This window comes from Gordonia sp. CPCC 205515 (assembly GCF_048537925.1).
Classification (GTDB): domain Bacteria; phylum Actinomycetota; class Actinomycetes; order Mycobacteriales; family Mycobacteriaceae; genus Gordonia.
On record NZ_JBCLVJ010000008.1, the window covers coordinates 57672 to 173014 of the forward strand.

Annotated in this window: 105 protein-coding genes and 1 riboswitch (2 of these 106 cut by a window edge); of the genes, 68 read left to right on the top strand and 37 right to left on the bottom strand. The window is 67.8% G+C overall.

Annotated features, from left to right (window positions below):
• From alaS to aroB, 8 genes are all read left to right on the top strand, one after another.
• A protein-coding gene (alaS, locus tag AAFP30_RS12325) for an alanine--tRNA ligase (protein ID WP_419230217.1) crosses the window boundary here: on the top strand, positions 1-1458 show its 3' portion. Its footprint begins 1239 nt before the window's first position; 1458 of the gene's 2697 nt are visible here — the last part of the coding sequence; its start codon lies off the left edge, out of view; it ends in the stop codon at positions 1456-1458.
• Positions 1455-1901 (top strand): Holliday junction resolvase RuvX, encoded by a 447-nt coding sequence (gene ruvX, locus AAFP30_RS12330; protein WP_419230218.1) that lies wholly within the window; start codon positions 1455-1457, stop codon positions 1899-1901. Before alaS ends, ruvX begins: the two co-directional genes overlap by 4 nt.
• A gap of 31 nt (positions 1902-1932) precedes the next feature.
• Positions 1933-3594: an endolytic transglycosylase MltG gene (locus tag AAFP30_RS12335; protein ID WP_419230219.1), complete on the top strand. Its 1662-nt coding sequence runs from the start codon at positions 1933-1935 to the stop codon at positions 3592-3594.
• Between the two features lie 4 nt (positions 3595-3598).
• On the top strand, positions 3599-4429 hold the full coding sequence (locus tag AAFP30_RS12340) for a shikimate dehydrogenase (RefSeq protein WP_419230220.1): 831 nt from the start codon (positions 3599-3601) through the stop codon (positions 4427-4429).
• Between the two features lie 120 nt (positions 4430-4549).
• The gene (locus AAFP30_RS12345; RefSeq protein ID WP_419230221.1) at positions 4550-4945 is read left to right on the top strand and encodes a prepilin peptidase; all 396 of its coding nucleotides are present in this window, start codon (positions 4550-4552) and stop codon (positions 4943-4945) included.
• Positions 4933-6147 carry a chorismate synthase gene (gene aroC, locus AAFP30_RS12350; protein ID WP_419230222.1) on the top strand — a complete coding sequence of 405 codons (1215 nt, stop codon included), beginning with the start codon at positions 4933-4935 and terminating at the stop codon, positions 6145-6147. Before AAFP30_RS12345 ends, aroC begins: the two co-directional genes overlap by 13 nt.
• Complete coding sequence (locus AAFP30_RS12355; RefSeq protein WP_419230223.1) at positions 6144-6695, top strand: shikimate kinase; 552 nt, start codon at positions 6144-6146, stop codon at positions 6693-6695. The genes aroC and AAFP30_RS12355 overlap by 4 nt, the downstream gene beginning before the upstream one ends.
• Positions 6692-7810: a 3-dehydroquinate synthase gene (gene aroB, locus AAFP30_RS12360; RefSeq protein WP_419230224.1), complete on the top strand. Its 1119-nt coding sequence runs from the start codon at positions 6692-6694 to the stop codon at positions 7808-7810. The genes AAFP30_RS12355 and aroB overlap by 4 nt, the downstream gene beginning before the upstream one ends.
• On the opposite strand, the gene AAFP30_RS12365 is transcribed toward aroB, so the two are convergent.
• Positions 7807-8310, bottom strand: coding sequence for a B-4DMT family transporter (locus AAFP30_RS12365; RefSeq protein WP_419230225.1), 504 nt, complete (start codon positions 8308-8310; stop codon positions 7807-7809). The two genes, aroB and AAFP30_RS12365, sit on opposite strands and share 4 nt — an antisense overlap.
• Before the next feature lie 54 nt (positions 8311-8364).
• Here AAFP30_RS12365 and AAFP30_RS12370 point away from each other — a divergent pair, with 54 nt between their 5' ends.
• From AAFP30_RS12370 to nusB, 3 genes are read left to right on the top strand one after another with little or no spacing between them, the layout of a single operon-like run.
• Entirely contained in the window at positions 8365-9489 is a 1125-nt protein-coding gene (locus AAFP30_RS12370; protein WP_419230226.1) for a M24 family metallopeptidase, read from the top strand.
• A 32-nt stretch (positions 9490-9521) separates the two neighbouring features.
• Positions 9522-10082, top strand: coding sequence for an elongation factor P (gene efp, locus AAFP30_RS12375; RefSeq protein WP_419230227.1), 561 nt, complete (start codon positions 9522-9524; stop codon positions 10080-10082).
• Positions 10083-10092: 10 nt separating this feature from the next.
• Complete coding sequence (nusB, locus tag AAFP30_RS12380; RefSeq protein ID WP_419230228.1) at positions 10093-10620, top strand: transcription antitermination factor NusB; 528 nt, start codon at positions 10093-10095, stop codon at positions 10618-10620.
• A gap of 1361 nt (positions 10621-11981) precedes the next feature.
• Here nusB and AAFP30_RS12385 read toward each other — a convergent pair.
• On the bottom strand, positions 11982-14054 hold the full coding sequence (locus AAFP30_RS12385) for a hypothetical protein (RefSeq protein ID WP_419230229.1): 2073 nt from the start codon (positions 14052-14054) through the stop codon (positions 11982-11984).
• A gap of 99 nt (positions 14055-14153) precedes the next feature.
• Between AAFP30_RS12385 and pyrR the strand changes: the two genes are divergently transcribed.
• The 30 genes from pyrR to ppc all read left to right on the top strand — a co-directional run bounded on the left by pyrR (position 14154) and on the right by ppc (position 47838).
• The gene (pyrR, locus tag AAFP30_RS12390) at positions 14154-14708 is read left to right on the top strand and encodes a bifunctional pyr operon transcriptional regulator/uracil phosphoribosyltransferase PyrR (RefSeq protein ID WP_419230230.1); all 555 of its coding nucleotides are present in this window, start codon (positions 14154-14156) and stop codon (positions 14706-14708) included.
• Complete coding sequence (locus AAFP30_RS12395) at positions 14708-15670, top strand: aspartate carbamoyltransferase catalytic subunit (RefSeq protein WP_419230231.1); 963 nt, start codon at positions 14708-14710, stop codon at positions 15668-15670. Before pyrR ends, AAFP30_RS12395 begins: the two co-directional genes overlap by 1 nt.
• Complete coding sequence (locus tag AAFP30_RS12400) at positions 15667-16968, top strand: dihydroorotase (protein ID WP_419230232.1); 1302 nt, start codon at positions 15667-15669, stop codon at positions 16966-16968. The genes AAFP30_RS12395 and AAFP30_RS12400 overlap by 4 nt, the downstream gene beginning before the upstream one ends.
• Entirely contained in the window at positions 16965-17465 is a 501-nt protein-coding gene (locus AAFP30_RS12405) for a transporter (RefSeq protein ID WP_419230233.1), read from the top strand. The genes AAFP30_RS12400 and AAFP30_RS12405 overlap by 4 nt, the downstream gene beginning before the upstream one ends.
• On the top strand, positions 17462-18592 hold the full coding sequence (gene carA, locus AAFP30_RS12410) for a glutamine-hydrolyzing carbamoyl-phosphate synthase small subunit (protein WP_419230234.1): 1131 nt from the start codon (positions 17462-17464) through the stop codon (positions 18590-18592). Before AAFP30_RS12405 ends, carA begins: the two co-directional genes overlap by 4 nt.
• The gene (carB, locus tag AAFP30_RS12415; protein ID WP_419230235.1) at positions 18592-21927 is read left to right on the top strand and encodes a carbamoyl-phosphate synthase large subunit; all 3336 of its coding nucleotides are present in this window, start codon (positions 18592-18594) and stop codon (positions 21925-21927) included. Before carA ends, carB begins: the two co-directional genes overlap by 1 nt.
• The gene (gene pyrF, locus AAFP30_RS12420; protein ID WP_419230236.1) at positions 21924-22745 is read left to right on the top strand and encodes an orotidine-5'-phosphate decarboxylase; all 822 of its coding nucleotides are present in this window, start codon (positions 21924-21926) and stop codon (positions 22743-22745) included. The genes carB and pyrF overlap by 4 nt, the downstream gene beginning before the upstream one ends.
• Positions 22746-23265: 520 nt before the next feature.
• A complete protein-coding gene (mihF, locus tag AAFP30_RS12425) occupies positions 23266-23580 on the top strand; it encodes an integration host factor, actinobacterial type (protein WP_129909290.1) in 315 nt (104 codons plus the stop codon).
• On the top strand, positions 23580-24206 hold the full coding sequence (gene gmk / locus AAFP30_RS12430) for a guanylate kinase (protein ID WP_419230710.1): 627 nt from the start codon (positions 23580-23582) through the stop codon (positions 24204-24206). Before mihF ends, gmk begins: the two co-directional genes overlap by 1 nt.
• Positions 24203-24502, top strand: coding sequence for a DNA-directed RNA polymerase subunit omega (rpoZ, locus tag AAFP30_RS12435; protein ID WP_419230237.1), 300 nt, complete (start codon positions 24203-24205; stop codon positions 24500-24502). Before gmk ends, rpoZ begins: the two co-directional genes overlap by 4 nt.
• A gap of 16 nt (positions 24503-24518) precedes the next feature.
• On the top strand, positions 24519-25751 hold the full coding sequence (coaBC, locus tag AAFP30_RS12440) for a bifunctional phosphopantothenoylcysteine decarboxylase/phosphopantothenate--cysteine ligase CoaBC (protein ID WP_419230238.1): 1233 nt from the start codon (positions 24519-24521) through the stop codon (positions 25749-25751).
• Between the two features lie 117 nt (positions 25752-25868).
• Positions 25869-27083, top strand: a complete 1215-nt coding sequence (gene metK / locus AAFP30_RS12445) for a methionine adenosyltransferase (RefSeq protein WP_419230239.1) — start codon at positions 25869-25871, stop codon at positions 27081-27083.
• Between the two features lie 47 nt (positions 27084-27130).
• Positions 27131-29074, top strand: a complete 1944-nt coding sequence (locus AAFP30_RS12450) for a primosomal protein N' (RefSeq protein WP_419230711.1) — start codon at positions 27131-27133, stop codon at positions 29072-29074.
• Between the two features lie 11 nt (positions 29075-29085).
• A complete protein-coding gene (gene fmt / locus AAFP30_RS12455; protein WP_419230240.1) occupies positions 29086-30024 on the top strand; it encodes a methionyl-tRNA formyltransferase in 939 nt (312 codons plus the stop codon).
• Positions 30021-31388 carry an RsmB/NOP family class I SAM-dependent RNA methyltransferase gene (locus AAFP30_RS12460; protein WP_419230241.1) on the top strand — a complete coding sequence of 456 codons (1368 nt, stop codon included), beginning with the start codon at positions 30021-30023 and terminating at the stop codon, positions 31386-31388. The genes fmt and AAFP30_RS12460 overlap by 4 nt, the downstream gene beginning before the upstream one ends.
• 70 nt (positions 31389-31458) lie before the next feature.
• A complete protein-coding gene (gene rpe, locus AAFP30_RS12465) occupies positions 31459-32136 on the top strand; it encodes a ribulose-phosphate 3-epimerase (RefSeq protein WP_419230712.1) in 678 nt (225 codons plus the stop codon).
• On the top strand, positions 32126-33178 hold the full coding sequence (ribD, locus tag AAFP30_RS12470; RefSeq protein WP_419230242.1) for a bifunctional diaminohydroxyphosphoribosylaminopyrimidine deaminase/5-amino-6-(5-phosphoribosylamino)uracil reductase RibD: 1053 nt from the start codon (positions 32126-32128) through the stop codon (positions 33176-33178). The genes rpe and ribD overlap by 11 nt, the downstream gene beginning before the upstream one ends.
• Positions 33179-33218: 40 nt before the next feature.
• Positions 33219-33375, top strand: a riboswitch (FMN riboswitch).
• Between the two features lie 51 nt (positions 33376-33426).
• Positions 33427-34074 carry a riboflavin synthase gene (locus AAFP30_RS12475; protein ID WP_419230243.1) on the top strand — a complete coding sequence of 216 codons (648 nt, stop codon included), beginning with the start codon at positions 33427-33429 and terminating at the stop codon, positions 34072-34074.
• 38 nt (positions 34075-34112) lie between these two features.
• Complete coding sequence (locus AAFP30_RS12480; RefSeq protein ID WP_419230244.1) at positions 34113-35417, top strand: bifunctional 3,4-dihydroxy-2-butanone-4-phosphate synthase/GTP cyclohydrolase II; 1305 nt, start codon at positions 34113-34115, stop codon at positions 35415-35417.
• Positions 35414-35899: a 6,7-dimethyl-8-ribityllumazine synthase gene (gene ribH, locus AAFP30_RS12485; protein ID WP_419230245.1), complete on the top strand. Its 486-nt coding sequence runs from the start codon at positions 35414-35416 to the stop codon at positions 35897-35899. The genes AAFP30_RS12480 and ribH overlap by 4 nt, the downstream gene beginning before the upstream one ends.
• Positions 35896-36363, top strand: coding sequence for a PH domain-containing protein (locus AAFP30_RS12490; protein WP_419230246.1), 468 nt, complete (start codon positions 35896-35898; stop codon positions 36361-36363). Before ribH ends, AAFP30_RS12490 begins: the two co-directional genes overlap by 4 nt.
• A gap of 29 nt (positions 36364-36392) precedes the next feature.
• On the top strand, positions 36393-38357 hold the full coding sequence (uvrC, locus tag AAFP30_RS12495) for an excinuclease ABC subunit UvrC (RefSeq protein WP_419230247.1): 1965 nt from the start codon (positions 36393-36395) through the stop codon (positions 38355-38357).
• Positions 38350-39234: an RNase adapter RapZ gene (rapZ, locus tag AAFP30_RS12500; protein ID WP_419230248.1), complete on the top strand. Its 885-nt coding sequence runs from the start codon at positions 38350-38352 to the stop codon at positions 39232-39234. Before uvrC ends, rapZ begins: the two co-directional genes overlap by 8 nt.
• Before the next feature lie 71 nt (positions 39235-39305).
• Positions 39306-40268 carry a gluconeogenesis factor YvcK family protein gene (locus tag AAFP30_RS12505; protein WP_419230713.1) on the top strand — a complete coding sequence of 321 codons (963 nt, stop codon included), beginning with the start codon at positions 39306-39308 and terminating at the stop codon, positions 40266-40268.
• Between the two features lie 39 nt (positions 40269-40307).
• Positions 40308-41285 carry a DNA-binding protein WhiA gene (gene whiA, locus AAFP30_RS12510; RefSeq protein WP_419230714.1) on the top strand — a complete coding sequence of 326 codons (978 nt, stop codon included), beginning with the start codon at positions 40308-40310 and terminating at the stop codon, positions 41283-41285.
• A gap of 175 nt (positions 41286-41460) precedes the next feature.
• On the top strand, positions 41461-42477 hold the full coding sequence (gene gap / locus AAFP30_RS12515) for a type I glyceraldehyde-3-phosphate dehydrogenase (RefSeq protein WP_419230249.1): 1017 nt from the start codon (positions 41461-41463) through the stop codon (positions 42475-42477).
• Between the two features lie 34 nt (positions 42478-42511).
• Complete coding sequence (locus AAFP30_RS12520) at positions 42512-43723, top strand: phosphoglycerate kinase (RefSeq protein WP_419230250.1); 1212 nt, start codon at positions 42512-42514, stop codon at positions 43721-43723.
• The gene (tpiA, locus tag AAFP30_RS12525; RefSeq protein ID WP_419230251.1) at positions 43720-44505 is read left to right on the top strand and encodes a triose-phosphate isomerase; all 786 of its coding nucleotides are present in this window, start codon (positions 43720-43722) and stop codon (positions 44503-44505) included. Before AAFP30_RS12520 ends, tpiA begins: the two co-directional genes overlap by 4 nt.
• 158 nt (positions 44506-44663) lie before the next feature.
• Positions 44664-44897, top strand: coding sequence for a preprotein translocase subunit SecG (gene secG, locus AAFP30_RS12530; RefSeq protein ID WP_419230252.1), 234 nt, complete (start codon positions 44664-44666; stop codon positions 44895-44897).
• A gap of 88 nt (positions 44898-44985) precedes the next feature.
• A complete protein-coding gene (gene ppc / locus AAFP30_RS12535) occupies positions 44986-47838 on the top strand; it encodes a phosphoenolpyruvate carboxylase (protein ID WP_419230253.1) in 2853 nt (950 codons plus the stop codon).
• 78 nt (positions 47839-47916) lie between these two features.
• Here the strand turns inward: ppc and pgl are convergent, their stop codons facing one another.
• Genes pgl through tkt form a run of 5 tightly spaced genes read right to left on the bottom strand, consistent with a single transcriptional unit; the run spans position 47917 to position 54351 of the window.
• A complete protein-coding gene (pgl, locus tag AAFP30_RS12540) occupies positions 47917-48648 on the bottom strand; it encodes a 6-phosphogluconolactonase (protein WP_419230715.1) in 732 nt (243 codons plus the stop codon).
• Positions 48648-49568 carry a glucose-6-phosphate dehydrogenase assembly protein OpcA gene (locus AAFP30_RS12545; RefSeq protein ID WP_419230254.1) on the bottom strand — a complete coding sequence of 307 codons (921 nt, stop codon included), beginning with the start codon at positions 49566-49568 and terminating at the stop codon, positions 48648-48650. Before AAFP30_RS12545 ends, pgl begins: the two co-directional genes overlap by 1 nt.
• Before the next feature lie 30 nt (positions 49569-49598).
• Complete coding sequence (gene zwf, locus AAFP30_RS12550) at positions 49599-51137, bottom strand: glucose-6-phosphate dehydrogenase (protein ID WP_419230255.1); 1539 nt, start codon at positions 51135-51137, stop codon at positions 49599-49601.
• A 6-nt stretch (positions 51138-51143) separates the two neighbouring features.
• Complete coding sequence (gene tal / locus AAFP30_RS12555; RefSeq protein ID WP_419230256.1) at positions 51144-52262, bottom strand: transaldolase; 1119 nt, start codon at positions 52260-52262, stop codon at positions 51144-51146.
• 10 nt (positions 52263-52272) lie between these two features.
• Positions 52273-54351: a transketolase gene (tkt, locus tag AAFP30_RS12560; RefSeq protein ID WP_419230257.1), complete on the bottom strand. Its 2079-nt coding sequence runs from the start codon at positions 54349-54351 to the stop codon at positions 52273-52275.
• 197 nt (positions 54352-54548) lie between these two features.
• Between tkt and AAFP30_RS12565 the strand changes: the two genes are divergently transcribed.
• A complete protein-coding gene (locus AAFP30_RS12565; RefSeq protein ID WP_419230258.1) occupies positions 54549-55517 on the top strand; it encodes a heme o synthase in 969 nt (322 codons plus the stop codon).
• A 99-nt stretch (positions 55518-55616) separates the two neighbouring features.
• Here the strand turns inward: AAFP30_RS12565 and AAFP30_RS12570 are convergent, their stop codons facing one another.
• Positions 55617-56582, bottom strand: coding sequence for a quinone oxidoreductase family protein (locus AAFP30_RS12570; protein ID WP_419230259.1), 966 nt, complete (start codon positions 56580-56582; stop codon positions 55617-55619).
• A 74-nt stretch (positions 56583-56656) separates the two neighbouring features.
• Here AAFP30_RS12570 and AAFP30_RS12575 point away from each other — a divergent pair, with 74 nt between their 5' ends.
• Positions 56657-57037 (top strand): hypothetical protein, encoded by a 381-nt coding sequence (locus tag AAFP30_RS12575; protein ID WP_419230260.1) that lies wholly within the window; start codon positions 56657-56659, stop codon positions 57035-57037.
• Between the two features lie 33 nt (positions 57038-57070).
• Here the strand turns inward: AAFP30_RS12575 and AAFP30_RS12580 are convergent, their stop codons facing one another.
• The 4 genes from AAFP30_RS12580 to mptB all read right to left on the bottom strand — a co-directional run bounded on the left by AAFP30_RS12580 (position 57071) and on the right by mptB (position 61720).
• Positions 57071-58069 (bottom strand): COX15/CtaA family protein, encoded by a 999-nt coding sequence (locus AAFP30_RS12580; RefSeq protein WP_419230261.1) that lies wholly within the window; start codon positions 58067-58069, stop codon positions 57071-57073.
• Positions 58066-58875: an ABC transporter permease gene (locus AAFP30_RS12585; protein ID WP_419230262.1), complete on the bottom strand. Its 810-nt coding sequence runs from the start codon at positions 58873-58875 to the stop codon at positions 58066-58068. The genes AAFP30_RS12580 and AAFP30_RS12585 overlap by 4 nt, the downstream gene beginning before the upstream one ends.
• Positions 58872-59858 (bottom strand): ABC transporter ATP-binding protein, encoded by a 987-nt coding sequence (locus AAFP30_RS12590; protein ID WP_419230263.1) that lies wholly within the window; start codon positions 59856-59858, stop codon positions 58872-58874. Before AAFP30_RS12590 ends, AAFP30_RS12585 begins: the two co-directional genes overlap by 4 nt.
• Positions 59859-59920: 62 nt before the next feature.
• Positions 59921-61720: a polyprenol phosphomannose-dependent alpha 1,6 mannosyltransferase MptB gene (gene mptB, locus AAFP30_RS12595; RefSeq protein WP_419230716.1), complete on the bottom strand. Its 1800-nt coding sequence runs from the start codon at positions 61718-61720 to the stop codon at positions 59921-59923.
• Positions 61721-61857: 137 nt separating this feature from the next.
• Here mptB and AAFP30_RS12600 point away from each other — a divergent pair, with 137 nt between their 5' ends.
• From AAFP30_RS12600 to AAFP30_RS12645, 10 genes are all read left to right on the top strand, one after another.
• Entirely contained in the window at positions 61858-62580 is a 723-nt protein-coding gene (locus AAFP30_RS12600; protein ID WP_419230717.1) for a helix-turn-helix transcriptional regulator, read from the top strand.
• Positions 62577-64040 (top strand): Fe-S cluster assembly protein SufB, encoded by a 1464-nt coding sequence (gene sufB, locus AAFP30_RS12605; protein WP_419230264.1) that lies wholly within the window; start codon positions 62577-62579, stop codon positions 64038-64040. Before AAFP30_RS12600 ends, sufB begins: the two co-directional genes overlap by 4 nt.
• On the top strand, positions 64040-65218 hold the full coding sequence (gene sufD, locus AAFP30_RS12610) for a Fe-S cluster assembly protein SufD (RefSeq protein WP_419230265.1): 1179 nt from the start codon (positions 64040-64042) through the stop codon (positions 65216-65218). Before sufB ends, sufD begins: the two co-directional genes overlap by 1 nt.
• A 107-nt stretch (positions 65219-65325) precedes the next feature.
• A complete protein-coding gene (gene sufC, locus AAFP30_RS12615) occupies positions 65326-66099 on the top strand; it encodes a Fe-S cluster assembly ATPase SufC (RefSeq protein WP_419230266.1) in 774 nt (257 codons plus the stop codon).
• Between the two features lie 20 nt (positions 66100-66119).
• Complete coding sequence (locus tag AAFP30_RS12620; RefSeq protein ID WP_419230267.1) at positions 66120-67394, top strand: SufS family cysteine desulfurase; 1275 nt, start codon at positions 66120-66122, stop codon at positions 67392-67394.
• A gap of 8 nt (positions 67395-67402) precedes the next feature.
• Positions 67403-67897, top strand: coding sequence for a Fe-S cluster assembly sulfur transfer protein SufU (sufU, locus tag AAFP30_RS12625; RefSeq protein ID WP_419230268.1), 495 nt, complete (start codon positions 67403-67405; stop codon positions 67895-67897).
• Positions 67894-68238, top strand: a complete 345-nt coding sequence (locus AAFP30_RS12630) for a metal-sulfur cluster assembly factor (protein WP_419230269.1) — start codon at positions 67894-67896, stop codon at positions 68236-68238. The genes sufU and AAFP30_RS12630 overlap by 4 nt, the downstream gene beginning before the upstream one ends.
• An 84-nt stretch (positions 68239-68322) precedes the next feature.
• The gene (locus tag AAFP30_RS12635) at positions 68323-68691 is read left to right on the top strand and encodes a DUF1992 domain-containing protein (protein ID WP_419230718.1); all 369 of its coding nucleotides are present in this window, start codon (positions 68323-68325) and stop codon (positions 68689-68691) included.
• A gap of 42 nt (positions 68692-68733) precedes the next feature.
• Positions 68734-70062, top strand: a complete 1329-nt coding sequence (locus AAFP30_RS12640) for a 3' terminal RNA ribose 2'-O-methyltransferase Hen1 (protein WP_419230719.1) — start codon at positions 68734-68736, stop codon at positions 70060-70062.
• The gene (locus AAFP30_RS12645; RefSeq protein ID WP_419230270.1) at positions 70059-72656 is read left to right on the top strand and encodes a polynucleotide kinase-phosphatase; all 2598 of its coding nucleotides are present in this window, start codon (positions 70059-70061) and stop codon (positions 72654-72656) included. The genes AAFP30_RS12640 and AAFP30_RS12645 overlap by 4 nt, the downstream gene beginning before the upstream one ends.
• Before the next feature lie 389 nt (positions 72657-73045).
• On the opposite strand, the gene AAFP30_RS12650 is transcribed toward AAFP30_RS12645, so the two are convergent.
• From AAFP30_RS12650 to AAFP30_RS12690, 9 genes are all read right to left on the bottom strand, one after another.
• A complete protein-coding gene (locus tag AAFP30_RS12650) occupies positions 73046-73969 on the bottom strand; it encodes an SDR family oxidoreductase (RefSeq protein ID WP_419230271.1) in 924 nt (307 codons plus the stop codon).
• A 72-nt stretch (positions 73970-74041) separates the two neighbouring features.
• On the bottom strand, positions 74042-75460 hold the full coding sequence (locus AAFP30_RS12655; protein ID WP_419230272.1) for a substrate-binding protein: 1419 nt from the start codon (positions 75458-75460) through the stop codon (positions 74042-74044).
• 28 nt (positions 75461-75488) lie between these two features.
• Complete coding sequence (locus AAFP30_RS12660; RefSeq protein WP_419230273.1) at positions 75489-75836, bottom strand: ArsR/SmtB family transcription factor; 348 nt, start codon at positions 75834-75836, stop codon at positions 75489-75491.
• 27 nt (positions 75837-75863) lie between these two features.
• Entirely contained in the window at positions 75864-76673 is an 810-nt protein-coding gene (locus AAFP30_RS12665; RefSeq protein ID WP_419230274.1) for a CbtA family protein, read from the bottom strand.
• Positions 76674-76685: 12 nt separating this feature from the next.
• Entirely contained in the window at positions 76686-76919 is a 234-nt protein-coding gene (locus tag AAFP30_RS12670; protein ID WP_419230275.1) for a CbtB domain-containing protein, read from the bottom strand.
• Between the two features lie 25 nt (positions 76920-76944).
• Positions 76945-77361, bottom strand: a complete 417-nt coding sequence (locus AAFP30_RS12675) for a nitrile hydratase accessory protein (protein WP_419230276.1) — start codon at positions 77359-77361, stop codon at positions 76945-76947.
• A complete protein-coding gene (gene nthA / locus AAFP30_RS12680; protein ID WP_419230277.1) occupies positions 77358-77957 on the bottom strand; it encodes a nitrile hydratase subunit alpha in 600 nt (199 codons plus the stop codon). The genes AAFP30_RS12675 and nthA overlap by 4 nt, the downstream gene beginning before the upstream one ends.
• The gene (nthB, locus tag AAFP30_RS12685; protein ID WP_419230278.1) at positions 77954-78661 is read right to left on the bottom strand and encodes a nitrile hydratase subunit beta; all 708 of its coding nucleotides are present in this window, start codon (positions 78659-78661) and stop codon (positions 77954-77956) included. Before nthB ends, nthA begins: the two co-directional genes overlap by 4 nt.
• On the bottom strand, positions 78658-80199 hold the full coding sequence (locus AAFP30_RS12690; protein WP_419230279.1) for an amidase: 1542 nt from the start codon (positions 80197-80199) through the stop codon (positions 78658-78660). Before AAFP30_RS12690 ends, nthB begins: the two co-directional genes overlap by 4 nt.
• A 241-nt stretch (positions 80200-80440) precedes the next feature.
• Between AAFP30_RS12690 and AAFP30_RS12695 the strand changes: the two genes are divergently transcribed.
• Together AAFP30_RS12695 and AAFP30_RS12700 are read left to right on the top strand one after the other, a co-directional pair.
• Positions 80441-81421 (top strand): helix-turn-helix domain-containing protein, encoded by a 981-nt coding sequence (locus AAFP30_RS12695; RefSeq protein ID WP_419230280.1) that lies wholly within the window; start codon positions 80441-80443, stop codon positions 81419-81421.
• Positions 81422-81583: 162 nt separating this feature from the next.
• The gene (locus AAFP30_RS12700) at positions 81584-82657 is read left to right on the top strand and encodes a phenylacetaldoxime dehydratase family protein (protein ID WP_419230281.1); all 1074 of its coding nucleotides are present in this window, start codon (positions 81584-81586) and stop codon (positions 82655-82657) included.
• Here AAFP30_RS12700 and AAFP30_RS12705 read toward each other — a convergent pair.
• Both AAFP30_RS12705 and AAFP30_RS12710 read right to left on the bottom strand, forming a co-directional pair.
• On the bottom strand, positions 82632-83711 hold the full coding sequence (locus AAFP30_RS12705) for a lycopene cyclase family protein (RefSeq protein ID WP_419230282.1): 1080 nt from the start codon (positions 83709-83711) through the stop codon (positions 82632-82634). The two genes, AAFP30_RS12700 and AAFP30_RS12705, sit on opposite strands and share 26 nt — an antisense overlap.
• A 20-nt stretch (positions 83712-83731) precedes the next feature.
• Entirely contained in the window at positions 83732-84523 is a 792-nt protein-coding gene (locus AAFP30_RS12710) for an SDR family oxidoreductase (RefSeq protein WP_419230283.1), read from the bottom strand.
• A gap of 86 nt (positions 84524-84609) precedes the next feature.
• On the opposite strand from AAFP30_RS12710, the gene AAFP30_RS12715 reads away from it, so the two are divergent.
• Together AAFP30_RS12715 and AAFP30_RS12720 are read left to right on the top strand one after the other, a co-directional pair.
• Positions 84610-86238, top strand: a complete 1629-nt coding sequence (locus tag AAFP30_RS12715) for an ABC-F family ATP-binding cassette domain-containing protein (RefSeq protein WP_419230284.1) — start codon at positions 84610-84612, stop codon at positions 86236-86238.
• 31 nt (positions 86239-86269) lie between these two features.
• Positions 86270-87481, top strand: a complete 1212-nt coding sequence (locus tag AAFP30_RS12720) for a PucR family transcriptional regulator (RefSeq protein WP_419230285.1) — start codon at positions 86270-86272, stop codon at positions 87479-87481.
• On the opposite strand, the gene AAFP30_RS12725 is transcribed toward AAFP30_RS12720, so the two are convergent.
• From AAFP30_RS12725 to AAFP30_RS12785, 13 genes are all read right to left on the bottom strand, one after another.
• On the bottom strand, positions 87457-88668 hold the full coding sequence (locus AAFP30_RS12725) for an NAD(P)/FAD-dependent oxidoreductase (RefSeq protein ID WP_419230286.1): 1212 nt from the start codon (positions 88666-88668) through the stop codon (positions 87457-87459). The genes AAFP30_RS12720 and AAFP30_RS12725 overlap by 25 nt on opposite strands.
• Positions 88668-88862, bottom strand: coding sequence for a ferredoxin (locus AAFP30_RS12730; protein ID WP_419230287.1), 195 nt, complete (start codon positions 88860-88862; stop codon positions 88668-88670). Before AAFP30_RS12730 ends, AAFP30_RS12725 begins: the two co-directional genes overlap by 1 nt.
• Positions 88859-90277: a fatty acid desaturase gene (locus tag AAFP30_RS12735; protein WP_419230288.1), complete on the bottom strand. Its 1419-nt coding sequence runs from the start codon at positions 90275-90277 to the stop codon at positions 88859-88861. Before AAFP30_RS12735 ends, AAFP30_RS12730 begins: the two co-directional genes overlap by 4 nt.
• Positions 90278-90401: 124 nt before the next feature.
• Positions 90402-91415 carry a pyridoxal phosphate-dependent aminotransferase gene (locus AAFP30_RS12740; protein ID WP_419230289.1) on the bottom strand — a complete coding sequence of 338 codons (1014 nt, stop codon included), beginning with the start codon at positions 91413-91415 and terminating at the stop codon, positions 90402-90404.
• A 9-nt stretch (positions 91416-91424) separates the two neighbouring features.
• Positions 91425-92447 carry a 3-oxoacyl-ACP synthase III family protein gene (locus tag AAFP30_RS12745; RefSeq protein WP_419230290.1) on the bottom strand — a complete coding sequence of 341 codons (1023 nt, stop codon included), beginning with the start codon at positions 92445-92447 and terminating at the stop codon, positions 91425-91427.
• On the bottom strand, positions 92444-93106 hold the full coding sequence (locus AAFP30_RS12750) for an SRPBCC family protein (RefSeq protein ID WP_419230291.1): 663 nt from the start codon (positions 93104-93106) through the stop codon (positions 92444-92446). The genes AAFP30_RS12745 and AAFP30_RS12750 overlap by 4 nt, the downstream gene beginning before the upstream one ends.
• Positions 93096-94754: a thiamine pyrophosphate-binding protein gene (locus AAFP30_RS12755; protein ID WP_419230292.1), complete on the bottom strand. Its 1659-nt coding sequence runs from the start codon at positions 94752-94754 to the stop codon at positions 93096-93098. Before AAFP30_RS12755 ends, AAFP30_RS12750 begins: the two co-directional genes overlap by 11 nt.
• Complete coding sequence (locus AAFP30_RS12760) at positions 94751-96331, bottom strand: GMC oxidoreductase (protein ID WP_419230720.1); 1581 nt, start codon at positions 96329-96331, stop codon at positions 94751-94753. The genes AAFP30_RS12755 and AAFP30_RS12760 overlap by 4 nt, the downstream gene beginning before the upstream one ends.
• Before the next feature lie 84 nt (positions 96332-96415).
• Positions 96416-97126, bottom strand: coding sequence for a UPF0158 family protein (locus tag AAFP30_RS12765; protein ID WP_419230293.1), 711 nt, complete (start codon positions 97124-97126; stop codon positions 96416-96418).
• 35 nt (positions 97127-97161) lie between these two features.
• Positions 97162-98700, bottom strand: coding sequence for an acyl-CoA synthetase (locus tag AAFP30_RS12770; RefSeq protein ID WP_419230294.1), 1539 nt, complete (start codon positions 98698-98700; stop codon positions 97162-97164).
• Positions 98701-98742: 42 nt separating this feature from the next.
• Positions 98743-100293, bottom strand: coding sequence for an acyl-CoA synthetase (locus tag AAFP30_RS12775; protein ID WP_419230295.1), 1551 nt, complete (start codon positions 100291-100293; stop codon positions 98743-98745).
• Positions 100294-100404: 111 nt separating this feature from the next.
• Complete coding sequence (locus tag AAFP30_RS12780) at positions 100405-100977, bottom strand: TetR/AcrR family transcriptional regulator (RefSeq protein WP_419230296.1); 573 nt, start codon at positions 100975-100977, stop codon at positions 100405-100407.
• A 28-nt stretch (positions 100978-101005) separates the two neighbouring features.
• Entirely contained in the window at positions 101006-103822 is a 2817-nt protein-coding gene (locus AAFP30_RS12785) for an aconitate hydratase (RefSeq protein WP_419230297.1), read from the bottom strand.
• 344 nt (positions 103823-104166) lie between these two features.
• Here AAFP30_RS12785 and AAFP30_RS12790 point away from each other — a divergent pair, with 344 nt between their 5' ends.
• The 8 genes from AAFP30_RS12790 to AAFP30_RS12825 all read left to right on the top strand — a co-directional run bounded on the left by AAFP30_RS12790 (position 104167) and on the right by AAFP30_RS12825 (position 112624).
• Positions 104167-104799, top strand: coding sequence for a DUF6676 family protein (locus AAFP30_RS12790; protein WP_419230298.1), 633 nt, complete (start codon positions 104167-104169; stop codon positions 104797-104799).
• A 262-nt stretch (positions 104800-105061) separates the two neighbouring features.
• Positions 105062-106561, top strand: a complete 1500-nt coding sequence (locus AAFP30_RS12795; RefSeq protein ID WP_419230299.1) for an NlpC/P60 family protein — start codon at positions 105062-105064, stop codon at positions 106559-106561.
• A gap of 156 nt (positions 106562-106717) precedes the next feature.
• Complete coding sequence (locus tag AAFP30_RS12800; protein ID WP_419230300.1) at positions 106718-107944, top strand: AAA family ATPase; 1227 nt, start codon at positions 106718-106720, stop codon at positions 107942-107944.
• Positions 107931-108869: a DUF58 domain-containing protein gene (locus AAFP30_RS12805; RefSeq protein WP_419230301.1), complete on the top strand. Its 939-nt coding sequence runs from the start codon at positions 107931-107933 to the stop codon at positions 108867-108869. Before AAFP30_RS12800 ends, AAFP30_RS12805 begins: the two co-directional genes overlap by 14 nt.
• Before the next feature lie 13 nt (positions 108870-108882).
• Positions 108883-109851: a VWA domain-containing protein gene (locus AAFP30_RS12810; RefSeq protein ID WP_419230721.1), complete on the top strand. Its 969-nt coding sequence runs from the start codon at positions 108883-108885 to the stop codon at positions 109849-109851.
• Between the two features lie 53 nt (positions 109852-109904).
• Positions 109905-110651, top strand: a complete 747-nt coding sequence (gene fabG1 / locus AAFP30_RS12815) for a 3-oxoacyl-ACP reductase FabG1 (protein ID WP_419230302.1) — start codon at positions 109905-109907, stop codon at positions 110649-110651.
• Positions 110652-110681: 30 nt separating this feature from the next.
• Positions 110682-111515 carry an NADH-dependent enoyl-ACP reductase InhA gene (gene inhA, locus AAFP30_RS12820; RefSeq protein ID WP_419230303.1) on the top strand — a complete coding sequence of 278 codons (834 nt, stop codon included), beginning with the start codon at positions 110682-110684 and terminating at the stop codon, positions 111513-111515.
• On the top strand, positions 111512-112624 hold the full coding sequence (locus AAFP30_RS12825; RefSeq protein ID WP_419230304.1) for a ferrochelatase: 1113 nt from the start codon (positions 111512-111514) through the stop codon (positions 112622-112624). The genes inhA and AAFP30_RS12825 overlap by 4 nt, the downstream gene beginning before the upstream one ends.
• Positions 112625-112704: 80 nt before the next feature.
• Here AAFP30_RS12825 and AAFP30_RS12830 read toward each other — a convergent pair whose 3' ends face one another.
• The gene (locus tag AAFP30_RS12830) at positions 112705-113517 is read right to left on the bottom strand and encodes a hypothetical protein (RefSeq protein WP_419230305.1); all 813 of its coding nucleotides are present in this window, start codon (positions 113515-113517) and stop codon (positions 112705-112707) included.
• Positions 113518-113655: 138 nt separating this feature from the next.
• Here AAFP30_RS12830 and AAFP30_RS12835 point away from each other — a divergent pair, with 138 nt between their 5' ends.
• The 3 genes in view from AAFP30_RS12835 to AAFP30_RS12845 are tightly spaced (at most 46 nt apart) and all read left to right on the top strand, a layout consistent with a single transcriptional unit that may run on beyond the window.
• Positions 113656-114492 (top strand): DUF3097 domain-containing protein, encoded by an 837-nt coding sequence (locus AAFP30_RS12835; protein WP_419230306.1) that lies wholly within the window; start codon positions 113656-113658, stop codon positions 114490-114492.
• A gap of 46 nt (positions 114493-114538) precedes the next feature.
• Entirely contained in the window at positions 114539-114967 is a 429-nt protein-coding gene (locus AAFP30_RS12840; RefSeq protein WP_419230307.1) for an NfeD family protein, read from the top strand.
• A gap of 9 nt (positions 114968-114976) precedes the next feature.
• On the top strand, positions 114977-115343 hold the 5' end (the start) of the coding sequence (locus AAFP30_RS12845) for an SPFH domain-containing protein (protein WP_419230308.1). The gene runs 797 nt beyond the window's last position; only the first 367 of its 1164 coding nucleotides appear in the window; it begins with the start codon at positions 114977-114979; its stop codon lies off the right edge, out of view.

Consider the following 115343-nt stretch of genomic DNA (forward strand, 5'->3'; position numbering starts at 1 on the left):
GCCGCCGAAGCCGGACTCGACGTCGACCAGCAGGGCTTCACCGAGCTGATGGCCGAACAGAAGCAGCGCGCCAAGGCCGACGCGACCGCCCGCAAGACCGGGCACGCCGACCTGTCGGTCTACCGCGAGTTCCTCGACCGCGGACCGACCGTCTTCACCGGTTTCGACGAACTCATCTCCGAGGCCAAGGTCCTCGGACTCGTCGCCGACGGCGCACGGGTGACCTCCGCCGCGCCCGGCACCGAACTGACCGTCGTGCTCGACCGCACCCCGCTCTACGCCGAGTCCGGTGGGCAGATGGCCGACGTCGGCACCATCACCACCGGCGACGGGGTGCGACTGCGGGTCACCGACGTGCAGAAGGCAGGCAAGTCGGTGTGGCTGCACAAGGTCGTCGTCGACGAAGGGGAGATCGCGGAGGGTGACGAGGTCATCGCCGCGGTCGACCAATCCTGGCGACATGGTGCGACACAAGGACATTCGGGCACCCACATGGTGCACGCCGCACTCCGCGAGGTGCTCGGTCCCAGCGCCACCCAGGCCGGCTCATTGAACCGGCCCGGCTACCTGCGGTTCGACTTCCACTCCGGAAAACCGTTGTCGGAGAGCCAGCGTCGCGAGATCGAGGAGATCAGCAACGCCGCCGTCGAGGCCAACTATGCCGTCAACACCTTCGAAACCGGTCTGGCCGAGGCCAAGTCGATGGGCGCGGTCGCGCTGTTCGGCGAGAACTACGGCGACGTCGTGCGGGTGGTGGAGATCGGCGGCCCGTTCTCCATGGAACTGTGCGGCGGTACGCATGTCGCGTCGTCGGCGCAGATCGGTCCGGTCACGCTGATCGGCGAGTCGTCGGTCGGCTCCGGGGTGCGCCGCGTCGAGGCCTACGTCGGCATGGACTCGTTCCGCTACCTGTCCAAGGAGCGGGCGCTGCTCGCCGGGCTGGCGTCGTCGCTGAAGGTCCCGTCGCAGGAGGTACCCGGCCGCGTCGAGCAGCTGGTGACCAAACTGCGCGACGCCGAGAAGGAACTGGAGCGGCTGCGTGCCGAGTCCGCCCGCGCTGCCGCAGGTGGCCTCGTCGACGCCGCGGTCACCTCGGGCCAGACATTGATCGTCGGCGGGCGCCTGCCCGACGGAGTCGATGCCGGCAACCTGCGGACGCTGGCCACCGATCTGCGCGGCCGGGTCGCCGACCGACCGGCCGTCGTCGCGGTGTTCTCGAAGAACGACGGGGGAGGCGAGCGAAGCGACGGGGGAAATGTCAAAGTACCGTTCGTCATCGCCACCACCGACGCCGCGCGCGGTCTCGGCATCAAGGCCGGTGACCTGGTCAAGGACATCTCCGGACTCGTCGGCGGACGCGGCGGCGGCAAACCCGATCTCGCGCAGGGCTCCGGCTCGGACGCGTCCGGGATCGACGCCGCGATGGCCCGCATCCGCGAACTCGTGCGGGATCGATGAGCCCCACGGAATCAACGCGGGAACGTGGCCGGCGCCTCGGCATCGACGTCGGGAGTGTGCGGATCGGGGTGGCCGTGTGCGACCCCGATGGCATCCTCGCCACGCCCGTCGAGACGGTGCAACGCACCCCGAAGAGCGACGCCGATGTCGAGCGCATCGCGGTGATCGCCGCAGAGTACGAGGTGATCGGTGTGGTCGTCGGACTGCCCAAAACGCTGCGCAACGAGGCGGGTGCGGCGGCCGACGCCGCGCGGCAGTTCGGGGACGCGCTCGCGACACGCCTGGCGCCGATTCCGATCGATTACTCCGACGAGCGTCTGACCACGGTGACCGCGGCGCAATCGCTGCGGGCGAGCGGTCGGAATGCCAAGTCCTCGCGTGCCGTCATTGATCAGGCGGCGGCGGTCGCTATTCTGCAGGGGTGGCTGGATACGCAACGATGAGTAACGCATGCCTTCTGGGAGGGTGCGCTCGGTGAGCGACGACCACCCACGGCCCCGGCGCCACGAGTTCTCCGACGCCGCGACCGACAAGCTCGACCTCGAACGGTTGCGCTACTTCACCCAACCCTCCGACGAGAAGCCGACGACCCGACATCGTCGTCGGCGCGTCGAGTCGGGTTCCGACCTCACCGACACCGGATCGTTGCGGCCCGCGGTCACCCGTTCCGCGCCCGACGACGCCGACACCGAGTGGACGCGACCCGAACCGCTGCCGGTGCAGTCCGGTGAGTTCGAGGACCCCATGCGGCGTGCGGTGCCCCATCGCATCGCCCCGGCTGCCGTGAACCCCTCTGCCGTGAATCCCTCTGCCGTGAACCCCTCTGCCGTCACCGCGGCTGCCGCACCGACCGCGACGGCGACGCGCACCCACTTCCTCGACACCGAAGAGGACGAGGAGAACGAGCCCGCGCAGCCGCCGCAGAAACCGGCCAAGCCGCGTAAAACGCGCAAGCAGAAGACGCCGAAACAGAAGCGCCCCAAGCAGAATGCGCCGAATTACCTGCGGCGGCGGGTCGTACTCGGCGTTGCGATGGTGTGCTTGCTGGCGCTGGTGGCCGGCGTCGGGTTCGTCGGGCTGCGCAAGCTCGGCGTCTTCGAGAACAACAAGGACTACTCCAACCCCGCGGGCACCGCCGACGTGATCGTCGACATCCCCGACAACTCCACCCTCGCCGACTTCGGCCGCATCCTCGAGGCCGACGACGTCGTCGGCAGCGTGAATGCCTTCGTCAAGGCGGCCAACGGCGAGCCCCTGTCCGGCGGCTACTACAAGATGCGCACCCAGATCCCGGCCGAGACCGCTGTCGACATGATGACCGGCACCGAACACCGCGTCGGCCGCATGGTGGTCCCGGAGGGACTGCAGCTCGACACCAAGGAAGGCATCGACGGCAAGACCACGCCGGGCATCTTCCAGATGATCTCCGACGCCACCTCGGTCACCGTCAACGGCCAGCGGATCGGTGCCAGCATCGACCAACTCGAGGAGACCGCCTCCAACGCCACCGCCGACGAACTCGGTGTCCCGGTGTGGGCGCGCCCGACCGTCAACTCGCTCACCGGTGACCACCGCCGCATCGAGGGCCTCATCGCGCCGGGCACCTGGGAGCGGATCGACCCGAATCAGACGCCGGTGCAGATCCTGCACGACCTGCTTGTCGCGAGTGCCCAACGCTACGAGGAGTGGGGGCTGCTCAGCGCACGCGAACAGAACCTCACCCCGTATCAGACGCTGATCGCCGCATCCGTTGTCGAACGCGAGGTCGCCGATCCCGACGACTACGCCAAGGTGGCGCGGGTGATCGTCAACCGCCTCGACAAGGGTCAGCGCCTCGAGATGGATTCGACGGCCAACTACACCGCCCAGGTCACTAACATCGACGTGCACGGCGAGAACTACTCCGCCGACAACCCGTGGAACACCTACCGGGTGGACGGGCTGCCGGTCACACCGATCGGAGCGGTCGGACAGGCCGCGCTGCAGGCCACCGAACATCCCGCGAGCGGCAAGTGGCTCTACTTCGTCACCGTCGACAACAAGGGCACAACCCTGTTCGCCGACGACTTCGAGCAACACAAGGCCAACCGCGAAAAGGCTTGCGAGAACAAGCTTTTGACCACCGGTTGCAGCTGATCTGATGGATCTGGAAGCACGCCGGGCCGCAGTGCTCGGCTCACCGGTCGGTCACTCACGCTCACCGGACCTGCACCTCGCGGCCTACCGGGCCCTCGGCCTGGCCGACTGGACCTATGACCGCATCGAGTGCACCGGCGAGCAACTCCCCGGCGTGGTGTCGGGAGCGGGCGCCGACTTCATCGGCTTCTCCGTGACCATGCCGGCCAAACTCGCGGCGCTCGCCTTCGCCGACGAACGCACCCCGCGCGCCGAACTGATCGGCTCGGCCAACACGCTGGTGCGCACCGATGCGGGCTGGCGCGCGGATTGCACCGACATCGACGGCATCGCGGGCACGCTGACCGAGGTCGGCGCCGACGCCGCCACCAACCCGACCGCGGTACTCATCGGCAACGGCGGCACCGCGCTGCCCTCGGTGGCCGCCCTCGCCGACGCCGGCTTCACCGACCTCGCCGTCGTCGCCCGCGACGCCGGCCGTGCCGCGCCCGTCACCGCGCTCGCCGAACACCTGGGCATGCGCACCTCTGTCGTCCCGTTCGTCGCCGATGACGCCCTCGCCGAGCGCGCCGCCGCCAGTGGCGTGGTCATCTCCACCGTGCCCGCCGACGGCGCCGCCGGACTCGTCCCCGCGCTCGCCGCGGCACCACGACTGGTGGATGTGATCTACCACCCGTGGCCGACACCACTGGCCGGCGCGGTCACCGCCGCGGGCGGTCGGGTCGTCGGGGGACTGGTGATGCTGCTGCATCAGGCGTTCAGTCAGGTCGAGCAGTTCACCGGCCGGCCGGCCCCGCGCGACGCGATGGCGGCCGCGCTCCTCGAGTCTCGGTAAACGCTCAGGCTCCCATCACATGCTCGGCTTGCATCTCGAGCGTTCGGTGGCAGCCCGAGCGCGGGGAGCACCTGTGGATAGAGTTTCGGCGACCGCCCGGATATGCGGCACCCTCGATGCATGTCGCTGTGGATCGTGCTGGTCTGGCTCTCCCGCATCACCGTCGGTGATCTGCACACCCGTCGTATACCCACGCCGCTGCTGTGGCCGGGCATCGTCGCCACCCTCGCGATGACACCGATCCATCCCGCGATCGGTCTCGCCGCGCTCACCGCCGCGCTGCCGTACCTGGCAGCGGCGTTCGCCGGGCTCGGCGGCGGCGGCGACGTCAAGCTCGCCTTCGTGCTCGGCGGACTGCTCGGCGACGCGGCGACCGGACTGGTCATGGTGCTGCTCGCGGCGGTTTTCGGGGTACTCGCGCATGCCGCACTGCGTCGTCGGGGCCCCCTACCGCATGCGCCCGCGCTGGTCGCCGCGACCGTGTGCCTGCTGCCGTTGGGCGCATGGAACAATTGAGCACTGTGTTGCGCTGGATAACTGCCGGAGAATCCCATGGCCCGGCCCTGGTCGCCATCGTCGAGGGGATGGTCGCCGGAGTGGAGATCACCTCGTCCGACATCGCCGAACAACTCGCTCGCCGTCGCCTCGGCTACGGGCGCGGGGCTCGAATGAAGTTCGAGGCCGACAAGATCACGCTTGTCGGTGGCCTGCGGCATGGTCACACCATGGGTGGACCGGTCGCCGTGGAGATCGCCAACTCGGAGTGGCCCAAGTGGGAAACCGTGATGGCCGCCGACCCGGTCGACCCCGCCGAACTCGAGGGCAGCGCCCGGAACGCGCCGCTGACCCGGCCGCGGCCCGGCCACGCCGACTACTCCGGCATGCTCAAATACGGCTTCGACGACGCCCGCCCGGTCCTCGAACGGGCGAGCGCCCGCGAGACCGCGGCCCGCGTCGCCGCCGGTACCGTCGCCCGCAACTTCCTGCGACAGGTGTTCGGCATCGAGGTGCTCTCGCACGTCATCTCCATCGGCGCCAGCGACCCCTACGACGGCCCGGCACCCCGCTACACCGACCTCGCCGCGATCGACGAGAGCCCCGTCCGGGCGTTCACCAAGGACTCCGAAGAACAGATGATCGCCGAGATCGAGGCCGCCAAGAAGGACGGCGACACCCTCGGCGGCGTCGTCGAGGTCGTCGCGACCGGTGTACCGGTCGGCCTCGGCTCACACGTCAGCGGCGACACCCGCCTCGACGCACGGCTGGCCGGTGCACTCATGGGCATCCAGGCGATCAAGGGCGTCGAGGTCGGCGACGGCTTCACCACCGCCCGTCGTCGGGGGAGCCAGGCGCACGACGAGATGGTGCCCGGCGCCGACGGCGTGCTGCGCTCCACCAACCGCGCCGGTGGCCTCGAGGGCGGCATGACCAACGGCGAGGACGTCCGCGTGCGAGCCGCGATGAAGCCGATCTCCACCGTGCCGCGCGCCCTGTCCACCGTCGACATGTCGACCGGCGAAGAAGCCGTCGCCATCCATCAGCGCTCCGACGTGTGTGCGGTGCCCGCCGCAGGTGTCGTCGCCGAGGCGATGGTCGCGCTGGTCCTCGCGCAGGCTGCGCTCGACAAGTTCGGCGGCGACTCGGCCGCCGAGACCGCGGAGAACCTCGCCGGCTACCTCAAGCACGTCGAGGCGCGACCCCCGCACCCGGCGTCATGACCAGCGAGCGCAAACGCCGACCCGTGGTGGTATTGATCGGCTTCATGGGGGCCGGTAAATCGACCGTCGGCCGGATCGTCGCCGGCCGGCTAGGGGTCGACTTCATCGACACCGACTCCGAACTCGTTCGGCGCGACGGCCGTCCCATCCCGGAGATCTTCACCACCGATGGGGCCGACCGCTTTCGCGAGATCGAACGCGATGTGGTGATCGATGTCCTGCGGTCCCACCCCGGCGTGATCGCCCTCGGCGGCGGCTCGGTGATGACACCGGCGGTCGCCGACGCCCTCGCCGGACATCACGTCGTCTACCCTCGCATCACCGCCGACGGCGGCTTCGCGCGGGTCAAGGACAGCGACCGCCCGTTGATCGCCGGCGACGACCCGCACCTGCGCTACCGCGAACTCCTCGAGGCACGCGACGAGACCTACCACCGGGTCGGCACGATGGCCGTCGACGCGGCGGCCGGCGACCCCGAAGCGGTCGCCGACGTCGTCATCGAACTGCTCGCCGACACCCTCGTCCCGGAAAGGGCTGCCACCACATGACCGAATCGATCCCGGCACCGATCCGCATCGGCGTCAACGCCGGCGCACCGTACGACGTGGTCATCGGCCGCGGCCTGCTCGGCGAGGTCGCCGAGGCGGCCACCGGCGCCGACCGGGTCGCCATCCTGTATCAGCCCACGCTCGCCCAGACCGCCGAGCAGATCCGGGAGTTCTTGGCGGACAAGGGCTTTGACGCGCATCGCGTGGAGATCCCAGATGCCGAGGCGGGTAAGGACCTGTCGGTCGCGGCGTTCTGCTGGGACGTCTGCGGCCGCATCGGACTCAAACGCAACGACAAGGTGATCAGCCTCGGCGGCGGTGCCGCCACCGACCTCGCCGGCTTCGTCGCGGCCACCTGGATGCGGGGCATCGGCGTCATCCACATCCCGACGACGCTGCTGGCGATGGTCGACGCGGCCGTCGGCGGCAAGACCGGCATCAACACCGACGCCGGCAAGAATCTGGTCGGTTCCTTCCACGAACCCGACGCGGTGCTCATCGACATCGCGACCCTGGAGACGGTGCCGCGCAACGAGGTCATCGCCGGCCTGGCCGAGGTCATCAAGACCGGGTTCATCGCCGACCCGGTCATCCTGGACATGATCGAGGCCGATCCGGCCGCCGCCGTCGACCCCACCGGTTCGGTGCTGCCGGAACTGATCCGACGATCCGTGCAGGTCAAGGCCGACGTCGTGTCCGCCGACCTCAAGGAATCCTCGCTGCGCGAAATCCTCAACTACGGCCACACCATGGGCCACGCCATCGAACGCCGCGAACGCTACCGCTGGCGCCACGGGGCCGCGGTGTCGGTGGGTCTGGTGTTCGTCGCCGAACTCGCCCGCCTGGCCGGACGCCTCGACGACGAGACCGCCGACCGGCATCGCCGGGTGCTCGAGTTGGTGGGGCTGCCCACGAGCTACGACGCGGACGCGCTCCCGGACCTGCTGGAGGGTATGGCCGGGGACAAGAAGAACCGGTCCGGGGTGCTGCGTTTCGTCGTGCTCGACGGGCTGGCCAAGCCGGGCCGGCTCGAGGGACCCGATCCGGGGCTGATCGCGGCGGCCTATTCGGCCATCGCCGGCGACCCGAAACCGGCCGGCGGAGTGCTGCTCTAGCTGCTGACGACGTGCCCGGTCTCGTCGCGCTCGGGGTGCACCGACCAGTCGTCATCATCGGCGGCATCGGCCTTGCGCTGCTGGCGGCGGGTGAGCCAGCGGCCCACCGCGACACCGACGAACGCGGGGAAGAAGATGAGCAGCGCGGTGAACGAACCACCGGCGACGACCTCGACGAACAGGTTGGCCTGCCCGATCCCGGCGAACACGAAGTTACCCAGCAGCCAGCCGACGATGCCGGAGAGCAGGCCGGCCAGCAAACCGGCCTGCAGCCAGCGGACGGTGAGGTCGGAGTAGTCGTCGGGGTCCTCATGGGCGCGGGCGTCGGCGATGCCGTCGATGCCACCCCAGATCAGCGCGACGAGGACCACCGCGGCGATGGCGATGGTCTTCCAGGCGGTGGTGTGCAGGGGCGCCTCGACGACGGCGATTCCCAGCAGGACACGGGCGATGACGTGCACGATGGTCATGGTCAGACCGCGCAGCAACCACGAAGACATGCCGACAGGGTAGCCGAACCTAGAACACGTTCGGGTAGACGGTAGCGTTAGCGCATGTCGCCCGCGCCCGTGATCAGCGATTGCCGTGCCCGACGAGATCGTGTCCGGGAAGCCCTGGCCACCGCAGAACAGCCGGTGGACGCCATCGTCATCAGCGATCTCGTCAACGTCCGCTACCTGACCGGATTCACCGGTTCCAACGCCGCGGTCCTGATCTGGGCCGACGACCCGCGCTCGGACCGCATCTGCACCGACGGCCGCTACCTCACCCAGGTGGCCGAACAGACGCCCGACCTGCCGGCCGTCATCGCCCGTAACTGCCTCGTGGAGCTCGTCGACCGGGCCCACGACTCGGGTGGTGCGACGATCGGCTTCGAGTCCGACGTGGTCACCGTCGCCCAGCATGAGGCCCTGCTGGCGCGATTCGAGGAGGCGGGGTCCGGTCCGGAGCTGGTCGGGCGGACCGGCCTGGTGCAGCGCCTCCGGGAGATCAAGGACGCCGGCGAGGTCGAGTTGCTGCGGCAGGCCTGCGCCATCGGCGACCGGGCGCTGGCCGCGATCATCGACCGCGGCGTGATCGTGCCGGGCGCCACCGAACGGGAGGTGGCCCGCACGCTGGAGTGGGAGATGTATGCCCTGGGGGCCGACGCGATCGCCTTCGAGACCATCGTCGCCGCGGGCGCGAACTCCGCGATCCCGCATCACCGGCCCACCGACGACGTGCTGGCCACCGGCGACTTCGTGAAGATCGATTTCGGGGCCGTGGTCGGCGGCTATCACTCCGACATGACCCGCACCTACGTGCTCGGCCGCGCCGCGGACTGGCAGCGGGAGATCTATGACCTGGTCGCCGATGCCCAGGCCGCCGGACGGGCGGCGCTCGAGCCGGGTGCGGATCTGCGCGGGGTCGACGCCGCGGCGCGGTCGGTGATCGCCGATGCGGGGCACGGCGAGCACTACGTGCACGGCCTCGGACACGGCGTCGGCCTGCAGATACACGAAGCGCCGGGAATCGGTGCGCTGGCGACGGGTACACTGCCTTGCGGCGCAGCGGTCACCGTGGAGCCCGGCGTCTACCTCCCCGGCCGAGGTGGCGTCCGGATCGAGGACACCCTCATCGTCACCGACACCGCCCCGGACCTGCTGACCGCCACCGACAAGGCATTCACCGTCATCTGACGGGGCAACAGAACGTAAGGGAAGAGATACACATGGCGAGTACCGCCGATTTCAAGAACGGCCTCGTGCTGCGGATGGACGATCAGCTCTGGCAGATCCTGGAGTTCCAGCACGTCAAGCCCGGCAAGGGCCCGGCGTTCGTGCGCACCAAGATCAAGAACGTGCTCAGTGGCAAAACCGTCGACAAGACCTTCAACGCCGGCGTCAAGGTGGAGACCGCGACCGTCGACCGTCGCGATATGACCTTCCTCTACAACGACGGCACCGACTACGTGTTCATGGACGCACAGGACTACGAGCAGTACTCGCTGTCACCGGCCATCGTCGGCGACGGCGCGCGCTTCCTGCTGGAGAACATGACCGTGCAGGTGTCGCTCAACGACGGCACCCCGCTGTTCATCGAACTTCCGGTGACCGTCGAGATGGAGGTCACCCACACCGATCCCGGTCTGCAGGGTGATCGCTCCACCGGCGGCACCAAGCCCGCCACCATGGAGAGCGGCACGGAGATCCAGGTGCCGCTGTTCATCAATACCGGTGACAAGCTGAAGGTCGACTCCCGCGACGGCAGCTACCTCGGCCGCGTCAACTGACCTGCCTCCCGTGAAACAATCCGGAACCCGACACAAGGCGCGGCGCCGCGCCGTCGACCTGCTGTTCGAGGCCGAGGCCAAGGGTGTCAGCCCCGCCCAGCTGGTCTCCGAGCGGCGCGAATACGTGCGCTCCGACGAGAGCGTCGGTGAGATCCACGACTACACCGCACGGGTGATCGAGGGCCTCTCCGAGGATCAGTCGCAGATCGACGCCGTCGTCTCCTCGCACCTGCGGGGCTGGACGCTGGAACGGCTGCCGGCCGTCGACCGCGCGATCCTGCGGCAGGCGACGTGGGAGTTGTTCAACGCGACCGACGTCGACGAAGTCGTCATCGTGGACGAGGCCGTCGAACTCGCGAAAGAACTGTCCACCGACGATTCGCCCGCGTTCGTCAACGGGGTGCTGGCGAAGATCGCCGAGCTGGCGCCGCAGGTGCGGTCTGCGGCGGCCGCCGGGAGCGTAGCGAGCGGGGCCATTGATGCGGCGGCCGAGAGTGCAGGAGAGTCCGGATCGCGATCTGAGGACGCAGCAGACTAGGTGCCGGCCGCACGAGGTTCGTGACCTCCCGGAACGCGCGCGACACCACCGGGTCCCGCCGGGCCGCGAGCTGCACCCGTCGGACGTAGTTGCCGATCCATGCGGGCGGCGGCGCGAACGTCGCGGTGACCCCGGGTAGCGCCAGGTCGACGCCGGCGGTCAGGGTCCACGCCCGGTCGGTGATGCGGGCGGCGTTCCGGTACCAGTGGTCGGCCAGGCGCTTGTCGTCGAGTCGATATCGGCCGCACAGGGTGCCGAGTTCCACGGCCTGGAGTGCGGCGACGCTCATCCCTTGACCGAACGCCGGGTCGAAACTGCAGATGGCGTCCGCGATCGCGAGGTACCCACGCGGTTTGTCCGGCATGGTCTCGAAGTGTCGGCGGCCGCTCGACGGAATGCTGAAGACCTCGGTCTGTGAGATCGGATCGTGCTCGTCGAGCAATGCCGCGATCTCGGGCGCGACGATCCGGCGGGCGTAGACGCGCAGTCCCGAGACGTCGGTGGGTGGTCGTTCGCCGTAGCCGAACAGTGTGATCCGCCAGGTCGAGTCCTCTTGCGCGATCGCCACGCCGCCCCGTGGGATGGGCGGTACCGGCGCCGACACGACGACGCGTCGTCCATCGAGATCGCTTGTCTGATAAGGGATCTGGATCGTCGAGTACCACAAGTTCAGGCGGATGACGTCGTCGTCGGGAACTCCTAGACCGGCCGCCGACAACCACCGTCGGGCATGCGCCGAACGGCCGGACGAGTCGATGACGAGATCGGCCGACAGTTCGTCGGTGCCGCGGAACTCGACGCCGACGACGCGGTCGTCGATCACCCGCAGTCCGGTGACCGCGATGCCGTCGCGCACCGTGACGCCCGGTAGCGCGCGGACCCGCCGTCGGATCTGTGCCTCCAGGGCAGGCCGCGAGACCGCCAGCCCGCGACGACCCAGCCGGCAGTCGGTCAGCAGTCCGCCGCCGATGTACCACCGGCCGGTCTCGCCGATGTCGCCGTCGCCGAGGGCGCCGGCGGCGACGAGGTCGTCGGTGATGCCGGGCAGCAGGGTCTCGATCGACTCCCGACCGGACGTCAGGAGGCCGTGGACGTGTGCGGCCTGCGGGGTGCCGTGCCGAGCGCCGCGGCGGTCGTCGAGCACATCGCGCTCGATGATCGTCAGCCGATCGACGTGGGGTGCCATCGCGGCCGCGGCGAGCAGTCCGCCGATGCCGCCGCCGATGATGATCACGTGGGACATGAGAACCTCCGGGAGAGTGCCGTGTGTGGTGCGGTCCACCGTCCCGTGTGACGGTGCTCACTCTCCAGACCGGAAGCTGCCCACTATCTGTCCATCGGGGCTCATCAGAACGGGGCTATCAGGTCGGTTCGGGTACGCCGCGCAGATCCCAGTCCCACAGCACCTCGGCGACCCGGTCGACGCCTTTGGCGAGATGCCGCCGGTAGGTGCTGAAGGCCAGGCCCAGCACTTCGGCGGCCCGTTCCTGGCTGCCGGCCGGGTGGACAAAGGTGCGGTCCAGGGCTCGTTCGGCCCGCGCGTAGTGCGGGTCGTCGGCGAGGATGGTCAGCGCGTGGCGAAGGACGTCGACCAGTCGGTCGGCGGCGGCGTCCGTGGTGTCGGGGGAGCTGCGATCCTCCGACGTCGCCAGTCGGGAACCGACGAGCGGACTGTGCCGGAGGCGATCGGGTTGATGGAGATCCCGCAGCAGTTCGCGCACCGCGGCGTCGAAATCGGCGCGGCACAGGGCCACCCGACCGATCGGGGTGCTGGTGGGCGGCGCCGCCCCGGTCTCGGCGGCCGCCAAGGATCCCAACCACTCGTCGAACGGGCAGCGGAGAAAGTCGCGCGCGTAGACGGTGACCGTCGCGCCGTCGTCGAGCGTGAGTTCGGTGAGGGCGGCGAAGCCGATGTAGTCCCAGACAGGACTCCACAAGTCGCCGCGGGTCGAAGAGATCGCCACCCAGCCGAGTCCTGGCGACGCCCACTCCCGCATCGACACCTCGGCGACGATGTTGGAGACCGGCCCGAGGGCGTCGAGGCCCTGAGCGTCGGCGGCCATCTGATGCAGCATCACCTCGCCGGCCTCGGCAGGCCGGAGGGTGGACAGTTCAGCGCAGATCCGAGTGGACACCGGATCGGTTGCGCGGAACCTGCCGGACTCGTCGAGGCGAGCGAAAACCACTGCTCCACAGGGAGTATCGGCGTCATCGCGGATCAGGTAGCACTTCTCGGGCAGCGCTTGTGCGCACTGGACGGCCCACTGCGCCCGCAGCGGCGACTCGGCCCTCTCGAAGATCGCCCGCACGTCGGCGGCATCGTCGGGTCCGACGAGGTTTGCCGACATCGACCCGAGGTCGTCGTAGGAGAACAGCGATGCGGTCACCGGGTTGTTGCGGTGCAGGAACAACAGATCGGCGGCGGCCCGGTGATAGGCAAGACCGTCGGACCGACGCATCCGTTGCACGACAACCCGGCGGATCCGCCGGTGCAGGTCACCGAAGGCCTGCCGGTCACGCCAGCGCAGGTCGGCGTCGAGCGCGTCGCGGACCAGGTCGTGCAGCGTGAGGCCGTCGGGATGCGCGACGGCGTACGGGCGGTCGCGCAACCAGGTCAGTAGGTCGTCGGCGTGACCGTCGTCCAGGTCGAGAACGTCGCGCAGCAGCGCCCGGTCGACCCGGCGCGCGTGGCCGCAGACATGCAACCCGGCCCGCTGCTGCGGTGTCTGCACCTCGTCGACGAAGGCGGCGAGGAGCTGTTTCACGACGTCCGGATTGCCGAGCAGCGACGGCAGGGCGGGCGCGGCGCTACCCGCCCCATAGGTGTCGGCGGCGATGGTGAGGGCCAGTGGATGACCATAGGTTTGCGTCGCGAGAGAATCGGCCGCGTCGTCGGGTACACCCGCGCGGTGCAGCAACTCGACGGCATCCTCGGGGTCGAGGTTGCGCAGCGGCAGTTCGACGAACAGTCGACGCCAGGCGGGGTCCCGCCGCCACTGCGGCGCGGGCGGGTGACGGCCGGCCAGGATCACGCGGCAGTCGGCGGGCAGTCCGGGGAGGAACTCGTCACGGATCCACCGCTCGAGCGACCCGACGGCCTCGAACGTGTCGATGATCAGGACGCCGTCGGCGGTGAGTCCGTCCGTCTCCCGCAGGGCACGTAGGACCTCGCTGCGTTGGGCGCCGATGTCGGTGCCGTCGACGAAGCAGCATGCCCGACCTCGTTCGGTCGCCAGCGATTCGGCCGCCCGGACCAGGCAACTCTTGCCGACGCCACCCGGCCCGTGGAGGTAGAGCACCGCGGGGCCGTCGGGGTCGTCGAGCAGTCGCGCCACGACGGCGAGTTCACCGCGGCGTCCGACGAGCGCACTCCGATCGCGCCGTTCGGCGATCAGTCGATCGGCGATGCGGGGAGTTCGCTCGGCGTCATTCACTTCTTCGATTGTCGCCGATCTCGTCGGCGCGTGTAGAGTGTCTGGGCGAGACAGACATCCTTTAACGATCCGTCCGGCGAGGCGGAGAAGGAGGTCCGCGTGGCCGAACGTGTGCTGCTCGACGCTTCTGACGTCGCACGCACCATTGCCCGGGTGGCCCATCAGGTGATCGAGAAGACCGCCTTGGACTCCCCGGACGCACCCCGTGTCGTGATCATCGGAATCCCCACTCGCGGAACATTTCTCGCGGAGCGACTGGCGGAGAAGATCAATGAGTTCGCCGGCACCGAGGTGCCGGTCGGATATCTCGACATCACCCTCTACCGCGACGATCTGCGGGCCAAACCGCATCGCCCCCTCGAGCGGACCGTGGTCCCCGCCGGGGGCGTCGACAACGCGGTGGTCATTCTCGTCGACGACGTCCTCTTCTCCGGCCGCACCGTCCGCGCCGCCCTCGACGCCCTGCGTGATCTCGGTCGCCCATCCGCGGTCCAGCTCGCGGTCCTCGTCGACCGCGGGCACCGCGAACTGCCGCTGCGCGCCGACTACGTCGGCAAGAACATCCCCACCTCCCGTGAGGAGAATGTCGCGGTGCACCTGGTCGAACAGGACGGGGTCGACGAGGTCGTCCTGAGCGGAAAAGAGGTGCAGTGATGCGACATCTGCTCTCCACCCAGGATCTGTCCTTCGACGACGCGACCGGACTTCTCGACGAGGCCGAACGCTTCGAGCAGGCGCTGACCGGACGCGAGGTGCGCAAGCTGCCGACGCTGCGCGGCCGCACCGTGATGACCGTCTTCTACGAGAACTCCACGCGCACCCGGGTGTCCTTCGAGGTCGCGGGCAAGTGGATGAGCGCCGACGTGATCAACGTCAGCGCCTCGTCCAGCTCGGCCGGTAAGGGAGAGTCGTTGCGGGACACCGCGAAAACTCTGCGCGCTGCCGGTGCCGACGCACTGATCGTGCGGCATCCCGCGTCGGGCGCGGCCCACCAGATCGCCGAATGGACCGCCGAGATCGACGCGGCCGGCGAGGTCGGCGGGCCATCGATCATCAACGCCGGTGACGGCATGCACGAGCATCCCACCCAGGCGCTGCTCGACGCGCTGACGTTGCGGCAGCGGCTCGGCTCGCTGAAGGGTCGTCGGATCGCGATCGTCGGCGACATCCTGCACTCGCGCGTCGCCCGCTCCAACGCCCACCTGCTCGCCACCCTCGGCGCCGAGGTGGTGCTCGTCGCGCCGACCACGCTGCTGCCGGTGGGGGTGGAGGAGTGGCCGGTGACGGTCTCGTCCGACCTCGACGCCGAACTCGCCGCGGTGGACGCGGTGATGATGCTGCGGGTGCAGGCCGAACGCATGAACGGCGGCTTCTTCCCGAGTTCCCGCGAATACTCGGTGCGCTACGGCCTCAACGAACGCCGCCTCGCCCTGCTCGACGACAACGCCGTGGTGCTGCACCCGGGCCCGATGCTGCGCGGCATGGAGATCGGCTACTCGGTCGCCGACTCGCCACGCGCCACCGTGCTCGAACAGGTCCGCAACGGCGTACATGTGCGGATGGCGGTGCTCTTCCGCCTGCTCGTCGGCACCGACTCTTCAGGAGCATCCCAGTGACCACCGGTTCCATCCTGCTCACCGACGTCCGTCCCTACGGCGACGGCGACCCGGTCGACATCCTCGTCGTCGACGGCGAGATCACCGAGATCGGCGCCGGGCTCACCGCGCCCGACGGGGTGGACACCGTCGCCGGCGGCGGAGCGATCGCCCTGCCCGGCTTCGTCGACCTGCACACCCACCTGCGCGAACCCGGCCGCGAGGACACCGAGACCATCCGCACCGGCTCGGCCGCCGCGGCGCTCGGCGGCTACACCGCGGTCTTCGCGATGGCCAACACCAACCCGGTCGCCGACAACTCCACCATCACCGACAACGTCTGGCGCACCGGCCGCGACATCGGCCTCGTCGATGTGCACCCCGTCGGCGCGGTCACCGTCGGACTCGAGGGCAAACAGCTCGCCGAGATGGGCATGATGAACGCCGGGGTCGCCGGCGTCCGGATGTTCAGCGACGACGGCAAATGCGTCGACGACCCGCTGCTCATGCGCCGCGCCCTCGAGTACGCGAAGAGCCTCGACGTGCTCATCGCGCAGCATGCCGAAGAGCCGCGGCTGACCGTCGGTGCGATCGCCCACGAGGGCCCCAACGCATCTCGCCTCGGCCTCACCGGCTGGCCGCGGGCCGCCGAGGAATCCATCGTCATCCGCGACGCGCTGCTGGCGCGTGACGCCGGCACCCGCGTGCACATCTGCCACGCGTCGACCGAGGGCACCGTCGAACTGCTGCGCTGGGCCCGGGGACAGGGCATCGCGATCAGCGCCGAGGTCACCCCGCATCACCTGCTGCTCGACGACTCGCGCCTGGCGACCTACGACGCGGTGAACAAGGTGAATCCGCCGCTGCGTGAGGAACGCGACAAGCAGGCCCTGCGGCAGGCCTTGGCCGACGGGGTGATCGATTGTGTGGCAACCGATCACGCCCCGCACGCGGCGCAGGAGAAGGCATGCGAGTTCGCCATCGCCCGCCCCGGCATGCTCGGCCTGCAGACCGCACTGCCGATCATCGTGGACACCATGGTCAATCCCGGCCTGCTCGACTGGCACGGCGTCGCCCGCGTGATGAGTGAGCGGCCCGCGCAGATCGTCGGTCTCACCGACCAGGGCCGGCCGATCGCGGTGGGGGAGCCGGGCAACCTCACCCTCATCGATCCGGACACCTCGTGGGTCGTCGAGGGCAAGGAACTGGCCAGCCTGTCGAGCAACACCCCGTACGAGGCGATGACCATGCCGGCCACCGTCACCACCACCGTCCTGCGCGGCGTCGTCACCGCTCGCGACGGCGAGGTCACCCGATGAGCGGATTCGAACTCATCGTGCTGGTTGTCGTGGTGCTGGTGTGGGCCGGTCTCATCGCCCTCGCGCTGCGCGGTTGGCGCAACCGCGGCCGGCGGCAGGCCGAGACCATCGGCGACTTCCCCTCGGTGCCCGAGCAATTGGGGGAGCCCACGATCGGCCCGGACACCGGCCTCTACGTCGGCAGCACCCTCGCGCCGAGCTGGCAGGACCGGATCGCGGTAGGCGACTTCGGCGATCGCGCCGCCGCCGCCATGTCGGCGTACTCCGACGGCATCCTCATCGACCGGCAAGGCGCCTCCGACATCTGGATTCCGCGGTCGTCGATCACCGCGGTCCGCACCGAACGCGGCCTGGCGGGCAAGGTGATGACCGCCGACGGCGTCCTCGTCATCCGCTGGGTCCTGCCGTCGGGCACCGAGATCGACTCCGGCCTGCGCGCCGACGACAAGAGCATCTATCCGGGCTGGGTCTCGGGTTTCGAAGGGAAAGAGCAATGAGCACAGCGGTTCTCGTGCTGGAGAACGGGCAGGTCTTCCGGGGACTGCCGTTCGGCGCGGTCGGCGAGACGCTCGGTGAGGCGGTGTTCTGCACCGCGATGACCGGCTATCAGGAGACCCTCACCGATCCGAGTTATCACCGGCAGATCGTGGTGGCCACCGCGCCGCAGATCGGCAACACCGGCTGGAACGACGAGGATGACGAAAGTCACGGCGGAAAGATCTGGGTCGCCGGCTACGCCGTGCGCAATCCCACACGCCGCGTGTCGAACTGGCGGGCGACCACCTCCCTCGAGGAGGAGCTGCAGCGACAGGGCATCGTCGGCATCGCCGGGATCGACACCCGCACCGTGGTGCGCATCCTGCGCGACCACGGCTCCATGCGGGCAGGTGTGTTCTCCGGTGCCGCACTCGGCGACGACGAGGAACTCGTTGCGCGCGTGCGGAATCAGCCGGAGATGAAGGGCGCCAACCTGGCCGGCGAGGTCACCACCGACGCCGGGTACGTCATCGAGCCCGAGGGCGAAACGCGGTTCACCGTCGCGGCACTGGATCTCGGGATCAAGACCAATACCCCCCGGATGTTCGCCGAACGCGGCGTGCGGGTGCATGTGCTGCCGTCGACGGTCGGACTCGACGCCATCACCGACCTGAAACCCGACGGCGTGTTCCTGTCCAACGGGCCGGGCGACCCCGCCACCGCCGACGCCATGGTCGACCTGACCAAAGGCGTGCTCGGCGAAGGACTCCCGCTCTTCGGCATCTGCTTCGGCAACCAGATCCTCGGCCGTGCACTGGGCCGCGGCACCTACAAGATGAAGTTCGGTCACCGCGGCATCAACATCCCGGTCATCGACGCGGCCACCGGCAAGGTGTCGATCACTGCCCAGAATCACGGGTTCGCGCTCGAGGGGGAGGCCGGTGAGGAGTTCGACTCCGATTTCGGTCGCGCCCGCGTCAGCCACGTCTGCGCCAACGACGGCGTCGTCGAGGGCGTGGAACTCGTCTCCGGACAGGCCTTCTCGGTCCAATACCACCCCGAGGCCGCGGCCGGCCCGCACGACGCCGCCTATCTCTTCGACAAGTTCGTCACCCTCATGCAGGGGACGAACGGAACGGGGGCCTGATGCCACGCCGTACCGACCTCTCCCACGTCCTGGTCATCGGGTCCGGCCCGATCGTCATCGGCCAGGCCTGCGAGTTCGACTACTCCGGCACGCAGGCGTGCCGCGTGCTCAAGGCCGAAGGCCTACGCGTGAGCCTGGTCAACTCCAACCCGGCGACCATCATGACCGACCCGGAGTTCGCCGACGCCACCTACATCGAACCCATCACCGCCGAATACGTGGAGAAGGTGATCGAGGCCGAACGCGACGCCGGCCACCCCATCGACGCGGTGCTCGCCACCCTCGGCGGCCAGACGGCACTGAACACCGCTGTCGCACTGCACGACCGGGGCTCGCTCGAGAAATACGACATCGAACTGATCGGCGCCGACTTCGACGCCATCCAGCGCGGCGAGGACCGGCAGATGTTCAAGGACATCGTCGCCAAGGTCGGTGGCGAGAGCGCCCGCTCGGCCGTCTGCCACACCATGGACGAAGTCCGCGCAACCGTCGCCGAACTCGGCTATCCCGTCGTCGTGCGGCCGTCGTTCACCATGGGCGGACTCGGCTCCGGGATGGCGTATGACGAGACCGACCTCGAACGCATCGCCGGCGGTGGCCTCGCGGCATCGCCGACCGCCAACGTCCTCATCGAGGAATCGATCCTCGGGTGGAAGGAATACGAGCTCGAGCTGATGCGCGACAACCGCGACAACGTCGTGGTCGTCTGCTCCATCGAGAACGTCGACCCGGTCGGCGTGCACACCGGCGACTCGGTCACCGTCGCCCCGGCGATGACGCTCACCGACCGCGAATACCAGATTATGCGTGATCTCTCGATCGACATCCTGCGCGAGGTCGGCGTCGACACCGGCGGCTGCAACATCCAGTTCGCGCAGGACCCGCGCGACGGCCGGCTCGTCGTCATCGAGATGAACCCGCGTGTCTCCCGCTCGTCCGCCTTGGCCTCCAAGGCAACCGGATTCCCGATCGCCAAGATCGCCGCGAAACTCGCCATCGGCTACAGCCTCGACGAGATCGTCAACGACATCACCAAGGAAACCCCGGCCTGCTTCGAGCCGACGCTGGACTACGTGGTGGTCAAGGCCCCGCGGTTCGCGTTCGAGAAGTTCCCCGGCGCCGACGACACACTGACCACCACCATGAAGTCGGTCGGCGAGGCGATGTCGCTGGGACGTAGCTTCGCCGAGGCCCTCGGCAAGGTCATGCGATCACTGGAGACCAAGGCTGCCGGGTTCTGGACCGAGGCCAACCGCCCCGACCGGTCGACGGTCGACCTCGACGCGCTGCTCACCGAATTGGCGACCCCGAAGGACGGCCGGCTCTACGGCATCATGCTGGCCTTCGACGCCGGTGCCACCGTGGAACAGCTCTACGACGCCACCGCCATCGACCCGTGGTTCCTCGCCGAGATCGGCGCCATCGGTGCGCTCGGTACCGATATCCGCGACGCCGATGTCCTCGACGAGTCGTTGCTGCGCCAGGCCAAGTCGTCGGGCTTCTCCGATCGCCAGATCGCGGCGCTGCGTGCCGATCTCGACGACGAGGCCGCGGTCCGCGCGCTGCGCACCGAACTCGGCGTGCATCCGGTCTTCAAGACCGTCGACACCTGCGCCGCGGAGTTCGAGGCCAAGACCCCATATCACTACTCGACCTACGAACTCGATCCGGCGGCCACCAGTGAGGTTGCGCCGCAACCGGATCGGCCCAAGGTGCTGATCCTCGGCTCCGGGCCGAACCGCATCGGGCAGGGCATCGAGTTCGACTACTCCTGCGTGCACGCGGCGATCACGCTGTCCGAGGTCGGCTACGAGACCATCATGGTCAACTGCAACCCGGAGACCGTGTCCACCGACTACGACACCGCCGACCGCCTCTACTTCGAGCCGCTGACCTTCGAGGACGTCCTCGAGGTCTACCTCGCGGAATCGCAGTCGGGCAATGTCGTCGGCGTGATCGTGCAGCTCGGCGGGCAGACCCCGCTGGGCCTCGCGCATCGTCTGGCCGCCGCCGGCGTGCCCATCGTCGGTACCAGCCCAGAGGCCATCGACCTCGCCGAGGACCGCGGCGAGTTCGGCAAGGTCCTCACCGCAGCCGGACTGCCCGCCCCCGCGTTCGGCACCGCCACCAGCTTCGACGAGGCCCGCGACACCGCGGCGCGCATCGGCTACCCGGTGTTGGTGCGGCCGTCCTACGTGCTCGGCGGTCGCGGCATGGAGATCGTCTACGACGAGAAATCGTTGGCCGACTACATCTCTCGCGCCACCGAACTCACCCCCGATCACCCCGTGCTGGTCGACCGGTTCCTCGAGGACGCGGTGGAGATCGACGTCGACGCGCTGTGCGACGGCACCGAGGTCTACCTCGGCGGCGTGATGGAGCACATCGAGGAGGCCGGCATCCACTCCGGCGACTCGGCGTGCGCGCTGCCGCCGGTCACCCTCGGCCGGTCGGATCTGGCGATGGTGCGCGAGTCCACCGAGGCCCTCGCGAAGGGCATCGGGGTGCGTGGGCTGCTCAACGTGCAGTACGCCCTCAAGGACGACGTCCTCTATGTGCTGGAAGCGAATCCACGGGCGAGTCGCACCGTGCCGTTCGTCTCCAAGGCGACCGCGGTGCAGCTGGCCAAGGCCTGCGCCCGGGTGATGCTGGGTACCTCGATCGCCGAACTGCGCGAACAGGGTGTGCTGCCCGCGACCGGCGATGGTGGGGAGACCCCGGCCGAGGCGCCGATCGCGGTGAAGGAAGCGGTGTTGCCGTTCAACCGATTCCGCCGCCACGACGGCACCGGCGTCGATTCGCTGCTGAGCCCGGAGATGAAGTCCACCGGTGAGGTGATGGGCATCGACGCCGACTTCGGCCGTGCGTTCGCCAAGTCGCAGACCGCGGCCTACGGCTCGCTGCCCACCTCGGGAGCGGTGTTCGTGTCGGTCGCGAACAAGGACAAGCGCGCGCTGATCTTCCCGGTCAAGCACCTCGCCGATCTCGGGTTCGAGATCCTGGCCACCGAGGGCACCGCGGACGTGCTGCGCCGCAACGGTATTCACTGTCGCACGGTGCGCAAGCACTTCGAGGCGGCCGAGGGGGTGTCGACGATCGTCGACATCATCCGGGCCGGCGAGGTGTCGATGGTGATCAACACCCCGTACGGCAACTCCGGTCCACGCGTCGACGGCTACGAGATCCGCAGCGCCGCAGTTTCGGTGAACATCCCCTGCATCACCACCGTGCAGGGGGCGAGCGCCGCGGTGCAGGGCATCGAAGCGGCCCTGAACAAGGACATCTCCGTCGAGTCGCTCCAGCGGCGGCACGCGGTGCTGGTGAATCGACGATGACCGGGTTCGCCGGCCGCTACCGGACCGCCGTCGAACAGCGCGGCCGGTTGTGCGCCGGCATCGACCCGCACGCCGAACTCCTCGAACAGTGGGGGCTGCCGGTCTCCGCCGACGGCCTCGCCCGCTTCGCCGACATCTGCGTAGAGGCGCTCGGCCCGGTAGCCGCGGTGATCAAGCCGCAGGTCGCGTTCTTCGAGGTGTTCGGGTCCGCCGGATTCGCCGTCCTCGAACGCGTCATCGCCGGCTGTCAGGAGGCCGGTGCGCTGGTGCTCGCCGACGCCAAACGCGGCGACATCGGCTCCACGATGGCCGCCTACGCCACGGCCTGGCTCGATGACCGCTCACCGCTCTGCTCGGACGCCGTCACCGCCTCCCCGTACCTCGGGTTCGGATCGCTGAACCCGGCCATCGACGCGGCCCGTGCGGGCGACCGTGGCGTGTTCGTCCTCGCCCGTACCTCCAATCCGGAGGGTGCCGGGGTGCAGTTGGCGGACGCCGGCGACCAGAGCGTCGCGCAATCCATCGTCGATGCCGCCGGGGTGGAGAACGCCGACGGCACCGCGACGCTGGGTCTCGTCGTCGGCGCCACCCGCGCGCACGGCCTCGACCTGTCCGGTCTCGGCGGCCCGATCCTCTCGCCCGGCCTGGGCGCGCAGGGCGCCACCCCGCACGACCTGCCCGACGTGTTCGCCGGCGCGGACCGCGCCTGGGTGCTGCCCGCGTCCAGTCGTGGCGTACTGCGCGTCGGCCCGGACCTCGGTGCTCTGCAGGCCGAGTTCACCCGCACCCGCGATGCCGTCGAGGCCGCGCTGCGCTGACCAGCGATGCACAGCCGAAATGAGGTCGCGTGCGACCTCATTTCGGTTCCGCGTGCTCAACTGACGTCGCAACATCGAGATGAGGTCGCATGCGACCTCATTCAGGCGCGGCACCTCGCGACACGCGCGACACCAGAGACTTTCTGGAAAATTCCGCGACCATCACTCCAGTCACACGAGTATCAGCGCCGGTCAGGGCCGGTTCTGGTCGTCGACAAACCCCCGACTCCGTGTGGGAGAGATCACGGCCCACCTGACCTGGGATTTCCTCACATAACACGTTGTCAGAGGGTTGCGCGCGAGAGTTGTCGGAGGGATCCGCTAGGTTCTTGGCGAGCGGCACGCTACAACACCCGGATCCCCGGATTTTGCAGGGGTGGCGCTCGCAAATGCCTGCTCACGTGGGTACGGTCGCTTTCGCCGCCACATTCGGCGACGTCGCACCGCGACCAACCGCCAGCGTCGGCCATCCAGGCCGGTACTGGCAGTCCAGTTGAAGACACGAAAGACGGAGGAACCCGTGGCCCTTCCCCAGTTGACAGACGAGCAGCGCGCTGCCGCGTTGGAGAAGGCAGCTGCCGCTCGGCGGGCCCGCGCCGAGCTCAAAGAGCGCCTCAAGCGCGGCGGCACCGATCTCCAGCAGGTTCTCAAGGATGCCGAGAACGACGAGATCCTGGGCAAGATGAAGGTCTCGGCCCTGCTCGAGGCCCTGCCGAAGGTTGGCAAGGTCAAGGCGCAGGAGATCATGACCGAGCTGGAGATCGCCCCGACGCGCCGCCTGCGCGGTCTCGGCGACCGTCAGCGCAAGGCTCTGCTCGAGAAGTTCAGCTCCTGATCGAGCACACCGAACACCACGCGAGGGGTCGACTGGTCGTACTGGTCGGCCCCTCCGCCGTGGGTAAGTCCACCGTCGTCGCCCGCGTCCGGCAGCTCGTTCCGCAGCTCTGGTTCAGCGTCTCGGCGACGACCCGCGCGGCCCGGCCCGGAGAGGTCGATGGCCGCGACTATTTCTTCGTCTCTGGCGACGAGTTCGACCGCATGATCGCCGACGACGAGCTGCTCGAGTGGGCAGAGATCCACGGTGGTCTGCAGCGGTCGGGCACTCCGAGGGGCCCGGTCGTCGACGCGCTCGAGCGCGGTCTGCCGGTTCTCGTCGAGGTCGACCTGGTCGGTGCCCGCAACGTGTTGCGTGCGATGCCGGAGGCGATCGGCGTGTTCCTGGCCCCGCCGAGCTGGGACGAACTCGTGTCCCGATTGACCGGCCGCGGCACCGAAAACAGCGAGGCCGTCGCCCGGCGACTCGACACCGCGCGCACCGAAATGGCCGCCGCCGACGAGTTCGATCACGTGCTGGTCAACCACGAAGTCGACCAGGTGGCCTCCGAGTTGGTATCCTTGCTGGTTGGACCCGATGCGGCCATTACCGACCGGGCAGAATCAAACCCACAGGAGATTGCGTGAGCACCCAGACCAACTTCGATTTGACCGAAATTGCCGACGCCCCGGCGTACGACACCCCACTGGGAATCACCAATCCGCCCATCGACGAACTGCTCGAACGCGCCTCGTCGAAGTACGCATTGGTCATCTACGCGGCCAAGCGCGCACGACAGATCAACGACTACTACAACCAGCTCGGCGACGGCATCCTCGAGTACGTCGGCCCTCTCGTCGAGCCGGGTCTGCAGGAGAAGCCGCTGTCCATCGCGATGCGCGAGATCCACTCCGATCTCCTCGAGCACACCGAGGGCGAATAGGACCAGGCTCCCGGCGATGTCCAGAATCCTGGTCGGGGTGGGCGGCGGCATCGCCGCCTACAAGGTGTGTTCGGTCATCAGGCATTTCACCGAGTCCGGACATGACGTCCGCGTCGTACCCACGCAGGCCGCGCTGAAGTTCGTCGGCGCCGCCACTTTCGAGGCGCTGTCCGGCAATCCGGTCAGCACTGACGTCTTCGACGACGTCGACCAGGTCGCCCACGTGCGACTCGGTCAGGGGGCCGACCTGGTGGTCATCGCACCCGCCACCGCCGATCTGATGGCCCGCGCCGCCGCCGGCCGCGCCGACGATCTGCTCACCGCATCTCTGCTCACCGTGCGATGTCCGGTGCTGTTCGCACCGGCCATGCACACCGAGATGTGGGAGCACCCGGCCACCCAGGCCAACGTCGCGACGTTGCGCGCACACGGCACCACCGTGATGACGCCCGCGTCGGGACGCCTCACCGGCACCGACAGCGGACCGGGCCGGCTACCCGACCCGCAGGAGATCGCGCTGCTCGGCGAGCTGCTCCTCGATCGCGCCGACGCCCTGCCCTACGACCTGGCGGGCGTCCGCGTCGTCATCAGCGCCGGCGGCACCCGCGAACCGCTCGACCCGGTGCGCTTCCTCGGCAACCACAGCTCCGGCAAGCAAGGCTTCGCCCTCGCGCGTGCCGCGGCCCAGCGCGGGGCGACGGTCACCGTCGTGGCCGGCTCCACCGCCGATCCCGGCGATCCGGCCGGCGTGGAGATCGTGCGGGTGGCCACCGCCACCGAACTCGCCGACGAGATGACCAAACGGGCCGCCGAGGCCGACGTGGTCATCATGGCCGCCGCGGTTGCCGACTTCCGGCCCATCTCCGTGGCCGACGCCAAGATCAAGAAGGGCGATGCGGGTCCGGCTCCCATCGAACTCACCACCAACCCGGACATCCTGCGCGGACTCGTCGAATCCCGCGAGGCCGGTCGCATCCCGGCCGAGGTCGTCATCGTCGGGTTCGCCGCCGAAACCGGCGACGAAACCGGGGGAGTCCTCGACCACGGCCGCGCCAAGTTCCGCCGCAAGGGCTGCGATCTGCTCGTGGTCAACGCGGTCGGCGACGGCAAGGCGTTCGGCACCGAGGACAACACCGGGTGGTTGCTGTCGGCCACCGGCACCGAAACCGCCCTCCCGTTCGGTTCGAAAACACTCATGTCGAGCAGAATCCTTGACGAAGTCCGCGAATTGGTCCCAGATAGAGGGTGACCCGGGTCGGGGAGGACCCCCGGTGTGCACGAACACCGGTCAGTAGAGACAATCAATGCCACCGCTAGATACGAATCGCCACGTGCCCACATCGGGCAGCAAGTCTGAGAGGACCAGATGACCACCTCTGCGTCACGCCTGTTCACCAGCGAATCCGTCACCGAGGGGCATCCCGACAAGATCTGCGACGCGATCAGCGACTCCATTCTCGACGCACTGCTCTCCGCCGATCCCGCCGCCAAGGTCGCGGTGGAGACGCTGGTGACCACCGGTCAGGTCCATGTCGCGGGTGAGGTCAACACCGTCGCCTACGCCGACATCCCGACCATCGTGCGCGAGAAGATCCTGGAGATCGGCTACGACTCGTCCACGAAGGGCTTCGACGGGGCGTCCTGCGGCGTCAACGTGGCGATCGGTGCGCAGTCGCCGGAGATCGCGCAGGGTCTCACCGACTCGCACGAGACCCGCTACGGCGGCGTCGAGGACGAGATCGACAAGCAGGGCGCCGGCGACCAGGGCCTGATGTTCGGTTTCGCCACCGACGAGACCCCCGAACTGATGCCGCTGCCGATCTCGCTGGCCCACCGCCTGTCGCGGCGCCTCACCGAGGTGCGCAAGACCGGCGTGCTGCCGTACCTGCGGCCCGACGGCAAGACCCAGGTCACCATCGAATACCAGGGTGACGTGCCGGTCCGCCTGGACACCGTGGTCGTGTCCACCCAGCACGCCGCCGACATCGACATCGACAACATGCTCACCCCGGACATCCGCAAGGAGGTCCTCGAGCCGGTCTTCGCGTCGCTGGACCTACCGAACCCGCTCGACACCTCCGACGTGCGGCTGCTGGTCAACCCGACCGGCAAGTTCGTGCTCGGCGGTCCCATGGGTGATGCCGGCCTGACCGGACGCAAGATCATCGTCGACACCTACGGCGGCATGGCCCGCCACGGCGGCGGCGCCTTCTCCGGCAAGGACCCGTCCAAGGTCGACCGCAGCGCCGCCTACGCGATGCGCTGGGTCGCGAAGAACGCGGTCGCCGCCGGTCTCGCCAAGCGCATCGAGGTGCAGGTCGCCTACGCGATCGGCAAGTCCGCGCCCGTCGGTCTGTTCGTCGAGACGTTCGGCACCGAAAAGGTCGATCCGGCGATCATCCAGCAGGCCATCTCCGAGACCTTCGACCTGCGGCCCGGCGCGATCATCCGCGACCTGGACCTGCTGCGCCCGATCTACGCACCCACAGCGGCCTACGGCCACTTCGGGCGCACCGACATCGATCTCCCGTGGGAGCGCACCGACCGCGCGGAGAAGCTGCGGGCAGCCGCAGGACTCTGAGCGCTCGCACCGCCGCCGCGGCGCGGCCCATCGGCAAGGTGTTGCCGATGCTCGGCCTCGCCCACCTCGACCGGCCGTTCGACTACCTGATCGACGCCGACCAGGACGCCGACGCGAAACCCGGTGTGCGGGTTCGGGTTCGGTTCTCCGGTCGGCTCGTCGACGGCTTCCTGCTCGACCGGGTCGAGGAGAGCGACCACACCGGCAAACTCGGCTGGCTGGACCGGGTGGTGTCCCCGGAACCGGTCCTCGGGCCGGAACTGGCGACGTTGTGCCGCGCGGTCGCCGACCGGTACGCCGGCACCATGTCCGACGTCGTCCGGCTCGCCATCCCGCCGCGGCACGCCCGCACCGAGAAGGAAGAGACGCCGCCGCGGACACCGTTCGATCTGCTGCCGCCGGTCGACGTCGCCGGGTGGCACGCCTACACCGCGGCCGAATCGTTCCGGCATGCGCTCACCGCCGGGGACAGCCCGCGCGCGGTCTGGCAGGCGACCGCGGGGGAGGACTGGCCTGCGCGGTTGGCCGAACTCGCCGCGATCACCGCGGCCGCCGGGCGCGGGGTCGTCGTCGTGGTGCCCGATCAGCGGGATCTCGAGCGACTCGAGGACGCATGCGCGCCGCTGCTCGGTGACCGGTGCGTCACCCTCGCCGCGGGCCTCGGTCCCACCGCCCGGTATCGGCGGTGGCTCGCTGTCCGCCGCGGCGCCGCCGACGTCGTCCTCGGGACCCGCAGCGCGGTGTTCGCGCCGGTCCACGACCTCGGACTGATCGTCATCTGGGACGACGGCGACGACAGCCTCGTCGAACCGCGCGCACCCTATCCGCATCCGCGGGAGGTGGCGGTGCTGCGGTCGCACCAGGAAAAGTGTGCACTGGTGATCGGCGGCTTCTCCCGCACCGCCGAGGCGCATTCACTGGTGACCGCGGGGTGGGCGCACGACCTGGTCGCCGACCGCGCCACGGTGCGCTCACGGACCGCGCGGGTGGTGGCACTGTCCGATGAGGATCGTCGCGTCGCCAACGACCCGCTGGCCCGGTCGGCACGCATTCCGGCGATGGCCTTCGAGGCCGCCCGCACCGCACTCGCCGCCGAACGCCCGGTGCTGTTCAGCGTGCCCCGCCGCGGCTACATCCCATCGGTGGCGTGCGCGCGCTGCCGCACCCATGCCCGCTGCCGGGAATGTCGCGGACCGTTGGAACTGGATGCGCAACAACGACTTTCGTGCCGCTGGTGCGGGCGTCCGGAGGTGTCATTCCGGTGCGCGGAGTGCGGCGGCACCCAGGTGCGGGCGCTGACCACCGGCGCACGCCGCACCGCGGAGGAACTCGGCCGCGCATTCGCCGGGGTACCGGTCGTCACCTCCGGCGGCTCATCGATCGTCGACGCTCTCGAGCCGGGTGCGCGGGTGGTGGTCGCGACGCCGGGCGCCGAACCGCTCGCCCCCGACGGCTACGGCGCGGCCGTGCTCCTCGACACCTGGGCGCAACTCGACCGTGTCGATCTGCGCACCGGCGAGGACACGGTGCGCCGCTGGATGGCCGTCGGCGCGCTGGTGGCGTCGGCGTCGGCGGGCGGCACCTTGGTCATCGTCGCCGACGCCGGGCTGGCACCGGTGCAGGCACTGATCCGCTGGGATCCCGTGGGATTCGCCGCCCAGGAACTCGCGCAGCGCGCCGAACTGGGTTTCCCGCCGGCGGTCACCATGGCCTCGGTCGACGGCGACCTGAGCACCATCTCGGCCTTCGTCGACGCTCTCGACCTGCCCGACGGCGCGGAGAAGCTCGGGCCGGTGCCGCTGCCGCCGGGGGTACGCAGACCATTCGCCGCGGGAGATTTCGATGGCGAGATCGACCGCATCCTGCTGCGAGTGGATCGTCGGGAAGGGCGCGGACTCGCGTCGGCGCTGGCGGCCGGGCAGGTGCGCCGCAACACACATCACGAGACCGGGCCGATCCGAGTGCAGGTCGACCCGCCAACGATCGGGTAGAAAGAGTTCGCATGAGAGTCGTTTTCGCCGGAACTCCCGAGGTTGCGGTGCCGTCGCTGCGATTGCTGCTGTCGTCGTCGCAGCACGAGGTCGTCGGCGTCATCTCGCGGCCCGACACCGTCGCCGGCCGGGGACGCACCGTGGTGCGGTCGCCCGTCGCGACGGTGGCCGACGAGGCCGGCATCGAGGTCATCACTCCGCGGCGACTCGGTGACCCGGGCGTGCTCGACCGGTTGCGGTCGTGGCGCCCGGATTGCGGGGCGGTCGTCGCCTACGGCGGGCTGGTCCCGCCCGGCCTGCTCGAATTGCCCACCCACGGCTGGATCAACCTGCACTTCTCGGTGCTGCCCGCCTGGCGCGGCGCCGGACCGGTGCAGGCGGCGATCGCCGCCGGCGACGAGGTGACCGGTGCGAGCACCTTCCTGTTGGAGGAGGGCCTGGACACCGGACCCGTCTACGGTGTGATCACCGAGACCATCGCACCCACCGACACCAGCGGTGATCTACTGGGTCGACTCGCCGAATCGGGAGCGCACCTGTTGGTCTCGACCCTCGACGGCATCGACGACGGTTCCCTGGCGCCGGTCGCGCAGTCCTCGGCCGGGGTCAGTCACGCGCCCAAGGTCGACGTCGACGACGCCCGCATCCGCTGGGATCTGCCTGGGCACATCGTCGACCGCCGTATCCGCGCGCACACCCCGGCGCCCGGCGCCTGGACCACCCTCGAGGATGCCCGGATCAAGGTGGGGCCGGTGACCCCGGCCGAGGTGCCGGGCGAGGCCGATGCGCCGGAGCCGGGTGCGCTGCTGGTGACCAAGAAGGCGGTGTTCGTCGGCACGTCGAGCGGCGTGGTCCGACTGGGCTGGGTGCAGCCGCCCGGAAAGAAGCAGATGCCCGCGGCTGACTGGGCCCGCGGTGCACGACTGGCCGACGGGACGGTATTGGCATGAAGCGGTCGATGACCCGGGACAAGGCGGTCGACGCGCCGCGCGCCGCCGCCCGCGACACCCTGCGCGCCGTCCGCGAACGCAACGCCTACGCCAACCTCGTGCTGCCGAAGATGTTGCGGGAGCGCGGGATCACCGGTCGCGATGCGGCGCTGGCGACCGAACTGGCCTACGGCGCGGCGCGCGCCCAAGGTTTGCTCGACGCGGTCATCGAGGCGGCGGCCAACCGCCCCGTCGACGAGATCGACGGACAGGTCCTCGACGTGCTGCGTCTGGGGACCTACCAGTTGCTGCGCACCCGCATCGGGTCGCACGCCGCGGTCTCCACCTCGGTGGATCTCGCCCGCTCGGAACTCGGGATGGGTCCCTCCGGATTCGTGAATGCGGTGCTGCGCAAGGTATCTCAGCGCGACGAGGACCTGTGGGTCGATGCGCTCGCCCCGTCCATGGCCGACGACCTGATCGGCAACCTGGCCTTCCGCTACGCCCACCCGCGGTGGATCGCGCAGGTCTTCTTCGACGCACTCGGCAACTCCGCCGGCCGCCTGCAGGCCGAACTCGCCGCCGACGACGACCGGCCCCCGGTGCATCTGGTGGCCCGGCCCGGGCTGATCACCGCCGAGGAACTCGCGTTGACGAGTGAGGGTGAGGTGGGCCGGTATTCGCCGTACTGCGTGTACCTGCCGGGCGGCGACCCGGGGCAACTCGATGCGATCCGCGAAGGGTACGCAGGCGTGCAGGACGAGGGCAGTCAGCTCGTCGGGCGGGCGCTGACCGTCGCCGAGGTCGCCGACGACGGCGGCCGATGGCTGGACATGTGCGCAGGCCCCGGCGGTAAGGCCGCACTGGTGGCCGCGATCGCCGACATCGACGGCGCCCACCTCGACGCGATCGAGGTCGCCGAACACCGGGCCGACCTGATCCGCAAGGTCGTGCGGGATCTGCCGGTCACCGTGCACGTCGCCGACGCGCGGGCGAGCGACCTCGAGCCCGGCTTCGACCGCATCCTGCTCGACGCCCCCTGCACCGGTCTGGGATCCCTGCGCCGTCGTCCCGAGGCGCGGTGGCGTCGCACCCCCGACGACGTCGTGGAACTCGTTGTGCTGCAACGGGAAATGCTCACCGAGGCGTTGCGACTGGTGAAACCCGGGGGAGTGGTGGTCTATTCGACGTGTTCGCCGCATCCCGCGGAGACGGTCGAGGTCATCGACGCGGTGCTCGCCGCTCATCCCGACGTCGAGCAGATCGACGCGCGGGGCCTGGTGCCGGTGCCGTCCGACGAACTCGACGACGCGCTGCACGTGCAGCTGTGGCCGGCGCGGCACGGTACGGATGCGATGTTCCTGGCGGCGTTGCGCAAGCGCTGAACCGCGGTGGCGGGCCCCGCGACGCGCTACCCCTACAATCTGGGGCATGTCGCAGCCCGCTGGTGCCCCGATGATCGCCCCGTCCATCCTCTCCGCCGACTTCGCCAACCTCGCCGCCGAGGCCGACGCGGTCTCACATAACGGCTCGACGCGCGCCGACTGGCTGCACGTCGACGTGATGGACGCCCACTTCGTGCCCAACCTGACGCTGGGCCTGCCCATCGTGGAGAGCCTGCTCAAGGCCACCGACATCCCGATCGACTGCCACCTGATGATCGAGAATCCCGAGCGCTGGGCACCGCCGTATGCCGAGGCGGGCGCACACAACGTCACCTTCCACGCCGAGGCCACCGACGATCCGATCGCCGTCGGCCGTGACATCCGGGCCGCGGGCGCCAAAGCCGGGCTGAGCATTAAACCGGGCACCCCGCTCGAGCCCTACCTGGAGATCCTCCGCGACTTCGACACGCTGCTCATCATGAGCGTCGAACCCGGCTTCGGCGGGCAGAAGTTCATCCCCGAGGTCCTCGCGAAGGCACGCGCGATCCGGAAGTTCATCGACGCCGAAGAGCTGCGGCTGCTCGTCGAGATCGACGGTGGTATCAACACCGACACCATCGAAGAGGCCGCCGAAGCCGGGATCGACTGCTTCGTCGCCGGGTCCGCGGTCTACGGTGCCGAGGATCCGGGTGCCGCGGTGGCGGGATTGCGGGCGCAGGCCGCTGCTGCACGCCCCCATGCCCACTGACCCGGCGGTTTCCGACCCGGGCGTGTTCGACGCCCCGATGCGGGCGGCCATCGAGGAGTCACGCAAGGCGCTCGGCGCCACCAGCCCGAATCCGCCGGTCGGCGCGGTCATTGTGGCGCCTGACGGCGCCGTCGTGGGCCGTGGGCACACCCAGCCGCCCGGCGGCCCGCACGCCGAAATCGTCGCGCTCGCCGACGCCGGCGCCGCCGCCCGGGGCGCGACCGCGGTCGTCACCCTCGAACCGTGCAACCACACCGGCCGCACCGGACCGTGCAGCGAGGCACTCATCGCCGGCGGCATCGCGCAGGTCGTCTACGCCATCGGCGACCCCAATCCGACCGCGTCCGGCGGCGCCGACCGACTCCGCGCCGCGGGCGTCCGCGTGATCGGCGGCCACCTCGACGACGAGGCCCGCGACGGCCCACTGCGCGGCTGGCTGTTCCGGCAACGCACCGGCCGGCCGTTCGTCACCGTCAAGATCGCCGCCGGCCTCGACGGTCGCATCGCCGCCCCCGACGGCACCAGCCAGTGGATCACCGGCCCCGACTCCCGCGCCCGCGTGCACCGGCAACGGGCACAGCTCGACGCCATCGTCATCGGTACCGGAACCGCCATCCGCGACAACCCGGCACTGACCGCCCGGCACCCCGACGGTACCCTCGCCGACCATCAGCCGATGCGAATCATCATGGGCCACAGAGATATTCCGGACACCGCGCAGATCCGCGACACCGCCGTGGCGCCGTTCGCCCAGATCCGCACCCACGACCCGGCCGACGTGCTGGCGGCGCTGCCGGACGCCACCTGGGTGCTCGTCGAGGGCGGGCCGTCGATCATCGGGGCCTTCCTCGCCGCCGGACTGGTCGACGAGATCGAGGCGTACCTGGCGCCGATGATCCTGGGTGCCGGCACGTCGTCGGTGGACATGCCGGGCGTGACCACCCTCGCCGACGCACGGCGTTTCCGCACCGTCGGCGTCGAGCAACTGGGTGAGGACGTCCTCCTCCGATTCCGCACCGACGAATCCAGCCCAGCGGGATAGGAAATCCCGCCACCTGGTCAGGTCGTGCTAACTTCGATGACAGAGTTCTCGGGGCGGGGTGCAATTCCCCACCGGCGGTGATGAGATCCGATCCATATCGGATGTCGAGCCCGCGAGCGCCTGCCACCTGGCAGGGACAAGCAGATCCGGTGTGAATCCGGAGCCGACGGTCATAGTCCGGATGTGAGAGAACGCAGACGTCGCATCGACGTCTGGTGTGCTCCGAGCTTCTAGTTGGAGGAGTGCACGTGTTCACCGGCATCGTCGAAGAGCTCGGCACGATCGTCGCACGCGACGACCTGCCGGATGCCGCTCGCCTCACCGTCCGCGGACCGCTGGTCACCAGCGACGCCAAATTCGGCGACTCGATCGCCGTCAACGGTGTGTGTCTGACCGTCGTCGAGCAGGGCCCCGACGAGTTCACCGTCGACGTCATGGCCGAAACCCTCAACCGCAGCTCGCTGGCCGCGTTGGCCGCGGGCAGCCGGGTCAACCTGGAACGCGCGATGGCCGCCGGCGGACGTTTCGGCGGACACATCGTGCAGGGACACGTCGACGGCGTCGGGACCGTCGCCTCGATCACGCCGTCGGAGAATTGGACCGTCGTGCGAATCGCGGTGCCCGACAAGCTGAGTCGCTACATCGTGGAGAAGGGTTCGATCACCGTCGACGGCATCTCGCTGACCGTGGCCGCACTCGGCGGCACCGCGACCGACGGCGAATGGTTCGAGATATCCCTCATCCCGACGACCCTGGCCGAAACCAATCTGGGTACCACCACGGTCGGCACCCTGGTCAACCTCGAGGTCGACGTGATCGCCAAGTACGTCGAACGTCTATATCCCGTTCTGCGGGATCAGGTGGTCGACAACGGGCCCGGACAACCAGTGGAGTAAGAACAATGACGACGACAGCGACAGCAGGTGGTGACGAGATGACGGGTCAGACCACACCCACACAGGGCGCGGGTGACGGACATTCCGGAGTGCACTTCGATTCCGTGGAGCGGGCGATCGCCGATATCGCCGCCGGCAAGGCGGTCGTGGTGGTCGACGACGAGGATCGCGAGAACGAGGGCGACCTCATCTTCGCGGCCGAGAAAGCCACCCCGGAACTCGTCGCGTTCATGGTGCGCTACACCTCCGGCTACCTGTGCGTGCCGCTCGACGGCGACGCCTGCGACCGGCTCGGCCTGCCGCCGATGTACTCGATGAACCAGGACAAGCACGGCACCGCCTACACCGTGACCGTCGACGCCCGTGAAGGCATCGGCACCGGCATCAGTGCCGCCGACCGCGCCACCACCATGCGGCTGCTCGCGGATCCGGAGGCGTCGGCCGTGGACTTCACCCGTCCCGGCCACGTCGTGCCGTTGCGTGCCAAAGAGGGTGGCGTGCTGCGTCGCCCCGGCCATACCGAGGCCGCCGTCGACCTGGCCCGCCTCGCCGGATTCGCGCCCGCCGGCGTCATCTGCGAGATCGTCAGCCAGAAGGACGAGGGCCACATGGCCCAGACCGACGAACTCCGGGTCTTCGCCGACGACCACGACCTCGCGCTCATCTCCATCGCCGACCTCATCTCCTGGCGCCGGCGCCACGAGAAGCACGTCGTCCGCGTCGCCGAGGCCCGCATCCCCACCAACCACGGCGATTTCCGGGCCGTCGGCTACACCAGCATCTACGACGACGTCGAACATGTCGCGCTGGTCAAGGGCGACATCTCCGAATCGGACGGCCACGACGTCCTGGTGCGCGTGCACTCGGAGTGCCTGACCGGCGACGTCTTCGGGTCGCTGCGCTGCGACTGCGGCCCGCAACTCGACGCGGCCATGGAGATGGTCAACGCCGAGGGTCGCGGTGTGGTCCTCTACATGCGTGGCCACGAGGGCCGCGGCATCGGCCTGCTGCACAAACTGCAGGCCTACCAGCTGCAGGACTCCGGCTCCGACACCGTCGACGCCAACCTGCAGCTCGGCCTGCCCGCCGACTCCCGCGACTACGGCCTGGGCGCGCAGATCCTCGTCGACCTCGGCGTGAAGTCGATGCGGCTGCTCACCAACAACCCGGCCAAACGCGTCGGCCTCGACGGCTACGGACTGGAGATCGTCGACCGCGTCGCGATGCCGGTGCGCGCCAACACCGAGAACCTGCGGTACCTGCGCACCAAGCGCGACCGAATGGGCCACGACCTGATCGGACTCGACGACCTCGAGCAGACGGCACCGGGGGATCCGGCATGAGCGGACACGGCGAACCGACCCTCGATCTCGCCGACGCGAGCGGACTGCGGTTGGCGATCGTCGCGTCGCAGTGGCACGAAACCATCTGCACCGCACTGCTCGACGGCGCGCTGCGGGCCGCCACCGAGAGTGGCGTCACCGAGCCCACCGTCGTGCGGGTGGCCGGTGCCATCGAGCTACCGGTGATCGTGCAGGCACTGGCCCGGCACCACGACGCCGTCGTCGCGCTCGGCGTGGTGATCAAGGGGGAGACCCCGCACTTCGAGTACGTGTGCGACGCGGTGACCGCCGGCCTCACTCGGGTCTCCCTCGACGAGTCGACCCCGGTCGGCAACGGCGTACTCACCACGCTGACCGAGGAACAGGCCATCGCGCGGGCCGGACTGCCCGAATCCAAGGAGGACAAGGGTGCCCAGGCGACCACCGCCGCGCTCGCGTCGGCACTGACCCTGCGGGCGCTCGCCCGAGGCGAATTGCGGTGAGTACCCTCACCGACGTGGAGTGGGATCTCGAATACCGGCCCCGGCGACTACGGCGACTGGCCGTGATCGCTGCGGTGGTGGTCCTGGCGATCCACATCACGTTCGGTGCGCTGCTCACCATCTCCGACACCGGACCCCAGAACATCGGTCTGGGTGACCAGTTCGCCATCATCCTCATCGGCATCGTCGAGGCCGCCGCCATCCTGCTGTTCACCCGGCCCCGGCTGCGGGTCGGGGCGTCCGGCGTATCGGTCCGCAACCTGGTCTCCGAGCGGCTGTTCGGCTGGGACGGCGTCGAAGGTCTGACCTATCCGGACAAGGGGTGGTCGGCGTGGCTGTTGCTGCCGGCCGACGAGCACGTTCCGGTGCTCGCCGTACAGGCATGGGACGCCGATCGGGCGGTGACCGCGATGAACGACTTCCGCGAGCTCGAAGAGCGCTACGGGTCCGGCGGGTCTGCGTGAGCGTCGGACCCACCGACTAGCCTGGACGCGTGGCCGATCCGACTACCTACCGTCCCGCCGCGGGGACGATCCCGACCGATCCGGGGGTCTATAAATTCCGCGACGGCCATCGGCGGGTCATCTACGTCGGCAAGGCCAAGAACCTGCGATCCCGCCTGACCTCCTACTTCGCCGATCTCGCCTCGCTGCATCCGCGGACCCGCCAGATGGTCACCACCGCCGCGTCGGTGGAGTGGACCGTCGTCGGCACCGAGGTCGAGGCGCTGCAGCTGGAATACAACTGGATCAAGGAGTTCGACCCGCGGTTCAACGTCCGCTACCGCGACGACAAGAGCTACCCGGTGCTCGCGGTCACCCTCAACGAGGAGTACCCGCGGCTGTTCGTCTACCGCGGCCCGCGCCGCCGCGGCGTCCGCTACTTCGGCCCGTATGCCCACGCGTGGGCCATCCGGGAGACGGTCGACCTGCTCACCCGCGTGTTCCCCGCCCGCACGTGCTCGACCGGCGTATTCAAACGCCACCGACAGATCGACCGCCCGTGCCTGCTCGGCTACATCGACAAGTGCGCGGCGCCGTGTGTCGGGCGGGTCAGTGCCGATGAGCACCGCGAGATCGTCGAGGACTTCTGCGACTTCCTGGCCGGCCGCACCGACCAGATGATCCGCCGACTCGAGCGCGACATGACCACCGCCGCCGAGGAATTGGACTTCGAACGGGCTGCCCGGCTACGCGACGACATCTCCGCGATGCGCCGCGCCATGGAGAAGCAGGCGGTGGTCCTCGGCGACGGCACCGACGCCGACGTGGTCGCGATGGTCGGCGACGAACTCGAGGTGTCGGTGCAGGTGTTCCACGTGCGCGGCGGGCGCGTGCGCGGCCAGCGCGGCTGGGTCGTCGAACGCTCCGACGACGACTCGCCCGGCGAGCAGGTGTCGCAGTTCGTCACCCAGTTCTACGGTGCCGAGGTCGACCTCGACGCCACGGTGCCGGTCGACGAGGGACGCGTGCGCAACGACTCGGTGCCGCGGGAGGTGCTGGTGCCGACGCTGCCCGACGACCACGAGGACCTCGGCCAGTGGCTCACCGATCTGCGCGGCAGCAAGGTGGCGTTGCGGGTGCCGCAGCGCGGCGACAAGAAGGCGCTGTTCGAGACTGTCGAACGCAACGCGTCGGAAGCGTTGGCGCAGCACAAGCTTCGTCGCGCCGGTGACCTCACCACCCGCTCGGCGGCGCTGACCGAACTGCAGGAGATGCTCGGTCTCGACCAGGCCCCGCTGCGCATCGAGTGCATCGACATCTCGCACGTGCAGGGCACCGACGTGGTCGCGTCGCTGGTGGTGTTCGAGGACGGTCTGGCGCGCAAGTCGGATTACCGGCACTACTCGATCCGGCAGGCCGCAGGCGAGGGTCGCTCCGACGACGTGGCGTCCATCGCCGAGGTCACCCGCCGCCGATTCTTGCGCCACCGCGCCGACGCGGAAGCCCCGGTGACCGACCCGGAGACCGGGAAGGCCCGCAAATTCGCTTATCCACCAAACCTTTTCGTCGTCGACGGCGGTGCGCCGCAGGTGCATGCGGCGGCCGAGGTGCTCGACGAGCTCGGTGTCACCGATGTCGCCGTGGTCGGGCTGGCCAAGCGCCTCGAAGAGGTGTGGCTGCCCGGCGACGACGACCCGGTGATCCTGCCCCGCACCAGCGAGGCGCTGTTCCTGCTGCAACGGGTCCGCGACGAGGCCCACCGGTTCGCCATCACCTTCCACCGCAGCAAGCGCAGCAAACGGATGACCGAATCGGTCCTCGACGGGGTACCCGGCCTGGGCCGCACTCGCCGCACCGCGCTGGTCACCCACTTCGGTTCGGTCGCGCGGTTGCGGGACGCGTCGATCGAGGACATCTCGGAAGTGCCGGGGATCGGCGCGGCCACCGCTCGCGCCGTGCAGGCGGCGCTCAACCCAGACGAGGAAACCCAACCGATGGAGGTACGGGGTGAGTGATCTGACGGTGTTGTTCGTCACCGGGATGTCGGGGGCCGGGCGGTCGACGGCGGCCAACGTGCTCGAGGACGACGGCTGGTACGTCGCCGACAACGTCCCGCCGACACTGATCTCCACGATGGTCGACCTCGTGCGGGAAAGCGACCCGGCCATCTCCCGGCTGGCCATGGTGATCCGGGCCTCCGACGAATCCATCGGCAGTCAGTTGGACGAGTTGACGTCGTCGCTGGAGGCCTCCGGGGCGATCACCAAGGTGCTGTTCCTCGACGCCAGCGATCACGTGCTGGTGCGCCGTTTCGAGCAGGTGCGCCGCCGGCACCCGCTACAGGGGGACGGCACCCTCATCGACGGAATCGTGGCCGAGCGCACCATCCTCGCGCCCATCAAGAGTTCCGCCGACCTGGTGGTCGAGACGTCGGCGTTGACCGCGGCCAAACTGCGGGAGGTCGTCGAGGGTGCCTACCCGCACTCCGACGACCGGCGGCTGTCGGTGGTGGTGCAGTCCTTCGGTTTCAAGTACGGCGTGCCCATCGACTCCGACCTCGTCGCCGACATGCGATTTCTGCCCAATCCGTACTGGGTGCCCGAACTGCGGGAGCACAATGGTCGCGAGCCGGCCGTGCGTGACTACGTCCTCGGGGCCGCCGAAGCCGACCGCTTCGTGCGCCTGTACCTCGAACTCGTCGACGTCGTGGCCGCCGGGTATCTACGAGAAGGCAAGCGCTACATGACAATCAGCATCGGCTGTACCGGTGGCAAGCATCGCAGCGTCGCGGTCTCCGAAGAGATCGGGCGACGGCTGCGCGAGATGACCGACGACGAGGGGTCCGCGCGCTTCGACGTCCGGGTGATGCACCGGGATCTGGGGCGCGAGTGACCGCGGGTGCCACCCCGCGGCGCATCGTGGCGCTCGGCGGCGGGCACGGGCTCTACGCCACGCTGACCGCGATGCGGTACCTGAGTGCCGACGTCACGGCGGTCGTCACGGTCGCCGACGACGGCGGGTCCTCAGGCCGGTTGCGCGCCGAACTCGGCGTCATCCCGCCCGGCGATCTGCGGATGGCGTTGTCGGCGTTGATGTGTGCCCCGGCCGCGCTCGAGGACCGGTCCACCGCGCCGGGCCGGCTCAACCGCACCGGACACCAGCGCTGGGCGGAGACCTTCCAGCATCGCTTCGGTGGCAGCGGTGCGCTGGCCGGGCATCCGATCGGCAACCTGCTGCTCGCCGGGCTGACCGAGGTGACCGGTGATCCGGTCGCCGCCCTCGACGAACTCATCGACGTCTTCGACATCGACGGCCGGGTGTTGCCGATGTCGACGGTGCCGCTCGAGATCGAGGCCGACGTGTCCGGCCTGGAATCCGATCCGCGGATCAGTCGTTGCATCCGCGGGCAGGTCGCGGTCGCCACGACACCGGGTAAGGTGCGTCGGGTGCGGCTGCTGCCGACCACGCCACCGGCGTGCGACGCGGCCGTCGAGGCGATTCTCGCCGCCGACCTGGTCACCATCGGGCCGGGCTCGTGGTTCTCGAGTGTCATCCCGCACGTGCTCGTGCCCGATCAGCTGAATGCGTTGCGCCGCACCAAGGCTCGCAAGATGCTTTTCGTGAACCTGGCGCCGGAGCTGGGGGAGACGCCGGGTTTTTCGGTGGAACGCCACCTGCACGTGCTGCACGCGCATGCCGATGTGCTGCGCGTCGACGACATCCTCGTCGACGAGGCGTCGGTGCCGGCCGGCCGGGAACGTGAGCACGTGGTGCGCGCGGCGAACCTGTTCGGTGCGCAACTGCACGTCGGAGATCTGGCGGTGCCCGGTCAGCACGTGCACGACCCGGAGAAGATCGCCGCCGTCGTAGCAGAACTGTGCGATGGCGAAGTGAGCCGATACGCTGGCCGGGCGCAGGATTCGTAGAGTGGGGGGCTCGTGACAGGAGGGCAGGGACCGGTGGCGATGACGTCGGCCGTCAAGGATGAACTTTCCCGACTCACCGTGACGCAGGTGAGTTGCCGCAAGGCCGAGGTGTCCGCGTTGCTCCGGTTCGCCGGCGGATTGCACATCGTCGCCGGTCGGGTCGTGGTGGAGGCCGAGGTCGACATGGGCAACGTCGCTCGGCGGCTGCGCCGGGAGATCTTCGACCTCTACGGCTACGGCTCCGACGTGCACGTGCTGCGCAGCGGCGGGATCCGCAAGGGGGCGCGCTACATCGTGCGGGTCACCAAGGACGGCGAGGGACTGGCGCGGCAGACGGGGCTGCTCGATCTGCGCGGCCGCCCGGTGCGCGGACTGCCGGCCCAGGTCGTCGGCGGCAGTGTCGCCGACGCCGAGGCCGCCTGGCGCGGGGCATTCCTGGCGCACGGCTCGCTGACCGAACCCGGCCGCTCCTCGGCACTCGAGGTCAGCTGCCCCGGACCCGAAGCAGCTCTCGCGCTGGTCGGTGCCGCCCGCCGGCTGGGCGTGACCGCCAAGGCGCGTGAGGTCCGCGGGGCCGATCGGGTCGTCATCCGCGACGGGGAGGCCATCGGCGCGCTGCTCACCCGGATGGGTGCCCACGAGACGCGACTCGTGTGGGAAGAACGCCGGATGCGCCGCGAGGTGCGCGCCACCGCCAACCGCCTGGCCAACTTCGACGACGCCAACCTGCGTCGCTCGGCGCGAGCCGCGGTCGCCGCGGCCGCCCGCGTCGAACGCGCCCTGGAGATCCTCGGCGACGAGGTCCCCGACCATCTGGTCGCGGCCGGGCAGCTGCGCGTCACCCATCGGCAGGCGTCACTGGAGGAGCTCGGACAGCTCGCCGACCCGCCGATGACCAAGGACGCCGTCGCCGGCCGCATCCGCCGGCTGTTGTCGATGGCCGACAAGAAGGCCCGCACCGAGGGCATCCCGGACACCGAGTCCGCGGTCACCACCGATCTGCTCGACGACGAGTAGAGAGTTCACCCGCGGTTTACCTGCGGGCGGTCATCCCGAGCCCATTCACCCCTTACGTGCACCCGTCGCGGCGTGTCCTACTAGGCTGTTGGGTGCCGTGGCCGTGTTCGCGACCGAGTGAACGCGCGCCGCGTCCCCGCAGAGCTCGATGAGGAAACCGCTAAGGAGCGCAACAGTGACTGTTCGGGTAGGCGTCAACGGATTCGGCCGGATCGGCCGTAACTTCTTCCGCGCCATTGAGGCACAAAAAGCATTGGGCACCACCGACATCGAGATCGTCGCGGTCAACGACCTGACCGACAACGCGACTCTTGCCCACCTTCTCAAGTTCGACTCGATCCTCGGCCGTCTGCCGCAGGACGTGTCGGTCGACGGCGATTCCATCGTCGTCGGTGACCAGCGCATCAAGGCGCTCGAGGTCCGCGAAGGACCCGCCGCACTGCCGTGGGGCGACCTCGGCGTCGACGTCGTGGTGGAGTCCACCGGTATCTTCACCGCCGCCGAGAAGGCCAAGGGCCACCTCGACGCCGGTGCCAAGAAGGTCATCATCTCCGCGCCGGCCAGCGGCGAGGACATCACGATCGTGATGGGCGTCAACGACGATCAGTACGACGGCAGCCAGAACATCATCTCCAACGCGTCGTGCACCACCAACTGCCTCGGCCCGTTCGCCAAGGTGCTCAACGACGAGTTCGGCATCGTCTCCGGTCTGATGACCACCGTGCACGCCTACACCCAGGACCAGAACCTGCAGGACGGCCCGCACAAGGATCTGCGTCGCGCCCGCGCCGCGGCCATCAACGTCGTCCCGACCTCCACCGGTGCGGCCAAGGCGATCGCCCTGGTCATCCCGGAACTGAAGGGCAAGCTCGACGGCTACGCGCTGCGCGTGCCGATCCCCACCGGATCGGTCACCGACCTGACCGCGGTGCTGGAGAAGAGCGCGACCGTGGACGAGATCAACGCGGCGATGAAGGCCGCCGCCGAGGGTCCGCTCAAGGGCATCCTGAAGTACTACGACGCACCGATCGTGTCGAGCGACATCGTCACCGACCCGCATTCGTCGCTCTACGATGCCGGGCTGACCAAGGTGATCGGTAACCAGGTCAAGGCCGTGTCCTGGTACGACAACGAGTGGGGTTACTCCAACCGTCTCGTCGACCTGACCGGTCTGGTCGGCAAGTCCCTCTGACGCGCGTCAACCCGAACAGGAGACAGATCAGAGCATGGCTGTACCCACACTGAAAGACCTTCTGGACGAAGGCGTTTCGGGTCGGGGCGTACTGGTCCGGTCGGATTTCAACGTGCCGCTCGACGGCACCACGATCACCGACCCGGGCCGCATCCTGGCCTCCCTGCCCACGCTGAACGCGTTGATCGACGCGGGTGCCAAGGTGATCATCACCGCGCATCTGGGCCGACCCAAGGGTGAACCGGATCCGAAATATTCGCTGGCGCCGGTCGCCGCCCGACTGTCGGAAGAGTTGGGCCGCAACGTCCAACTCGCCGGCGACGTGGTGGGCACCGACGCGCTCGCCCGCGCCGAGGGCCTGACCGACGGTGACGTCCTACTGCTGGAGAACGTGCGGTTCGACCCGCGCGAGACCTCCAAGGACGAGGCCGAACGCGAATCGCTGGCCAAGGCGCTGGTCGAACTCGTCGGCGACGACGGAGCTTTCGTCTCGGACGGCTTCGGTGTGGTGCACCGCAAGCAGGCGTCGGTCTACGACGTCGCAAAGCTGTTGCCGCACTACGCCGGCAAGCTCGTCGCGGCCGAGGTGGACGTGCTGGCCAAGCTCACCCACGACGTCAAGCGGCCGTACGCGGTGGTGCTCGGCGGATCGAAGGTCTCGGACAAGCTCGGGGTCATCGAGTCGTTGGCACCCAAGGTCGACACCCTGGTGATCGGCGGCGGTATGGCGTTCACCTTCCTTGCCGCGCAAGGACATTCGGTGGGTACCTCGCTGCTGCAGGAAGACCAGATCGATGTCTGCAAGGATCTGCTGGAGCGCTTCGGCGACGTGATTCGTCTGCCCGTCGACGTGGTGGTGGCCGACAAGTTCGCCGCCGACGCCGAGGCCAAGACGGTGCCGGTCGAGGAGATCCCGGACGGCTGGATGGGTCTGGACATCGGACCGGAGTCGGTCAAGCGGTTCGCCGCGGTCCTCTCCGGTGCCGAGACCGTCTTCTGGAACGGGCCGTCGGGCGTGTTCGAGTTCGAGAAGTTCGCCGCCGGTACCCGCGGGGTGGCCGAGGCGATCGCCGCGACCACCGCCAACGGTGCGTTCACCGTCGTCGGTGGCGGTGACTCCGCCGCCGCGGTGCGCACCCTGGGGTTGCCGGACGACGGCTTCTCGCACATCTCGACCGGCGGCGGTGCGTCGCTGGAATACCTGGAGGGCAAGGAACTGCCCGGACTGAAGGTGCTGGAGTCATGAGCCGCAAACCGCTCATCGCGGGCAACTGGAAGATGAATCTGAATCACCTCGAGGCCATCGCCCTGGTGCAGAAGATCGCGTTCGCGTTGCCGGCGAAGTACTTCGAGAAGGTCGACGTCACGGTCATCCCACCGTTCACCGACATCCGCAGCGTGCAGACCGTCGTCGACGGCGACAAACTCCTGGTCACCTACGGTGCCCAGGATCTGTCCGAGCACGACTCGGGTGCCTACACCGGCGAGATCAGCGGCGCATTCCTGGCCAAGCTGGGCTGCACCTTCGTGGTCGTCGGCCACTCGGAGCGACGCACGATGCATGCGGAGACCGACGAGGTGGTGCTGGCCAAGACCAAGGCTGCGCTCAAGCACGGGCTCACCCCGATCGTCTGCATCGGTGAGGGACTCGACATCCGCGAGGCCGGTGAGCACGTCGACTACAACGTCACGCAGCTCAAGGGATCGCTCGCGGGCCTGAGTGCCGAGGAGATCGGCAAGGTCGTCATCGCCTACGAACCCGTGTGGGCGATCGGCACCGGCCGCGTGGCCAGCGCCGACGACGCGCAGGAGGTGTGCGGGGCCATCCGCAAGACGCTCGCCGAGATCGCCGACGAGGCCACCGCCAACTCGGTGCGGGTGCTCTACGGCGGCTCGGTCAACGCCAAGAACGTCGGCGACATCGTCGGGAAGACCGACGTCGACGGTGCTCTCGTCGGCGGCGCGTCGCTCAAATCGGAGGAGTTCGCAAACCTGTCGGCGATTGCCGCGGGTGGGCCCCTGCCTTGAGCTCCTCGAGCCACGGGCTGGTTTACCTGAGCCCGTCCCCCGATCCCTGAGCCCCGTCGAAGGGCGCGTAGACTGTGGCAGGTTGTGCCTGCTCCCCTTGGGGAGTACGGCGCGACCTGCCACTTTGCCTATCCACGACCGAACAGGACTGACTCGACGTGAAGCTCGCACTCGACATCGGAATCATCATCACCAGCGTGCTGATGGTGGTGCTGGTGTTGCTGCACCGCGGTAAGGGCGGCGGTCTGTCGTCGCTGTTCGGCGGTGGTGTGCAATCGAGCCTGTCCGGCTCGAGTGTCGTGGAGCGCAACCTCGATCGCCTGACGATCTTCGTCGGCATCATCTGGTTCATCCTGATTGTCGCGGTCGGGCTCGACATCAGCCTGGGCTGAGCCGCGCCCGGCGCCGGGAGCGTAGCGAGCGGGCCGAGTCGTCACCGCTCGAGATGCTTCCGGCAGCGAATGCCGGGATACTGGATGGATGAGCGAATCGATATCGCCGGAATCCATCCCCAACGTCGGGGCGCCTGCCTGGCGTCCCAGCATGACCATCGCCGACCACATCGTCATCGACGATGAAGGGCGTGCCCTGACCGAGCCGCTGCGCGAGGACATCCGCCTGCTCGGCGGACTGCTCGGCGACACGGTCCGCGAGCATTCCGGCGATGAGGTTTTCGACATCGTGGAGAACGCGCGGATCGCCGCGTTCAAGGTGCGTCGCGCCGAGATCGATCGCGACGATCTGGCCGACATGTTCACCGACCTCGACATCGACGTCGCCATGCCCGTCATCCGGGCCTTCACCAACTTTGCGCTGCTGGCCAACCTGGCCGAGGACGTGCACCGCGAGCGGCGCCGCGCGATTCACGTGCGGGCCGGCGACCCACCTCAGGACAGCACCCTGGAAGCGACGTACGCGAAACTCGCTGCCGCAGATCTCGACGACGCCGAGGTCGGTCGGGCGCTCGCCGATGCCACGGTGGTCCCGGTGATCACCGCCCATCCCACCGAAACCCGGCGGCGTACCGTCTCCGAGGCGCAGAACCGGATCACCGAACTGCTGCGGTATCGCGAGCGCACCGAACTCACCGACGCGGAGGACGCCGAGGTGCTGCTCCGGCTGCGCCGACAGATCCTGACGCTGTGGCAGACCGCCCTGATCCGTCTGGAACGACTCACCATCCAGGACGAAATCCGTTCCGGGCTGCGATATTACGACGCCTCGTTCTTCGCGGTGGTACCGAAGATCAACACCGGGGTGCGGCACACGCTCACCGCGGCCTATCCGGACGCGGGATTCACCAAGGACCCGATGCTGCGGATGGGATCATGGATCGGCGGCGACCGTGACGGCAACCCCTACGTCACCGACGAGGTCGTCGAATTGGCGACCACCCTCGCCGCGCGCACCGCGGTCGGCCACCACCTGACCCAACTGCATCTGCTCGCCGAGGAACTGAGCATGTCGTCGCGGCTGATGGAGTCCGACGACGCCATCTATGAACTCGCCGGGGTGTCCCCGGATGACCCGAAGGGCGACGAACCCTTCCGGGTTGCGTTGCGCCACATCCGGTCCCGGCTGGTCGCGACCGCGACCGACCTCTTCGGCCCAGAAGTGATGAAGGCGTCCGACCTGTTCCTGCTCGACGGCGCGGAGGCCTACCTCAGCGCCGACGAGTTGCTCGCCGACCTCGACGTCGTCGACGCAGGTCTGCGGTCCACCCACGACGACATCATCGCCGACGACCGGTTGCTCACGCTGCGGGAATCGGTGCGTACCTTCGGTTTTCACCTGTCCGGTCTGGACATGCGGCAGAACTCGGACATGCACGAGGAGGTCGTCGCGGAGTTGCTCGCGTGGGCCGGCGTGCATCCGGACTATGCTTCGCTCGACGAGGCGCAGCGCGTGGAGATCCTCACCACGGAGCTGACCGCGCGGCGGCCGCTGACCCGGCCGGACGCGGAACTTTCCGAGCTGGCCACCAAGGAACTCAACATCGTCCGGGCGGCTGCCGGGGCGATCGCGAAGTTCGGTCCGCAGTCAGTACCGAACTACATCATCAGCATGTGTACGTCAGTGTCGGACATGCTCGAACCGATGATCCTGCTCAAGGAGGCCGGACTCATCGAGGTCGACGGTGAGACCGGCACAGTGTCGTCGACGGTGCGGATCGTGCCGCTCTTCGAGACCATCGAGGATCTGCAGCAGGGCGCCGAGACGCTGCTCGCCGCGCTCGACATCCCGCTCTACCGCGATCTGGTCGACAGCCAGGCCGGCATGCAGGAAGTGATGCTCGGCTACTCGGACTCCAACAAGGACGGCGGCTACATGGCGGCCAACTGGGCGCTGTACCGCGGTGAACTCGACCTGGTGGAGGCAGCGGAGAAGGCCGGAATCCGGTTGCGGCTCTTCCACGGTCGCGGCGGTACCGTCGGCCGCGGCGGTGGTCCGAGCTATGACGCGATCCTCGCGCAGCCGCCGGGCGCGGTGCAGGGCTCGCTGCGGATCACCGAGCAGGGTGAGATCATCGCCGCCAAGTACGCCGAACCCGTTCTTGCCGAACGCAATCTGGAGACGCTGCTGGCCGCGACCATCGAGTCGTCGCTGCTCGATGTAGAAGGTCTCGGCGACGAATCCGACGACGCGTACACCAACATGGACGAGATCGCGGCGTTGGCCCGCGCTGCCTACAGTCGGTTGGTGCACGAAACCCCGGGATTCGTCGAGTATTTCACCTCATCGACCCCGCTCTCGGAGATCGGTGCGCTCAACATCGGCAGCCGTCCCGCCTCCCGCAAACAGACCGAGAAGATCTCCGACCTCCGCGCGATTCCGTGGGTGCTGTCCTGGACACAATCCCGCGTCATGCTGCCCGGCTGGTACGGCACCGGCTCGGCGTTTGAGGAGTGGATCGGCGACGACGCGGCGCGGCTGGAAACCCTGCAGCGCTACTACGAGAAGTGGCCGTTCTTCCGGACCGTCATGTCGAACATGGCGCAGGTGCTCGCCAAGTCCGACATGGGACTCGCGCACCGCTACGCCCAGCTCGTCGAGGATGTGGAGTTGCGCGACACCGTGTTCGGCATGATCGTCGAGGAGCACGAGCGCACCATCGCCATGTATTCGAAGATCACCGGCACCGAGGACCTGCTCGCCGACAACTCCGCGCTGAAACGATCCGTCTACAACCGCTTCCCGTATCTCGAGCCGCTCAACCTACTGCAGGTGGAACTGCTACGCCGCTTCCGGGCCGGCGACGACGTGCCGCGAGTGCGGCGGGGGATTCAGCTCACCATGAACGGGTTGGCCACGGCGTTGCGGAACAGTGGGTAGTACGCCCGTCCCACGCCCACAGCAACCTAGCGTTCAGCAACCTAGCGTTCGTGCTGGGCGCGTTGGGTGGGTGGGTGGTTACAGCTTGGACGCTGCGCTCTTGTCCAGGAACCACACCGTTTCGTCGGTGCCGTGGGCTCCGGCGCAGGGCCAATCGTTCGCGTGGGCGCCGGTGTGGGCGGCGGCGACGGCCTCGGCCTTGTCGTCGCCGGCCACCAGGAACCACACTGACTTGCTGCGGTTGACCGCGGGCAGGGTGAGAGTGATCCGACGGGGCGGGGGTTTGGGGGAGTCCTCCACGGCGACAACCGTTTTCTCTGCCTCCGCGGTCGCGGGGGTGTGCGGGAAGAGGGAGTTGATGTGGCCTTCGCCGCCCATGCCGAGCAGGTGCAGGTCGAAGTGGGGGACACCGCCGGAACCGACGTCGAAGAGGACCTGGGCATAGGCGGCGGCCGCGGCGTCGATGTCGTCGCCGAACTCGCCGTCCGACGGCGCCATCACGTGCACGCGAGTCGGGTCGACCGGCACCTTGTCGAGGAGTGCCTCCCGCGCCTGCCGCGAGTTGCGTTCCGGGTCGTCGGCGGGCACGAAACGGTCGTCGCCCCAGAACAATTCGACGCGACTCCAGTCGATGCTGCCGCTGTCCGCGGCGAGCGCCTCGAGGATCGCGATGCCGTTGCTGCCGCCGGTCAGCACCACCGACGCGATCCCGCGCTCGGTTTGGGCGCGGGTGACCAGATCGATGAAACGCGTTGCCGCGGTGTCGACGAGCTGCTTCTTGTCGTCGAAGACCAGGGTTTCGGGCACCATCATGCGCTCGCTTTCTCTTCGGACTCGACTTCGGTCACGCCCCGCAGGGCGTGGGCATAGATCTCGTCGAGATCCAGCCGCCGCAATTCCTCCGACAACAGCATCGGGAGGTCTCGGTGGCTCACGGCCACCCGGCCGTCCGGCTTGCCCGGGGTCGTCAGCACCGCATTGTTGTTGCCGTCCACCGCGAGAACGGTTGGTCCCTCGTCGCGGATCAACCGCACCTCGAAGCTGCCGACGCGACGCTTGGTCGGCACCTTGAGCGCCCATCGCAGCCAGCCGGCCAACAGGTCCACGCTCGGCGACTGGCACGGTCCGGTGACTTCCACCGCGGTGACCGGGGTGTGCGGCGGGCGATCCATCGCGGAGGCGAGTAGTGCGCGCCAGTGGGTGATCTGGGTCCAGGCGAGGTCGGAATCGCCGGGGGCGTACGTCGCAAGGCGGCGCGCGAGAACGGTTTCCGGTTCGGTCGACTTGTTTGCGTCGAGGATGCGCCGACGTCCCAGTGTGCCCATCGAGTTCGTCGCGGGGTTCTCCGGTGCCGCACCCGGCCACCAGGTGACCACCGGTGTGTCGGGGAGCAGGAACGGCATGACCACCGAGCGTGGATGGTTGGCCAGATCGCCCTCGAGTGCCAGCACCACGACCTCTGACGCGCCGGCGTCCCCGCCCACCCGGATCTCGGCGTCGAGTCGGGACTCGCCGTCGCGAGATCCCATCGCCACCACGATCACTCGGCTCGGATGCTCACTGCTGGCGCCAATCGCCGCTTCGATGGCGCCCTCGGTGGGTTCACCGCGATGCGCGACGACGACCAGGGTCAGCACCCGGCCCAGGCTGATCGCCCCGCCCGATTCACGCACCTCGACGATCTTCTTCGCCACCGCATTGGTTGTGGTGTCGGACAACTCGACAATCATTGTGCGCCAACCTGTCTCATCGGGGTGAACTCATGGTCGGCGCCAGGAGCGACCGACGCGTTCCATCATCTCGTCGGCCGAGGCCGGCCCCCACGTGCCGGACTCGTAGGTGTCGGGCTTGCCCGCTGCCGCCCAGTGCTCGATCACCGGATCGAGGATCTCCCAGGACAATTCGACCTCGTCGTTGACCGGGAACAGCGACGGCTCGCCGAGTAGCACGTCGAGGATCAGTCGCTCGTACGCCTCTGGCGACGCCTCGGTGAATGCGGTCCCGTAGCTGAAGTCCATGTTGACGTCTCGGACTTCCATATGGGACGCAGGAACTTTCGAGCCGAAGCGCAAGGTGATACCCTCATCCGGCTGTACCCGGATGACCAGGGCGTTCTGGCTGAGTTCCTCGGTCATCGTTGCGTCGAACGGCAGATGCGGTGCCCGCTTGAAGACCAGGGCGATCTCGGTCACCCTGCGGCCCAGACGTTTTCCGGTACGCAGGTAGAACGGCACACCCGCCCAGCGGCGTGAGTCGACCTCGAGCGCGATGGCTGCGAATGTCTCCGTGGCGGAGTCCGTGGAGAAGCCCTCTTCGTCCAGCAGGCCCGGGACCTTGTCGCTGCCCTGCCATCCGGGTCCGTACTGGCCGCGCGCGGTGTTCTCCTCGAGCGGGCCGATGTTGCGGGTGGCGGCCAGGACCTTGATCTTCTCGGCCTGTAACTGCTTGGGCTCGAACGAGATCGGTTCCTCCATCGCCACCAGTGCCATCAACTGCAGCAGATGGTTCTGGATGACGTCGCGGGCGGCGCCGATGCCGTCGTAGTAGCCGGCGCGACCACCGAGGCCGATGTCCTCGGCCATGGTGATCTGCACATGATCGACGTAATGCGAACTCCACAGCGGATCGAACAGCTGGTTGGCGAACCGCAACGCCAGGATGTTCTGCACCGTCTCCTTGCCGAGATAGTGGTCGATGCGGAACACCGACGACTCGGGGAAGACGCTGTTGACGATGGCGTTGAGTTCCTTGGCCGATTCGAGGTTGTGGCCGAACGGCTTCTCGATCACCACCCGGCGCCAGTGGTCGTCCTTCTTCGCGGTCGCGAGCCCGCTCCGGTGCAGTTGCTCGCAGACGGTGGGGAAGGCCTTCGGCGGAACCGACAGGTAGAACGCGTGATTGCCGTCGGTGCCGCGTTCGGTGTCGAGCTTGGCCAGGGTGTCGGCGAGCCGATCGAACGCGGCGTCGTCGTTGAACGACCCCTGCACGAACCGGAATCCCTCGGCGAGACGTTCCCACACCTCTTCGCGGAAGCCGGTTCGGGCATGGTCGCGGACGGCGTCGTGCACGATTTTGGCGAAATCGTCGTCGTCCCAATCCCGTCGGGCGAACCCGACCAGCGCGAACGACGGCGGCAGCAGACCGCGGTTGGCGAGGTCGTAGACGGCCGGCATCAGTTTCTTGCGCGCCAGGTCACCCGTCACGCCGAAGATGATGAGACTGCACGGCCCCGCGATCCGCGGCAGGCGCTTGTCGCGGGGGTCGCGAAGTGGATTGGACCAGCCGACGCTGTCCGGCAACTCCGGTCAGCCCTTCGCGGCGTTCAGCTGCTCGGATGTGGCCTGCAGCAACTCGTTCCAGGCGTCCTCGAACTTCTGCACACCCTCGTCCTCGAGGACGACGAACACGTCCGCGAGGTCGACACCCTGTGCGGCGATCGCGTCGAACTCCTCCTGCGATTGCGCGGTGGTGCCGACGATGGAACTGGTGTTGACCCAGCCGTGGTCGGCGAAGGCGTCCATCGTCTTGCCCGGCATGGTGTTGACCGTGTTGGGCGCGACGAGCTCGCTGACGTAGAGGGTGTCGGGGTAGTCGGCGTTCTTGGTGCCGGTGGACGCCCACAGCGGACGCTGCGGCCGCGCGCCCTGCGCGAGCAGGTCCGGGAACCGCGATTCGACCTCGAACACCTGCTGGTAGGCGTGGTACGCGAGGCGGGCGTTGGCCAGTCCGGCCTTGCCCTTGAGCGCGACGGCCTCGGGCGTGCCGATGGCGTCGAGGCGGTTGTCGATCTCGGTGTCCACGCGGGAGACGAAGAACGACGCCACCGAGTGGATGCGGGAGATGTCGTGGCCGGCCTGGGCGGCGGCGTCGAGGCCGTCGAGGTAGGCGTCCATCACGCCCTGATACCGCTCGACCGAGAAGATCAGGGTGACGTTGACGCTGATGCCCTCGGCCAGCGTCCGGGTGATCGCCGGCAGGCCCGCCTTGGTGGCCGGGATCTTGATCAGCAGGTTCGGACGGTCGACGATCTTCCACAGTTCGACGGCCTGGGCGACGGTGGCGTCGGTGTCGTGCGCCAGACGCGGGTCGACCTCGATCGACACGCGGCCGTCGACGCCGTCGGACTCCTCGAAGACCGGCGCGAGGACATCACAGGCGTTGCGCACGTCGTCGGTGGTGACCGTGCGGATGGTGGCATCCACGTCGGCGCCACGCGCGGCCAGCTCGGACACCTGCGCGTCGTAGCTGGTGCCCTTGGACAGGGCCGCCTGGAAGATCGACGGGTTGGTGGTCACGCCGACCACGGATTTGGTGTCGATCAGGTTCTTCAGGTCACCGGATGAGATGAGGTCTCGGGACAGATCGTCGAGCCACACCGACACTCCGGCATCGGACAGTTCAGCGAGCTTCTCGTTCTGGGTCACGATGGTCTCCTTACTTGTTGACGACACCCTCGGCGGCGGCGGTGACCGCTTCTGCCGTGATGCCGAATTCCTGATAGAGGACCTTGTAGTCGGCGGATGCGCCGAAATGGTCCAACGAGACGATGGCGCCGGTGTCGCCGACGATGCGGTACCACGGCATCGCGATGCCGGCCTCCACCGAGACCTTCGGCACCGACGGCGGCAGCACCGCGTCCCGGTAGGCCTGGTCCTGCTCGAAGAACCACTCGAAGCATGGCATCGACACCACGCGTGCGGTGATTCCCTTGTCGGACAGGGTCTTCTGCGCCTCGACGGCGAGGTACACCTCGGAGCCGGTACCGATCAGGATCACGTCGGGCTCGGCGTCGGTGCCGACCAGGGTGTAGGCACCCTTGGCCACGCCGTCGGCGCTGGTGCCCTCGAGGATCGGCACGTTCTGCCGCGTCAGAGCGAGTCCGACCGGGTTGCGACGACGCCCGAGCAGGGTCTGCCAGGCGGCGGCGGTCTCGTTGGCGTCGGCAGGGCGCACCACGTCGAGGTGCGGGATGGCGCGCAGCGCGGCGAGATGCTCGACGGGCTGATGGGTCGGGCCGTCCTCGCCGAGGCCGATGGAGTCGTGGGTCCAGACGTAGATCGGGTCGATCTCCATCAACGACGCCAGTCGCACCGCGGGACGCATGTAGTCGGAGAACTGCAGGAACGTGCCGCCGTAGGCGCGGGTCGGGCCGTGCAGGGCGATGCCGGAGAGGATCGCGCCCATCGCATGCTCACGGATACCGAAGTGCAGGGTGCGGCCGTACGGATTGGCCGACCACTTCTTGGTGGAGATCGACGTCGGGCCGAACGACGCGGCGTCGTCCATGGTGGTGTTGTTCGAGCCGGCGAGGTCGGCCGAACCGCCCCACAGTTCCGGCAGCACCGCGCCCAGTGCACTGAGCACCTTGCCGGATGCGGCGCGGGTGGCGACGTCCTTGTCGCCCGGCGACCAGGACGGCAGCACCTCGGTCCAGCCGTCGGGCAGCTCGTGCGCCTGCAGGCGGTCGAACAGTGCCTTGTGGGTGGTGTTGGTCTCGGCCCACGCGTCGAAGTTCTTCTGCCACTTGGCCTTTGCCGCCGCACCACGCTCGGCGAGCTTGCGGGTGTGGCCGATCACCTCATCGGAGACCTCGAAGTTCTTGTCCGGGTCGAAGCCGAGGATCTTCTTCGTCTCGGCAACCTCGTCGTCGCCGAGCGCGGCACCGTGGGCGGAACCGGTGTTCATCTTGGTCGGTGCCGGGTAACCGATGATGGTGCGCAGGCAGATGATCGACGGCTTGTCGATGACCGCCTTGGCGGCCTCGATCGCGGCCTCGATCGCCACGACGTCCTCGCCGCCCTCGACGGTCTGCACATGCCAGCCGTAGGCCTCGTAGCGGGCGGCGACGTTCTCGCTCAACGCGATGTCGGTGTCGTCCTCGATGGAGATCTGGTTCTGGTCGTAGAACACGATCAGGTTGCCCAGTTCCTGGGTGCCGGCCAACGACGACGCTTCCGACGTGACGCCTTCTTCGATGTCGCCGTCGGAGGCGATGACGTAGATGTGGTGGTCGAACGGCGACTGTCCGGCGGGGGTGTCCGGATCGAACAGACCACGCTCATAGCGCGACGCCATACTCATACCGACCGCCGACCCCAGACCCTGGCCCAGCGGCCCGGTGGTGATCTCCACGCCCCGGGTGTGGCGGAACTCCGGGTGTCCGGGGGTCAGCGAATTCCAGGTGCGCAGCGCCTCGATGTCGGGCAGTTCGAGTCCGAAGCCGCCGAGATAGAGCTGGATGTAAAGCGTGAGGCTGGAGTGGCCGCAGGACAGCACGAAGCGGTCACGCCCCACCCAGTCGGTGTCGGTGGGGTCGTGGCGCATCACGCGCTGGAACAGGGTGTAGGCCAGCGGGGCGAGGCTCATCGCGGTGCCCGGGTGGCCGCTGCCGCATCTCTGCACGGCATCGGCGGCGAGCAGGCGCGCGGTGTCCACCGCGCGGGTGTCGGTGTCGGTCCAGTCGTCGGGGTAAACCGGTTTGGTCAACGCGCGGATGTCATCGGTGAGCGCCACGGTGGTGCTGTCTCCTGTGCTTGGTCGGTGCGGGGGATGGACCGTCGGGTCATCACAGCTACGCGGTCCAGAGTAGTGTGCCGACGGTCATCCGGCTGCGACGGCCTCGATTCTCCGATCGCCGAGGGCACGGTCTACCATCGTCCGTAGTAGCCCGCGAGGGCAGACGAGGAGTGGCAGTGAGGATAGGGGAGCGTGTGAGCGGAGATCTGTCCGCCGCATCCCAGGGCACCTCGGACGGTTCGGCTGCGGCATCGCAATCACTGCTCGCGCGGTCGCGCGCGACGGTCTTGGCCTATATCGCGCTGACCAAGCCGCGGGTCATCGAACTTCTGTTGGTCGCCACCATCCCGGTGATGCTGCAGGCCGACCGCGGGCACGTCGACATCGCGCTGATCGCCTTCACGCTCATCGGCGGCTGGCTCGGCGCGGGCAGTGCCAACACACTCAACATGGTCGCCGACGCCGACATCGACCAGAAGATGAAGCGCACCGCGCGTCGTCCGCTGGCCCGGCATGCCGTGTCCACGCGTGCCGCACTGATCTTCGGGATCGTGCTGTGGCTGGCCTCATTCGCGGTGCTGTGGACGGCGGCCAACCTGCTCAGCGCGTTGTTGGTCACCGCGACGATCGCCTTCTACGTCGGCGTCTACACGATGATCCTCAAGCGCCGCACCTGGCAGAACGTGGTGTGGGGCGGTGCGGCGGGCTGCATGCCGACCCTCGTCGGGTGGGCTGCGGTGACGGGCAGCATCAGCTGGCAGCCGATCGTGTTGTTCCTGGTCATCTTCTTCTGGACGCCGCCGCACACCTGGGCGCTGGCGATGCGCTACAAGGAGGACTACAAGGCCGCAGGTGTGCCGATGCTCCCGGTGATCGCCACCGAGGAGCGCGTCACCCGGCAGATGCTCGTCTACACGTGGCTCACCGTTGTCAGCTCGTTGGTTCTGATCATCGGGGCGAGCTGGATCTATCTGGCGGTGGCCGTGCTCGCCGGTGCCTGGTTCCTGTCCCGCGTACACAAGCTGTACCGCGAGACCCGCGCCGGTGCCGAGGTGGCACCGCTCAAGGTCTTCCTGCAGTCCAACGAATATCTGGCCATCCTCTTCTGCGGCCTGGCCATCGACGCGGTGGTCAACCTGCCGACGATCGCCAGCTACTTCTGACTCGGGAAAACCCGAGCTGACGTCGCATGCGACCTCGTCTCGAAACATCGACGTCAGCTGACATCGCGCAACCGAGACGACGTCGCATGCGACCTTCGGTCAGGGGACGAGGACCGTCGCGCCGGTCGTCGCGCGAGACTCCAGATCCGTGTGTGCCTGTGCGGCGTCGCTCAGCGGGTAGTGCTGTCCGACGCGGACGTCGACCTGTCCATCGGCGACGACCCCCAGGTACTCGCCGGCCCGCCACCGTAGTTCCGCCGGATCGGCGACGAAGTGTGCGAGCGTCGGGCGTGTTACCGACAGTGAGCCGGCCGGATTGAGGCGCTGCAGATCGAACGGCGGCACCGGACCCGAAGACGCGCCGAACAGCACAACGATCCCGCGTACCGCGGACGCGGCCAGCGACTGCTCGAAGGTGTCGGCGCCCACGCCGTCATAGACAACCGGAACACCGCGGCCGTCGGTCAGTTCACGGACCCGCTCGGCGAGGTCGTCGCCGTAGCGCAGCACGTGATCGGCGCCGGCATCGGTGGATAGCGCTTCTTTCTCATCGTTGGACACCGTGGTGATCACCCGGATACCGCGCAGCTTGGCCAGACGCGTCAGGATCAGGCCCACCCCACCTGCGCCGGCGTGGATGAGCACGGTGTCGCCCTCTTTCGGGTGGGCGCTGCCGTCGAGCAGGTAGTGCGCGGTCAGACCGCGCAGCATCGCCGAGCCGGCGACGTCGTCGGGCACCCCGTCCGGGACGGGTACCGCGCGGGTGGCCTTGACGGCCACCAGTTCGGCATAGCTGGCTTGCGAGTCCACCCAGCACACCCGGTCGCCGACCGCGTGCGACGTGACATCGCCGCCCACCGCGACCACCTCACCGGCACCCTCGATGCCCGGGACGTAAGGCGGAGTGGACGGATACATGCCGCGGCGGAAGTACGTGTCGATGAAGTTGACGCCGATCGCCGTCGTCTTGACGAGCACCTCGTCGGGTGCGGGGATCGGATCGTCGACGGTTCCGAACTCGAGAACCTCGGGGCCACCATGTCGAACAACCTGAATTGCGCGCATGGGACTGTTCTACACGCTCCGTCAGGGTGGTCGTGACGCGATCGCCCGATGGCCGATCGGTATGCTCAACACCCATGAGCGAAGAGCCGACCACGGAATCCACCGACGCACCGAAGTCGACCCCGGTGGTCGCCCCCGACGACGTCGTTTCCTCGATCAAGGGTTTCATCTCCCGTGAGGGTGGGTCGGCGAAGGCCGTGTTGCAGCCGATCGGCGCTGCCGGTGTGCGAATCACGCTGGTGGGGGAGTCCGGCGGGATCCTGGGCGACCGCGTGGTACCCGATACCGCCACCGCAGAGGCTGTCGTGAACGCCGTCGAGGGCCTCGAGACCGCCGAGTGGGACCGCGACCTCACCTCGGCCGCCAACGTCAAGGAGTCGCACTACCGCAAGATGGCCGGCTGGGTCGCGGGGCAGAAGCGGTTTCCGAAGGCGCGGAACAGCGCGATTCTCTGAGCCGCTGTCAACGCTCTTTGGCCCGGTTGCTGATTAACGCTCTTTGGCCCGGTTGCTGGTTATTGTCCCGAACTCCAAGACCAGCTTTGTTGCGCCGATGAGCAGCAGTGCGCTGACGGTCATGTGGATGATGACCAGCAGGATCGGTAGGTCGGTGTTGTACTGCACGACACCGACGACGCCCTGCAGGGCGAGCAGGCCGATGAACCGGTAGGCGGTGCGTCGGGCGGGGAGATCCATGACATGGGTGAACACCGCGATCGCCACCGACAGACCGATCAGCACGAACACCGCGTCGGCGTGGAGCTGGGTGGCGTTGTCCGGCGCGAGACCGTTGCGGGGGGCTTCGGCGTCGCCGGCGTGCGGACCCGATCCGGTCACCACCGTGCCGAGATAGATCGCGGCCCAGGTGACGAGGTACTGCAGCCAGGCCAGTACGCGGCCGAGGCGGAGTGCTCGGGTTGGTGTCGGTGCCGGCGCGGCATCGGGGCGTAGTCGGTAGACCAGCACGGTCGCCCCGGAGACCAGCACCATCGACAAAACGAAGTGCAGCGAGACGACCCAGGGATTCAGCTTGGTGAGCACGGTGATGCCGCCGATGACGCCCTGGAATGGGATACCCAGCGCCAGCAGCGTCACCAGCCACCGGTCGCGGCGCGTCGACCCGGCGCGGCGAAACACTGCGATCCACGTGGCGATCGCGACGATGATCAGCACCCACGTGAGCATGCGGTTGCCGAACTCGATCGCACCGTGCCAACCGAGGGCTTCGTGGGGGACGAACGAGTCGTCGGTGCACCGCGGCCAGGTGGGGCAGCCGAGGCCGGAACCGGTCAGGCGCACCGCGCCGCCGGTGGCGACGATGCCGACATTGGCGACCAGCAGGGCGATGGCCCACCAGTAGGTGAACCGCGCGGTCGGCCGGCCGAAGCCGGGGATGCGGTCGAATCGACCGGTCCGTGCGGGCTCGACCGCGGCTGCGCTGGCCGTGGACGACGTAGGAGAAGAAGACGTCGGAGAAGAAGCTGTCATTCGAACCGGAACCACCTCACTGCCAGTGCACCGGCGGCCGCCGCCCACACCAGCAACACCACAATGCCGAACACATCCACGGACCCGTGCGTCGCCTGATCGAGCGCTTCGGTCAACGCTCCCGACGGCAGACACCGGGCGATCCAGGCCACCGCGGCCGGTACCCGATCACCCATCACCACGAGGCTGCCGACCCCGACGAGCGCGAACCAGAGCAGGTTCGCCAACGCCAGCACCACCTCCGCCTTGAGCGTGCCGCCCAGCAGTAGTCCCAGCGCCGAGAAGGTCGTGGTCCCCAACGCGATGATGAGCATCCCGAGCAGCAACCCCCACGCGACCGGATGCCAGCCGAAGGCGAAGCCGATGCCGCCGATGATCGCCGCCTGCAGCACCACGACGATGGCCACCGCGATGGATTTGCCCGCGATGATGCCCCACCGCGGAATCGGGGTTGCGCCAAGCCTTTTCAGTGCCCCGTAGCGCCGATCGAAGCCCACGGCGATGGCCTGTCCGGTGAATGCGGTGGACATGACCGCCACGGTCATGATCGCGGGGACGAAGGTGGCCGCGCGTTCGGCGGTCGTCGTACCGAGTCCGGTGTCGACGGGAAGTAGGCACAGGCCGATCAGCAGCGTGATCGGGATGAACATCGTCAGCAACAACTGTTCGCCGTTGCGCAGTAGCAGGGTCAGTTCCATCCGCGTCTGCGCGGCGATGATCGCCGGTAGCGACGCGGCCTGCGGGCGTGGGGTGAAGGTGCCGGGCGCGAACCGATTCTCGGCAGGGGGTAAAGCGGCCTGGGTCATGAACGCAGCGTCCGTCCGGTGAGGTCGAGGAAGACGTCGGAGAGGCTGCGGGTCTCGACCCGCAGATCGGTGGCCAACACGTCGATCTTGGCGCACCACGCGGTCACCGTCGCGAGTACCTGCGGCGTCACCTTGCCGCCGACCAGATAGGTGCCCGGGCTCGTCTCGGTGCACCGATAGTCCTCGGGCAGGGCGAGCAGCAGTAGTGACAGATCGAGTCCGCGGGGCGCGGAGAAACGCAGCTCGTTCTCGGCGCCGCGACTGGTCAGGTCGGCCGGGGTTCCTGCGGCGACGACCCGTCCGTGGTCGATGATGACGACCTGATCGGCGAGTTCCTCCGCCTCGTCCATCAGATGGGTGGTCAACAGCACCGAGACACCGTCACCGCGCAAGCGGTCGATCAGTTCCCACACCATGATCCGGGCGTGGGCGTCCAGACCGGCGGTCGGTTCGTCGAGGAACACCAGCTCGGGGCGTCCGACGATGGCGCACGCGAGCGAGAGTCGTTGTTGTTGTCCGCCGGAGAGCCTCCGGTACGGGGTGCGGGCCGCGTCGGTGAGACCGAGCGCGCCCAGCAGCCAGGTCGGGTCGATCGGGTCGGCGCTGTAGGCGGCGCACAGCCGCAGCATCTCCTCGGCGCGCGCTCCCGGGTAGGCGCCCCCGCCCTGCAGCATCACGCCGATGCGTCGTCGCAGTTGATCGTTGTCGGCGATGGGATCGAGACCCAGGACCCGCACGGTCCCCGCGTCGGCGGTGCCGAAGCCCTCGCAGATCTCGACGGTGGTCGTCTTGCCTGCACCGTTGGGGCCGAGCAGCGCGAGCACGGTACCGGTGGCGAGCTCCAGATCCAGGCCGTCGACGGCGGTGCGATCCCCGTACCGCTTGATCAGACCGCGGACCGACAGTGCCGGTGAGTCGCCGCGAGGATGATCGGGTCGTCGATCATCGTCGTGGTACCGCTCTGGGGTGGTCGTGCCGCGCACATGGCCAGACTATGCGGTCGCGGCCACGGTCCAAAAACCCGTGGACGCTGCTGCGACGTCGGTCACTCGGCGTCGACGCGCGCGACGTCCGGTTTGCGCTCTTGCGGCGGGTCGGCGTCGGCGGTACCGCGGCGGTTGCGCCACCAGCGGTGGATCGGCAGGTCCTCGAAGAACAGGGCGGTCATCACCGCGACCATGATCACCCCGGCCAGCAGGCCCTGCGCGAGTACGACGCCGCTGGTGTTGGAGCTGGTGGGCATCACGACGATGGCGATGATCGCCGACACCGCGATCGTCGTCAGCCGGAACCACGGCCGGGTGGCCCATGCCGCCAGCGGGATGACCGCCCACAGCAGATACCAGGCCTGCACGAACGGCAGGAATACCACCACAGTGGCCATCGACACCCCGAGCGCACCCAACGGATGCAGTCGGCCGGCGAGGCACGCCAGCATCCACCGCACGATGAACACAGCCGCGACCAGCTCTCCGAGCGGACGCCCGACCTCGAGGATGGCCTGCGTCTGATCGCCGAGGCCCAGCAGCAACGCGAGCCTACCGGTGGTCACCGACAACAACGTCGGCATCGACATCCAGGACCGCACCACGTCGCCGGTGGACAGTGTCTTGGTCCAGCCGAAGCCGAGTCCGGTCCCGGCGCTGATCACACCCATCACGACGATGAGGACGATGCCGAGGAACGCACCCGACGCGGCGAGCGCGGCCACCGACCGACGCGACCTTTGCCACCACTCGCCGATCGGGGCATGGCGCAGCGCGGGCAGCGTCGCACCCCAGCGTTGGGCGAGCGCGATCCCGATGAAGCCCAGCGCGAGCATCGAGGTGACCTTGACCATCGCCGACGCCGACATCACCGCCGCGCCCGCGATCAGCGTCCAGCCGGCCGCCGACGGCCACATGCTCCCGGGTTTGCGCAGCCGGTCGCTGGAGTAGATGGCCCGGAAGCAGAGTTCGAGACCGACGAGCATCAGGCCGAGCATCAGCGCCTCGTTGTGGATGCCGCCGACCAGATGCAGGATGAGCAGCGGATTCATCGCGCCCAGCCACAGCGCCGCCACCGACGACACCCCGCAGCGCCGGGCGAGTCGCGGTAACGCCCACACGATCAGCGCGATCCCGAACAGGGCGAGCAGTCGGTGCAAGAAGATCGCGGCGGTGATGTTGTCGCCGGTCACCGCAGTGATGCCCTTGCCGAGCCACAGGAACAGCGGACCGTAGGGGGCCGGGGTGTCCCGCCACAGATTGGGTACCGAGCGGGTCAGCACATCGTTGACGCCGAGCCCGCGGACCGGGCTGATCACGTACGGGTCCATGCCACGGTGCGCGATCGCCGATTGCGCCAGGTAGGAGTAGATGTCTTTGGACAGCAGCGGCGGCGCGATGATGATCGGCGCGATCCAGAGCATCAGGGTGCGGTCGGCCTGCCGACGCGTCATCCGCCGCTGCGGGCTGCGTCCGTTGAGCACCTCGACGCTGAAGCGGCCGACGGCGAACCGTCCGATCAACAGCCACGCGACGACCAGCATGATGGTGCCGCCGATGGACAGCGTCAGCGCGGTGCTCCACATCCGCGACGGCAACGAGAGCACGCGGACTCCGGCGATCGGATTCTGCAGCACCGGGATCTGGCCGGTGCCCAACGAACCGATCAGCATCAGGACCGAGCCGGTCGCGCCGAACAGCTTGATCCGGGTGAGCCGCGAGTTCTCCTGATCGTTGAGTGGCCCGACCTCACGCTCGTCGTCGTGCAGCCGGGCGACCGCCTTGCCGTAGTCGCCCCGACGCTGATCGCCGCGATCGGGCCGGGGACGCGACGGGGTCAGTCCGAGGTAATCGCGCATTGAGCGCAGGCGCGTCGTCGTTTCTGACACGACTGCGACTCTAGGACATGGACGGCAATCGTCTCGCAGGGAAGAGTCTTAGGACACCCTTGCTAGCGGGACGGAAATAATTACGTCACACTCGTGTTGTGAAAACCATGGGGAGCGATGTTGTGCTGCCAGACGGCGGCCATGTGGACGGGCAGACCCGCGCCGCCGTGGTGTCCCTGCTCGTCGAAGACGGGCCGCTCACGGCGACCGAGATCGCCGACCGGCTGGGGATCAGTGCCGCCGGTGTGCGTCGCCATATCGACGCGTTGACCGCAGCCGGCGATGTCGAGACGTCGTCGTCGGGCTTCGGGCAACGCGGCCGTGGACGTCCGGCGAAATGGTTCCAACTCACACCGACCGGCCGTGGCAAACTGCGTCACGCCTACGACGACCTCGCCGGCGCCGCGATGCGCACCATCCGGGAGATCGCCGGAGAGGAAGCGGTCGCCGCGTTCGCCCGGGAGCGGGTCGAACGGATCGTCGCCGACGTGGAACCGGTCGGCGAGACCGGTTCGGTATCGACGACGGTCAACGAGATCGCCGACGCACTGACCAGCGCCGGATACTCGGCCAACACCCGCGAGGTCGGCACCGGGATGCAGATCTGCCAGCATCATTGCCCGGTCGCCCACGTCGCATCCGAGTTCCCCGAACTGTGCGAGGCCGAGACCGCGGTGTTCACCGAGTTGCTCGGGACCCACGTCCAACGCCTCGCCACCATCGCCAACGGCGATTGCGCGTGCACCACGCACGTGCCGATACACGCTCCACCGGATGCCCAGCCCGCATCCGTCCCCCAGAAGAAGTCGAGTCGAAAGGCCTCGCGATGACAGTGACCGATCCCGCAGCCACAGATGCCGCAACCGTGTCCAAGCCGGGCCCGCTGACCCAAGAGGAGACCATCGCGTCCCTGGGTACCTACGGGTACGGCTGGTCCGACTCCGACGTGGCCGGCGCCAGCGCGCAGCGCGGACTCTCCGAGGCGGTCGTCGCCGACATCTCGGGGAAGAAGAGCGAGCCCGAGTGGATGCTCGAGCAGCGACTCAAGGCCCTCAAGATCTTCGACCGCAAGCCCATGCCGCACTGGGGCGCTGAGCTCGACGACATCGATTTCGACAACATCAAGTACTTCGTCCGCTCCAGTGAGAAGCAGGCGACCAGCTGGGAAGAGCTGCCCGAGGACATCAAGAACACCTACGACCGGCTGGGCATCCCGGAGGCGGAGAAGCAGCGCCTGGTCGCCGGTGTCGCGGCGCAGTACGAGTCCGAGGTGGTTTACCACTCGATCCGTGAGGACCTCGAGCAGCAGGGCGTCATCTTCCTCGACACCGACACCGGTCTCAAGGAGCATCCGGAACTGTTCCAGCAGTACTTCGGATCGGTCATCCCGGCCGGCGACAACAAGTTCTCCGCACTCAACACCGCCGTGTGGTCGGGTGGCTCGTTCATCTACGTGCCGCCGGGCGTGCACGTAGACATCCCGCTGCAGGCCTACTTCCGGATCAACACCGAGAACATGGGCCAGTTCGAGCGGACCCTGATCATCGTCGACGAGGGTGCCTACGTGCACTACGTCGAGGGCTGCACCGCGCCCATCTACAAGACGGACTCGCTGCACTCGGCGGTGGTCGAGATCATCGTGAAGAAGGGTGGCCGCTGCCGCTACACGACCATCCAGAACTGGTCGAACAACGTCTACAACCTGGTCACCAAGCGCGCCAAGGCCGAGGCCGGCGCCACCATGGAGTGGGTCGACGGCAACATCGGCTCCAAGGTCACGATGAAGTACCCGGCCGTGTGGATGACCGGTGAGTATGCCAAGGGCGAGGTGCTGTCGGTGGCGTTCGCCGGACCGGGCCAGCACCAGGACACCGGTTCGAAGATGGTGCACCTGGCACCCAATACGTCGAGCAACATCATCTCGAAGTCGGTGGCCCGAGGTGGCGGTCGTGCTTCCTATCGTGGTCTGATCAAGATCAACAACGGTGCCCACGGCAGCCGCTCGACGGTGAAATGCGATGCGTTGCTGGTCGACACGATCTCTCGCAGCGATACCTATCCCTACGTCGACATCCGTGAGGACGACGTGACGATGGGTCACGAGGCAACGGTCTCCAAGGTCTCCGACGACCAGCTGTTCTACCTGATGAGCCGCGGCCTGACCGAGGACGAGGCGATGGCCATGGTGGTCCGCGGCTTCGTCGAGCCGATCGCCAAGGAACTCCCGATGGAGTACGCCCTCGAGCTCAACCGCCTCATCGAACTCCAGATGGAAGGAGCCGTCGGCTGATGGCCGATCCCACACTCCCGGTGTCCACCGACGCGGCACCGGTCAACAAAGGTGCGATGTTCACCTCCTTCGACGTCGACGCCTTCGAGGTCCCCAGCCCGCGTGAGGAGGCGTGGCGGTTCACCCCGTTCCGTCGTCTGCGGGGCCTGCACGACGGCTCTGCGCAACGCACCGCCGACGCGACCGTCGCGGTCTCCGGCGTCGGCGAGGGTGTCTCGGTGGACACCGTCGGCCGCGACGACGAACGCCTCGGCCAGGGTGGTGTCCCGTTCGACCGGGTTGCCGCACAGGCCTACTCGTCGTTCCAGACGGCGACGGTGGTGACCGTCAAGAGCGAGGTCGAGCTCGCTGAACCCGTCGTCCTCGAACTCACCGGTCCCGGTGCAGGGGAAACGGCGTTCGGGCACATCCAGATTCGGCTCGAGCCGTTCGCCCGGGCCGTGGTCGTGCTCGACCAGAAGGGTTCGGGCACCTACGCGGAGAACGTCGAGTTCATCGTCGGCGACTCGGCCGCCCTGACCGTGATCAACGTCCATGACTGGGCCGACGACGCTGTGCACGTCGCCGCACATCACATCAAGACCGGCCGCGACGCAGTGGTGCGCCACTTCGCGATCAGCTTCGGCGGCAACCTCGTTCGACTCTCCCCGCTGGTGCACTACGACGCACCGGGCGGTGACGTCGAGCTGTGGGGTCTCTACTTCGCCGACGCCGGCCAGCATCTCGAGCAGCGTCTGCTCGTCGATCACAGCCAGCCGAACTGTCGCTCGAATGTGGTGTACAAGGGTGCGCTGCAGGGCGATACGTCCGGCGACCGCACCCGCGAGGCGCACACCGTGTGGATCGGCGACGTGCTCATCCGCCCGGCTGCCGAGGGCACCGACACCTTCGAGCTCAACCGCAACCTGGTGCTCACCGACAACGCGCGCGCCGATTCGGTGCCGAACCTGGAGATCGAGACCGGCGAGATCGTCGGCGCCGGACACGCCAGTGCCACCGGCCGTTTCGACGACGAACAGCTGTTCTACCTGCAGGCCCGCGGCATCCCGGAGGACCAGGCCCGACGCCTGGTGATCCGCGGATTCTTCGGCGAGGTGATCGCCAAGATCACCGTGCCGGACCTCCGCGAGCGCCTGGCCGCCGCCGTCGAACGCGAACTCGAGATCTCCGGCGCCTGAGCGTCACCCGCCGGTTGAGCCCGTCGAAACCCCGCTGATCGAGTAGTCCGAGGCGCTCGCCGAGGACGTATCGAGATCACCCAGCCCACAACGAAAGAACTCCGAGAATGACCACCCTGGAAATCCGCGACCTGCACGTCGACGTCGCGCAGAGCGACTCCGACGCCGAACCCATCCACATCCTCAAGGGTGTGAACCTGACCGTGAAGTCGGGTGAGACCCACGCAATCATGGGCCCCAACGGTTCCGGCAAGTCGACGTTGTCCTATGCCATCGCCGGCCACCCGAAGTACGTGGTGACCAGCGGCTCCATCACCCTCGACGGCGAGGACGTCCTGGAGATGAGCGTCGACGAGCGCGCCCGCGCCGGCCTGTTCCTGGCGATGCAGTACCCCGTCGAGGTGCCCGGCGTCTCCATGTCGAACTTCCTGCGCACCGCCGCCACCGCCGTTCGCGGTGAGGCCCCCAAGCTGCGCCACTGGGTCAAGGAGACCAAAGAGGCGATGACCGACCTCGAGATCGATCCGTCGTTCTCCGAGCGCAGTGTCAACGAGGGCTTCTCCGGTGGTGAGAAGAAGCGGCACGAGATTCTGCAGCTCGACCTGCTCAAGCCGAAGATCGCCATCCTCGACGAGACCGACTCAGGACTCGACGTCGACGCGCTGCGCGTGGTCAGTGCCGGGGTGAACCGCTACAAGGAGCGCGAGCACGGCGGCATCCTGCTGATCACCCACTACACACGGATCCTGCGCTACATCCAGCCGGAGTTCGTGCACGTCTTCGTCAACGGCCGCATCGTCGAATCGGCCGGTCCGGAGCTCGCCGACGAGCTCGAAGAGAACGGTTACGTCCGTTTCACGTCGGCGGCCACCGCCAGCTGACCACACCAGGGGGTTGACCCGTGTCGATCGAAACAGCCATCCCGGCAATCGATGTCGAGGCGTTGCGTGCGGACTTCCCGATCCTGTCCCGGACGGTTCGGGACGGCAAGCCGTTGGTCTACCTGGATTCCGGGGCGACGTCACAGCGGCCGGTGCAGGTGCTCGACGCCGAACGTGAGTTCCTGACGACCCGCAACGCAGCGGTCCACCGTGGCGCGCATCAGCTCGCCGAAGAGGCCACCGATGCCTACGAGGACGCGCGGGAGACCATCGCGGCCTTCGTCGGCGCGACTGCCGACACCATCGCGTTCACCAAGAATGCGACCGAGGCGCTCAACCTGGTGACCTACACCCTCGGCGATGACCGCTCGGCCGATGTACTGGGTGGCACGGCGCTCGGACCCGGCGACACCGTGGTGATCACCGAACTCGAACATCACGCCAATCTGGTTCCGTGGCAGGAACTCTGCCGTCGGACGGGCGCCTCCCTGAAGTGGTATGGCGTCACTGACGACGGCCGTATCGACCTGGATTCGCTCGCGCTCGACGACTCGGTGAAGGTTCTGTCGTTCACCCACCAGTCCAACGTGACCGGTGCGGTGGCCGATGTCGCCGAACTCGTCCGTCGGGCGCGGGCAGTCGGCGCGTTGGTCGTGCTCGATGCCTGCCAGTCGGTGCCGCACATGGCGGTCGACTTCACCGCCCTCGACGTGGACTTCGCCGCGTTCTCCGGCCACAAGATGTTCGGTCCGTCCGGTGTCGGCGTGCTCTACGGCAAGGCGGAACTGCTGAACGCGCTGCCGCCGTTCATCACCGGCGGATCGATGATCGAAACGGTCAGCATGGAGGTCTCCACCTACGCGCCGCCGCCGCAGCGCTTTGAGGCCGGTGTGCCGATGACCTCGCAGGTCGTCGGACTCGGTGCCGCCGTCGACTACCTGAACGCCATCGGGATGGATGCCATTGCCGCACACGAGCATCGGCTCGTCGAGCATGCACTCGACCGGCTCGCCGCGATCGACGGTGTGCGCATCGTCGGCCCGGCCACGGCCGAGAACCGTGGTGGGGCAGTGTCTTTCCTGGTCGACGGCATTCACGCCCACGATCTGGGGCAGATCCTCGACGATGAGGGCGTCGCGATCCGCGTCGGACATCATTGCGCCTGGCCGCTGCACAAGCGTTTCGGTATCGCCGCGACCGCGCGGGCGTCGTTCGCCGCCTACAACACGCTTGCCGAGGTCGACGCGCTCGCCGCGGCGATCGTGAAGGCGCAGAGCTTCTTTGGAAGTCGGTAGGGAACCAGATGCGGATGGAGCAGATGTACCAGGAAGTGATCCTGGACCACTACAAGCATCCCCACGGGCGTGGCTTGCGGGATCCGTTCGATGCCGAAGTGCACCACGTCAATCCGACGTGCGGCGACGAGATCACCTTGCGCGTCACGTTGTCTGACGACGACCGCACCGTGTGGGACGTCTCCTATGACGGACAGGGCTGCTCGATCTCGCAGGCGTCAACGTCGGTGCTGCATGACCAACTCGTCGGGCAGTCTGTTGATACCGCGATGGCGATGCTCGATTCGTTCACCGAGATGATGACCTCGCGCGGTAAGGAATCCGGCGACGAGGATCTGATCGGCGACGGCATCGCGTTCGCCGGCGTCAGCAAATACCCGGCCCGCGTCAAGTGCGCGCTGCTCGGGTGGATGGCCTTCAAAGATGCTCTCGCCCAGACGGTCAGCGCCCGACACCGGTCGACCCACACCACAGCCACCGAAGCAGAATCGGAGTCAGCATGAGTGAAGAAACAGTGCCGAGCACACAGCTGCCGGCCATCGAGGATGTAGAAGAGGCGATGCGCGACGTCGTCGACCCCGAACTCGGCATCAACGTCGTGGACCTCGGCCTCGTGTATGGCATCGAGGTCGACGACGAGGCCAAGGCCAAGATCGACATGACCTTGACGTCGGCGGCCTGCCCGCTGACCGACGTCATCGAGGACCAATCCCGCGCCGCCCTCGTCAGCAGCGGCCTGTGCACCGAGTTGGAGATCAACTGGGTGTGGCTGCCGCCGTGGGGTCCGGACAAGATCACCGACGACGGCCGCGAGCAGTTGCGGGCGTTGGGGTTCACCGTCTAGGGTCCCGTCCGGGTGACCGACGAAGGCCACTTCCGCCGCGTGCGCCGCTGGCGCCCGCCGGTGGGAGAGTCGCGGGTGGAGAAGATGATCCGCGAGGCCACCGAGCGCGGCGAGTTCGACAACCTGCCGGGCATGGGCAAGCCGCTGGACCTGTCCGACGCCGACGACCCGGATTGGTGGGTCAAACGCAAGATCCGCGACGAGAACCTCGATTCGTCGGCGTTGCTGCCCGCGCCCCTGCAACTCCGCAAGGAGGCGCAGGGTTTTCCGGAGTCGCTGAAACAGATCGCCGACGAGCAGGCGGTGCGAGATCTGTTGACCGACTTCAATCGTCGGGTCCGCGAGGCGCACCTGTCGACGCGTGCGGGCATGCCGACCATGATCACCGCGCATACCGTTGACGTGGAGGACATGATCCGTCGGTGGCGTGAACTGCGCGAGAACCGCAAGTAGACAACAAAATCGGGTTGCGTGGCTGCGTAGGGTAGCTATGTGATGATGACTCTCGAGGTGCATGGTGGGCAGACGCCGGCCACCGACCTCGGCTATCTCCTGCACAAGCATCCCGATAGCGTGCAGACCTTCGACACCTCCCAGGGCCTTGCCCGGGTGTTCTACCCGGTGGCGAGCGCCGAGCAGTGCCGCGTCGTGCTCCACGTCGATGGGTCCGGCGTCCGACCGCACACCGACACGGACCGTTACGTCAACACGATTCCGTATGCAGCGTCCTCCCGCTTCGTCGTCGCGCTCGGCAAGGTGTTCGGTGATGCAGTTGCCGGTCGGTGCGCGAACCGACCCGATCTCGTCGACCACGCCTGGCCCGAACTCACCCTCACCGTGCCGTCGGTACCGACCGACGGGCGACTGGACCCCGCCGAGCTGTTCGCGCCGCTCGGCTGGTCGGTCGATGTCACCCCGCAGTCGCTGCGACCAGTTCAGTGGGGCGACTCCGGATTCGTCACGCTGACCCTGCACGGCCAGCACACCATCCGCGACGCACTGCGTCAGCTGTGCGTGCTGCTGCCGGTGCTGGCCGGCGACAAGCACTACTTCGTCGACGAGGACGAGATCGGCAAACTCGAGCGACTCGGCGCCGGCTGGCTCCCCACTCATCCACTGGCCGAGCAGATCATCAGCGGCTACGTGAAACGCGTACGGCCGCTGGTCGATCAGGCGCTGGCACGACTTGTCGTCGATGCCGACGACAGCACAACGATCACTCCCCGCCGCGAGACCCTGGCGCGGCAGCGACGCCTCGTGGTCGCCGAACTGGTCCGCGCGTCCCGGGCGCGATCGGTGCTCGACATCGGCTGCGGCGAAGGCCGCCTGCTCGGCGAGCTCGTCGCCGACCGGCACCTGAATCGGCTCGCCGGCGTCGATGTCTCGCCGTCGGCGCTGAATCGGGCGGGTGACCGGCTGCAGCGGTGGCGCGATGTCGAGCTCTGGCAGTCGTCGCTGCTCTACACCGATCCGCGCTGCCGCGGATTCGATGCGGCGGTCCTGATGGAGGTCATCGAACACATCGACTTCGAGCGCCTGCCGGTCGCGGTGGCGTCGGTATTCGGGACCATGGCGCCGCGCGTGGTGATTGTGACCACGCCCAACCGTGATCACAATCCGCAGTACGGATTGAGCGCGAACGAGTTTCGGCACCCGGACCACCGATTCGAGTTCACCCGAACCGAATTCGCCCGGTGGTGCGACTCCGTCGCGGCCGGGTTCACGTATTCGGTGACGCGTGGGGAGATCGGCGAGCCGGTCGACGGCGTCGGCGCACCGACCCAGACCGCAGTATTCACCCGAATCGACGAGGTGAGCCCATGACGACGAGCGAACAGCCGACAACCGAACCGACGACCATCGAACTGCCCGAGCTGTGCCTGGTGGTGCTCGTCGGCGTGACAGGTGCGGGCAAATCCACGTTTGCGCACAAGCACTTTGCGCCGACCGAGGTTCTTTCCTCGGATACATTTCGAGGTCTGGTCGCCGACGATCCGACCGATCAGAGTGCCACCGCCGATGCGTTCGACGCGTTGTTCGACGTCGCGGGACGCCGGCTGCGCCGCGGCCTGCTGACGGTCGTCGATGCGACCTCCGTCCGCCCCGAGGACCGCCGCAGCCTGCTGGCCCTGGCCAAGGAGCACGACGTGTTCGCCGTGGCGGTGGTGCTCGACGTCGAACTCGACGTGCTCATCGTGCGTGCCTCGGACCGCACCGACGTCGACGGTGCGGTGGTCCGCCGCCAGCACCGACTCCTGCAGCAGCAGGGAAAGAACCTGCGCAAAGAGGGCTTTCGGTTCGTCCACCAGTTGACCGGACAGGCGGCGGTCGACGACGTCTGCGTCGTACGGACCCGACTGTTCAACGACCTGACCGCCGACCACGGGCCGTTCGATGTCATCGGCGACGTACATGGCTGCCAGGCGGAACTGGTCGCCCTGCTCGAGAAGCTCGACTGGACGTTGGTTCGGGAGACGAACAGTGACGTAACCGGCGCCCACGATCACCCGGACGGTCGACGGGTGATCTTCGTCGGCGACCTGGTCGACCGCGGTCCGGACACCCCCGGGGTCCTGTGTCTGGCGATGGCGATGGTTGCTGCGGGACAGGCGATCTGCGTCCGCGGCAACCATGAGGAGAAGCTGCTGCGGGTCCTCCGGAAACGTGATGGTCGGGGCCGGGAAAACGGGTCCGTCCCGCTGACGCCGGCGGTGGCGGCGTCGGTCGCGCAGCTCGATGAGTGTTCGGACGAGTTCCGCAGTGCGGTCATCGAATTCCTCGACGGACTGGTGTCGCACTTCGTGCTCGATGACGGGCGGTTGGTGGTGTGCCACGCCGGACTGGCCCAGCGCTACCACGGCCGCACCTCGGGTCGCGTGCGCAATCTCGCGATGTACGGGGAGACCACCGGCGACACCGACCGGTGGGGCTACCCGATTCGATCGGATTGGGCGCGAGACTACCGCGGCGACGCGCAGGTGGTCTACGGCCACACCCCGATTCCGGTTGCTACCTGGATCAACAACACCCTGTGCCTCGACACCGGTTGCGTGTTCGGAGGGCGACTGACCGCGCTGCGCTATCCGGAATCCGAGATCGTCGACGTCCCGGCCGGTGCCGCGTATTGGCCGTCGGAGCGGCCGATGGGCTACTCGGACTCCGCTGAGGATGCGCGTGTACGCGCCGAACTCCGGCTCGACGACGTCCTCGGAAAACGCACCATCACCACACGTTTCGGACCGTCGGTCGTCGTGCGGGAGGAGAACGCCGCTGCAGCGCTCGAGGTGATGTCTCGCTACGCCACCGATCCCCGATGGTTGCGCTACCTGCCGCCGACGATGAGCCCGGCGGGTAGTTCCGACCCCGACCTCCTCGAGGACCCGCAGTCGGCGTTCACCGCCTACGCGGAAGCCGGTGTCTCGCAGGTGCTGTGCGAGGAGAAGCACATGGGGTCGCGTGCCGTGCTGGTACTGACCCGCGACGACGATGTCGCCCGCATAGGTTTCGGTGTGCCCGACGGCATCGGTGCGCTCTATACGAGGACCGGCCGTCCGTTCTTCGACCCGACGACCACCGCAGACCTGCTCCGGCGTGCGCGTGTCGCAGCCGGCGGTGTGTTCGCCGACCTCGATTGTCGCTACCTCATCCTGGATGCCGAGCTACTGCCGTGGAACATCAAGGGCGAAACCCTGATCCGGGAGAGCTTTGCCACGGTGCCGGCCGCGGCCGGTCCGGAGTTGGCGCTGCTGGCGGCCGAACTCGGTGTCGCCACCGATCGGGGACTCGACGTCGGTCAGCTGGTCGAGGCGACCAATCACCGCAGGGTCGATGTCGCCGCGTTCGACGCGGCGTTGCTGTCGCATGTGGTTCCGGGCGCCGGGATCGACGACGTACGGATCGCACCGTTCGAGGTCTTGGCGGCCGGCGGCGACAACGGCGATCAGTCCTTCGAAAGTCGGTCGCACTGCTGGCATCTGGAGATCGCGGATCGACTGGTTGACGCCGAACCTGGTCTGTTCAGCACCACCCGACGCTTGGCCGTCGACACGACCTCGGCGGGGTCACGCGCCGACGGAGCGGCATGGTGGACCGACCTCACCCGTGCCGGTGGTGAGGGGATGGTCGTCAAGCCCGCCGACAATCTCGTGCGGGACAGCAAGAATCGGCTCATCGCACCGGGCATGAAGGTCCGCGGACCCGAGTACCTGCGGATCATCTACGGGCCGTCGTACCTCGATGACCTGCCACGCCTGCGCTCCCGCGACCTGCGGCACAAGCGGTCCATGGCGATGCGCGAGTATCAGCTTGCGCGGGAAGCCTTGGCCCGGCATCGGGAGCGGGCACCGCTCTGGCGGGTGCACGAATGCGTCTTCGGCGTTCTCGCACTGGAATCGGAGCCGGTGGATTCGCGGCTCTGAGTCGCACCTCGCCCATGGTTGCCTGCCGGACCGACCCGGGTTCGGCAGGCAACCATCGGCTGTTCACTGTGGAGTTCTCAAGGTCCGAGCGCGGTCTCGACGGAAATCGAGTGCGCGGCATGTTCGTCGCTGAAATATGCTGCGCGTCAGGTGTTTCACACGTCCGCTACGCCAACAGCGTGAGCGGTGGGTCACGGACGCGAGTCGTCTCGCTGACGGTGTCAGGCATACACCTATTGTACTCGTACAATTGTTCGAGTCAATAGTCTGACGAAAATTAGATCGACTGTGCACCAAACTCTTTCATCGGATTCGGCACGAGAACCCTGAGCCTGTCCCGCGCCACCGACAACTCCGGAGGCGGTGGGATCAGGCCGGGCAGGAGGACCTCACGCCCAACCGTCGGGCCGGGTTCCGTCGAGGTCGGTGACGCCGTAGTAGCGGGAGAGATCGGCAGAGGTGACCGACCGCTGATTCCAGCGCGCCCGGTCGGGATCGGCCGCCAGTGCGGCGATGCCGCGGCCCACATATCGTGGTGTTTCGGACTGCGCGAAACCCTCGGGTGCCGTAGGGAACCCGTCGACGGTGCCATCGAGGGCGGCTCGCCAGTTCTCCTCGGTGACACCAAAATTGGCGAGCATCATCTCCGACCGCAGCCATCCCGGTGACACCGACACCGCGGTGGCCCCCACCGCACCGAGCTCATGGCCCTGAGAGAAGGCCAGGCGGTTGACCGACACCTTCGCGAGGTCGTAGTAGACCGAAATCCGATAGTTGTGTGCGTTGTGGTCCCACGTGCCGTCGGTCACCTCGACCAGTAGTCCGCCGGGTCGATCCACCATCAGAGGTACCAGGTGGTGCGAGGTGATCAGGTGGGTGTCAATGGCGAGCCGCAGGATCCGCAGACCGGTGTCGAGGTCGAGCTCCCAGATGGGGGTATTCCAGGTCGGCGGTGGGCCTTTCAGGACCTCGGCGCCCCAGATGTCGTTGACGAGAATGTCGATGTGACCGTAGTCGGCCCGCAGGCGCTCGGCCAACCGGGCGACTTGAGCGGAGTCGAGGTGATCGACCTGCAGTGCGACACCGGTTCCGCCGTGCTCGGTCACCAGGTCTGCGGTCTCCTCGATGGTCTCCGGCCGGTCGTAGTCAGAGCGGATGGACTGGTCACCGGATCGGCTGCTGCGTCCGGTGCACACCACGGTCGCTCCTGCCTCACCTAGTGCGATCGCGATGCCGCGTCCCGCACCGCGGGTGGCGCCGGCCACGACTGCGATCCGGTCGGCGAGGGTGTGACCGTCGGGTTCGGCGTCCATCACCCGAGTCTCGCAGGCTGGGGTGACAGAGGGAAGCGCGCGAGCGGGATTCGGCCTGACGTCAGGTCCGTCCTACGCGTCGAATCGATCGATCATACGGATGGCTCCGTCATCGACCTCGCCGAGATAGATGGGCGGCATGACCAAGCGTCGGGTCCCTGGGTCCTCGGATACGCCGGGGACTCTGACCGAGGCCAGAAACTCTGCGCCGCCGAGGTTGTCGTTGGTGTGGGCCGCCCGCGCATACGCGTGGATCGCTTCGTAGCTGGTCTCGGTGAGAGAGCTCATCGGCGGGATCAGCAACCCGAATCGCTCACGGTAACGCGACACGAGTGAGCGGTTGGCCGGGTCGTCGAGTCCTTGGAAGTAGCCGAATGCGGTTCGTACGCCTTCGGCGGCGTCAGCCCCGATGAGGGCAAGCGTCGCCTCGTCCAGAACCAGCGCGAGAGTTCTGGTCACCGAACGTAGTCCGCTGCGGCTGCACGCCCGTTCGAAGGCAACTTCGTCGTGTCCGACGAGCGAGGTGAGGATGAGTTCGGCGCGGGAGCGGCGGATGCGTTCGAGGGTCTGATCGAAATCGTCGGTGCCGAGGTCGACGTACTCCTCGCCGACCACGCTGCCGCCGGACTCGGACACCACTCGCCGGCCCGACATGTGCGCGCCGAACGACCATGAATACCGTTGGCCGACAAAGAACCAGCGTGTCATACCGGTGTCGGCCATCATCTTGGGCACCCCGGCGCGAAGCTGATCGAGCGGCCGTTCGCCGAGTCGTACGACGTCGCCCCGGGAGGCGCCACCTTCGTTGACCACGGTGTGGACGAGCAGCACACCGGTGCCGTGCAGTGCCGACGCCACAGCATTGAACGTCGCCGAGGTGACACACGCGAAGATCACCCGGCAGCCGTCTCGGGCGAGTCTCGACGCCTCGGAAACTCCGGCCCAATAGATGGAGGCGTCGTCGCCCACCCGGAGCTCTGCGGGTCTGTTGGCGATCCCGCCGGACTCGTTGATCTCGTCGACAGCCATCCGTGCGAGCGCCTCGGTTGCCTGGGCGAAGACTGCTGCCGAACCGGACTTGCTGAGCAGCAACCCGATTCGATGGGTGCTGCCGCCATCCGGGGCGGGCTGGTCGTAACCTCGCCGCCGTACCAGCCAATCGATCCCTTCGGCATCGATTTGCGATTCGAGGGCCACTCGGGTTCCGGTGCCGTCGCGGTGAAACCGGATGGTGAGCCGACCCGGCCACGGTTGATGTTGGATGATCACCACCCGATGACCGTGGTGGATCGACATCAGGCGGCCGAGAATGGTGATGCGGTCACCCCGCGCGGTGTCGATTCCGGTCACCGGCAGAGTGATGGCGATCGCCGCCCCGGGACGCAGGCCGGCGCATTCGGCACCCAGCAGGTCGCCGTCGGCGAACATCTGGAACGCCCGGACCGGGTCGGCATTGACGTAGGTGGTGGCGGTGACCGAGAGGTTCGACATCGCGCCTCCAGAATCGATACCGTGCGGGTCAGGCCGAGCGGCCCGGTGCGCTGCGCGGCTCATCTGCCGGATCGCTCGTCGTGATTGACGACTTGAGCGCCCCGTCGAGCAGGCTCTGCAGGAACTGCAGCGCGTCGCGTGTCGGACCTGTTGGATCGATGGAGAAGTAGCGGTGGCGGCCGTCGCGCCGTTCGACCACCACCCCGGATAGGCGTAGTGCCTTGAGGTGGGCCGACACCGTCGTCCGACCCACCGTCGTGATCTGGTCGCTGATGAATCCGGCGCTGCATTCGCCGTGCTCGGCCAGCACATCGAGGATCTGTCGCCGCACCTGGTCGGCCAGTACGGCGAATGCCGATTCCTCGTTGTCCTGCACCGCTACCTCCGGATCACTGTCTCGGGCTCACTCTACCGCCACCGCGACGGTGCGCGGCCGACGTGACGGAGCGCCGGCCAGGCGTCCCAGAACGACGATGAAGGTCACCACCACTGTGACCCAGAGGAGGACCTGCGCGGTGACCGCATGGAGCCGGAATTGCGCCATTACCTCTGCCGGGAATCCCGGAGCGACCACCGCGCCCGACGGATCGACCAGCGGTCGGGGAACCTCGTCGAAGTCCGGCAGCAACGCTGCCGTCACCACCATGGTGGCGAGATACCCGCAGGCTGCTACCAGGGCGGACCACAGGCCACCGATCCGCGGCCGCAACGCAAGGGTGGCGATCACCGCCCCAATCATCGCCAGGACGGAGACGAGCGTGACCGTCAGATAGGCGCCGCTACGCGCCCCGATTGTGTCGCCGTCACCGACCGCGGGCGGATTCGCGGGATACACCGCGAAGGGCACCGCGTAGAGCGCAAGGAACGACAGGAGGCCGACCGCCGCGGCCACCCATCGTGGATCGGTGCGCGGATACCGCCGGCCGAGGTAGGTCCACAGGAGGGTGAAGCCGACCGCGAATACCGCTCCCATCGCGATCGCGAACACCACGGTGCCGATGCCGGCGCCGATGTTCTCCTGCACCGACCGACTGAACACTTCATGTTCGTGACCGTGCTCGCCGGTGAGGTGTTCGATTGCGTGCGAACGAGTTTCCTCGTACTCGATGGCAGCTGCGACCTGCGGCTCGACGAAGATGCGGGCATAGCAGAAGGTCACGACGCCACCCGCCAGTCCGGACAGTAGGCCCGCGCCGATGTATGTTCTCTCCATTGTCGCGTCCGCTCAGTGGCACGGGAAGCCGAGGAAATGGCGTGCGTCGTGCACGAATTCGTGGACGTGGGTGTCCTGTCCGAACACGGAGACGGCGCCTTGGTCATAGCCGATGAAGTAGTAGGCCAGAGCCGCGAGTACGACGGTCAGTGACAGCCACAGCGCGGCGCGGGCGACGGTGAGGTCCGGTACCGCCCAGGTCGTGGGTGCGACCGCGGTGCGGGGAGCGGGGGAGCCGATGGACATGGTGTCTCTCTTTCGGGTGGTGACGTCAGGCCGGCTGGGCGGAGTCGATCGCGATGGGCTCCAGAATTGCCTTGTGATGGTTGCGGTTTGGTGGCATGGCCAGGACGTGTTCGGTGCGGGTCGCGACGTCACCGGCGTCGAGGGTGCCGGCGTCGGCGAGGACCTGTTCGAGTGCCGCCACCCAGTGTTCGTAGTACGACCACGAGTCGTCGGCCAGGTCCGGGGTGGTCGATTCCCACTGTTTGATGGCCTCTATGAGTGCGCCCTGGAATCGAGCCCAGTCGTAGTGGCCGGCTTGATGGGCCGCCACCGCGAGCGCGAAGGCGCGGATCTCCCACGGTTTGTCGAAAGCCAACTCGCCCGGTCGTCCGCCCGGCAGGTCACAGACGAGATCTTCGACCGCTCGCCGCTGCGTGTCGTCGACCGCGGCCACCGCGCTCATGACGCCGCCTGCACGGGACCGACGCCGATCATCGAGTCACGGGTCACCAGTGCGGCGAGCTGTTCCTCCGACCACCCGTCGGTACCCGCCGGTCGTCGTGGCAGTACCCAGTAGCGCATTTCGGAGCTCGAGTCCCAGATGCGGATCTCGACGGTCTCGGGTATCGCGTAGCCGAAGTCGTCGGCCAGGACTTTACGGGGCTCACGGACGATGCGGGAGCGGTACTGCGGGTCTTTGTACCAGTTCGGCGGCAGCCCCAACACCGGCCACGGATAGCAGGAACACAGGGTGCACACGATGGCGTTGTGGACGTCGTCGGTGTCCTCGAGGACGACCATGTCCTCACCTTGGAGGCCGCTGATACCCAACTCTTTACACGCCTCGCTGGCATTGTCGAGCAGGCGCGCACGGAAATCGGGATCGGTCCATGCCTTGGCGACGACCTTCGCTCCGAGTTGTGGGCCGACCTCGTTCTCGTAGATGTCGACGATGTGATCGACCATGGACGTGGTCATCACGCCCTTCTCGATCAGCATCGACTCCAGTGCCTTGACTCGTGCCGCGATCTCTTCCTGGCTCGGTACCCCGGTACTCATGCGGTGACTCCTTGTGTGGTGGTGGCCAATTCGATGTACGGGTCCCAGACGTCGAAGTACACCTTGCCGTTCGGATCGGCGTCGTGTGCGCCCCAGAGTTCGGTGCTGGTGAACTCGATGGTGTAGACGTGTTCGGGGTTTTCGCCCAGGCCGTTGCCTGCGGTGTCGGGGTAGATGAACGATCCGCGATGGGCGACGATGGTGGCCACCTTGCCGCGGATGTACCGGGCACGGCGGGTGTGGCCGAAAGGGCTGGAATCGTTGACCCGGACCACATCGCCGACGCTGAACCGGGGCTGCTTGTCAGTGTCGCGGACCGCCGACGCGCCCGCCGGCACCACGGCGTCGACGAACGCGATCAATTCGGGGTTCTGCTCGTGTTCCGGCAGGGGAGCGTCGGGGTTCTCGAGGTAGAACGCGGTGCGTCGATCCAGTTCGGCCGGATCGATCGCGCCCGCATCGATGGCATGGTTCTCGATCGTGTACAGCCAGTGCTCGTAGTAGGGTGCCGTCAAATACACTGCCGGGTCCATCTTTTCGATGCCGTGTCGGAACGAGTCGACACCGAAGTAGCCTGCCCGGAAGCAGGCCGAGAACATGGTGAACATGGGCTTTTCCCATTCGGCCCGGAACACCGGTTCATTCTCCGGCGGATTGACCGGGCCGAGCCCGTCGGTGCCGCCGAGGTCGAATACCCCGTTCATGCGTGACTCCTTGCTGCCGTGGGCACCGGGAGGGTGCCGATCTGCTTCTCGATCGCGTGTGCCACCCGCAGGACGGTTGTGTCGTCGAAGCGTTTGCCGACGATCATGAGTCCGACCGGCAGAGCGTCGACGAGGCCGACGGGGACGCTGCATGCCGGATGCCCGGTGACGTCGAAGGGTGTGGTGTTGGGCAGCATCTCCAAGGCGCGGCCCAGGACGTCGGCCACCGGTGCGTCGGCGGCCGGAAGGGGGGTTGCCCGCAGCGGCAGTGTCGGCATCACCAGCACGTCGTGGTCGTCGAGCGCGGCGTCATATGCTGCGGCCAGACGGTTTTCGAGGTTGCGCGCCATGGCGTAGTGGCTGCCGTAGCCGTTGGCGAGTGCGTACCTGCCGGCGAGGGTGACGAGTTTGACGGTTTCGGAGAATCGGCTGGGGTCGGTGCGCCATTTCTTGCCGTAGTAGGCGATGAGTTCCGGGTCGTAGTGGCCTTTCCAGTTCAGGCCGTACGCATTTCCGTCGACCATCTGCCAGGTGGCGCCCTCCACGGAGATGACATCCCAGATGGCCGGACCGTGCAGATGCCACGGCACCGAGACCTCGGAGACCGCCATGCCCGCGTCGCGGAACGCGTCTGCCGCGCGGCGTACCGCGTCGTCGACCTCTGGTTCGGAGTTGGCGTGACCGAAACCCTCACGGAGATAACCGATTCGAAGTCCGTCGACGGAAAGATCGAGTGCTCCAACATAGTCCGGGATATCGATCGTTGTCGGCTGCCGCGGATCTCCGCCGTCGACTCCGGCGATGACCGAGAGCATCAGCGCGGCGTCACGCACCGAACGCGTGATGGGGCCCAGATGATCGATGGTTGCCTCGATGGGGAACGCGCCGGTGTAGGGCACCAGACCGTGCGTGGGTTTGTGTCCGACCGCTCCGCAATATGCGGCCGGGATCCGGATCGACCCTCCCTGGTCGCCGCCGAGCGCCATGTCGACCTCGCCGCCACCGACCAGAGCCCCACTGCCGCTGGATGATCCGCCAGCCGAGCGCGTTTCGTCCCACGGGTTGCGAACGACGCCGCTCTTGGTGGTGTGGGAACCGCCGGAGAAACAGAGATCCTCACACACCGACTTGCCCGCGATGGTCGCGCCCGCAGACAGCAGTCGGCGCACGACCGTCGCATCCTCGCTGGGCACAAAGCCGTCCACCGTGTGCGAGCCGTTCATCATCGGAACCCCGGCGACGCTGACGTTGTCCTTGATGGCCACTCGCACACCGGCGAGCGGTCCGGTGGTGGTCTCCTGGATCTCGGTTTGGACATACCAGCCGCCGAACGGGTTCTCGGCCGCTGCGGGTTTCGTCCAGGACCGTTCGGGTGGCGTGGGTGCGGTGTCGGCGTAGAGACCGGCGACGGTGTTCCACGACGCCAGGAGACCTTCGGCGGCTGCCGCGTAGACCGGCAGGTCGGCCGGCGTGATCCCCAATTCCGTATCGGCGGCGATCTGCGCCAGAGTGGCGTCGTCGGGTGGATCGAGATGCATGGATTCCTCCTCGTAGATGGGTCCTCGCGGGAATGGAGTAGGCCGTGGGAGTGATTCAGTTCTAAACCGGTGCCGCATTTATGTCAATATGTGTCAACATATCGACTTAACTGTTCCGTATCGGCGAGATGCGTGCTGTACTGAGTGAGCGTCGTGGCTCCATCCTGCGACGCCACGCGGCGCCGGAGTTGTCCGCCAGCGCCGAACAGTTGACCGATAGTGACCACCAGGTGAGGTGTCGATGCTCATCCGTTCGGGTTTCCATCTTCCGGCGCGTACCGCTCGGCCCGACGACTGGGCGGAGATGCTGCGCGATCACTTCGTGGGACTCGACGTCTCGGATCTTCTGGACTCGGGCTTCACCGGCGCGGTGCGCTCGACCCAAACGGCGCACCTGCACGTCGCATCGGTCAACTCGGTCGCGCAGAGCATTTCCCGCAGCGATTCCCTGATCCGCGCCGACCAGAAGGACAACCTGCAGGTCGGGATGATGCGACGGGGCCGCGCGGTGGTCTCCCAGGACGATCGCGAGTGCCTGCTACAGCGCGGCGACTTCGTTCTCTACGACACGAGTCGGCCCTTCAGTTGGCGTTTCGACGGGCATCCCGATGACGGCACCTGGAGCATGGAGGTCTTTACCTGGCCGCGCGCCGCGCTCGCGCTTTCCGAGGTCGATGTCCGGCGCCTGACCGCCGTGGCCTTCGACGGGCGATCGGGCTCCAGTGCTCTGCTGGGCCGGTTTCTCCACGATCTCGCGACGCTGCGGATGTCCGACGACGCCGACACGTCGACCGGCGCCATCATCGACGAGGTGGGTGACCTCGTCAACGCAATCCTGCGCAGTTCGCTGCGAACCGACACCCACCCGCACACCGATCTGTACCGGTCGGCCATCGCCCAGATCGACGAACGCATTGCCGATCCAGGTGTGAGCCCGGTGGAAATCGCTGCTGCGCTGTCGATCTCGACCCGCCAGCTGCATCGGGTGTTCGCCGAGCAGGACACCACGGTATCCCGCACCATTCGCCGACGACGTCTCGAACGGTGCCGGCGCGACATCGTCGCCGACACGGGAGCCGCTCGGTCGCTGTTGCAGATCAGCCGCCGCTGGGGCTTCAGCGATCTCGCCGTGTTCAGCCGAGCGTTCAAACAGGAATACGGTGTGAGTCCCCGGCACTATCGCTCGACGCTGGGCGCCGAGACCGGCCTCGCCCGTCGCTGACGGTCAATCTCTGGGCTCTCTCGCGCAAATCGCGTGTCGATCAACCGCTTAGCCTCGGTTTCACCGCATCCCGACGTGGATGAGGATCTCGGCCACCGAAACATGTTGCACGAGAATCGGACACATCGTCAGTCCGCGATGTGGAGAGACCAAAGGAATCCCATGGAATCGGCCATCGACCATCATCTGACCTGTCCACGCACCATCTCCCGGCGCGTCCCCGACGACTATCAACCGCCATTCCCGATGTGGGTCGGCCGCGCCGATACCGTCGTCGAACAAGTCACGATGGCGTACTTCGGCGTGCAGTATCTCGACGACGATCTGCGTCCGTCGGCGTTGGCGACACTGCGCGACATGGTCGGACGGCTCCACTTCGACGATGGTCCAGACCATCACGACCTGACCGAGCACACCGACAACGCCGGCCACCACAACCTGATGGTCGTCGGCTACTGGCGCGACCCGGCGGCGTTCTGCCGATGGCTACGATCGCCGGCGGTCGCGGACTGGTGGAACTCCGACGAGCGACTGACAGACGGGCTCGGTTACTTTCGCGAGATCACCACGCCGCGAGTAGACCAATTCGAGACGCTCTACGCCTTCCAGGACAGTCTGCCCGGTGTGGGCGCCGTCATGGACGGCATCAGCGGTGACATCAACGAGCACGGCTACTGGGGATCGATGCGCGAACGGTTTCCCGCATCCCAGACGGACTGGATGCAACCCGCTGGTGACCTGCGGATCGTGGCCGGTGACCCGCAGGCCGGCGGCCGTGTCGTGGTGGCCGGCCACGACAACATCGCAATCATCCGATCCGGGCAGGACTGGCGCGACGCCGAGGCCGACGAACGCGCACTGTACCTCGATGAGATCCGGCCAACCCTGTTGGCGGGCATGGACTTCCTCCGCGACAACGGCGACACCGTCGGCTGCTACAGCAACCGATTCGTGCAATCGATCGATCTCGACGGCAACTCGCTCGACGAAACCTACAACATCGGGCACTGGCGATCCCTGGAGAAACTGGAGCGATGGGCCGAATCGCATCCCACCCACCTCCGCATCTTCACGACCTTCTTCCGAGTTGCCGCCGGACTGGAAAAACTACGCCTGTACCACGAGGTTTCGGTCTCCGACGCGGCGAATCAGGTGTTCGAGTACATCAATTGCCATCCGGGCTCCGGGATGATGCGGGATGCGCAGGTGCTCAGCGCCCCAACACCGACCGCATGAGCGCGCCACGCGTCCCGCCACCCACCTCCGCGAACAGTTGCGTCATGGTGCGCATCACCCCCGAAAGATCCTCGCGCTCCGACAGATACGCACGCTGGCGGTCGACGGGGAGCTGAGCGAAGGTGGCAAAGAAGCGTCGCGTCTGAGTGGCGTCGAGCGCGAGCAGTGACCGTAATCCGGCGCGCCGTAACCGGTACACCTGGCGGGCGGACCGAGGCCACATCGTACGGTGCGGATCTTCCTGCGCCGCAATCGCGATCGCCACCGGTTCGGCCGCGCGCAGCGACGCAGCGACGCTGTAGCCGGTGGCCGGATGCATCAGCCCGCCACGTGCGCCGAACAGGGTTACATCGCTGCGCCACGGACTGTGCTGGCCGAGGAGGCCGAAAGACACCGTCTCGTCGCCGAGGTCGGTGAGGGTATGACCCACGAGCCGGGCGTCGAGGCGGGTGCGTAACTCGCTGGGCGACAACGGGGGATCGCCGGCGAGGCACGTCTCTTCGAGTAAGACCCGCTCGTCGTCGAGGGGGATGACGTAGAGGAACGACGGTGGGGCCGCACGGTCGAGACCCGGGACGGCGGTCCAGTCCATCAGTACGGCCTCGGCGCCGTCGAGCACCGAAACCGCCTGCGCGCGTGGCACGATCCGACCGAACGCGGTCTGGCGAGGCCCGCGACCGGAGAGCCCACGAGCGTCGATGACGACGCCGGCGGTGATCTGCGCATCCGAGCGGAGCGTCACCCGATCCGGTTGCACGGCGATCGCGCGGTCGGCGATGACCTCCGCGCCGTCGACGTCGAGGGCCGCCTGCAGTGCGTCGACGTCGAGCACCGTGTACCCGCGTTCGACAACCACCGTGTCCGGGGATCGTAGATCCACCGAATTCGTCTCGGCGGCAATGGTGTCGGCGGGCATCCACTCGGGTAGCTCGTCGGTCCAGCAGCCGTAGGTGGCCTGCCACGGGGCGACCGGGCGGGGGTCGACCAGTGCGACGGTGCAGCCGTGGGTGAGGAGCCGGTGGGTGAGCGCGCGACCCGCCGGTCCCGCGCCCACGACGACAACGTCGCGGTCGTTCACATCGACCCGGTGGACAGTGCCCCGCCGTCGACGGTGAGGGTTTCACCGGTGATCCACGATGCCTCGTCGCTCGCCAGGAACGCCGCGGCCCGGGCGATGTCCTCGGGCTCGCCCAGGCGGCCCAGCGGGTAGCCCTTGAGTGCCCGGGCCTCGTTCTCCCCGGCGATGAGGTCGGTGGCGAACTTGGTGCGGACGATGGCCGGCGCGATGGCGTTGACCCGGATCTGATTCGGTCCGAGTTCCCACGCGAGTTCCGACGTCAACCGGATCAGGGCGGCCTTGGAGGCGCCGTAGGCGGCGATCACGCCGCTCGAGCGGATACCGGCGACCGACGCCAGGTTGACCACCGCGCCACCGGAGTCACGCATGCCGGCGTGGAACGCCTCCTGCACGAAACCGAGCGCAGCCACGACGTTGGTGTCGAAGATCTTGCGGACCGCGCCGAGGTCGGCGTCCATCAGCGGACCGAACACCGGGTTGATGCCGGTGTTGTTCACCAGGATGTGGATGCCGCCCTGCGCGACGGCGGCAGCGACGGCCTCGCCGCGGTGAGTTTCGTCACCGGTATTGCCGGGGCATGCGGTGACGGTCGCGCCGGCGACGGCGGTGCGAATGCCGGCGGCAGCCTCCTCCAGGGGTTCGGGTTTGCGGCCGGTGATCACCACGGCGGCACCGCGTCGGGCCAGTTCGGTGGCGATCGCCAGCCCGATGCCGCGGCTGGCGCCGGTCACCAGAGCGGACTTACCGGTGAGGTCGGACGGGTTCGGATGCACTGTCGTTTCGGTCACGTCTCACACCGTAATCGTCGCGCGGTGGGCGTCCGCGGCGCTTGGGTGGAAATCGGGCTTGCCTTCCGCGGGTAGACTGATTTGCCGTGATCACCGCGACCGACCTGGAAGTTCGAGCGGGCGCTCGGACCCTGCTGTCGGCGCCCGGCGCCGCCCTGCGTATTCAGGCGGGCGACCGGATCGGACTGGTCGGGCGCAACGGCGCCGGCAAGACCACCACACTGCGCATCCTCTCCGGCGAAACCGAACCGTATGCGGGCACCGTCGTGCGCTCCGGGGAGATCGGCTACCTGCCGCAGGACCCCAAGGAGGGGGACCTCGACGTCCTGGGCAAGGACCGGGTGCTCTCCGCGCGCGGGCTCGACAGCATCCTGCGGCAGATGGAGAAGCAGCAGGCGCTGATGGCCGAGGCCGCCGACGACAAGGTCCGCGACAAGGCCGTCCGCAAATACGGGCAACTCGAGGAGCGATTCTCGGCGCTCGGCGGGTACGTCGCCGAATCCGAGGCCGCCCGCATCTGTCACAGCCTCGGCCTGCCCGACCGGGTTCTCGGCCAACAGCTGCACACCCTGTCCGGCGGTCAGCGTCGTCGAATCGAATTGGCGCGCATCCTCTTTGCCGCCTCGGACGGCTCCGGCAAGTCCGACACCACCCTGTTGCTCGACGAGCCGACCAACCACCTCGACGCCGACTCCATCACCTGGCTGCGCAGCTTCCTGCAGAACCATGAGGGCGGGCTGATCGTGATCAGCCACGACGTGGACCTGCTCGCCGACGTCGTGAACAAGGTGTGGTTCCTCGACGCCGTGCGCGGTGAGGCCGACATCTACAACATGGGCTGGAAGCGGTACCAGGACGCGCGCGCCACCGACGAGCAGCGTCGTCGCCGCGAGCGGGCCAACGCCGAGAAGAAGGCCGGTGCGCTGCGGGCCCAGGCCGCCAAACTCGGCGCCAAGGCCACCAAGGCAACCGCCGCCCAGCAGATGCTCAAGCGCGCCGACCGCATGCTCGATTCCCTCGACGAAGAGCGGGTGGCCGACAAGACCGCACGCATCAAGTTCCCCGATCCGGCGGCGTGCGGCAAGACGCCGCTGATGGCGAGTGGGCTGAGCAAGTCATATGGGTCGCTGGAGATCTTCACCGGCGTCGACCTGGCCATCGACAAGGGCAGCCGCGTCGTCGTCCTCGGCCTCAACGGTGCTGGTAAGACAACGCTGCTCAAGCTGCTGGCCGGCGTCGAAGAACCCGACACCGGAGGGATGGAACCGGGGTACGGCCTCAAGGTCGGCTACTTTGCCCAGGAGCACGACACCCTCGACGACATGGCCACGGTGTGGGAGAACATCCGCCACGCCGCGCCGGACGCGGGGGAGCAGGACCTGCGTGGCCTGCTGGGTGCGTTCATGTTCACCGGCCCGCAGCTCGACCAGCCGGCGGGCACGCTGTCCGGTGGTGAGAAGACCCGCCTGACCCTGGCCGGGCTGGTGTCGTCGGCAGCCAACGTGCTGCTGCTCGACGAGCCGACCAACAACCTCGACCCGATCTCGCGCGAACAGGTGCTCGACGCGCTGCGCAGCTACCAGGGCGCAGTGATCCTGGTGACCCACGACCCGGGGGCCGCCGCCGCCCTCGAACCGCAACGGGTCATCCTGCTGCCCGACGGCACCGAGGACCACTGGTCTGACGAATATCAGGAGCTCATCGAGCTCGCGTGACCCGCGCGTGGGTCCCTGCTAGCGTGGGTCGATGCCCACGACCGATTCCGCCGCGACGGTGACCTGGCTCGTGGGCTTCGTTGCGGCGCAGCGGGAACCGGCACAGGTGTCGCTGTGGGTGGAGCGCACCATGGCCGAGATCCTCGGTGCGGTGACCGGGATCCCCGCCGATCTGCACCCCCGGGTCCGCGCCGCGATCGGCGACCATTGGCGGGCGTTCCTCGATCGGGTCGCGACCCCCGACAGCGACTTCGTCCTCGTCGATTCGGCTCACGAACTCGCCGGCGAATGTGCACGGCTGCATATCCCACTCCCGGTCCTGCTGCACGTGTATCAGACCGCCCAGACGGCGTCGTGGCAGTTCGCCGTGGACGTCGTCGGTCAGGCGCCACCCGACGTCGACCACGAGGCCGCCATCATCACCTTGTGGACCAAGGCGAACGCCTGGTTCGCGTCGTCGATCGATCAGTCGGTGGCGGTGTACACGGAGGAAGCCGATCGGGTGCGCCGGCGCGGTGACGCTCGCCGGTACGAGGCGGTGGCGAAGCTCCTCGACGGGACCGATGTGGCGATCTCCGAACTCTCCGCCGCGCTCGACGGCCACCCGATCACGTCGGTCGACCACGTCGCGGTCATCGCCCACGCGATGTCGCCCGAGTCCATCGAGGCGCTCGACGCCGCCGTCGCCGCGATCACGCGCTCGCTGCGCGCGCCGTCGGTCGTGGTGCGGCCCGGTGGCCGAGAACTGTGGGCGTGGATCGCGGTCCGCGACCGCGATGCCGTCGACCTGACGGCCATCGCCGTCGATCGAGTCGACCCGGCCGCGGTCCGGATCACCGCCGGTGTCAGCGGTGAGGGCATCGCCGGGTTCGTCGCCGCACATCGTGATGCGCGCACGGCAGCTCGAATTGCGTTGGCGCCGAGACGACATCGGGCTATGACCGCCTACGACGACGTGACCGCGGTGACGTTGCTGGCGGCGGATCCGTCTGCCGCGCAGCGGTTCGTTCGATCCCGCCTGCGGGAGCTGGGGGAGCCGGAACACGAAAAACTCCGCGAGACCGCGCGCGCTGTCCTCACCGCCACCGGCGGCGCCGACGGTGTCGCCGACACCCTCGGGGTGCACCGCAACACCGTTCGATACCGAGTCGCGCAGATCGAGCGGATGATCGGCCGGCCACTGCCCGAACGTGCCGGCGACATCCTGCTCGCACTCGACTACCACGACGCGTTCGGGGCCTGACCTTGGTGGCTGCCGACCGGCCGCCCCTTCTTGATCGCGAGCAACGCGCGCCGCAGTCGGGCGATGTCGCCCGGCCGATCGATGCCGACCGCACCGACCACCACCTCGCCATCCTGATACTCGACCAGTCCGCCGCCGCGATCGATCTCCGCACCCCGACGGGTGTCGCCGACGGTCTGGATGCGGTGTCCGTGCCACGTCGACCAGGCGAACGGGACCCCGACCACGGTGCCGTCATCACCGACGGCGTTGGCGCCGGCGACGAAACCCTGTTCAGCGGCGGCGGTCCAATGTCCGCCGGGACGGCCGTCGCCGACGACGGCGACATCCCCGGCCGCCCAGACGTCGGCGGCAGCGGTCTGCATACGGTCATCGCACACGACTCCACCCGAGGCGGCGTCGAGGAGGAGCCCGCTGTCGCGCAGCCATGCGGTGGCCGGGGTGACGCCGATCCCGACGATCACCATGTCCGCCGTCAGGAGTTCGCCGCGGTCGAGGCGCACCGTGACGCCGTCGGCCGGTGCTGTCGACGCGTCGTCGGCGAGGGTGACCCCCGACCCGAGCACCAGCCGGACTCCCGCGGCGCGGTGCAGATCGGTGAGACGGCTCGCGGCAAGTGGTCCGATGGCCCGCGCCAATGGCTGTGGGGCGGCGTCGACGATGGTCACCTCGACGCCGTGTTGTCGTGCCGCCGAGGCGATTTCGGAGCCGATGAAGCCGGCGCCGATGACCAGCAGCCGGCGTGCCCGTGGCAGCGCCGCGCGGATCGCGACGGCGTCATCGTAGCGGTGCAGCTTGTGCACGCCGGGCTGTCTGCGCATCTCCGGAATCTCCCGGGGTCGGCTGCCGGTCGCAATCACCAGGGCGTCGTAGCGCACCTCACCGTCGGTGGTCGACAGCACATGACGGCCGGTGTCGAGTCCGATGGCGGCGGTCCCGGTCCGGACCGTCGCGTCGACCGCCGCCCACGCCTCGTCGGACCGCAACGCCGGGAATGCTGCCTCGGCGTCGGTGGCGAGGAAGTCCTTCGACAGCGGTGGTCGATCGTAGGGTTGGTGGTGTTCTTCGCCGATCAGCTCGATGCGCCCGGTCCAGCCGGCGGATCGGGCGCCTTCGGCGGCGCGCACCGCGGCGAGGCCGGTCCCGACGATCACCAGGGCTCGCGCCGAACCCCCTTGCGCCGCCATCAGCTCTGCATCCGCAGCGCCGAGACCGGGCAGGAGTCCACCGCGGCCTGGACATGGGCGCGGTCAGATTCTCCGACGTCGTCCTGCACTACATCGACGAGTCCGTCGTCGCCGATCTGGAAGTATGCGTCGGCCTGCGCCTCGCACATGCCGATTCCTTCGCAGACGTGCTTGTCGGCCTGGATTCTGCTCACAGCGCCGCCTCCTCGATCGCGACGAAGTCGACCTTCTCGCGCACACCGCAATCGGGGCAGCACCAGTCATCGGGGATGTCGCTCCACGCGGTGCCCGCCGCGAAACCTTCTGCCTCGTCGCCTGCCGCCACCTGATAGGTGTAACCGCAGCCCGGGCAACGGGCGGCGAGTACGTCGTCGGACTGGCTCTGGCGCGTCACATCGTCACCGAATGTGTCGTCCGATTCCGGTGTGGGAGGCGGGAACTTGCGCAGCAGTCGCTCGCGTTTGCCGGGCTGTAGGTTGGCCAGGCGGATGTCGCCGTCGACGTGGGCAACCACCCGCTTGTCCATCACGCGGAACCACATCGGCGGTATCAGGGCGAGCATCAGCATGCCCGCGTAGCCGGTGGGCAGGACCGGGGACTCCTGGTAGTCGCGCAACGTCTGATAGCGGCGTGTGGGGTTGGCGTGGTGGTCGCTGTGACGCTGCAAGTGATACAGCAGGATATTGGTGGCGATGTTGTTGGCGTTCCAGGAATGCGCGGGCAACACCCGCTCGAAGCGGGGGCGGTCGGCCGACCCGACCTGCTGACGAAGCATTCCGTAATGCTCGAGGTAGTTGATGATCTCGAGCAGGGAGAACCCGATCACGGCCTGTAGCACCAGGTACGGCAGGATGCCGGCACCGAGCCAGATGGTCAGACCGGCCCACAACACCAGGCTCATCAGCCAGGCGTTCAGCACATCGTTGCCGAGACGAAAGGGATGGGTCTCCTTGCGCGCGTACCGCTTACGTTCCACACCCCACGCCGACCGCAACGACCCGACGACGGTGCGCGGCCAGAACCGGTAGAACGATTCACCCATCCGCGACGACGCCGGATCCTCGGGGGTCGCGACGCGCACGTGATGTCCGCGATTGTGCTCGATGTAGAAGTGACCGTAAAAGGTCTGTGCCAGTGCGATCTTGGACAGCCACCGCTCGTGGTCGGGCTTCTTGTGGCCGAGTTCATGCGCGGTGTTGATGGCGACACCCCCGACCATGCCCAAGGTGACCGCGAGACCGATCTTGTCGACGACGGGCCATCCGCCGGTGGCGATCAGGTACATGCCGACGATGAATCCGGCGTACTGCAGGGGCAGGAAGGCGAACGTCACGTAGCGGTAGTACTTGTCGTTCTCCAGTGCCTCGATGACCTCATCGGGGGGATTCGACTGGTCGGTGCCGGTGAGGAGATCGACGATCGGCACGACGATGAAGACGATGATGGCGCCGATCCAGAGGAACACGCCCCACCCCGTGAGCAGGTAGGCGCCGACACCCAGGAAGGTGAAGGACGGCACCACCAGGCCCATCAACCACAGATATCGCTTCTTGTCCCGCCATCGCGCGGTGGTCCCGTCGGCGATTGAGCCGCTTGCCTCCAGCGTCATCGTTGATCTCCTTGTTCGGATATGGACTGTGCTTGTCATATTCGCTGGGTGACATGCCGCAGTCATCGTCATATCGATCGAACACGAAGGAGACTTTTGTGCATCTGCACAAAAGTGGTGCTGATCAAGACTTTATCGAACTCGCCTGAACCAACTCGTCGCTCACCGCGGCCGCGATGCGAACGGTGGTGGCGCGGTCGGTGACCGTCAACCGGAATCCATGGTCGTCGATCTCCTTGCCGACCACCCCCGCGTCGCGAAGTGCCCGTCCGACGGCGAGCCCGGTGGGTCCGGGTAGGTAGACGAAGTTGGCCTCGCTGGGCAGGACGCGACAGCCGAGTTCGCGCAGCTCGCAGGTCAATCGCTCCCGTTCGGCCCGTGTTGCGAGGACCCGTGCGCGGAGTTCCTGTTGCGCCGCAAGGGCAATGGGTGCGGCGACCTGGGCGGTGGCGCCGACCGCGAAGGGGAGTTCCTGGGCGCGTGGCCCGGCGATGACGTCCGGTCGCCCGAAGGCGTATCCGACCCGGAGCGCCGCCAGCCCGTAGGCCTTCGAGAATGTCCGCAGCACAATCAGATTCGAATACCGTGCGAGGAGATCGGCGGTGTCCGGCGAGGTCACGCAGTACTCCACGTAGGCCTGATCGAGGATCACCGTGACCGTCGGCGGGATCGAGGCGAAGAAGCGGCGGAGTGAGTCGTCGCCGACCACCGCGCCGGTCGGATTGTGCGGGGAACAGACGATGACCGCGACGGTCTGTGGACCGACCGCGGCAGCGAGGGCATCGAGATCGGGGGCGCCTGCCGGATCGAGGGGTGTGGCATCCACCCCAATGCCGAGCATCCGGGCGATGATCGCGAATCCGTCGAATGTCGGGACGGGTGTGGCGATCCGCGGTTCGCCACACCCTGTGCGTCGGGCTTGCAAGACCAGATCCTGCAGGATCGCGAGAGCCACACCGGTGGCGCCCGCACCCACCGTCACGGCGCCATCGGTGACACCGAGATGGCGGGCGAGGTGCCGGCGCAGACCGTCCGGATGGAACTCCGGATACCGATTGGCGGTGGCGGCGCTCGACGCGATCGCGGCCGCCACCGTCGGCAGCGGTGGGTGGTCGGATTCGTTGCGGTCGGAACTCACGTCAGGCGCTCACGACCGTCCGGTCCAGCGGAGGGCGCCGGCCGCGGCGAAGTCACCGGCATGCGCGAACGCCGACATCATCACCACATCGCCGGGCTGCACGCGACCGTCGTCGACGGCCGCGTCGAGCGTCATCGGGATGCCGACCGCGAACAGGTTCCCGCACTCGTCGAAGGTGTCGGGATGACGATCCTCGGGCAATTCGAGCGCTTCCCGCCAGTTGCGCAGGAAGATCCGATTGGGCTGGTTGGTGATGAACCAGTCCAGCTCGGCCGGCCGCACACCGATCCGATCGGCCACCTCGATCGCCACCTCCGGCACCATCCGGTTGCCACGGGCGAGGACCTTCGCGATCTTCGACTCGGTGAACCCGATGTGGATCTGCCCGGGCCCGGCCTCCCAGTACTTGCGGTCCGGCTGCGCCACCGAGGTCATGTCCGCCGAATACTGTCCGTAGGACCGACACACGGTGTCGAGGACAGGGTTTCGGCCGTCGCCGATCCGTAGCGTCGCGACGGCGGCACCGTCACCCGGGATCGCGGCCTGCGCCTTGCCGCGCACCTGCTCCTGAGTGAACACCTGGCCGGCGCTGTTCTGCGCCAACCCGATCAGCGCGGTCCGTCCCCCGCGGGCGGTCAGCAGCGCTCCCGCCAACTCGATCATGTGCACAAAGGCGGCACACCCGCCGTTGTGGACGTCGAGCACCACCTCGGGGCGCAATCCGAGCCGATGGGCGACCTCACCGCCGCAGCCGCGGACCGGTACCTCGGGCAGCTGACTGTGGGTGAGCACGATGTCCACGTCGTCGAGGTAGTCGGTGCCGTGCCGGTCGGTGAGCGTACGCGCGGCCGCCAGGATCATGTCCGCGGAGGTCTCACCGTCGGTGGCGTGGTGCCGAAATGTCGGCGCCCGGAACATGAAACTATCGGCGAGCTCGTCGGTCTCGGCGTACTGCGCGAAATAGTCGGCGGGCACCCGGTTGGCGGGGCGGTAGGTGGCCAGATCGGCGAGGGCGAGAGTCGGGGTGCTCATGCGCGCATCCATTCGGGCGTCAGCGGAAGTCCGTGGCCGTGGCGATGTTCGGCGATCGCGGTCAGGTTCTCGAGTTCGATCTGGTGGCCCGCCCAGAACATGTCCCACAGATCGCCTACCCACTCCGCACGCTCCGGCGGCGCGGCCTCCGGGTAGGGGTTCTCGTCGTAGAACGGATGCCGGCAGTTGTTCCACAAGACCACCGACCCGGGTTTGTTCAGCACCAGCTGCGCGTCGACGACCCGCATCAGATAGATCATCCACAGATGCCGACCCTGATCCCACGCACAGTGATAGTCGACGGTCATCGCCGCCGGATTGGCCACCGTCCGTACATAGATCTCGGTGTCGGTGTTGAGGCGGTCGTATCCCACCCACAATCCCGGCTCCTCGGTGGCCACCAAACCCCGTGTGCTGTAGGTCCATTCCTCGAGGGAGCGGCTGTCGGCCAGCCACTCGTACAGTTCGTCCGGCGGCGCATCGACATAGCCCTGTACCGGACAGAACTCGCCGTAGATCTGCTGATGCGGATACACCGACCGCACCTTGTCGACGACGAGCGCGGTGTTGGCGGTCCGCGGATGGGTCTCCACGCGGATGACGCCGTCGGGCATCCCGGCGGATATCAAGTCCGACAACGGATTCGAATCAATGGTCATGGGCACCTTCCGGCACGAACGGGGCGAACGGGGGAATCTCGTCGGGATCGACGTCGACGACGATGCAGTTGGGGCCCGACGCCGTCATAAACTCGGCGCACGCGCCACGGAGCGTAGCGGCGTCGGGGGCATGCCGGACAGTCAGACCGCCGAACATCGCGGCAATGCCGCCGGCGATGTCGGTGTGCCGGAAGCGGTTGAGCGCCGGGGTCTCCGGGAAGTACTGGCGCTCGCGCGTGACACACATGCCGTGCGCATCGTTGTTGAGCACAATGAGCGTGACCGGCGCGCCGTATTCGACGGCGGTGTGCAGTTCCATCCCGTGCATGAAGAATGAGCCGTCACCGCAGACGATCACCACCCGTGTGATCTCTGGCGCGGGCGTGCCGATCGCGGTGCCGATACCAGCGGCGATCGCGTAGCCCATTCCACCCATCCCGAGGGCGACGACGAAACGTGCTGGACTCCAGGGCAGATGGTGGATGGCCGCGGCGCCCGTGTTGCCGGCATCGGCGAACATCACGGCGTGGTCGGGCAGGGCTGCACCGACGATCTCGATCGAAGTGCGCATGCCCAGCCCAACCGTGGGCGGGGTCGGCAAGTACTCCATCTGCCGAGTCTGCCGAACGCGAGTGCGCTGCCCGAGGCTCCGCACCTGATCCGTGAGTTCGGCGACCGCCCAACCGATGTCGGGCACACAGAGGTGCTTGGCCAACCCGGGCGCGCGTGGCGGATGGCCGCCGATGTGCAACACCGTGCGGGTGCCGAGGATCTCGTCGAGACCCGCCCGTTCGGTCGACGACATGCGGGTGCCGATGGCCAGGACCATGTCGGCGTCGGCCAGTGCCCGATGCGCCGACGGATGACCCATCACGCCGGTCACGCCCGCGCACTCATCGATCGCCACATCCCGCGCCTCCGGCGACACCACCATCGTCGCACCGAGCGCATCGACCAATGCGGACAACGGCTCTCGAAGACGATGACGGGAGGTCTCGGCGCCGGCCCACACGCACACCGATCCGCCGGCGGCGACGACCTCGGCCAGCGTGGCCGCGACATCGGCCAGGGCGCGCGGATCTCGCGAGAGCCGGGTGTCGCTAGGCGTACTCGCACAATCCGACATGGCAGCTGACTGAACATCTTTGGGGATCACCAGCGCCGCGGGGAATCCGCGATCCAGTGTGGCCAGCGCTTGGTCGACGGCCGCGGCCACCTGTGCCACCGACCGGATCACCACACAACTGCCGACCACTCCGCCCAGCACGGCCGCGATGTCGATGGTGTCCGGCGGCGACAGCATGTCCTGGAAGCCGCCCGCCCCGATCGCCGCTCGCGGTGCCGACCCGATGACCGCGAGCACCGGCACCCGGCTGTCATACGATTCGGCCAGCGCCGGAATCACATTGAGGGCACCGGCCCCGGACGTCGTGAGCACTGCGGCATAGCCGTCGCGGACCCGGGCCAGGCCGTCGGCCATGGCGCCGGCGCCGAACTCGTGTTTGGCGATCACCGGCGTGCAGTCGGGATGGCGCGCGACGGCGTCGAACACGTCCTCGATGTTCGCGCCGTGCACCCCGAACACGGTGTCGATACCGGCGTCGTAGAGCCGTCCGACGAGATGGTCGGCGACCGTGCGCGTGCTCACCGTCGACCGAGGAATCGGTCCATCGTGCGCTCGGCGAGCGCGGTGATCGTCAGCGACGGATTGACCAGCCCGACAGCACCCGGCGCGAACGACCCGTCGACCACGTACAGGTTGTCGTAACCGTTGATCGCGCCGTCGACCGTGGCCGCCTGCCCCATGACGACACCGCCGAGCCCGTGGAACGTGGCGCCCGACCCGAAGCCGGAAAGCCGGTCGTAGATGAGGGTCCCGTTGAGCGGGTGTCCATGTCGGGTTTCGGTGCGCTCGTGGAAGTGGCGGGCGAATGCGGCGCCGCGACGGTCGAGAACGCTGTGGGCCTCCGGGAACGGATAGTTCAATGTCGTGCCACGGGTGGCGTGGTCATAGTCGATGGTCCCGCGCTCGGGCGTGTGGACCTGGATCAGGTGAGTCGTCGCCACCGCGCCGAGCGGCGACGGGAACGGGCTGGCCTGGTAGACGATCGCCGCCGGACCGCCCGGCAGCCGGTCGTCGCGGATACGGCCGTAGCCGGGGCCACCCTGGATCGGACCGTAGGGGTCGCGCAGGGCGGTGCGGGTGACGAGGAAGTCGCCGTTGCCACCGAACCCGTCGCCGATCTTCGGCGACAGTTTCGGCATCAGTCCCTTCGCCCGGGCCTGCACCAGCAGCGATGTCGTGTGGTACGAGCCGGCCGCGAGGAACAGGTAATCGGCCTCGGCGGTCACCACCCGCACCGTGCGATGGTTGTCGTCGATGACCCGGGCTCGCACGATGAAGCCACGTCGCCGGGGACGCGGACGGATCTCGAAGACCTCGTGCATCGGCTTGATCGTGACATTGCCGGTCGACTCGGCGGCCGGCAGGTAATTGTGGTCGACGGAGTTCTTGGCACCGCTGTTCACGCCATAGGACAGGTCGCCGATGGAGACACCCGGACGTGCCTTGCCCGCCAGTTCGCGGCGCACGATGTCCCAGTCGACGGCGTAGTCAATGAAGCGTGGGGTCGTTCCGTAGCGCTTGACGGTGGTCAGCCAGGACCGCGCGCCCACGTAGTTCGGGTGCGCGAGGATGTCCGGCGGGAGGGGCGTGGCGTTCAGCATCCGCCGAGCCCGCGGGTAGTAGGTGCGGGCGAGTTCGTCGTAGTTTGCCGCCGCAGGGAACACCATGGTGAAGTCCTCGCGGTCCGGCTGCGCGGAGAACGCACCGAAGACCAGGGACCTGCCGCCGACGCCCGCGCCGTAGACGGACTCGATCCCGTTGCCCTTGATGGCATCGAGCACTCCGGGGTACCGCTTGACCGGGGTCTGTAGCGAATTCGAGATGCCCGCGGTGTCGCGGAACCAAGCGGCGCGGTGATCCGGGCGGTCGAACGTCGCAAAGGTGTTGCCGTCGGGTCGAATCGGCCATCGACGGCCACGCTCGAAAACGGTGGTGCGGATGCCTGCCTGGCCGAGTCGCAGCGCGGCGACCGCGCCACCGAAGCCGGTGCCGATCACGATGGCGCTGGCGCCGTCCGGCATCGGGGCGGCGGTCGCGGGGGATGCGGTGCCGGCTGCGACGGTGGCCAGTGTTCCCGCGGCGAGGGTCCCGCGCAGCAGCGTGCGCCGGGAGAACTCGCCCGGCGGGTGCGGTATGTCTGATGTCACCCGCTGACTGTAGCCTAATGGTTAGGTAAGCAAAACCTAAGTCTTGAGGTTCTTAATCGACGGCCGATAACCGGCGCCGGCCAGCCACTCCCGCGCACGACCACGCTTCCGTTCGTCGGAGAATACCTGCCACTGCATGGATTCCGGGGTGTCCCAGAGGACATCGCGGAAGCGGCGGAAAGCACCACGACCGTTGATCGCGATCCGTAGCTTCTCGGCGAGCGCCTCGTCGGCGAGTGATTCGATGAATAGTGTCATGTCGCGGAAGCCTTGACGTGAACCCGCACAGTCGACGTTCAGCCACCGATCCGGCTCCTCGAGGGCGTCCTCGTCAAGACCCAAGTCGTCGAGATCGGCGTCATCGAAAAACTCGTCGGGATAAACCTGCCCGGTCTGCAGATCGATTCGTCCGCCGCCCCGCATCGGATCACCCTCGAGGATCCCGGCGAGATCCTCGAGGTCGATCGGGGCCGACCGCAATGCCGGGGTGGGCCCGTCGCCGACGGCGGCCTCGAGTAGGTCCGCGAGTTCCTCGTCGCCATACCATTCGCGCTCGCGCAACTTCGCTGCACAGTCGCGGGCGAGTTCTATTGCCCCGTCGACGGATTGGGCCACCGCAAGGAGCAGTCCGTCTCCGGTGAGCTGAAGCACGTCGTCCCACAGTCGCTCGTTGAGGACTGCCACTACGTCACGCCCGTCCGCACGGTAGACGGCGGCGGCCAGGTCTCGCGGTTTCTCAGCTGCCATGGGTTCGACTGTAGTCGGCGTGATGGTCTCCCGCCTCACGGCCAATACTGCTTGCGCAACTCACCTTTCACCAGCTTGCCGGTGGGGGTGCGGGGGAGGTCGGAGACGAAGTCGACCGAGCGCGGCGCCTTGTAGGCGGCGATCCGGTCGGTGGTGAACGCGATCAGTTCGTCGGCGAGTTCGGGCGACGGGGCGAAGGCGGGGTCGAGCTGCACGCACGCCTTGACGACCTCGCCGAGGTCCTCGTCGGGCACGCCGATGACGCCGACGTCATACACGGCGGGATGTCCGATGAGAATGTTCTCGGCCTCCTGCGGGTAGATGTTGACGCCGCCGGAGATGATCATGAACGCCTTGCGATCGGTGAGGAAGAGGAAGCCGTCGTCGTCGAGATAGCCCATGTCGCCGGTGGTGGCCCAGTTCGGATGCGCGGGATGCTGCGCGCTGCGGGTCTTTTCCGGATCGTTGTGGTAGGCGAACGGCATCTCGTCGCGTTCGAAGTAGATGACCCCGACCTCACCGGCCGGCAGATCGCTGCCGTCCTCGCCGCAGACGTGCGCGACGCCCATCAGCGCCTTGCCCACCGAGCCGGGATGCTCGAGGGCCTCGGCCGGCCCGATGAACGTGGCGCCGGCGGCCTCGGTGGCCGCGTAGTACTCGAAGATGACCGGCCCCCACCACTCGATCATCTTGTACTTGACCTCGGCCGGACAGGGCGCGGCCGCGTGCACGGCGATCTTGATGCTGGACACGTCGTACCTACTGCGCACGTCCGCCGGCAGTTTGAGCATCCGGATGAACATCGTGGGCACCCACTGACTGTGAGTGGCGTGGTATTTCTCAATCGCGGCGAGCGCGGTCTCCGGTTCGAAATGATCAAGGAACACCACGGTCCCGCCCAGCGAGGTCGTCATGCCGCAGAACCGGAGCGGCGCTGCGTGATAGAGCGGTGCGGGCGACAGGTAGACGGTGTCGGAACCGAATCCGTACATCGGCTCGAATATCTGGGTGTAGCCGTCCTTGACCTCGTCGACCTGACCGTCCGGCAGTGGTGCGCGAATCCCCTTGGGGCGTCCGGTGGTCCCCGACGAATAGAGCATGTCGGTACCGCGCGGCTCGTCGGCACGCGGAGTGTCAGACACGCTCGCCAGCACTTCGTCGAACGACTCGAAGCCGTCGATCTCGCCGCCCCAGACGATGCGACGTCCCAGTCGGTTCAGCGCCGGGAGCTCCCCGGAGTCGGCGACCGCCTCGGCCACCGATGCACCGGCGAACAACACCTGGGCGTTGCAGTCACCGAGGATGTAATTCGTCTCGGCGGCGGTCAGGTGATGATTGATGGCCGTGATGTAGAGCCCGCTGCGCAGGGCGGCCCAGTAGACCTCGAACAGGTGCAGATCGTTCTGCGTGACCACCGCGATGCCGTCACCGCGATGCAGGCCGAGCGAGTCGAGGTAGTTGGCCAGGCGCAGCGAGTTGTCCTCGAGTTGCCGATAGGTGAGGTGTTCACCCGTCGACGCACGGATGACGGCGGGTTTGTCCGGGGTGGACGCTGCGAAGGTACCGGGGTACACGATGGCCTCCTGACGTGTCGGTAGCCTTCGCAGCGTATCCCGTCACGCCGTGGTTGCGGGCCAATATCGTTTGCGCAGTTCGCCTTTCACAAGCTTGCCGGTGGGGGTGCGGGGGAGGTCGTCGACGAAGTCGACGCTGCGTGGCGCCTTGTACGCAGCGATCGAGTCCTTGGTGAACTCGATGAGCTCGGCGGCGAGTTCCGGCGACGGCGTGAACGCCGGGTCAAGCTGCACACACGCCTTGGTGACCTCGCCGAGGTCCTCATCGGGCACACCGATGACTGCGACGTCGTAGACCGCAGGATGGCCGATCAGCACGTTCTCGGCTTCCTGCGGGTAGATGTTGACGCCACCGGAGATGATCATGAACGCCTTGCGGTCGGTCAGGTACAGGTAGCCGTCGGCGTCGAGGTAGCCGACATCGCCTGTGGTGGACCAGTTCTGGTGCTCGGGATGCTGAGCCTTGCGGGTCTTCTCCGGGTCGTTGTGGTACTGGAACGACGGCTCTTCGCGTTCGAAGTACACCAGTCCGGTCTCGCCGGTGGCAACGTCGTCGCCGTCCTCGTCGCAGATGTGGACGATCCCCATCAGTGCCTTGCCGACCGAGCCGGGACGCTCAAGTGCCTCCTGCGGACCGATGAAGGTGGCGCCGGCCGCCTCGGTGGACGCGTAGTACTCGTAGATGACTGGTCCCCACCACTCGATCATCTTGCGCTTGACCTCGACCGGGCACGGTGCCGCCGCGTGCACGGCGATCTTCAGGCTCGACACGTCGTACTTGGCGCGCACTTCGTCGGGCAGCTTGAGCATGCGGATGAACATCGTCGGCACCCACTGGCTGTGGGTGACGTGGAACTTGTCGATGGCCCCGAGTGCGGCTTCCGGGTCGAACCGGTCGAGGAAGACCACGGTGCCGCCGACGGAGTTGGTGACGCCGCAATAGCGCAGTGGCGCAGCGTGATACAGCGGTGCGGGGGACAGGTAGACCGAGTCGGTGTCGAAGCCGTACATCGGCGCGAAGATCGCGGTGTAGGTGTCGGGGACCTCGTTGACCTGACCGACCGGCATCGGCGTCTTGATGCCCTTGGGGCGGCCGGTGGTGCCCGAGGAGTAGAGCATGTCGGTGCCCCGTGGCTGGTCGGTCCGCGGTGCGTCGGATGCGTTCGCGAGCACCGCCTCGTAGGACTCGAACCCGGCCAGCTCGCCACCCCACACCAGGCGACGCCCGGGGCGGTTCAGCGCGGCGATGTCACCGGATTCCGACACCGCGTCTGCCACGCCGGCGTCGGCGAACAGTACTGACGCATTGCAGTCGGTCAGGATGTAGTTCGTTTCGTCCGCGGTGAGGTGATGATTGATCGCGGTGATGTACAGCCCGCTGCGCAGCGCGGCCCAGTACACCTCGAACATGTGCAGGTCGTTGCGCGAGATCATCGCGATCGTGTCGCCCGGCCGTAGGCCGAGGGACTCCAGATGGTTCGCCAGTCGTGTCGAGTTCTCGTCGAGTTGCCGATAGGTCAACTGCTCGCCGGTCGACACCCTGATGACGGCGGCCTTGTCGGGCGTGGACTGGGCAAACACTCCTGGGAACAAGTGACACTCCTCACGATCGGAAACCAACACCGCCGATCCTATATCGAGCGATAGATCGGCGGTCATTGGTAACCGTGAAGGCGTCCATAGGCGCCACGTGATGTGTCGGTGTCAGTCCGCGCGCTGCGTCCGCACCGACTCCTCGACCAGGTCGAGAACGGCGTGCAGATCGTCGGTGGGTTGTCCGGATGCCAAGCGGGTGATCAGCCCGTCGAGCATCAGATCCAGATACTTCACCAGAATGTTGACGGGTACGTCGTCGCGCAGGCGTCCGGTCGCGCGGCCGCGTTCGAGCCGACGTATCAACGCCTGTTCGACGTCTCCGGAGTGCGCCGACCACGCGTCCCGGAACGACGAATCGGTTCGCAGCTTGCGGGCGATCTCGAGGCGGGTTCCGAGCCAGTCGAAATCCTGTGGGCGCGCGAGCATGTCGCGCATGACCTGGACGAGACCCTCTTCGGCGGCGACATCGGCCATCCGCTCGGCGTCCTCCTGCGCGAGGGCGAGAAAGAGCGCTTCCTTGTCGCGGAAGTGATGGAAGATGGCGCCGCGGGAGAGTCCCGTCGATTCTTCGATGCGTTTGACCGTGGCTCCGTCGTAGCCGTACTCGGCGAAGCAGTGCCGCGCGCCGTCGAGAATCTCTCGACGACGCGCGGCAAGCCGGTCATCGCTGACCTTGGGCACTGGATGCTCCTTGTTCGGGAGACTCCGCTCAGCCCTTGATCATGTTCCGCAGCACGTACTGCAGGATGCCTCCGTTGCGGTAGTAATCGGCCTCACCGGGCGTGTCGATGCGGACCACGGCGTCGAACTCGACCTTCGAGCCGTCCGCCTTGGTGGCGGTGACGTGCACGGTCTTCGGGGTCTTGCCCGAGTTGAGCTCCTCGATACCGGTGATGTCGAAGGTCTCGGTGCCGTCGAGGCCCAGCGACTTGTGCGACTCGCCCTCGGGGAACTGCAGCGGGATGACGCCCATACCGATCAGGTTGGAGCGGTGGATGCGCTCGAAGCTCTCGGTGATGACGGCCTTCACACCCAGCAGGCGGGTGCCCTTGGCAGCCCAGTCACGCGACGATCCGGTGCCGTACTCCTTGCCACCGAGCACCACCAGCGGAATGTCCTGCGCCGCATAATTCTGCGCGGCGTCGTAGATGAACGACTGCGGTGCGTCGTCCTGCGTGAAGTCCCGGGTGTAGCCGCCGGTCACGTCCACCAGCTGGTTGGCCAGGCGGATGTTGCCGAAGGTCGAGCGGATCATCACCTCGTGGTTGCCGCGGCGGGCACCCAGCGAGTTGTAATCCTTGCGGGCCACACCGTGCTCGTCGAGGTACTGCGCGGCGGGGGTGCCGGGCTTGATGGTCGACGCGGGGGAGATGTGGTCGGTGGTCACCGAATCGCCCAGCTTGGCGAGCACATGCGCACCCTTGATGTCGGCGACGGGCTCCGGATCGAGCTGCATCCCGTCGAAGTACGGAGGCTTACGCACGTAGGTGGACTCGTCGTCCCACTCGAAGGTCTTGCCGTCCGGGGTGGGCAGGTTCTGCCAGCGCTCGTCGCCCTTGAAGACATCGGCGTAGTCGGCGGCGTACTGCTCGGGCGAGATCGACGACGCGATGGTCTCCTGGATCTCCTCGTTGGACGGCCAGATGTCGGAGAGGAACACGTCGTTGCCGTCGGAATCCTGGCCGAGGGGATCGGACTCGAAATCGAAGTCCATGGTGCCGGCCAGGGCATAGGCGATGACCAGCGGCGGCGACGCGAGGTAGTTCATCTTCACGTCGGGGTTGATGCGACCCTCGAAGTTGCGGTTACCCGACAGCACCGCGGTGGCGGTGAGGTCGTGGTCGTTGATCGCCTTGCTGATCTCCTCGGGCAGCGGGCCCGAGTTGCCGATGCAGGTGGTGCAGCCGTAGCCGACGAGGAAGAAGCCCAGCTTCTCCAGGTACGGCCACAGGCCGGACTTGTCGTAGTAACCGGTGACGACCTGCGAACCCGGTGCCATAGAGGTCTTGACCCACGGCTTGGAGGTCAGGCCCTTCTCGACGGCCTTCTTCGCCAGCAGGCCGGCGCCGAGCATGACCGACGGGTTGGAAGTGTTGGTGCAGCTGGTGATCGACGCGATGGTGACGATGCCGTGGTCGAGGATCATGTCGCCACGCTCGGACGAGGTGACCTTGACCGGCTTGGAGGGACGACCCTCGGCGCCCTTGGCGGCGTTGTGGGCCGGCTCTTCGTCGTCGGAGAACGACAGCTTGGCCGCATCCGGGCTCACCGAAGGTGCGTCGGAGGCCGGGAAGCTCTCGGCGTTGGCCTCGTCGACACCGTTGTGGGCCGGGGTGTTGCCCTCTTCCACATAGTTGTGGATGTCCTTGCGGAAGGCGTTCTTGGCGTCCCAGAGCTCGATGCGGTCCTGCGGACGCTTCGGGCCGGCGATGGACGGGACGACGCTGGACAGGTCGAGTTCCATGTACTCGGAGTACTGGGCCTCGTCGGCGTCCTTCTCCAGCCACATACCCTGCTCCTTGGCGTACGCCTCGACGAGGTCGAGGGTTTCCTGGGAGCGGCCGGTGAGCTTGAGGTAGTTGACCGTCTCGTCGTCGATCGGGAACATCGCGCAGGTCGAGCCGAACTCGGGGCTCATGTTGCCGATGGTGGCGCGGTTGGCCAGCGGCACCTCGGCGACGCCGTTGCCGTAGAACTCGACGAACTTGCCGACCACGCCGTGCTTACGCAGCATGTCGGTGATGGTGAGAACCACGTCGGTGGCGGTCACGCCCGGCTTGGCGGCACCGGTCAGCTTGAAGCCGACGACGCGCGGGATGAGCATCGAGACGGGCTGGCCCAGCATCGCGGCCTCGGCCTCGATACCGCCGACGCCCCAGCCCAGCACGCCCAGGCCGTTTTCCATGGTGGTGTGCGAGTCGGTGCCGATGCAGGTGTCGGGGTAGGCGACGCCGTTGCGGACCATGATCGAGCGGGCGAGGTGCTCGATGTTGACCTGGTGCACGATGCCGGTGCCCGGCGGGACGACGCGGAAGTCGTCGAACGCGCCCTGGCCCCAACGGAGGAACTTGTAGCGCTCTTCGTTGCGCTGGTACTCGATCTCGACGTTGCGCTCGAAGGCCTGTGCGTTACCGAAGGCCTCGATGATCACGGAGTGGTCGATCACCATCTCGGCGGGAGCGAGCGGGTTCACCTTGTCCGGGTCGCCGCCGAGTTCCTTGACCGCGTCGCGCATCGTCGTGAGGTCGACGATGCAGGGGACGCCGGTGAAGTCCTGCATGATCACCCGGGCGGGGGTGAACTGGATCTCGATGCTGGGGTCAGCGTTCGGGTCCCAGTTGGCGATCGCCTCGATGTGCTCCTTGGTGATGTTGGCGCCATCCTCGGTGCGGAGGAGGTTCTCGGCGAGGACCTTCAGCGCATAGGGGAGTTTCTCGGTGCCCTTGACGGCACTCAGTCGGTAGATCTCGTAGGAGTTGTCGCCCACCTCGAGGGTGCCCTTGGCGCCGAACGAATCCTGGCTCACGTCTAATCCACTCTCCTCATATGCCGGCAGGCTGCGCCGGCTCTTCTCACAAACCGACGGGCTGCGTCGGCGTTGATGCAGCGGGGCTCTCTCACTGCGGTGTCCGCGTCGCGGCCCAGGGGGGTCGTGTGGTCCGCGTTGACACTGTCAATCCTAACAGTACGGGCGTACTGTTAACAAGCTGCCACGCCGTCGACACGCGGAGACGGTGAAATCGGGACGTGGTCGCTGATGACCTACCCATTCTGTCGTACGGTGCAGCGGGAGGTTTGGCGAGCCCCGGGGGTCCGTGCGAATTTAATGCTCGCGAAACCTGACTGATCACCGAGGCGAGGATTGACGCGATGACGACTGGGCTGCAGTTGCCGGGACAGCACGTGCTGGCACTTCCGCCGCTGGCGATGCCGGCACCGTCGGTGATCCCCGAGGACGTCGACATGAACGCCTTGCTCGCCGATATCCAGGACGACGGTGTGGCCGCCCCCGATGGCGCCGACGTGGCCGGGCTGCAGAAGGTCGTCGCCGACGCCAAGGCCGATGGATATCAGCTGAGCATCGTCGTGCTCGACAAGCGTGAGCCCAAGTTCACCTACTACCGCGACATCGCCACGGAGCTGCAATCGGAGGTCGGCGGCACCGTGATGGTGCTCGCTCCCGATTCGGTCGGCAGCGCGTCGCCGTATTTCAGCCGTGTGGAACAGGAACAGGCCACCGAGAACCTCACCCTGACCGATCCGCCCGCGGCCGCCCAGAAGTTCTGGGATCAGATGTCGGGGCCGTCGCTGAACTGGACCGCGATCTCGCTGGTGCTGATCGTCATCGTGGTCATCGGAGCGGTGATCGCCCGGTTGCGGCAGGTCCGGCGGCGCGATACCACCGCCTCCGACGCTGCGGCGGACAACGCCTCGGCCGCCCCATCGGACGCGGCCACTGAGCCGTCGACCGACGAGACGAATTCGGTCGACCGTCCCTCCTGAGTCGGCGACCCGGCACGACACTCCCGAACTCGGCGGACTTCGGTCCGTCGTTGCCAATTCGATACCTCTCGCGCGATTGGGTCTTCTGACCAGTTCACGCGCATATCCGCAGGTAATCACGCTGATGTAATTCGTGACGATTGTTTTCGCCTGTGTTCGATGTGACGTACGGTTCTGTTGTCACGTGTGATGCGACAGTGATCCCGAGTGCTCGCAAGCGTCACATGGGGTGGATGGTGCCGTGATCGACAAGGGAGTTCTCGTGAGGCGACGGCTAACGGGTGTGGCGCGATTGAGCGCCCTCGTGATGATCGGCGTCGTCGGTGTGGGGGCCGGCCAGGCCACTGCTGCTCCGGCGAAGAAGACCGGCGTCGCGTCACTCATCAATCAGATCGCGGGCGTGAATCAGAACATCGCCGATCTCGACAGTGCCGTGGCGGTCAAGCAGGAGACGGTCAACCGCGCGCTCGTCGACTACCAGAACTCCCTCGCGGCCCAGCACCTCGCCACGGTGGCCGCGAACGGCGCCAAACGTGAGCTCACCTCCGCGACGCGCTCGGTGAACTCGGCGCAGCAGGCCTTCGACAACTTCGCCCGCAACGTCTACCGGCAGGGCAGCGCGCAGGGGTCGATGTCGGATTACGTGTCGTCGGACAACCCGCAGGGTGTGCTCGACCGGGTGACCGTCGTGGACCGGGTCGGACAGCAACAGCGCAACACCATCGACCGGTTGCAGGTCGCCCGCAACCAGCAGGCCAACCGCGTCGCGGCGGTGGAGGCGACGCGTCGACAGGCCGACTTCGCCGCGCAGAGCGCCGCCACCCGCAAAAACGGCGCCATCTCGGCGATGGTGGCCGCGCGGTCGGCGGTCGCCGCCGAGCAGCAGAAGCGGTCGGCGCTGATCAAGCAGCGCGACCAGGTGCAGGCCTCGCTCGACAAACTGCGCGGCGTCGTCCCCAAGCGGCAGGTCGAGTCGCCGTCGATGAACGATCTGCTGTCCAATCTGTTCCCGGGCCAGTCCGGCATCCCGGCGCTCCCGCCTGCGGCCGACACGCCGCTCACGCAGGGCGCGATCCCGTCGGCCGGCGGCGACAACCAGGCGCTCGCGGTCGCCGCCGAGGCGGCCGCCAAGCTCGCGCTCGACGTGGGCCAGAAGATCCTCGCCGGTCTCGTCGGCCAGCAGCAGCTCCCGCATTCGCAATTGCTCGACGAACTCGGCGTCGGTGGTTCCGACATGACCGGCAGCGGTGCCGACTCACTCAGTTCGACGCTGAGCACCGGAAGTCTGGGCTCGCTGTTCGGCAGCTCGGGCGGCGGCATGGTGCGTCCCGGCCTGCGCGGCCCGCAGGCCGTCGAGATCAGCGTCAACCGGGCGCTCTCACAGCTCAACGTCCCGTACGCCTGGGGTGGCGGTGACGCCAACGGCCCCACCCGCGGTATCCGCGACGGTGGCGTCGCCGACAGCTACGGCGACTACAACAAGGTCGGCTTCGACTGCTCCGGCCTGATGATCTACGCGTTCGCCGGCGTCGGCATCGACCTGCCGCACTACACGGGCTACCAGTACACGTCCGGTCCGCAGTTCCCGCTCTCCCAGATCAGGCGCGGCGACATGATCTTCTACGGACCCAACGCCAGCCAGCATGTCGCGCTCTACCTGGGCGACAACAAGATGGTGGAGGCACCGCAGTCAGGCGATGTGGTCAAGGTGTCGCCGCTGCGCACCGCGGGCGCAATGCCCATGGTGGTGCGGCTGCTCTGAGCCCGGACCGGATCCCTGAGGTGCCCTTCTTGGTCACTTTTCAGGCAATCCGACTACCCTGGCCGTGATGGTGGGTTGGCCGTGTCCGGCCGCACCCGCACGACGCCCCGGACCCACAGCTGCCCGACGCAGTATGTCGATGAACAGGAGCACCGGTTGACCTCTTCGCAGTCACCCGCAGACACCGCCGGACCAGACGCGGCCCGACCCGACAGCGCAGCATCGTTGTCCGAGGCCGACGTCAAGTTGTTGGAGCGAGCGATCTATGAGGTGAAACGGGTCATCGTCGGGCAGGACCAGCTCGTCGAACGCATTCTCGTCGGACTGCTCGCCCGCGGCCACATCCTCCTCGAGGGCGTGCCCGGCGTCGCCAAGACCCTCGCCGTGGAAACCTTCGCGACCGTCGTCGGTGGTTCGTTCTCCCGTGTCCAGTTCACGCCCGACCTGGTACCCACCGACCTCATCGGTACCCGTATCTACCGGCAGGGCCGCGAGGAGTTCGACACCGAGCTCGGTCCCGTCGTGGCCAACTTCCTGCTCGCCGACGAGATCAACCGCGCCCCGGCGAAGGTTCAGTCGGCGCTGCTCGAGGTGATGGCCGAACGGCACGTGTCCATCGGCGGCACCACCTACCCGATGCCCGACCCGTTCCTCGTCATGGCGACCCAGAACCCGATCGAGAACGAGGGCGTCTACCCGCTGCCCGAGGCGCAGCGCGACCGCTTCCTGTTCAAGGTCCTCGTCGACTACCCGACGGTGGAGGAGGAGCGCGAGATCGTCTACCGGATGGGTAACGTGCCGCCGACGGCGTCGCAGGTCCTGGATCCGGACGCGATGATCCGTCTGCAGCGACTGGCCGCGAACGTCTTCGTGCATCACGCGCTCGTCGACTACGTCGTGCGCGTCATCAACGCCACCCGCAGGCCCGGCGAACTCGGGATGACCGACGTCGCGGCCTGGCTGTCCTACGGCGCGTCACCGCGCGCCACCCTGGGCATCGTCGCCGCTGCGCGCGCACTCGCCCTGGTACGCGGGCGCGACTACGTGATCCCGCAGGACGTCGTCGAGATCATTCCGGACGTGTTGCGGCATCGCCTGGTGCTGTCCTACGACGCGCTGGCCGACGAGGTCGACGCCGATCAGGTGATCACCCGGGTGTTGCAGACCGTCGGTCTGCCGCAGGTCGGAGCGCAGCCGGTGGCACCCGCGGGATACCCGTCTGCCGGATCGGCACCCGCCCAGCAGCAGCCGGGTCCGAATCAGCAGGCGCCGCAGCAGGTACCGAATCAGCAAGCACCGCAACAGTATCCGCAGACGAATGGGGTTGCGGTGAACCAGGGTGCAGTGAACCAGGCGAACCAGCCACGGTATGCCGGCCAATAGCGACCTGCCGTCGCTCGGCGCCGGACTCCTATCGGAACCGCAGCTGACGGCTGCCCTCAAGACACTGGAACTCTCGGTGCGCCGCAAGCTCGACGGCGTCCTGCAGGGGGAGCACCTCGGCCTCATCCCGGGACCGGGATCCGAGCCGGGGGAGGCGCGGGCGTACCAGCCCGGCGACGACATCCGCCGGATGGAGTGGTCGGTGACCGCGCGCACCACCCAGCCGCACGTGCGGCAGATGATCGCCGACCGCGAACTCGAGACGTGGCTGGTCGTCGACGTCTCGGCGAGCCTGGACTTCGGCACGGTCAACTGCACCAAGCGGGACCTCGCGGTGGCCGCGGCCGCCGCCCTCGTGCACCTGACCTCCGGGGGCGGCAACCGCCACGGTGCGGTCATCGTCACCGGTGACCAGCTCGTCCGGGTGCCCGCGCGGGCGGGTCGCGCCCACGCGCAGAACCTGCTCAAGGCCATCGCGACCACCACCCGTGCATCCACCGGTGTTCGCGGCGACCTGCACGCCGGCATCGAGGCCCTGCGTCGCCCACAGCGTCGACGTGGACTCGCGGTCGTGATCAGCGACTTCCTCGGACCCATCGATTGGGAGCGGTCGCTGCGGGCGATCGGCGCGCATCACGAGTTGCTGGCCGTCGAGGTCCTCGATCCGCGCGACCTCGACCTGCCCGACATCGGCGAGATCACCCTGGCCGACGCCGAGTCCGGCGAGGTCCGCGACATCACGGTGACACCCGCGGTGCGCCGCGACTTCGCCGCCGCGGCCCGGGCCCATCAGCAGAAGGTGCATCGCACCGTTCGTAGCTGCGGCGGTCCGGTGCTGTCGTTGTCCACCGACCGTGACTGGATCACCGACACGGTGAAGTTCGTCGCCCAACGACGACGCGGCCTGGCCGCCGGGGTCGGGTGAGCCGCGGGTGTCGATCCTCGCGAGCCCGTGGTGGCTCCTGCTGTTCGTGGTCGTCATCGGCCTCGGCGTCGCCTACTGGTATGTCCAGCGGATGCGGCGCAAACGTGCGCTGCGGTTCGCCAATCTCGACCTGCTGAACCAGGTCGCACCGCAAGAACGCAACCGCTGGCGGCACGTGCCCATCGCACTGCTGCTCGTCTCGCTGGCGCTGTTGACCGTGGCCCTCGCCGGCCCGCAGGCCGACCGCAAGGTGCCGCGCAACAAGGCGACGGTGATCCTGGTGATCGACGTGTCGCGGTCGATGAACGCCACCGACGTCGCACCGTCACGCATCAAGGCCGCCCAGGCCGCGGGCAAGAAGTTCGCCGACGAACTCACCGACGGCATCAACCTCGGACTCATCTCCTTCGCCGGCACCGCGGCCACGCTGGTGTCCCCGACACCCGACCACAACGCCACCAAAGAGGCGATCGACAAGCTCCGGCTCGACGACAAGACCGCGACCGGCGAGGGCATCTTCGCGGCGATCCAGCAGATCCAGACCCTCAACGCGGTTCTCGGCGGCGACAAGGTCGCGCCCCCGGCACGCATCGTCCTGCTCTCGGATGGCAAGGAGACCGTCCCCGACGACCCGGACGATCCGCGCGGCGCGTTCACCGCGGCCCGCAAGGCCAAGGAGGAGAAGATCCCGGTCTCCACGATCTCCTTCGGCACCATGAGCGGCACCGTCGATCTGGAGGGTGACCAGGTGCCGGTTCCCGTCGACGACGATTCGCTGCGCAAGATCGCCAACCTGTCCGGCGGCCAGTTCTTCACCGCAGCCAGCCTCGACGAACTCAACAAGGTCTACGAGACGCTGCAGCAGCAGATCGGCTACGAGAAACGCCGGGGCGACAACTCCCGTCCGTGGCTGATCGCCGGTACCTTGTTGGCGCTGATCTCGGCGTTCGCGGCGCTGGCCATCAACCGACGGCTGCCCTGACGCGCCGGACCTGCGCACGAGTCCGTTCCACCCAACCGATAGGGTTTTCCCACATGGCAGAAAGCAACCCGGCAGCGCAGAGCAGCGCTGCCCAGGTGTCCCGTTCCGTCCTGGTCACCGGCGGTAACCGCGGCATCGGTCTGGCCGTCGCGCAGCGACTGGCGGCCGACGGTCACAAGGTCGCCGTCACCCACCGCGGCTCCGGCGCCCCCGAGGGACTGTTCGGAGTGCAGTGCGACGTGACCGACAACGCGTCGGTCGAGCGGGCCTTCGACGAGGTCGCCGAACATCAGGGACCGGTCGAGGTGCTCGTCGCGAACGCGGGGATCACCGACAACATGCTGCTCATGCGGCTGTCGGAGGACTCGTTCGAGAAGGTCGTCGACGCCAACCTGACCGGCGCCTTCCGCTGCGCCAAGCGCGCCACCAAGGGCATGCAGCGCGCCAAGTGGGGCCGGATGATCTTCCTCGGCTCGGTCGTCGCGATGTCCGGCGTGCCGGGACAGGCCAACTACGCCGCCTCCAAGGCCGGCATCATCGGCCTCGCCCGGTCGATCGCCCGAGAACTGGGGTCGCGCAACATCACCGCCAACGTCGTCGCGCCGGGTTTCATCGATACCGACATGACCGCGGAGATGGAAGACAAGTACATCGAGATGGCCAAGCAGGCCATCCCGCTCGGCCACACCGGCAAGCCCGAAGACGTGGCCGCCGCCATCAGCTTCCTCGCCTCCGACCAGGCCGCCTACATCACCGGTGCGGTCCTCCCGGTCGACGGCGGCATGGGCATGGGTAACTGAGCCGTTAGATCTCTGACAGGAGCACGTGCAATGACAGGCATTCTCGACGGCAAGACCGTCCTCGTCACCGGCATCATCACCGATGCCTCGATCGCCTTCGCCACCGCCAAGGTGGCCCAGGAACAGGGCGCGAAGGTCATCATCACCGGCATTCCGGAACGGCTCCGGCTGATCAACCGGATCGCCAAGCGCCTGCCCCAGGAGGTGCCCGACGCCATCCCACTCGACGTGACCGACGAAGAAAGCCTCGGCGCGCTCGCCGACCAGGTGCGCGAACTCGCACCCGAAGGCGTTGACGGCGTGGTGCATTCGATCGCGTTCGCGCCGCGCACCCTGATGGGCCCCGACGCTCTGCCGTTCCTCGAAGGCCCCGGACCCGATGTCGCGCAGGCATTCCAGATCTCGGCGTGGAGCTATGCCTCGCTGGCCCGCGCGGTGCTGCCGGTGATGAACGAGCGCGGCTCCATCGTCGGTATGGACTTCGATCCGCGGACCGCGATGCCGGAATACAACTGGATGGGTGTGGCCAAGGCCGCCCTCGAGTCGGTCAATCGTTACGTGGCCCGCGAGGTCGGGAACGCCAAGCGCATCCGCTCCAATCTGGTAGCGGCCGGTCCGATCAAAACCCTTGCCGCGAAAGCAATCTCGGGTACCGCCACGGACGACGCGAAGAAGCTGAACATGCTCAACGAGTACTGGGACGGCGCGTCGCCGATCGGCTGGGACGTGGACAATCCGGAGGTCGTGGGCACCAGCGTGTGCGCACTGCTGTCGGACTTCCTGCCCGGCACCACCGGCTCCATCGTCTACGTCGACGGTGGTGCCAGCCACAACACCTGGTTCCCCGAGAACATGTTGGGATGACCTCCGTCCCAACGGGATTCGATGCCGTTCTGCTACTTTCTTTCGGCGGACCGGACAAGCCCGACGACGTGCGTCCGTTCCTGGAGAACGTGACGCGCGGTCGGGGAGTCCCGCCGGAGCGGCTCGACGAGGTGGCCCAGCACTACCTGCATTTCGGTGGGGTGTCGCCGATCAACCGGCTCAACCTCGACCTCATCGACGGCCTGCGGTCGGAGTTCGCCGGTCGCGGTATCGATCTGCCGGTGTGGTTCGGCAACCGCAACTGGCATCCGATGGCCGAGGACACCGTCGAACAGATGTATCGGGCCGGTCATCGTCGGGTACTGGTGTTCGGCACCTCGGCGTGGGGCGGCTATTCGGGCTGCCGGCAGTATCACGAGGACATCGGGCGGGCGTTGTCGACGGTGACCACCCGACTGCCCGAGATGGCCGACGACCCGATGCTGCTGCGCAAGTTGCCGCACTTCTGGTCCGAACCGCTGTTCGTCGAAGCGTGCGCCGACGCGGTGCTCCGGGCACGAAAGGCGTTGCCGTCCAGCGATACACCTCCGAAACTGGTGTTCACTGCGCATTCGATCCCGCTGGCCGCCGATCATCGCGGGGGACCGCGCGGTCAGGGCGGCGACCTCTACAGCCGGCAGGTGTGGGCGGCGTCGGCGGCGGTGTCCGCCGCGGCCGGATTCGGCGATGACTTCGACCAGGTCTGGCAGTCCCGCTCCGGCCCGCCCCAGGTTCCGTGGCTGGAACCCGACATCTGCGATCACCTGGAAACCCTTGCCGAACAGGGTGTTCGGCAGGTCATCGTGGCGCCGGTCGGTTTCGTCTCCGACCACCTCGAGGTGGTGTGGGACCTCGACAACGAGGCCAAGGACAAGGCCGCGGAGCTGGGTATGGACTTCGTCCGGGCCGACACCGCCGGCACCGACCCGCGATTCGTCCAACTCGTCGTCGACCTGATCGAGCGCTACCGCGACGGCGACATCCCGCGCGGTGGGTTCGCGATCGACCCGCCACTCGGCTGCGCCGACAACGGATCCCCGTGTCGCCCACAGTGTTGCGAGCCGACTCCCCGGCGCGCCCCGGCCGCTCCTGAGCCATCCGCTCCCTGAGCAGCCGGCGAGGCGCTGCCGGCCGTCGATCCCTGAGGTGCGAGGCGCTGCCGGCCAGTCGATCCCTGAGGTGCGAGGCGCTAGCCGAGCCTCGAAGGGCCGCTGAACTCGCCGATCACCGTGTTCACCGCCGCCGCCCGCGCGGACCGCGCGAGTGCGGCCAGGCGGCGCAAGCGGGCGTCGCCATGGTCGATGTGGGCGGCGACGACCCCGAAAGTCGGTGCGTGGGCGCCGGTCAACGCGACGATGGCCTCGACCTGCGCGGCCGAATCGATCACCCGGGTGGCCCGGACGTCGTCGTGCGGCGGCAGCGCCACCTGGTGGCGGAAGGTGAGTCGGGCCAGCGCCGCCCGCAGTTCGGTGGGACTCGTCCGCGCGCCCGTCGAACCGAGCCCGCCGATGATCGACGCGGTGTCCCGAATGGCTTCGCGCAGTTCGTACTCCACCTCACCGAGAGACCGCGGTTGACGCCACGGCACGTCGACGGCGTAACGGTGCGCACTCCAACGGCAGACGCCGTCGGAGGTGCGGGTCGGCGTCAGGCCGACGACGCGATCGAGGTTGTGCAGTAGCAGTACCTCGCCGGCCTCGAGTGCTGCTGTCGTCGCCGGGTCCGGCGGAAGTCCTTGGGGATCACCGGCGGTCGGTAGGCGCACTTCGAAGCTGGTGGCCCGACGCAACAGCGCCAGGAGATTCAGTCGCGCATCGTCGGCGCGGAGGTCGCCGAGAAAGCCCTGGGGATCGGTGATCTCGTGCCGGTCGGCGAACTCGGTCAGAGTGTCGGTGACGTCGTCGGGTGCGCACCGGCCGGCGCGCCAGGCCGCCGACCACGCGCCCAGCGCACAACCCGGCCACGCGGGTGGGCCGGACACGAGGAGGTCGGTGCTGGTCATAGGTATTCCACGATAGGCCAGCCGGTTCGATCACGCGTCCCCGGCGTGGCTGGTTTCCGCGGGCCACGCGGTGGCCGGGGCCGATTCCGCGTCTCCGGCGTGGCTGACCATTGACGGGCCCCCGCGCCCGTACGGTTGATGGCCGTGACCGGTGACAGATACGGACGAGACGTACTGGCCAACCCGCGCCGCGCGAAACCGCGTGCGCCCGAGGTGGCCGCCGAACGCGACCTGGTGGTCGAGGACGCGGCCAGCGGATTCTGTGGTGCCGTCGTGGGTCTGGAGAAGAGTTACTCCGGTGATCTCGTGCGGCTCGAGGATCGGCGGGGCACCACTCGCGTGTTCCTGATGCATCCGGCGGCCTTCCTGATCGACGGCAAGCCGGTGACCCTGGTGCGCCCGCGAGGCCGCGGACCGCAGGCCCGGACCACCACCGCGTCGGGGTCGCGGATCGTCCCGCAGGCACGCGCGCGCACCGCCCGCGCCAGCCGCATCTTCGTCGAAGGTGTGCACGACGCGACCCTGATGGAACGCGTGTGGGGAGATGACCTGCGCGCCGAGGGCGTCGTCGTGGAGAGCCTCGACGGCCTCGACAACCTCGACGAGGCGCTCGCCGCGTTCGGGCCCGCCGCCAACCGACATGCCGGGGTGCTCGTCGACCACCTCGTCGCCGGCTCCAAGGAGATGCGGCTGACCGAACGCGTCGGCGAGCACGTGCTGGTGTGCGGGCATCCGTATATCGATGTGTGGCAGGCGGTCAAGCCCGCCTCGGTGAAGATCCCGGCGTGGCCGACGATTCCCCGCGGCGAGGACTGGAAGACCGGCATCTGCCGTGAATTACGCTGGGGGACACCGCAGGACGGATGGCGTCGAGTGCTGGCCGGGGTGCGCGACTACCGCGACCTGGAAACCGACCTGTTGCGCTCGGTGGAGGAACTGATCGATTTCGTAACGGCGGCGGAGGGCGACCGCTGAGTTCGGGGGCCGACTCGGTGTCGGTGACTTCTGGCACACTGGTCTCATGACCGCATTGGTATGGCTCGCGGTGGCGATCATCCTGGTGGGCGCCGAAATGTTCATCGGGGATCTCGTGTTGCTCATGCTCGGTGGCGGTGCGCTGGCCGCGGCGGCCACGGACGCGATCTTCGATCCGCCGCTGTGGGTCGACGGAGTGGTGTTCGCCGTCGTGTCCATCCTGCTGCTGGCCACGGTGCGGCCGGTCGCCAAGCGGCACATGCAGACTCGGCCGGTCTTGCTCACCAACACCGAAGCACTCGAAGGCCGTCATGCGCTCGTGACCGAGCGGGTCGACGAGCACGACGGCCGGGTGAAGATCGGTGGCGACGTGTGGTCGGCCCGGACCATGTCGCCGGGTGACGTGATCGAACCGGGTACCGAGGTGACCGTCGTACAGATCGACGGCGCCACCGCCGTCGTGTGGAAGGGGTAGGGGGACATCATGGAGTATTCGTTGTTGGCGCTGATCGTTCTGGTCTTGTTGGTACTGCTGGTCGTGGTGGTGCTGGTGAAGTCCGTGGCGCTGGTGCCACAGGCCGAGGCGGCGGTGATCGAACGCCTCGGTCGGTACACCCGTACGGTGTCCGGTCAGTTGACGCTGCTGGTTCCGTTCATCGACCGCGTTCGCGCCCGTGTCGACATCCGGGAACGGGTAGTGTCGTTTCCGCCGCAGCCGGTGATCACGCAGGACAACCTGACACTGTCGATCGACACCGTCGTCTACTTCCAGGTCACCAATCCGCAGGCGGCGGTGTACGAGATCGACAACTACATCGCCGGTGTGGAGCAGCTGACCATCACGACGTTGC

Excerpts from the sequence above, each read along its gene's own strand:
- ruvX (WP_419230218.1), top strand. The coding sequence starts at position 1,455 with ATGAGCCCCACGGAATCAACGCGGGAACGTGGCCGGCGCCTCGGCATC.
- AAFP30_RS12340 (WP_419230220.1), top strand. The coding sequence starts at position 3,599 with ATGGATCTGGAAGCACGCCGGGCCGCAGTGCTCGGCTCACCGGTCGGT.
- AAFP30_RS12345 (WP_419230221.1), top strand. The coding sequence starts at position 4,550 with ATGTCGCTGTGGATCGTGCTGGTCTGGCTCTCCCGCATCACCGTCGGT.
- aroC (WP_419230222.1), top strand. The coding sequence starts at position 4,933 with ATGGAACAATTGAGCACTGTGTTGCGCTGGATAACTGCCGGAGAATCC.
- AAFP30_RS12355 (WP_419230223.1), top strand. The coding sequence starts at position 6,144 with ATGACCAGCGAGCGCAAACGCCGACCCGTGGTGGTATTGATCGGCTTC.
- aroB (WP_419230224.1), top strand. The coding sequence starts at position 6,692 with ATGACCGAATCGATCCCGGCACCGATCCGCATCGGCGTCAACGCCGGC.
- AAFP30_RS12365 (WP_419230225.1), bottom strand. The coding sequence starts at position 8,310 with ATGTCTTCGTGGTTGCTGCGCGGTCTGACCATGACCATCGTGCACGTC.
- AAFP30_RS12370 (WP_419230226.1), top strand. The coding sequence starts at position 8,365 with ATGTCGCCCGCGCCCGTGATCAGCGATTGCCGTGCCCGACGAGATCGT.
- efp (WP_419230227.1), top strand. The coding sequence starts at position 9,522 with ATGGCGAGTACCGCCGATTTCAAGAACGGCCTCGTGCTGCGGATGGAC.
- AAFP30_RS12395 (WP_419230231.1), top strand. The coding sequence starts at position 14,708 with ATGCGACATCTGCTCTCCACCCAGGATCTGTCCTTCGACGACGCGACC.
- AAFP30_RS12405 (WP_419230233.1), top strand. The coding sequence starts at position 16,965 with ATGAGCGGATTCGAACTCATCGTGCTGGTTGTCGTGGTGCTGGTGTGG.
- carA (WP_419230234.1), top strand. The coding sequence starts at position 17,462 with ATGAGCACAGCGGTTCTCGTGCTGGAGAACGGGCAGGTCTTCCGGGGA.
- carB (WP_419230235.1), top strand. The coding sequence starts at position 18,592 with ATGCCACGCCGTACCGACCTCTCCCACGTCCTGGTCATCGGGTCCGGC.
- pyrF (WP_419230236.1), top strand. The coding sequence starts at position 21,924 with ATGACCGGGTTCGCCGGCCGCTACCGGACCGCCGTCGAACAGCGCGGC.
- coaBC (WP_419230238.1), top strand. The coding sequence starts at position 24,519 with ATGTCCAGAATCCTGGTCGGGGTGGGCGGCGGCATCGCCGCCTACAAG.
- metK (WP_419230239.1), top strand. The coding sequence starts at position 25,869 with ATGACCACCTCTGCGTCACGCCTGTTCACCAGCGAATCCGTCACCGAG.
- AAFP30_RS12450 (WP_419230711.1), top strand. The coding sequence starts at position 27,131 with ATGCTCGGCCTCGCCCACCTCGACCGGCCGTTCGACTACCTGATCGAC.
- fmt (WP_419230240.1), top strand. The coding sequence starts at position 29,086 with ATGAGAGTCGTTTTCGCCGGAACTCCCGAGGTTGCGGTGCCGTCGCTG.
- AAFP30_RS12460 (WP_419230241.1), top strand. The coding sequence starts at position 30,021 with ATGAAGCGGTCGATGACCCGGGACAAGGCGGTCGACGCGCCGCGCGCC.
- rpe (WP_419230712.1), top strand. The coding sequence starts at position 31,459 with ATGATCGCCCCGTCCATCCTCTCCGCCGACTTCGCCAACCTCGCCGCC.
- ribD (WP_419230242.1), top strand. The coding sequence starts at position 32,126 with ATGCCCACTGACCCGGCGGTTTCCGACCCGGGCGTGTTCGACGCCCCG.
- AAFP30_RS12480 (WP_419230244.1), top strand. The coding sequence starts at position 34,113 with ATGACGGGTCAGACCACACCCACACAGGGCGCGGGTGACGGACATTCC.
- ribH (WP_419230245.1), top strand. The coding sequence starts at position 35,414 with ATGAGCGGACACGGCGAACCGACCCTCGATCTCGCCGACGCGAGCGGA.
- AAFP30_RS12505 (WP_419230713.1), top strand. The coding sequence starts at position 39,306 with ATGCGGTACCTGAGTGCCGACGTCACGGCGGTCGTCACGGTCGCCGAC.
- whiA (WP_419230714.1), top strand. The coding sequence starts at position 40,308 with ATGACGTCGGCCGTCAAGGATGAACTTTCCCGACTCACCGTGACGCAG.
- AAFP30_RS12520 (WP_419230250.1), top strand. The coding sequence starts at position 42,512 with ATGGCTGTACCCACACTGAAAGACCTTCTGGACGAAGGCGTTTCGGGT.
- tpiA (WP_419230251.1), top strand. The coding sequence starts at position 43,720 with ATGAGCCGCAAACCGCTCATCGCGGGCAACTGGAAGATGAATCTGAAT.
- ppc (WP_419230253.1), top strand. The coding sequence starts at position 44,986 with ATGAGCGAATCGATATCGCCGGAATCCATCCCCAACGTCGGGGCGCCT.
- pgl (WP_419230715.1), bottom strand. The coding sequence starts at position 48,648 with ATGGTGCCCGAAACCCTGGTCTTCGACGACAAGAAGCAGCTCGTCGAC.
- AAFP30_RS12545 (WP_419230254.1), bottom strand. The coding sequence starts at position 49,568 with ATGATTGTCGAGTTGTCCGACACCACAACCAATGCGGTGGCGAAGAAG.
- AAFP30_RS12570 (WP_419230259.1), bottom strand. The coding sequence starts at position 56,582 with ATGCGCGCAATTCAGGTTGTTCGACATGGTGGCCCCGAGGTTCTCGAG.
- AAFP30_RS12575 (WP_419230260.1), top strand. The coding sequence starts at position 56,657 with ATGAGCGAAGAGCCGACCACGGAATCCACCGACGCACCGAAGTCGACC.
- AAFP30_RS12580 (WP_419230261.1), bottom strand. The coding sequence starts at position 58,069 with ATGACAGCTTCTTCTCCGACGTCTTCTTCTCCTACGTCGTCCACGGCC.
- AAFP30_RS12585 (WP_419230262.1), bottom strand. The coding sequence starts at position 58,875 with ATGACCCAGGCCGCTTTACCCCCTGCCGAGAATCGGTTCGCGCCCGGC.
- mptB (WP_419230716.1), bottom strand. The coding sequence starts at position 61,720 with ATGCGCGATTACCTCGGACTGACCCCGTCGCGTCCCCGGCCCGATCGC.
- AAFP30_RS12600 (WP_419230717.1), top strand. The coding sequence starts at position 61,858 with ATGGGGAGCGATGTTGTGCTGCCAGACGGCGGCCATGTGGACGGGCAG.
- sufB (WP_419230264.1), top strand. The coding sequence starts at position 62,577 with ATGACAGTGACCGATCCCGCAGCCACAGATGCCGCAACCGTGTCCAAG.
- sufD (WP_419230265.1), top strand. The coding sequence starts at position 64,040 with ATGGCCGATCCCACACTCCCGGTGTCCACCGACGCGGCACCGGTCAAC.
- sufC (WP_419230266.1), top strand. The coding sequence starts at position 65,326 with ATGACCACCCTGGAAATCCGCGACCTGCACGTCGACGTCGCGCAGAGC.
- sufU (WP_419230268.1), top strand. The coding sequence starts at position 67,403 with ATGCGGATGGAGCAGATGTACCAGGAAGTGATCCTGGACCACTACAAG.
- AAFP30_RS12630 (WP_419230269.1), top strand. The coding sequence starts at position 67,894 with ATGAGTGAAGAAACAGTGCCGAGCACACAGCTGCCGGCCATCGAGGAT.
- AAFP30_RS12635 (WP_419230718.1), top strand. The coding sequence starts at position 68,323 with ATGATCCGCGAGGCCACCGAGCGCGGCGAGTTCGACAACCTGCCGGGC.
- AAFP30_RS12640 (WP_419230719.1), top strand. The coding sequence starts at position 68,734 with ATGATGACTCTCGAGGTGCATGGTGGGCAGACGCCGGCCACCGACCTC.
- AAFP30_RS12645 (WP_419230270.1), top strand. The coding sequence starts at position 70,059 with ATGACGACGAGCGAACAGCCGACAACCGAACCGACGACCATCGAACTG.
- AAFP30_RS12650 (WP_419230271.1), bottom strand. The coding sequence starts at position 73,969 with ATGGACGCCGAACCCGACGGTCACACCCTCGCCGACCGGATCGCAGTC.
- AAFP30_RS12655 (WP_419230272.1), bottom strand. The coding sequence starts at position 75,460 with ATGTCGAACCTCTCGGTCACCGCCACCACCTACGTCAATGCCGACCCG.
- AAFP30_RS12665 (WP_419230274.1), bottom strand. The coding sequence starts at position 76,673 with ATGGAGAGAACATACATCGGCGCGGGCCTACTGTCCGGACTGGCGGGT.
- AAFP30_RS12670 (WP_419230275.1), bottom strand. The coding sequence starts at position 76,919 with ATGTCCATCGGCTCCCCCGCTCCCCGCACCGCGGTCGCACCCACGACC.
- AAFP30_RS12675 (WP_419230276.1), bottom strand. The coding sequence starts at position 77,361 with ATGAGCGCGGTGGCCGCGGTCGACGACACGCAGCGGCGAGCGGTCGAA.
- nthA (WP_419230277.1), bottom strand. The coding sequence starts at position 77,957 with ATGAGTACCGGGGTACCGAGCCAGGAAGAGATCGCGGCACGAGTCAAG.
- nthB (WP_419230278.1), bottom strand. The coding sequence starts at position 78,661 with ATGAACGGGGTATTCGACCTCGGCGGCACCGACGGGCTCGGCCCGGTC.
- AAFP30_RS12690 (WP_419230279.1), bottom strand. The coding sequence starts at position 80,199 with ATGCATCTCGATCCACCCGACGACGCCACTCTGGCGCAGATCGCCGCC.
- AAFP30_RS12695 (WP_419230280.1), top strand. The coding sequence starts at position 80,441 with ATGCTCATCCGTTCGGGTTTCCATCTTCCGGCGCGTACCGCTCGGCCC.
- AAFP30_RS12700 (WP_419230281.1), top strand. The coding sequence starts at position 81,584 with ATGGAATCGGCCATCGACCATCATCTGACCTGTCCACGCACCATCTCC.
- AAFP30_RS12720 (WP_419230285.1), top strand. The coding sequence starts at position 86,270 with ATGCCCACGACCGATTCCGCCGCGACGGTGACCTGGCTCGTGGGCTTC.
- AAFP30_RS12725 (WP_419230286.1), bottom strand. The coding sequence starts at position 88,668 with ATGGCGGCGCAAGGGGGTTCGGCGCGAGCCCTGGTGATCGTCGGGACC.
- AAFP30_RS12735 (WP_419230288.1), bottom strand. The coding sequence starts at position 90,277 with ATGACGCTGGAGGCAAGCGGCTCAATCGCCGACGGGACCACCGCGCGA.
- AAFP30_RS12745 (WP_419230290.1), bottom strand. The coding sequence starts at position 92,447 with ATGAGCACCCCGACTCTCGCCCTCGCCGATCTGGCCACCTACCGCCCC.
- AAFP30_RS12750 (WP_419230291.1), bottom strand. The coding sequence starts at position 93,106 with ATGACCATTGATTCGAATCCGTTGTCGGACTTGATATCCGCCGGGATG.
- AAFP30_RS12765 (WP_419230293.1), bottom strand. The coding sequence starts at position 97,126 with ATGGCAGCTGAGAAACCGCGAGACCTGGCCGCCGCCGTCTACCGTGCG.
- AAFP30_RS12790 (WP_419230298.1), top strand. The coding sequence starts at position 104,167 with ATGACGACTGGGCTGCAGTTGCCGGGACAGCACGTGCTGGCACTTCCG.
- AAFP30_RS12805 (WP_419230301.1), top strand. The coding sequence starts at position 107,931 with ATGCCGGCCAATAGCGACCTGCCGTCGCTCGGCGCCGGACTCCTATCG.
- fabG1 (WP_419230302.1), top strand. The coding sequence starts at position 109,905 with ATGGCAGAAAGCAACCCGGCAGCGCAGAGCAGCGCTGCCCAGGTGTCC.
- inhA (WP_419230303.1), top strand. The coding sequence starts at position 110,682 with ATGACAGGCATTCTCGACGGCAAGACCGTCCTCGTCACCGGCATCATC.
- AAFP30_RS12825 (WP_419230304.1), top strand. The coding sequence starts at position 111,512 with ATGACCTCCGTCCCAACGGGATTCGATGCCGTTCTGCTACTTTCTTTC.
- AAFP30_RS12830 (WP_419230305.1), bottom strand. The coding sequence starts at position 113,517 with ATGACCAGCACCGACCTCCTCGTGTCCGGCCCACCCGCGTGGCCGGGT.
- AAFP30_RS12835 (WP_419230306.1), top strand. The coding sequence starts at position 113,656 with ATGGCCGTGACCGGTGACAGATACGGACGAGACGTACTGGCCAACCCG.
- AAFP30_RS12840 (WP_419230307.1), top strand. The coding sequence starts at position 114,539 with ATGACCGCATTGGTATGGCTCGCGGTGGCGATCATCCTGGTGGGCGCC.